A 112,633-nucleotide genomic window follows, 5' to 3' on the forward strand; every position below is an offset into this window, starting at 1 on the left:
CCCTTCGCCGGCGCCCTCGGCGGCCACTGGGACGGCTACCCGTGGCCCGCGGGCGTCTTCCTCGCGCACCTCACCGTGATGACGGTGATCACCCTGCGGACCCGTCCGCGCACCGCCGCGTGGATGTGGACGGGCACGGCGGCGTACGGCATCGCCGCCGAGGTCTTCCTCAGCCCGGGGTACACCACGAACCTCCCGGAGATGCTCTTCTTCTCCGCGCTCGCTCTCCTCGCCGCGTCCCTCGTGCACATCCGCCGCGAGGCCAAGCGCGAGGTCAGCGTCCAGCGGACGGTCACCGCGATCGAGCGCGACAAGCGCACGCTCCTGGAGGAGCGGACGACGATCGCGCGCGAGCTGCACGACGTGGTCGCCCACCACATGTCGGTGGTCGCCATCCAAGCGGAGGCCGCGCCCTACCGCGTGGAGAACCCGCCGCCCGAGCTGGAGCAGGCGTTCGTCACGATCCGCGAGAACGCCGTGGCCGCGCTGACGGAGCTGCGCCGCGTCCTCGGTGTCGTACGCGCGGAGGACTACGAGGCGCCGGACGCCCCGCAGCCCACCCTCGCCGACCTCGACCGGCTCATCGCGAACGTCGACGAGACGGGCCTGAGCGTCGAGAAGATCGTCACCGGCGCGGTCCGCGAACTCCCGCAGGGCGTCGAGCTGTCGGCATACCGCATCGTGCAGGAGGCCCTCAGCAACACCCTTCGGCACGCACCCGGCGCCACGGCCCGCGTCGAGGTCGGCTACGTCCTGGGCGGCCTCGGCCTGCGCATCGTCAACGGCCCGGCGACCGGCCTGGTCAAGCCATCCCCCGGCGCCGGCCACGGCATCACCGGCATGCGCGAGCGCGTCACGATGCTGAACGGCGAGATGACGGCGGAGGAGACCGAGGACGGCGGCTACGAGGTCACCGTGTTCCTGCCCGTAGCCTCCGCGTCGGAGCCCACCGGAGGCAAGGAATGACGATCCGCGTACTGATCGCCGACGACCAGATGATGGTCCGCGAAGGCTTCTCCGTACTCCTGAACGCGATGCCGGACATCGAGGTCGTCGGCGAGGCGGTCAACGGCCGCGAGGCGGTCGACCGCGTCCGCGAACTCGCCCCCGACGTCGTCCTGATGGACATCCGCATGCCGGTGCTCAACGGCATGGAGGCGACCCGCGAGATCATCGCGTCGGACGGCGACTCCAAGGTCCTGGTGCTCACCACCTTCGACCTGGACGAGTACGTGTACGAGGCGCTGCGCGCGGGCGCATCCGGCTTCCTGCTCAAGGACGCGTCGGCACGCCAGCTCGCCGACGGCGTCAGGGTGGTGGCAGCGGGAGAGGCTCTCCTCGCACCCACCGTGACGCGCCGCCTGATCAACGAGTTCTCCCGGCTCGGCGAGACCCCGCGCCTCTCGGCGGCGGTCCAGGCCCAGCAGTACGGCGAGCTGACCGAGCGCGAGACGGAGGTCCTGGTCCTGATCGCGCAGGGCCTCTCCAACTCGGAGATCGCCTCGCGCCTGGTGGTGGCCGAGTCCACGATCAAGACGCATGTGAGCCGCATCCTGGTGAAACTGGGCCTGCGCGACCGCACCCAGGCGGCGGTCTTCGCGTACGAGGCAAGACTGGTCACGCCGGGCTGACCCGGCTACCGGCTCGATTTTCGACGCGCCCCTCGCACGGCTCGGCGCCGGGGCGCCTCCCCGGCCGCGGGGTGCTGCGCCGGACTCCGTCCGCCGAGCGGTGCGGCCCCCTTCCCGGCCGGGCCCACAGCACATAGCGTCCCCCCATGAACGCCCCCACCACGGACTTCACCCCCTGGGCACCGGAGTTCATCGCCGACCCGTATCCCGCCTACGCACGGCTGCGGGCGGCCGGGCGCGTGCACTACTTCGAGCCCACCGACCAGTGGCTGATCCCGCACCACGCCGATGTGTCGGCGCTGCTGCGCGACCGGCGGCTCGGGCGCACCTATCTGCACCGGTTCACGCACGAGGAGTTCGGGCGGCAGGCGCCGCCGGCCGCGCACGAGCCGTTCCACGTACTGAACGACAACGGCATGCTCGACCTGGAGGCGCCGACCCACACCCGCATCCGCCGCCTGGTGTCGAAGGCGTTCACCCCGCGCACGGTCGAGCAACTCAAGCCGTATGTAGAGGAGTTGGCGGACCGGCTGGTGCGGGACCTGGTGGCGGAGGGCGGCGGCGATCTCGCCGCCCGAGTCGCCGAACCCCTGCCGGTGGCCGTCATCGCGCAGATGCTGGGCATCCCGGAGAGCGACAGGGACCAGCTGCGGCCCTGGTCCGCCGACATCTGCGGAATGTACGAACTGAACCCCTCCGAGGAGACCGCCGGGCGGGCGGTGCGTGCCTCCCTCGACTTCTCGGCGTATCTGCGCGAACTCATCGCCGCACGCCGCGAGAAGCCGGGCGACGACCTGATCTCGGGGCTCATCGCCGCGCACGACGAGGGCGATTCGCTCAGCGAGCAGGAGATGATCTCCACCTGTGTGCTGCTCCTGAACGCGGGCCACGAAGCGACGGTCAACGCCACCGTCAACGGCTGGTACGCACTCTTCCGCCACCCGGAGCAACTGGCCGCCCTGCGGCGCGATCCCGCCCGGATCGTCCCCACCGCGGTGGAGGAGCTGATGCGCTACGACACCCCGCTCCAGCTCTTCGAACGCTGGGTCCTCGACGACATCGAGATCGACGGCACGGTGATCCCACGCGGCAGCGAGGTCGCGCTCCTCTTCGGTTCGGCCAACCACGACCCGACGGTCTTCACCGACCCCGCAGAGCTGGACCTGACCCGCGCCGAGAACCCCCACATTTCCTTCAGCGCGGGGATCCATTACTGCATCGGCGCACCGCTGGCGAGGGCGGAACTGGGCGCTTCCCTCGGTGCGTTGCTCCGCCTGGCCCCGAGGATGCGCCTCGCGGCGGAGCCGGAGCGGAAGCCGAATTTCGTGATCCGCGGGCTCCGCAAGTTGGTGGTCGAGGTCTGATCGGCCGTCCCCCGCCGTCTCCTGGGGCTCTGCCCCAGACCCCGGTCCTCAATCTCCCCCAAGCTCTTAAGGAGCAGGGGGGACCCCCTCGACGGGCTCTAATTGCTACCCGCCGGCCGCACCAACCCCGTCTCCCACGCGAACACCGCCGCCTGCGTGCGGTCCCGCAGGCCCAGTTTCACCAGGATGCGGCCCACGTGGGTCTTGACCGTCTGCTCGGCCACGACCAGCTTCGTCGCGATTTCCGCGTTGGACAGGCCCTGTGCGATGAGGGCGAGCACCTCCGTCTCGCGTGTCGTCAGGTCCCCGACCCTCGGCTTCAGCGGGCCGCGCGGGCCCTGGCCGATGCGGGAGAACTCGGCTATCAGGCGGCGGGTGATGCCGGGGGCGAGGAGCGCGTCGCCTGCGGCCACCACCCTTACCGCCTCCGCGAGTTGGTCCGCCGACGCGTCCTTGAGGAGGAAGCCGGACGCGCCCGCGCGCAGCGCCTCGTACACATACTCGTCGAGATCGAAGGTGGTCAGGACGAGCACGCGGACGTCCGGCAGCGCGGACGTGATGCGGCGGGTGGCCTCGATGCCGCTCAGTTCCGGCATCCGGATGTCCATCAGGACGACGTCCGGGGTGAGTTCGGCGACCCGCGCCACCGCGTCGGCCCCGTCGACCGCCTGGCCGATCACCTCGATGTCCGGCTCCGCGTTGAGGAGCACCGTGAAGCCCTGGCGGACCATGATCTGGTCGTCGGCTATCAGTACGCGGATGGTGCTCATGTGTTCTCTCCGTTGGTCGGCAGGAAGGCGGACACCTCGTAGCCGCCGTCGGATGTCGGGCCCGTGGTCAGGTCCCCGCCCAGCATCGCCGTGCGCTCGCGCATTCCCAGGAGGCCGTGTCCGGCGCCGGGTGACGGTGAAATCGCCGTGCGTGGCGATGTGTTGGTGATGCGGACGCGCAGGCCGGGCCTGGTGTGGGTGAGTGCTATGTGCACATTGGAGCCCGGTGCGTGCCGGATCGCGTTGCTCAGCGCCTCCTGCACGATCCGGTACGCGGAGAGGTCCACGCCCGGCGGCAGCGGGCGGCGCTCGCCGGTGGTGGCGCAGTCGACGGTGAGGCCCGCGGCACGGGCGTTGTCCACCAGGCCGGTCAGGCGGTCGAGGGTGGGCAGCGGGGCCTGCGGGGCCGCCGCTTCGGGGTCGTCCGGGTTCTCCGAGCGCAGCACGCCGAGGACGCGGCGCAGCTCCGTCAGCGCTTCGAGGGCGTTCTGCCGGATGCCCTCCAGGTTCTCCTTCAGCTCGTCGGGCGGGTCCTTGACCAGGTGCGGGGCGACCTGCGCCTGGATGGAGATCACCGACATGTGGTGCGCGACCACGTCGTGCAGTTCGCGTGCGATGCGCCCGCGTTCCTCGAGGAGGGTGCGCCGGCCCCGCTCCTCCGCCGTCAGCGTCTCCTGCTCGACAAGGCGCGTCCGCGCATCGCGGCGGCCGCGCAGGGCGATGCCGATCAGCGTGACGACGCCGAAGATGGCCGCGGCGAGCGGCATGGTGTTGTCGTAGACGGCCGGGGAGCGCACATCCTGGAGCACCGGCAGCAGACCGGCGCTGAGCAGCAGCGCCGTCACGGCGCCCCCGGTCGGCACCCGAAGCGCGAGCAGCAGCAGGATCGTGGCGTGCGAGATGAGATTCGCCGGGCCCCATGGCCACGGCGAGTCCTCGACGGGCCCCGTCGTGCACAGCGCGGTGACGGCGGACACCGGCAGGGAGAGCCACCAGGCGGGGACCGGCCGCCACAGGGCGAGCCCGACCGCGACGCCCTGCGCGAGCGCGAGCGCGAAGCCGATCTCATGGCCGATGCCGTAGCGCTGCACCAGCTGGCCGATGTTGCCGGCGACCGTGCCGAAGGTGATCCATGCGACGACGACGTGCGGCAGCCAGCGCAGTCGGCGCGGCTTGGACAGCGGCGGCAGCGGCATCGCCGCGAAGGTCCACAACTGGTCGCGCGGCACCCGAAGCGCGGACAGCACGAAGCCGCCGAAGCCCTCTCTGCCCCGCTTGCCGTCCCCGGTCCCGTCGGTCCTGCTGTCCCCCGCCACAAGATCAACCTTAAGCACGCCGCACCGACTTCGGTGCCGGCCGGTGCACCCGCACCACCCGCGGCCCGCCCCTGCCGCTCCCGCGGCCCCCTTGCTCGTACGTACGGAACGCCGCCCAGCACACCGCGAGCCCGGCCGCGAACACCGGCAGCCACGCGATCCTGGCGGGCACCCAGCCGAGCCCGTCCGGCACCGTGTGCAGCCCCGGCAGCGGAGATCCCGCGAGCAGGCCGAGCGCGGTGACCGCCATGAGCGCGGTCTGGTGCCACAGGAAGACCGTCATCGCGGAGAGGTTCACCAGCGCCACCGCCGCCCAGGCCGCGGGCCGCCGCAGCCATCGGCCGAGCGGCTCCCGCACAAGGAGGGCGAGCCCGCACTGGGCGAGGCCGAAGGCGACGGCCGCCAGGGTCGGCGGGTCCAGGTTCGAGACCGTGGCGCCGGGGACGCCGACCATCGACGCCGGGTAGCCGGCCCACAGGACGAGCCCGGCGGTCGCCGCCGCGCCGCCCGTGAGCAGCACCCAGCCGGAACGCCGGGTCAGCTCGCCGCGCGTCCACGCGGCGCCCAGCGTGTACGGCACGAGCCAGCCCGCCGCCACGTTGATCCAGCCGAGCCAGGAAGGTCCGCCAAGACCGAAGCGAACGAGATCCACGTGCAGTACGACGGCCAGCGGCCACAGCGGGTTGATCCGCGCCACCAGCGGAGTCGCCGCCGTCAGCGCCGCGAAGACCAGCAGGAACCAGAGCGGCGAGAGCGCCAGCTTGACCAGCGTGTGGACGGTCTCGAGGCCGGCGCCCGACGCGAGCATGCACCCCGCCGCGACGGTCCACAGCACTAGCACGGCGGCGACCGGCCGGAAGAGCCGCGCGAGCCGGACCGTCAGCCACGCCCGGTAGCCCGTGCCGCGCGCCCGCGCCGACGCATGACTCTTGGCGGCCACGTGCCCGCCCACCAGGAAGAACACGGCGAGCGTCTGGAAGACCCAGGAGATCGGCGCGAGCCACGGCATGTGCCGCAAGGGGCTGGCCGCGTGGAGCCCGCCGCTGTCCGGCACGATCGCGGTGACCAGCCAGTGCCCGAGGACGACGCCGAGGATGGCGAGGGCGCGCAGGGCGTCGACGGCACGGTCGCGGTCGGGCGGGGTCGCGGCGTCGACACGGCGGACGAGTGCACGCAGGTCACGCATGGGAGGCCCCTTCCGGGCTCTGGCCGCGCACGATCCGCGCGAGGCTGTCCAGTGCGACCGACCCCGGCTTCAGGTAGTCGCTGTGGCCGCCGTCGCCCGCAGGGAAGACGCGCGCGCCGAAGCCGGGGGACACCGGGTCCGTCCCGAAGCCGACGGTGGTCCCGAACAGGCCGACGCTGCTGTGCGGTACGTCAGAGATCCAGTCGTCGGCGCCGCGCCCTGCCCAAATCCGGGTGTGGGTACGGGATTTGAGATCGGCGGCACGGTCGACGCCGACACCCGGGCTGCCGTAGAGGGCGATGTCGTCGACCTCCAGACCCTGCGGCCCCTGCGATCCCTGCGCCCCCTGTGCCGCCGCCCGGCCGCACACGACCGACCCGTACGAATGGCAGAGCAACGAGAGACGCGCCCCCGGATTGACGTCATTCAACTCACCGACGAATGCCCTGAGTTCGGGCGCGGCCTCCTCGGCGCGGTCCGTCGTCAGGACGGCGGGGCTGACCGTGCCCGGCGTCTCGTAGCCGAGCCAGGCGACGACCGCCGCGCGCGGGCCGAGCCGCTCGTGCAGGGCGACGGCTCCCGCACGGAATCTCCCGTAGGTGTCGATGCCGGTGTCCGAGCCCGGCACCAGGACGGCGACCCGTTCCGCCGCCGCCAGATCGCCGAGCACCTCGGCGGTGCGGCCCGCGCCGCGCCCGTCGAAGGAGAGGAAGTTCCGTTCCTGACCGGCCATGGCCCGCAGCCGCGCCGCCCTGTCCCGGTCGCCGTACCGCTCGGCCATCTCCGCGGCCTCGGCGGCGTTGGCGCGGTTCGCGTCGTACGCGGTGTCCAGCGTGGCCGCCGTCAGGGGCGGGATGTCCGCCGGGGCGGGGGCCGGGACCTGCGGGCGCGCCGCGGCCGAAACCGGCACGACGACGGCGCCTGCCACCAGCGCGGCGAGCAGAGTGCGGCGCAGCCGTCCGGCCCGGAGCTTCATGGGGTGCCTTCCCTTCCGTACGAGACGCGTCGTACGCGATGCGCGTCTCTGGAAAGGAAGTTATGGATCAGACCTGGTAGTCGGCATCACACCAGGGAACTCACTTGCACCGTAGCTCTCAGGTATGACGGGTAGCCCAGGGGCGACCCCCGACCTCCGTCCCTAGTAGGCCAGTTGCGCGATCTCCTCCGCGACCACGGCGCAGGCGTCCGCCGCCGGATCGATCAGCGGGAAGTGCCCCACGTCTTCGAGCAGCGTGACCCCGACGACCTCGCCCGCCTTCGCGGCCGCGTCGGCGTACGACTCGGAGACGGCGTGCGGCACGACGATGTCGGTACGTCCCTGAACCACGGCGGTGGCGATCCCGGTCGGCAGCAGGGCGGCCGGATCGGCGTGCGGGAGCCTTTCTTCGAACTTCCCTTCCCCACCCAGGAGTTGGAGTGCGGCACCCGTGCAGACCCCCAGCTCCTGAGCGACCCGGAAGTCGGCGATCGGGGCGAGGGCGACGACGCCGCGCAGGGGCGCGGGCCGTTCGGTGCGCCAGGGCGAGCCGACGGGCAGCACATGGCGTGCGGCGGCCCACAGGGCGAGATGTCCGCCCGCGGAGTGCCCCGTCACGACGGTGCGGCGCGGATCGGCGGACGGCAGGAACTCCCGGACGAGGCCGGGCAGTGCGTCGAAGGCGGCGGCGACGTCGTCGAACGTCTCGGGCCAGCGCCCGGCGACGGGCCCCTCTCCCTGCACAGGGATCGAACTCCCTCGCCGGTACTCCACGTTGGCCACGGCGAATCCGCGTCTGGCGAGGAAGTCCGCGAAGGGGGTGATGTGCTGCCGGTCGTACGGGGCGCGCCAGGCGCCGCCGTGCAGCACGACGACGAGCGGGGCGGGGGTTTCCGTACGGATGCGGGGTTCGTAGAAGTCGACGACCTGGTCGGGGTGTTCGCCGTACGCGGCGGTGACGTCGGGCGGCACCGCGGGGTGCGAGAAGGCGGCGTCGGCCTCGGCGGCATCGCGGGCCACGGCGGCGTCGTCCGGCATTGCGACAACCTCTCTGCGGGTGGGGGGAACGGCGGGGCGGGGAGACTGATTCTTGCGATCTTCCCCTACCCCGCCCCTTCCCGGTAACGGTCGCCCCGCGGGTGCTGACGGTTCGGGTGGTGGACGCCCGGGGGCTGCGCCCCCAGACCCCGCTCAAGCCCGCCGCTTCGCGGCGGATCTTTCCCGCCCACCCACCCGATCGGCCCGGCCTTTTCAGCCCGTCCGGCGTTTGAGGACGAACTCGCCGAAGGCGGTGATCAGCGGCCACCTCGCGGCCGGCGCAGCCGGAAAGGATTCGGGTAAGGGCGGGCTCGGGGAAAGAACCGCCGCAGGCTAGCCCTCAGCCGCCAGCACCCCGGCCAGCACCCCCGCCGCCCGCTCCGCATCGGCGAAGCCCACGTACAGCGGTGTGAAGCCGAAGCGGAGGACGTCCGGGGCGCGGAAGTCGCCCACCACGCCCGCCTCGATCAGCCGCCGCATGACATCCCCGGCGTCCTCGCACCGCAGAGCCACCTGACTGCCCCGCTCACCATGGGCCGCCGGAGTGATCGGCTCCACCCGGCCCGCGGGGACGTAAGCCGCCACGCACTCCAGGAAGAAGTCCGTCAGGGCGAGGGACTTGGCCCGCACCGCCTCGATCGAGACGCCGTCCCAGACGTCGAGCGCCGCTTCGAGAGCGAGCATCGAGAGGATGTCGGGCGTACCGACGCGCCCCCTCACCGCCCCCTCCGCCGCCTCGAACTCCGGCCGCATCCCGAAGGGCTCCACATGCGAGTTCCAGCCGGGCAGCGGCGAGTCGAAGCGCCCCTGCAGATCCGCCCGTACGTAGATGTACGCAGGCGAACCGGGCCCCCCGTTCAGGTACTTGTACGTGCAGCCGACCGCGAGGTCGACGCCGTGCTCGTCGAGCCCGACCGGCAGCGCACCGGCCGTATGGCACAGGTCCCAGACGACGAGCGCGCCCGCCTCGTGCACGGCGGCCGTCAGGGACGGCAGATCGTGCAGGCGTCCCGTGCGGTAGTCGGCGTGGTTCAGGAGGACCGCCGCGGTACGCGGGCCAAGGACGCCCCGCACCTCACCGGGCGCGACCGCCACGACCCGGCAGCCAGTGAGCCGCGCCGCGGACTCGGCGATGTACCCGTCCGTGGGAAACGTCGTCGCGTCAACGACGATCTCGTCGCGCCCCCCTGCCGGGTCACCCGCCATGCGTACGGCGGCGACCAGCGCCTTGAAGACGTTGACGCTGGTGGAGTCGCCGACCACGATCTGGCCGGGGGCGGCGCCCACCAGGGGCGCTATCCGGTCACCGATCCGCTCGGGCGCGGTCCACCAGCCGCTTTCGTCCCAGGAGCGGATGCGGAGTTGCCCCCACTGCCGGGAGATGACGTCCGCGACGCGCTCCGGCACGGCTGCCGGCAGGGCGCCCAGGGAGTTGCCGTCCAGGTAGACGGTGTCGTCTAGGACGAACTCCTTGCGCTTCGCGCGGAGTTCGTCCTCCGCATCCAGCCTTGCCGCTCGCGCTTTCATGTCCGCCTCAGCGCCGTCGTGGGTTCTGCCCACCCGTCCCGCCTTGCGGGACGCCTGCCCAAAACCAGTGCTGACCTCAGACATGGCTCCTCGCAGTCCACAGCTCGGGGAACACGTTCTTCACGGCGCGCTTCTCCAGCCAGGCCACCCCGGCGGAGCCGCCCGTGCCGGTCTTGGAGCCCATCGCGCGGCGCGTCGCCACCAGATGGTCGTTGCGCCATCGCCACACCAGCTCGCCGACGTCCGTCAACGTCTCGCCGAGGCGGGCCAGTTCATCGCTCTCGTCACCGGAGTAGAGGTCCGTCCACACCTTCTCGACCTCGGGCGACGGCTCGTACTTCTGCGTCAGGTCGCGCTGCAGCACGGCGTCCGGAACGGCGTGCCCGCGCCGTGCGAGCAGCGCCAGGACCTCGTCGTACAGGCTCGGCTCCTGAAGCGCCTTCTCCAGCTCCTGGTGGACGCGCGGCGCGCCCCGGTGCGGCACCAGCATGGACGCGGACTTCTCGCCGAGGAGGAACTCCATGCGGCGGTACATCGCGGACTGGAATCCGGACCCCTCGCCGAGCGCGGCGCGGTAGGAGTTGAACTGCCCGGGCGTCAGCTGGGCCAGCGGGCGCCAGGAGGCGTTCAGCGCCTCCAGCTCGCGAATGCTGCGCTTGAGTGCCGCCACCGCGACGGGGATGTCGTCGCGGCGCAGGGCGTGCGACGCGGTCTCCCACTCGTGGACGATGACGGTGAACCACAGCTCCATCACCTGGGTGGTGACCAGGAAGACCATCTCTCCGGGATCTTCGGAGCGGGGGTGCTGGAGGTGGGTGAGGACGTCCGCCTGGACGTAGTCCTCGTAAGGGGTGGTGCCGGCGAAATCGAGGTTCGGGGTCTCCGCCTCGTGGGACATCGCGGACATCGCGGTCTCCTTGAATACGTACTACGGGTAGCGGTCCGCCCCTGCCGTTACCGACACGGGGGCCCCGGTCCCCACCGGCATCCTCCGCAACATCCCACGAAACGGCAAGACCTGCCTGGTCACAGCGGCGTCCAGACAGGTCTCGCACGTGGTCAGGGGCTAGCCCAGCGTGTCCGCCGCCGTCTGGGACGAGTCCCTCAGGAAGCCGGCGCAGCGCTCGTACTCCTCCTGCTCGCCGATCGACTGCGCGGCGCGGGCCAGCGCGTGCAGGGCGCGCAGGAAGCCGCGGTTCGGCTCGTGCTCCCACGGCACCGGGCCGTGGCCCTTCCAGCCGCTGCGGCGCAGCGAGTCGAGGCCGCGGTGGTAGCCGGTACGGGCATACGCGTACGACTCGACGACGCTGCCCCGCTCGAACGCCTCGTCGGCGAGCTGCGCCCAGGCGAGGGAGGAGGTGGGGTACTTGGCGGCGACGTCGGCGGGCGCCGCGCCGTTCGCGAGCAGCTCGCGCGGCTCGGGGTCGTCGGGCAGGTGGGTCGGGGGCGGTCCCCCGAGCAGATCCTTGTGAATGGCCATGGGTTCCAGTCTGCGCCATGACGGCATGCGACGGGCCCGGCACCCCGTCCTGAAAGGCGGGATGCCGGGCCCGTGGCCTCGGCAGGTGCCGGTTACTTCAGCTTCGTACCCGTGGAGCGCAGGTTCGCGCAGGCCTCGCTGACGCGCCCGGCCATGCCCGCCTCGGCGAGCTTGCCCCAGGTGCGCGGGTCGTACTGCTTCTTCGAGCCGACCTCGCCGTCGACCTTCAGGACGCCGTCGTAGTTGCGGAACATGTGGTCCGCGACGGGGCGCGTGAAGGCGTACTGGGTGTCGGTGTCGAGGTTCATCTTCACGACGCCGTTCTCAAGGGCGGTGGCGATCTCCTCGGCCGTCGATCCGGAGCCGCCGTGGAAGACGAAGTCGAACGGGGCGGTCTTGCCGTACTTGGCGCCGACGCCCTCCTGGAGGTCCTTGAGGAGCTCCGGGCGCAGGACGACGTTGCCCGGCTTGTAGACGCCGTGCACGTTGCCGAACGATGCGGCGAGCAGGTAGCGCCCCTTGTCGCCGAGACCAAGGGCTTCCGCCGTACGCAGCGCGTCGTCGACGGTCGTGTACAGCTCGTCGTTGATCTCGTGCGAGACGCCGTCCTCCTCGCCACCGGTCGGGGTGATCTCGACCTCGAGGATGATCTTCGCGGCGGCGGCCTTCGCGAGCAGCTCCTGGCCGATGGCCAGGTTGTCGGCGAGGGTCTCGGCGGAGCCGTCCCACATGTGCGACTGGAAGAGCGGGAGACGGCCGGCCTTGACGCGCTCGGCGGAGACGTCGATCAGCGGACGGACGTAGGTGTCCAGCTTGTCCTTGGGGCAGTGGTCGGTGTGCAGCGCGACCGTGACGTCGTACTTCGCGGCGATGATGTGCGCGTACTCGGCGAGGGCGACGGCGCCCGTCACCATGTCCTTGTTGTACTGGCCGCCCAGGAACTCCGCACCACCGGTGGAGATCTGGATGATGCCGTCGCTCTCGGCCTCCGCGAAGCCGCGCAGGGCCGCGTTCAGGGTCTGCGAGGAGGTCACGTTGATGGCCGGGTAGGCGAACTTGCCTGCCTTCGCCCGGTCGAGCATCTCGGCGTAGACCTCGGGGGTTGCGATGGGCATGTGTCCGCTCCTTGTGATGTGCGGGTGTGTGCTTGGCCCTGACCTAAGGGGGCGACGTCATCGTCGCCCCCATCTTTCCAGACTCGCCGGACGGCTCCAGCCGCCGTACCCGGCCGCCGTGCCTAGTCCAGTCCGAGGTCGTCCTTCGAGTACGCGAAGAGGTACGGCACCCCGGCGCCATCGGTGATCTTCTCGCCCGCCCCGGTGGCGCGGTCGACGATGGTCGCGACGCCGACCACCTCGGCACCGGCCTCGCGCACGGCCTCGACGGCGGTGAGCGGCGAGCCGCCGGTGGTGGAGGTGTCCTCGACGACGAGTACGCGGCGGCCCTTGATGTCGGGCCCTTCCACCCGGCGCTGCATGCCGTGCGCCTTGGCGGCCTTGCGCACGACGAACGCGTCGAGGCGCTTGCCCCGCGCGGCGGAGGCGTGCAGCATCGCGCCGGCGACGGGGTCGGCACCCATGGTGAGCCCACCGACGGCGTCGAAGTCCAGCTCGGCGGTGAGGTCGAGCAACACCTGCCCGACCAGCGGGGCGGCCTCGCCATCGAGGGTGATACGGCGCAGGTCGACGTAGTAGTCGCCCTCCAGACCCGAGGAGAGGGTCACCTTGCCGTGCACCACGGCCTTGTCCTTGATCTGCTGCAGCAGAGCGCCACGTACGTCGTCAGTCATGCCTGCCAGCTTAAAGCCGCTGAAGCCGCGTCCAGGTCCAGGTCGTCGACGTCTCCAGGGGGTCGATCGGGGTGACGAGGCGGGGCAGGGTGTTGAGCCCGTCCGGCGGGCCGGTCTGCGGCTCGACGCAGACGGCGGCGTCCTGCTCGTCGTACACGACGACCCATGGCTCGCGGCTCTTCACCTGGAGCTGGAGCTGCTCGGGCCAGGTGAGGGTGACGTCGACGCCGTCGGGCATGCCGAAGCAGTCGTCCCAGGGGCCGGGGGTGGGGGTGATGCGGCGGCCGGTGGGCAGGTGGTCGTCGCCGCGCTCTTCCTGCCAGGCGGCGCTGAAGTCGACGCGCACGTCTTCTTGTCCTTCTCCCAGGTTCCGGTTGAACCAGGGATGCCAGCCCGCCTGGGCGGGGAAGGAGTCGCCGTAGGTCTCGATGCCGAGGGTGAGGGTGAGGGAGTCCTCGGTGAGGGCGACGAGCTGGGTGACGCGGCCCTGGTAGGGCCAGGGCTCGGCGAGGTCGTAGGTGAACGCGGCCTCGGTGGCGGTGGCTCGGGCGGTCTTCCACTGGGCGTCGCGGGCGAAGCCGTGGATGGCGTGCGGCGCCGAGTTGACCGGCATCTGGTGCAGGGTCCCCCCATTCCGGAACCGCCCCTCCCGAATCCGCCCGCACCAGGGAACCATCGGGAAGCACCCATACCGCTCCCCTTGCCGCAGCAGCTCCCTGCCGCCGACCCGCAGACTCCCCACCCGGCAGCCGTTCCCCGCCTGCACGGTCACTTCCGCGTCACCCGCGGTCAGCGTCACACCATCACTCGTCACGCCGTCGACCCTACGGGTTCCCTTCCCCAACCCCGCCCCTACCCGAATCACTTCGGGGTGGGCGGGCAACTGCCGGGCAATCGGGAAGGGGGTCCCCCCTGCTCATTAAGAGCTTGGGGGCGGGCGGGAAAGCTTTCGCCGCGAAGCGGCGGTACGGCGGCGCGTCGGCAGACCGGGGCCGCTGCCGGGCAATCGGGAAGGGGGTCCCCCCTGCTCATTAAGAGCTTGGGGGAGGGCGGGAAAGCTTTCGCCGCGAAGCGGCGGTACGGCGGCGCGTCGGCAGACCGGGGCCGCTGCCGGGCAATCGGGAAGGGGGTCCCCCCTGCTCATTAAGAGCTTGGGGGAGGGCGGGAAAGATCCGCCGCGAAGCGGCGGTCTTGAGCGGGGCCCGGGGACCTACCGCCGCTTCCGCAACGCTCGGCCCAACACGATGGCCGAGGCGACGACCACCGCCGCGGCCGGCGCGGCCCAGCGCAACGTCGCGCTCGTCGACATCGCCTCCGCCGCCGGCGCCGGCGCATACCGCCCCCGCGGCGGCGCATGATCGACCTCCTCCGCGCTGCGGCCGATCATCGTCCGCCGGGCATGCGCAGCCTCCGCAGGCGGCGCGACGACGTCGTCGTCATCGTCCTCGTCCACCGCGTCGAACGACGACGGCGGCACCTCCGTCTCGAAGACGGACACCTCGGGAGCCACCGGCTCCGGGGGTTCGGCCGCAGGGGAAGCCGCCGCAGCCGCCTCCTCCGGAGGAGCAAGCGCCGCGGCGAACCGCTCAAGCAGCCTCCGCACCGCCCCCTCCACAGCCTGTGGAGAACTCTCCGCGACCCGCCCGTCGGCCGAAGCCGTCCCCCCGAACAGCACCCGCGCCCCACCGTCCGTCGGAACGACCCGCACCGTCAGCGAGATCTTCACGGAGCCGCTGCCGCGCACCTCCGTGCCCTCGCCCTCGACGACGTATCCGTCATCGCCCCGCGCAGCGACCCGCGCCGCACCCCGGTACGTGATCGTGTGCCCCCCGACCCGCACCTTGAGGCGGCCGGAGAGCGGCGCGGCCGCCTCGTCCGCGTCGCGCTGAAGCCCGGGCACCGCCCCGGCGACCTTCTCGGGGTCGCCGAGCACCTGCCGGAGGCGGTCTGCGGGAACCGGAACGAACACCTCATGCTCCATGGCAGTCGAGCCTACCCACGGGCCCCGCACCATGTACGTCAGTTCGCCGGTTCCTCCTCAGTTCGCGTACCGCGGATGCACCAGTGTGGAGGGGGTGAGCCCCCGCAGCCGCGTCCGTTCGGCGGATTCGGCGGGCCCCACGCCCGTCTGCCGCAGCCCCGGCATCCGGGATGCCGCAAGGACGGGAACGGTCCGCGCGGCGAGCACGAAACCCCAGTCGCGCGGCGCCGCACCGCCGTCCGCCGTCCGGTCGGGCCCGGCCGCGAACCCGGAGACCCTGCCGCCCGCGCGGTACGGCGCGGTCCGCAGCCCGGCCGCCCGCAGCGTCGTCTCCACCGTCCAGAAGACCCGCGGCCGCGAGGAGACGGGCCCCGCGTGCACGGCGAGCCGCCCGCCGGGCGTGAGCGCGCGGGACGCGAGGCCGTAGAACTCCTGGGAGTAGAGCTTGGTGCTCGCCGTGATACCCGGGTCCGGCAGATCGGAGATGACCACGTCGTACGTACGCGGGGGCGAGCGCAGCCAGCGGAACGCGTCGGCGTTCACCACCCGCACCCGGCGGTTCCGGTACACGTGCCCGTTCAGCTCGCTCAGCGCGGGATCGCGCCGTGCCAGGTGCACCACCCCCGCGTCGAGTTCCACCACGTCCACCCGCTCGACCCCCGGATGCCGAAGCACCTCGCGCGCCGCGAGCCCGTCGCCACCGCCGAGGATCAGCACGCGCGCGTGCGGTCCGTTCATCGCGGGGTGGACGAGCGCCCGGTGGTAGCGGTGCTCGTCGCGTCCGCTGACCCGCAGCCGCCCGTCGAGGTAGAGGTCGAGCGAACGGCCCGGCCCGCCGGTGAGCACCACTTCCTGTACGTCGGTCTGCACCGCGACCCGCACATCCTTCCCGTACACCGCACGCCGCGCCGCCGCCTCGAAGTCGCCGACGAGCACGGCGGCCGACGCGAGAAGCCCGAGCACGGTGATGTTCGCGACGATCAGGACCCAGCGCGCCCGGGTGCTCAAGTCCCGCCGGAAGAGCCCGAATACGAGGGCGCCGCCCGCGATCGCGTTGATCGCCCCGGTCATCAGGGCGCCGGTCAGCTGCCCGAGGAGCGGGAGCAGCAGGAAGGGGAAGGCGAGCCCGCCGACCAGCGCGCCCACGTAGTCGGCGGCGAACAGGTCCGAGACCGCGCCGCTCGCGTCCTGCCGCCTGATCCGCTGGATCAGGACCATGAGCAGCGGTACTTCGGCGCCGATGAGCAGCCCGATGGCGAGCGAGAACGCGACGAGCAGATACCGCGAACCGCTCGCCCACACCTCGCCCCGGTCGCCGGTCCAGGCGAACGCCGCGTACAGAGCCATCGCGCTGAGACCGCCGACCAGCGCGAGCGCCGCCTCGACCAGACCGAACCCGGCGGCCGCCCGGTACCGCAGCCGCTTGGCGAGCAGCGAGCCGATGCCCATGGCGAAGACCATCACGGACAGGACGACCGAGGCCTGGGTGACCGAGTCGCCGATCAAGTACGAGGCGAGGGCGACGAGTTCGAGTTCGTACACCAGGCCGCAGGCCGCGCAGACGAAGACGCCCGCGAGGACGAGGAACCGCCCCGTCCGGGGCGTGACGGGCAGACGCGTTGACGGCTCTCTCACGCTGGGAACGCTACGTCACCGCATGCTCACACCGGGTCCCCCACAAGGGTGCATCTGCGCCGCACCGTGCCCCGCCCGGACCCCTGGGATCCCTCAGATCCCCGCATGGATCCGCACCCCCACCCGGGTCCGCGTGGCCACCAACTGGCCGTCCTGCGGATACGCGTGCCACGTACGCCACTGCACAGCGCCCTCGTGCCGCTGCGCCAGCATCGCCGTGAAGGCGTGCGGACTGCCGGGGAACACCCCGGCGAGACCGTACGGATGCTCCGACACCAGTGCGAGCAACTCCTGGGCCCGGCCCGCGAACTGCCCCCGGGAGAGCGTCTCGACCCGCGCCGCGAATTCGTACTCCCACTCGCCGAGACGCTTGGAGACACCGAGAGGCAGCGGCGTACTGCTGCCGGGAATGCACGCGACGGTCTCGGAGCAGCTGCCCTGCTCCTCCTCGAGCAGCACCTGATGGGAGGCCCCCAGGAGCCTCAACTCCATCTTTGCGTCGTCGAGTTCGAGTTCGAGTGTGGCGAGCGCGGGCAGCGGCTCGCGCCCCAGAGTCCAGGCGAGGTCCGCGGCGCACGTGTCGGTATAGACAGTCTTCAGGGTCGTGAGCATGGGTCGGCTCCGCTAACACGCAATGGAGGTGGTGCCGGCGCACCCGGTCGGTCACCGGGAGGCCGGAATGCCGGCTCGTGCCCACGAGAACGTCCTTGTTGTCCAAGTCGTCCGTCCGAGGGCGGCGCTGACGGTTAAGAGGGAATCATGGACTGCTGCACTGCCACAGCGTTTTTACCCAACTTCGTAGGGTTTCCATCCCCTCGGGGGCTCCACAGCTCAACTGTTCAATGACTTCTTCACCAGTCAACGACAAAGTGCCCGGCAGGAGTTGTCCCCTGCCGGGCACTTCAACGGATCGACGGACCAGCTGCCCCGTGTCAGCTGCCTCCGCCACCTCCACAGCCGCCCCCGCCGCCCCCGCCGCACGAGGAACCGCCGCCGCAGGAGGAGCCGCCGCCACAGGAACTTCCACCGCCGCTGTCACCGCCGCCGGCCCACCAGCCGCCGCCGGACGCCGCACCGCCGGACGCCCCCGAGCGCGACCGCCCGCCCCGTCCACTTCCGGCCGCCACGGCGAGTGCGACGACCACCAGAACCACTGCGACAAACACGAAGACGAAGACCATGACCTTCACGCCCTTTCTGTTCCCCCGAAGCAGGCCCCCCGTTGGGTCCGCGTTCTTTAAGACGTTGTTGTGTGTAGTTGTTGTGTGCCGTTGCTGTGTGCCGTTCTTGCACGCTGGTCTTGCGTGCCGTTCTTGCGTGAAGAGGGAATGCCCCGGGCCAAGGCGGCCCAAAGCAGAGTTGAGGAAGTTCAGAGGGTTCTCGCGGGGCAAATGCCCCTGACCTGCTCAGAGGGGCAGTTCAGGGGCCGTCCGTGCCTCACTGGGCCGTCTGTGGGCCGTCATCTCCTGCGGAGAGGGCTCCAAAGACCTGGTCGATGGCGCGGCGGGCGCGCTCTCGACTGTCGGGCATGAGATGGGCATACACGCGCAGCGTCAGGCCTGGGTCAGCATGCCCCATGTACTCGCTGACGGCCTTGATGTTCTCGCCCGCATCCAGCAACGCGGATGCGTAGAAGTGCCGCAGCGCATGCATGCCGTGCTCGCGAGCTCCTGCGTAGCGCTCCCCTTCCTCAGCCTCCGGTATGAATCCCGCCTTGGCGAGTGCGGGTTTCCAGTCCTTGGCGTTGAAGTTGCTGCGCCACACCATGCCCCCTTGCTCAGCGGTGAAGATCAGCCGCGCAGACACCTTCGGTCCCTCCGGCGTATCCCACGGCAACGTGATCTCCACGGGCTTGCGGGCATCCACGTGCACCCGGAGGGCTCGCGCCACGGAATCAGGCAACGGCACGTCCCGCTTCTTGCCGCCCTTGGGAAGAGCGAACACCGGGCGTCCTTCAACGTGCTTGATCTGTCGGACCACATGGAGCGTTTGCCCGTCGGCGTCGATGGCGTCCTCCGCCAAGCCGAAGATCTCGCCCTGACGCAGGCCGCACCCGGCGCCCACGTCGACCATCGCCCGGTACGGCTCCAGAAGGGCCGCTCGAACGGCGAACACCTGGTCGGGCACCCAGGGGACTACCGGGTGTGCGTCGGCCTTGGGCAGCCGCACGGTCCGCGCGCTGCAAGGGTTGCGGGACAGCAGCGAGTCATCGACAGCAGCGGCCAGGACCGATCGAACGTCCGCGAAGATGTTTCGGGTGTAGGACGGACCCACACCGGGCTTCATCTCCAGTCCGGCGAGAAGCTCCCTGATGTGCTCAGGCCGGAAGGTCCCGACCGGTCGGGAGCCGATCTCCGGGTAGATGTGCAGCCGCAGGCGCCGGCCGAGTTCCTTCCGGCCCATCGGACTGGACGTCTTGCTGTCCAACCACTTCTCCGCGTACTGCCGGAACGTAATCCGCACGGACTTGGGGTCGGTGTACTGACCGCGCGTCATGTCCGTCTCAATAGCGCTGAGCCACTTCTCGGCACGGCGCTTCTGTCCGTCGGGGAAGCTCTTGGACTTCTCGGTGCCGTCGGGGCCGACGTAGCGGGCCCTGTAGCGAAGGCCGCTGCCGTGGCGGTCGGTCTTGACGCGGACGGTCTTGCCGTCGGCGCTGGTCTCCGTCTTGTACCAGCGGTCTTGGATGTGGCCAGCCATAGGGCGGCGTTCCCTTCGCGACAGGAGGAAGGGAGGGCCACGGTGTGGCCCTCCCTTGGGGTGTTGCGGCTGCTCAAGTGCGCGTCGTCAGGCAGCGTCCTCGTCCGCCATGCGTTTCCTGGCCCAGTCGTGGACGGCAGCGGGGTCGTAGCGGATGTGCTTGCCGACGCGGAAGCCGGGCGGGCCGGTGCGCTTCCTACGCCACTGGTAGACGGTCTCCTTGGGCACCTCGAACATCTCGGCGATGTCGTCGGGGGTGAGGTAGCGGTCTGGGAGTCCGCCCCGGAGCGTTGCGCGGGGGTCGGATTGAGCGGAACGGGTTCGGCTCATGAGGTCCTCGGAAGTGGAGTTGCCTTGCTGAAGGCTTCGGGGCATCTCGGGAGTGCACGCCTGTCCGAGGTGCGAATTTCTGCGTCACCGCGTCATCTGCGTCATTCGAGCTTCTGACCTGCGCGTTTGGGTGACGCAGTGATTTGGCGTGCGTCATCGGTGCGTCATGGGCTGCGTCATCGGGTGACGCAGATGACGCAGGATGACGCAGAGAATACCGTCTGCGTCATCGCTGTAGCCGCAGGTCAGGAGCCGATTTCCCGGCCGGATGACACAGGTGACGCAGCGTCTCCCCTCTTAGGACAAATGAGGGGGTGTCTGTTGTGGTGCAGTGCCGCTTCAAGCGTGAAGAAGGAGCCGCTTCGCGGCGCGACCCTTAGGCGGCGTCCGCCGAACAGCAAGAAGAGCACGCCTGGCCGGTGGTGCTCTTCTTGCTCGTCCGGGCGCCCCACCGTGGGGGTCAGAACATCTGCTCCTGCCCTTGCGGGGACGGGGCGACCTGGCGGGTCATTTCGAGGTAGCGGCCTTCCTTGGTGCGCCCCGAGTCGATGAGGACGCCACGGGCCGCGAGGGTCGGCTGAAGGCGCTTGAGCCGGTCGGAGAGCACCTTGCCCGTGGTCGGCCAGCCCTTGGGCAAGGGACGCGTTTCGTCATCGCTGTAGAGGCGACTGAGGCAGTGGAGCCACTCGGTCGAGGTCATCCGCTGCTCTGCGCCCGCCTCAAGGGTGTCGGCGTGCCTGAGGACGGTCTGCGCGAGGAGGTCGCCCTCAATCACGTCGTCGTTCAGGTCGTCCAGGCTGGCCCGGTAGGCGCTCAGCGCTCCCAGACCGGTGGCCGCATCGAGCTGCGCGCACAGATGCGCGAAGTCCGCCATCCGCAGATCGGTGGGGGTCTCCGCCTCGGCCGCGCGAACCTTGACCGTCAGGTCCAGGAGCGAACCGAGAACCACGGGCAGAACCTCCGCGTACTCCGCCCACAGCTCCGCCTCGGTGCGCCGGACGCGGGGCCGCTCCAGACGCAGCGGCAGGAGCCGTTCGGCGAGGTCGGGCCGGATGACGCCCACGTCGATTCCGGTCAGCAGCATGGGTCGGCGGTAGCGGGCACGGACCACGTCGCCGTCGGTGTAGAGGGCGCGTTTGACGCTTTCGGCGCCGGTGACGATGCAGCACATAGCGTCGGAGAGGTCCGGGGTCATGTGAGAGAGGTTGTCCAGGGCGGTGACCCAACCAGCGGCCACGGCCGCGATCAGGTTCTCCTCATCCTTCGGAGCGCGACGCAGGTCGCCGCTCATGCCCTCGACGATCCGCACGAGCATCCGCCCGCCGGTGGACTTCCCCGCACCCTGCGGCCCTGTGAGGAACGGCGCGGGGACGGGCACCGACGGCCCCAGGCAGCCGATCAGCCAGGCCACAGCCAGGCATTCGGTCTCGGCGGTGGCGAAGTTGCAGAGCCGGAGCAGGAGGTCGATGCCTTTGCCGTTGGTGTCTTTCGCGGGCAGGGGCAGTTCGCCGGTGAGCTGGGTGCGTCGCCAGCACACCTCGCGCGGGTCGGGGACGGTGATGTCCCAGCCGGTGGGGTGGATACGGACGGATTGCCCGTCGTTGCGGCCCAGGTCCAGCCAGGTTGCTCCGTCGAATCCCGGTGCAACGCGGATGTGCACGGGCTGCGTGTCCTCGTAGAGTGCGAGCGCTTCGATCAGGTCCAACGCCTCTTTGAGCGCGGTGCCGTTGAAGACGCCGCGCCCGTCCTTGAACAGGCCGACCATGAGTTCCTGGCGGTGGCTGCCGGTGGTGCCCTGGGAGCGGATCGGGCGGGCGACGGGGTGGCCGTTCCTCTGCGCGTAGACGGTGCCGTCGGCGGTGCGGAAGTACCGGAAGTGGGCCTGCGCGTAGTCGGTGATGACCTCGCGGGCGGGGTTCTTCTCGTCGTCGGACATGGTCATAGTCCCAACCTGGTACGGGCGTTGGTCCACGCGTCGGTGCAGTGCCGCAAAGTTTCGCCCTTGGCCTGCGCGGCAGTGAACAGCCGCGCGACGTGGGGCTCGGTGAGGCAGCCACACCGGCCATGTGTGGACAGCACGGCGAGAAAGGTCCGATAGACGGTGGTGTGGATCCCGTCGCGAGCCTCGGTGATGCGCTTTTCCGCCATCGCGATGCCACGTTGCAGGTAGGCGGGCGTGCGGTGACGGCAGGCTCCTCCCCCCACCGGTGCGGGCACGGCGAGGACCTTCGGCTGTGGCCGCACCGTGGCTGGCTCCTGGACAGCCAGCGAGCACACGACCTGCGGCAACTCCGTGATGGTGCCGGTACCGGGGCCGAGCCACCGGGCGTAGGCCATCGTGGACTTGATGTCGACGCCGTCCCGGACGCCGTTCATGGAGCGCATGGCGCCTCGGTAGATCCAGTGCTCGCCTCGGGTGGTGGCCACGGTCTGCGTGGGCGGCAGGGTTCGGGTTGCCCAGGTGACGGCGGCCGGGTGGTCGAGGTCGACGACGGTGAGGCCGGCGCCGCCGGGGTGGTAGGCCACCGCCGCCGCCTCGCGCCACGGCCGGTCCCACGTCGGCGAGTTGATTACGTCCGGGTCGGTGGTGGCGGCGGACCACGCGTGGCACGGGGCGGGGCAGGTGCAGGGGCCGGGGGTCTTCATGTTCGGCCGGCCGCCGCAGGCGTTCTTGGTGCATGCCGGGCAGTTCCCGAACGGCACCTTCCCCGCCCGCAGAGGCAGCACGGGCACACCGCCGTCTGCGAGATCCAGGGCGGTGCGCAGGAGCGCGGTGGGCAGTAACGGCCGGTGGCCCACTCGCCGGTTGTCGGTGGGTTGCGTCATGCTGGGTTCCTCCACAGGTCTGTAGTGGGCAGGTGGACAAGGGCGGCCCCGTTCTTTGGTGAGATGCGGGGGCCGCCCTGCTGTTGTGGACGGAGGCCGTGGCCATCCGGAGGTGGGTCTTGGTGGAGTGGATGACGTTGGCCAGCACCATCGTTGGTGGAGGGATCGCCACCACTTCAGCGGGATTTCTTGAGCGCAGGCGGTGGAAGCGAGACCGGGGCGATCAGCACATCGAGATCCGGCGAGTCCTCTACGGCTCATATCTCGCAGGCTTGGCGAGGGCGCGGCATTCCTGCAGCGTTCTGGCACGAGAGGCGGAAGCGTCGCCAGATCAACGTAGGAACGCCGTTTGGGAGGCTTTCGAGCCCTGCATCGGTCTTCGCTACGAACTTGCGATCTCTGCTCCTGCGTTCGTTGTGACACCGGCAGAGAACACCTTTCGCAGGCTGCGTAGCTTGCGGGACGCTGTTGCAGACGGCTTACTGGCTGAGAGCGAGGAGTACGCGCGCCATCGACAGAGCTACGACGAGGCTCACTTGGCCCTCCGGAGCGCCATGCGAACTGACCTAGGCGCCGAGTCTTAGCCGTGGAAGTGGTTGCGCTTGATGACGGCCTTGCGGATGTGGAACGTGGTTCCGCCGCTGCCCCGGCTTGTGCCGAGGATCTGCACGGCGATGAAGCCGCCGAAGATGACCGCGGCCAGGATGATGAGCTGCTGCACGAACGCGGCGAGCGCGGCGATGAAGCCGGTGAGCAGGAGCAGGCCGCCGCAGACCGCGGCGAAGCCGATGCCGCCGAGCGCGATGTTCACCGCGGTACGGCTCACGGCGGGCTGCGCGGCCGGGGCGGGCGCGGGTGCCGGGGCGGTGGGCGCGGGGGTGAGGGTGTAGCCGGTGACGACGCGGCCGTCGGGCAGGACGATGGACTGCACCGCGGGCACCTGGCCCGACTGCACGGGCACGAGCGGTGCCGCGTGCGGGGTGGCGGGGGTGATCGGGATGGGGTGGTGGACTTCGAGGGCGGTGGGCTGCTCGGGGTAGGCCATGAGGCGCTCCGGCGGGTAGGGCAGCGGGCCCGCGTGAGGTGTGACGCGGGCCCGCGCGCGGGTGTGACGGAGAGGTGTGATGCCGTGTGACGGGGCGCTGTGATGGCGCGTCACACGTGCGCCTGCCTAGGGGTTTGGGTGTGACGCGGCCCGTCACATGTGACGGGCGTCAGGCAGCTGTGAGGGCGGGAACGATCCGCCACCGGCCGGTCTGATCGGTCGGCTCCAACCGGCCTTCCAGAGCGGCATCCTTGAGCCGCTTGGACACCCAGGAGCGGCCAAGGTTGTTGCGGTCGCACCAGTCGGTGAAGTCCTTGGGACCCACCACCATGCGCCCCTCCTCCTCAAACTCCGCGAGCGCCTCATCGAGCAGGCGCCGAGCATCCTCCGGGGAGGGCTTGCGGCCCTGCTCCTGCCCGAACACCGGTGTCTCGTCCCCCGGCTGGTTCTCGGGGAGTTCGGCCTCGGGGTCGATGTGCTCGTCCTCGGGGTCGACGCCCGCGCGCTGCTCCTCGTCCAACTCGTCCTCCTGCACGGGGGCCGCCGGGCTCTCCGGTCGGGCACGGTCGGTGTAGGCGCGTCCGGCGACGCTGGCCGCCGCACCGGCGGTGACGGCGTCGAGGGGCATGCGGATGTCGGCGAACTCCCGGTCGGCCCATTCGAGGGTCACGGGGTCGTTGCGGAAGGTGCGGGCCGGGTTGGCGTACAGCTCCTCTTCGATGCCTGCGGCGACGAGGTAGCAGTAGCCGGGCTTGCGGTTCTTCCAGGCGCCGGGGTTGGCGCCCGCCTCCAGCACCTCGTCCGGCAGGGCGAAGCTGGCGTCCCGCTCGTCCACGCCGAAGCACAGCGAGGCGGGCAGGGAGGCGCGGGTGTCGGTGCTGATCTGGTAGCCGCTGGCCCGCTGCATGGAGATGATCAGCGAGATACCGGCGGAACGGGCTTCTTGGGCGATCGTGGTGAACACGTCGTCGTCCAGCCGGGCGAGGGTGTTGGCGGCCTCCTCGAACCAGGCCAGCAGGTAGGCCATGCCCTCGCAGCCGCAGGCCCGTCCGTCGCCGCGGCAGGAGTGCGCGGGGTTGTTCTGTATCTCGGCGGCCTCGGGGCACCAGGCGCGGTAGCTGTGCGCGCCGAGCCACGCGGTACGAGCCGGGATCGCAGCCTTGACGGCCTCGATCATGATCTCGGTGTCCTGCGGGGTGGTGGCCACCCAGTCGCAGGCCGGGAAGATCTCGCCGAGGTCCTGGCCCTTCTTGACGTGGTCGGACAGCCACACGGCCACATCGCGGCGGGTCATGACCTCGGTGAGGATGTCGAGTGCGCCCTCGGTCTTGCCCGCGCCGGTCTGGCCCATGATGAGCAGGTGGATGGCCTGCGGCAGCGTGAGCAGCAGGAGTGAGCCGTCGTCGTAGACGCCGATGACCAGCGGTTCGGCGATCGAGCCGCCCGGCTTGGACGGGCCGGGGTACCAGGTGACCTGCTTGAGCATGTCCTGCGGCACGATGACCAGTTCGCCGCGGCGGGCCGATTCGGGGTCGGGCCGGTAGCGGACCGCGTTGGGCGGCACGTCCAAAGCGCCGGCCAGTTTGGGCAGCGCCTTGGCCATGTCCTCGTTGGTCGCCTCCCCGGCCGGTAGGGCGTAGGGGGCGGTGACCCGGTTGGGCTCCACCTTGGCCGCACCCAGCTTGGTCCCGGCAAGGCCAACCTTCTCCAGCAGGCCCGCGTCCGCGCCCTCACCACCGCCGTCGGGGTTGTGGCGCATGAGCATGCGCACGTTCCACGACAGCGCGACCGCCGGGCCGCCCATCAGGTACAGGTCGTCCAGCGGTCCGGCGGTGGGTCCGGCCAGGCACGCGGCAGTCAGCCACGCCGAGCCGAGCCCGGTCGTCAGGGCGGTGTGGAAGCGGCGCTGCTTGCTGGTCGTCTTGCCGATCAGCCAGGCGCCGCCCGACAGGGCGACGGAGGTGAGCGTGAGGCCGACCGCGGCCGGGGTGCTCTCATCCCACCGCAGGTGGCCCAACAGCCCGGCCAGGCCGATGCCGCCCACCCCCAGCCAGGGCGGGAGGTGCGGCTTGGCCCGGTGCAGCAGGTAGGCGCCCACGCCCCCGCCATCCGCGTTGCCCCGCTGGGCCTCCATCAGCTGGAGGATCTGGGCCTGTTCGTTGTCACTGCGCTTCATCACGGGTGCTGCCTCCTTACTGCTGGGCCCAGTTCATGACCGGCTGCTGCGGCTTGCGGGCGCGGTGGCGCACCCGGTTGATCTCTTCCTCGTACTGCTGCTGGAAGGTGGAGTACGCGGCCGCGGCGTTCTTCGCAGCACTGCGCAGGTCATCGGCGGCCTTGTTGACCTTGCGGGTCACCTTCGCCGCCCGGATGCGGGAGCCGAACGCGCGGCCCTCCGGGTCCGGCACGGCGGCCAGCACACCCTTGAGGATCTCGGCGGCCATGGCCACCTCGATGGACAGCGTCACCCCCGCCGCGCGCAGCGTGTTGCAGTAGTTGCGCACCTGCGCGGGCGAGGTGAACTCCGGGGCAGGCAACAGGGACTGGGAGTTCGAGCCGCCCCCGTTCGAGCTGGCCGTGCCCTTGTTGTTGTTCACCGTGACGTTGATCGGCGGGACGAATGAGCCGCCCATCGCTCCAACGAATCCGCCGGCCGCGCTGGCGAACTTGTCGGTCTTGGACGAGCCGTTGGTGGGGGCGGTGTTGGTCCGGGCGTGCCGCGCACGCTGACCAGCGGTGTTGTTGCGTGCCATCAGACGATCTCCTGAGGTCAGTGCGTACGGCGGACGATGAGCCAGGCGGTCTGCGCGGCGAGCAGGGTGAGGAGCCAGAGCAGCTCCAGCGGGCCCGCGAGCGGCCCGAAGGCCGCGGCGAGCGCCACCCAGGCGGTGGCGGTGGTGGCAAGCAGGGTCAGGCCGATGCGCCAGCCCAAGACGCCGCGGTCGGCGGCGGGGCGGCGGCGCTGGGTGATGAGCAGCCACGCCAGGGGGCCTGCGGCGAGCGGGGCGAGCAGCAGCCCGGACCACCAGGCCAGCGCATGCAGCACCGCGGTGCCGGGCAGGGCCAGCACGGCGAGGGCAAGCGGGGCCAGCGAGCGGCGGTTCTTCCACAGGAGCCGCCCCAAGAAGCCGAGCGCTTCGCGGGACAGGGACGGGCGGTCGGGCACGACCACGATGAACGGCTGGCTGGAGCGCTGGCGGGGGATGCGGACGGTGGTCGCTCCGGCGGGCGCCTTCGCGGTGCGCGTGCGGGAGCGGGTACGGCTGGACACAGCGGATCTCCTCGCGGTGAGGGAAGCGGATTGGGGGTGCTGTGCAGGTCAGGCGGCGCGCTGTTCGGTGCGGCGGATACAGCGCTCGCAGGCGCCCATCGAGGTGCGGATGACGTATCCGGCATCCCGCCCACAGGCGGGGCAGGTCCGGCGCCGGCGCATCATCGCCTCGTGCGCCCGCCAGCGGGCGGGCGTCATGGGCCGGACCGGTTTGGCCAGGTCGAGGCGGTAGAGGTAGGCCACCGCGATACCGCGCGGGTAGCGCCACATCAGCTGTGCGGCCACCTCCTGCCCGCCGGGCCGCAGCCCCTTAACCCGCAGCTGGGTCCGGGTCGCCAGACCATCGGGAGCGCACCGCAGCGGGTAGGTGGGGATGTCGTACGTCGTGCCATCAGGGTCGAAGTAGCGGCCCAGGGTGCGCGGCATCAGACCATCGCCCCATCAGACTCGAAGACCGAGTTTCCTGCGTCGCGCAGTTCCTGGTAGCGGGTGGAGACCCAGCCGACCGACCAGCCGCACAGTTCGGCGGCTGATCGCACCGGAAGCCCCGCCTGGAACGCGGCCCGCACGGTGGCGCGGGCCCGCTCCTCGGGAACCTTCTCCATGGCGGGACCGGCGGCCAGCAGGGCGGCGCGTTCACGCTCGGCCCGCGCCTGATGCTCGGCCCGTTCACGGCGTTCACGCTCCGCACGTGCGGCCCGCTCGTGTTCGCGGCGCTGGGCCTCCTCGCGCTCACGGCGTTCACGCTCGCGCTCAGCGCGTTCACGCTGCTCCCGCTCGGCCTGCTCGCGGGCCGCGGCACGCTCGTGCTCCTCACGGCGGACCCGTTCCTCGCGCTCGGCCTGCTCGCGGATCAGGCGAGCCTCGTGTTCACGCTGTTCACGGGCGAGCATCGCGGCGTGCTCGCGCTCCTCACGGGCCCGCCGCGCGGCCGACTCACGGCGCTCGGCCACCGCCCGCTCACGGGCTTCCCTCTGCGCTTGCTGCCGCGTCTCCAGCTCGCTCACTGCGGCGGCGATGGCCCGCCGGTAGGCGAGCCCGGTTTCCGCGGTGACGATCAGCAGCAGCGGGGCGACCGCATGCACGGCCACACCCACCAGGTCGTTTTGCAATGCGGAGTCCGCGACGTTCAAGGCCAACGTCATGCAGCCGGTCATCCAGCGCAGGGCGATCGGCCACCGCCCGCCGTGTCCCCCGAGCCGGGCGAGCACCGCATCGAGCCGGACCACGATCACCACCGCGGCATCGACCACGAGCGGCAGGATGGGCGCCGTCCAGTCCCACTCGTCCGGGGTGTGCTCGGCCGCGAGGGGTGTGACGGTGAGGATCGAGTAGAGCATCGCGCCCGCGACGATCAGCCACGTGCCGATGGACAGTGCGCGCTCGGCTGAACGGATCTGAACGCTGTTCACGCGTCCGCCTCCGCCCGTGAACGCACCTGCACCGCAGCGATCAGACAGACCGGCGAGGCAGGGTCATCGAGGGTCTCGCTGTACTCGGTCCAGATCCACTCGGCACCGGGGACCGGCTCGAAGCCGAGCCCGCTGAGCGCCCGCGCGCGGTCCGTGAACGTGGGAATCGGTGCGGGGGCGAAGGTGTGCTCGGGCCACGGGTCGGTGGTGTTCAGCAGCACCACGTACAGCCGCCAGCGGCCAGCCCTCATGGACATTTGCGCGGTGAACTCCTGCGACATCAGGCCACCTCCGGCGAGGAGGCAGCGCCGCGGTTCGCCAGCGTGCGGCGGATGGCCAGCGCCTTGCGCCGGGCCCGCCGCACACGGCGTGCGTCCAGCTCCGTGACCGGCCGGTCCAACAGGCTGATCTGCACGTCCAGCAACTCGACCTCCGCCGTGATCAGCGGCATCTCGCCCTCGATGGCGTCCAGCTCCGCGGCCGTCGGCCCGCGGTCGGTAACAAGGGCCTGAACTGTGCCGATGTGCTTCATGGGTCGTGTTCCTCTCGCAGGTAGGACGGCCCGAAAGGCGGCCCCGGAGTTGCACCTCCGGGGCCGCGCGCCGTTGAAGTCGGTGAGAATCCGGCTCCCCTCAGCGCTGCTCGTACGAGACGAGCAGCGGAGGCAACCGGCCGCAGCCGTTGGGCCGCGAAGCAGTTGGGATGCGCTGTTCCACGCACGGGACAGGACCCGTACGCGCCCGCCCACTTGTTGCGAGGTGGGGCGGGACTCCCTCAAGCACGCTGTTCAGTTCTCAAGGCGCCACAGGGCGCTGCAATCGCATGCGATGAGCGTGGTAACCCCTGGCCGGGGCTCCCGCCTTCACGGGACTCATCGAGCGCGTTCAGTCCAGCCATAGCTCTGTACGGGCCACCTCTTCCGACTTGTCTGGAGGAGTGGGCGTGGCAAGAGTTTGCACACCCTGGCCTTGGAAGGTCAAGCCTTCTCGTCTAACTTGTATGGAGGAGTTGGAGCGCAGAGAGGAACACACAGATGCGACGGGGACTGACGAAGTCTCAAGAAGTGGCTGCTGACCTGCGAGAACAGATCAGTTCCGGAGAGCTCGGTGGAGGCCAAGCACTTCCGAGCGAATCCAAGATGATGTCCGCCTACGGATACAGCCGAGAGACCATCCGAGCGGGCGTGCGCATGCTCATCGATGAGGGGCTGGTGGTTACGGGGCAGGGGTCCGGCAAGTACGTGCGGGAGGACTATCCGCCCGTGATCTGGAACTGGTCGACCCTGGAAAGCCGCAGCCGCCACGCCAACGCCGTAGAGGGAAAGACCTCTGGCGACCAGTGGGCGACAGCCGTGACTGAGGACGGGAAGAGCCCCCGACAGGACATCAGCGTGAGCATCGTGGAAGCGCCGGAACACGTTCACGAGGCGCTCGAACTTGCTGACGGAGCGCTGGCTGTCTGTCGGCAGCGCGTGCGCTACATCGACAACCGACCGTACGCATTGGCGGACTCATACTTCCCGCAAGAACTCGTCAACGGCACACCACTGATGGAGCCCCGTGACGTGTCGGCGCCCGGCGGGGTACTAGCTTCCGTGGGCCTGATCCAGTCCCGGTACCGCGATGAGATCGCGGTACGTATGCCTACTCGGAAGGAGGCGGAACTGCTCGCTCTCCCGGCTGCAACGCCCATCGCTGAGCACACCCGGACTGGCTACGACGCGGACGGAAAGCCCCTTCGCTGCATGGTCACCATCCTCCCCGGAGACAGGCACAAGATCCTTTATGAGGTCGACAGTGACTGAGGTACTTCGCCCCGCCGGCCCCGCGGACGTAGACGCGCTGATGGCGCTCCGCACGGAGGCGGAGGGGTGGCTCAAGGACAAGGACACCGACCAGTGGAACGACACTGAGACGGGCACCCGAGCCATCGCAAAGTGGCGGGCGACCATCGACGACGGGCGCACATGGGTGGTCGTGGACACGGGGACGGGCGAGACCCTCGCAACGGTGAGCCGTGGCCCGGCAGACCGTGACTTCTGGACCGACGCTGATGTGCTGGAGTCTGGGCTCCACCTGTACAAGCTCATCGTGTCTCGGAGCGCTTCCGGGCGTCAGCTGGGCGCCCGGGTGGTCGACTGGATGTCGCGACTCGCAGCGCTGGAGGGGCGGGATTGGTTGCGCATCGACACTTGGCGAACCAACACAGGACTGCACAGGTACTACGAGCAGCTCGGGTTCAAGCACGTGCGCACTGAGGCTCCCGCACACCGGCTCTCTGGCTGGATGGCTCAGCGTCCCGCGGGGGAACTTACGTATCCAGAGGCCCTGTTGGCGGTCTCTGGGGCTGGCTCGCGTGGCACCAGTCACTGACGGCAGGTGACGTCGAACCTGGCTACTCCTGTCCGAACCCCACCGTGCGCTTCGGGCAGTGAGGGCCGCACTCGTACACCTCGATAGACAAGTCGTGAGCGTCGGCGTGCCCTTCGGCGCGGCCGGCGGACCGGGCCCCTTTCCCGAGCAGCTCGCCACACCAGCAGCACTGCCAGCCGAGGTACTGCCAGGCGTTGAGCTTCTCTGCGGGCGGCGGTTTTGGCCGCCAGGTCTCGGTCATGGCTGGTCGGCGTAGGGGACCAGGTTGTGCTTCTCGCGGCAGGAGAGGCAGGCGAACTGCACGCCGCCCGGTCCGGAGCCCTGCTCTTGCACGTTGATGACACGGGTATCGGCGCTATAGCCGAGGTGCCAAGAGCAGTAGCTGTAGCTGACCGGCGCCGTCGTGGCCGTGCTCGGGCTGTCCGGGGCATTCTGATTCTGCGTACCCTCGTTCATGTCGACTCCATCCAGTCGTCCACGCCCCTGGGTCGTTCGCGCGACCGCAGGGGTGATGCGTGTTCACGCAGGGTAGTACTAGCTAGCTAGGGTAGCTAGGCCAGACAGGCATTCTCGTCTCGCTGACCAGGCTTGCACTGCCTAGCTTCGGATCATGGACTGGAAGCCGGACATCCCGCGGTGGAAACAGGTGTACGCGCTCTTTGAGCAGCGGATTGCCGACGGCGAGTATCCGCCGGGGAGTCAGTTGCCCGGTGTTCTCGCGATCCAGAGTGAGTTCGGTATCGCGCAGATGACGGCCCGGCGTGTCCTCACCGAACTCCGGAACGCAGGGTTGGCGCAGATGCAGCCGGGCATCGGGACGTTTGTCACTGAGTTGCCCAGGCCGTAGCGGCGGTGTGCCTCTTTCGCGGGTCAGCGGTGGGCGACAGACCGCATGCCGCGGCGCAGCCAGCTATTCGACCGGACCCTCTTCCGCGTGCCGTACGGCCTTCTTCGCGGTCATCTCGACCTCGTGCCGTGGCTGCCCTGTCTCCGTGGCGTGCACAGTGACGGCCACCTGGAACGCCTCGGCCGCGTCAGCCCAGCGGCGCCATTGCACCGCATACTCCTCGCCGTCGAGGCCCGCAAGCTTGGCCCGCTCTTCCTCGGCGGAACGTTCCAGCATGATTAATTCATCGGAGATGTCAGCCACGACCGGATCGTAGACGTGGCCATTGACGGTATTCAGCACCCAAGACATCGAGCCTGGTCGACATAGCAGCTTCGGGGCCAGGTCAAAGCCTCCCCGGGCACCGCCAGGGCTTAGGGCCGGTTTTCGTTCCGATGTTCCTCAACCCCCATGCCGCACACAGTGGGTCGTACCCCTCGGGTGAGGTGCGGTGCTGCAACGGATCGGGGCTGAGTGAGGCCCTCTTGGACGCTCTAGCCGCTAGCCGCTTAGGTACGAAATGGTCTACATCGAGCCCCGCGGCGTCTGTAATGGCGACGTCGTCGTATATGGCGGACTCTTGGACTCTCCCGGTGTTGGTCCCCTCCAGAATTCGTACTCAAATCTTCCTCAAGTCACTTCTGTCGCGCCCTTCGCGGATGATCACCTATCCATGACCAAAGCAACACCTGTTCCAACTCACTTCCAAACTGGGGCGAGCTATGCAGAGCAAGCTGATTCGACGGGGGGCCGCGGCCGCGGCTCTGACCGTGGGTCTTGTCGGCGCCGGAACGACAGGTTCCGCACACGCCGCACAGCCGCAGACCGGCCGTGCGACAACGGTCACCGAGGCCGCTGCCAGCGACGATGGGCTGGCCAGGAGGACGGCCAAGGTACGTTCCATCGGGACTAAATGTGGCAAGAAGCCGATGGCCCTGGCTTCCGGTCCGGGCGGAATGACCCTCAGCATCGAGGAGACCCGCACCAGGGGCACGGTGCTCTCGAAGAAGATCGATCTCGCGAAGGGCGGCATCAGCGCCGGGGTCGGATGGGACGTGACCAGGTCCCGCAGCATCGCGATTCGGGGCACGTGGGACGTGCCCAAGAAGTACAAGCGCGGCTATCTCAGGGCATACACGAAGTACGCCGGCAAGAAGTTCAACGTGCAGCGCCTCACCATGCACACCGAAAATGACTGGGTCACCATCCAGAAGAACAAGAAGGCTTGGAAGCCGATCGGCGTCTGCTTCAAGAAGGTCGGGAAGCGGTAGGGACAAGCCTCCGCCTCGACACCGCTCGCATGGGGAAGCCCCGGTCGCCCGCCACTCGCGGGCAACCGGGACTCTCTGTTGTGGCCACGTTCGAAACCTTGATCAATTCATCGGAAATGCCCGCCCCGAACGGATCTTAGGCGGGCGGCGACGAAGCATGCGTCAACCTGACTGACGGGGCGTCCCATCCAAGTCGACCGGCGATTACTGTCCCGCACGCCACGCCGCGTTCTGTGACGCCGGTGCCGCAGGCCAAGCACTCAGTTCTCCCGGCGCCCCGGCATCGACGCCTTCGTGCAGGGCGGAGTCGAGGGAGAGCGGGGCCGTCTCTGGGCCGTCCAAGGAGGATCGGCAACGACCGACAACGGCCAACAACGACGGCTCCGCCGCAGGTCAGGGGCCACACCCCGGGCATCACTTCAGGCCCCAAGCCCCGTACGTGAGTTGAGGAAGTCCAGAGGTTCGGCGCAGGATGGCGGCCATGACCTCCACTTCCGGGAACGGCCGCCCGCTGCTCAACCGCCGCCTCGCCGAGTTCGGTACGACGATTTTCGCCGAGATGTCCGCGCTCGCGGTGAAAACGGGCGCGATCAACCTCGGCCAGGGCTTCCCCGACACGGACGGTCCCGAGGAGATCCGCGAGGCCGCGGTCCGCGCGCTGCGCGACGGCCGCGGCAACCAGTACCCGCCGGGCCCCGGCATCCCCGAGCTGCGCACCGCGATCGCCGACCACCAGCGGCGTACGTACGCACTCAGCTACGACCCCGACCGCGAGGTCCTGGTCACGGCGGGCGCCACGGAGGCGATCGCGGCGTCGCTGCTCGCCCTGGTGGAACCGGGCGACGAGGTGATCGCCCTGGAGCCGTACTACGACTCATACGCGGCATCGATCGCGCTCGCGGGCGGCAAGCGGGTCCCCGTGACCCTGCGCCCGGACCCGGCGGAAAGCCGCTTCCGGCTCGACCTCGACGAGCTGCGCGACGCGATCACGCCCCGCACCCGGCTGCTCCTCCTCAACACCCCGCACAACCCGACCGGCACGGTCCTCACGCGCGATGAGCTGACGCAGATCGCGGCGCTCGCCGTCGAACGCGACCTCCTCGTCATCACGGACGAGGTGTACGAGCACCTCGTCTTCGACGACGGCGACGGCACGACGCACATCCCGCTCGCCTCCTTCCCCGGCATGCGCGAGCGCACGGTGACGATCGGTTCCGCGGGCAAGACGTTCTCGTTCACCGGCTGGAAGGTCGGCTGGGTGACGTCGACGCCGGAGCTTGTCACGGCGGTCCGCTCGGCCAAGCAGTTCCTGACGTACGTCGCGTCGGGCCCCTTCCAGTACGCGATCGCCGAGGCGCTTGCCCTGCCCGACACGTACTTCTCCTCGTTCCGCGAGGACATGCGCGCCAAGCGCGACCTGCTCGGCGCGGGCCTGACCGCGGCGGGCTTCGACGTCTACCGTCCGGCGGGCACGTACTTCATCACCACGGACATCCGCCCCCTGGGCGAGTCCGACGGCTTCGCCTTCTGCCGCGCTCTGCCGGAGCACATCGGCGTGGTGGCCATCCCGAACGCGGTCTTCTACGACCACCGGGACGCGGGGGCCCCGTTCGTACGGTTCGCCTTCTGCAAGAAGGACGAGGTTCTGGCGGAGGCGGTCTCCCGCCTGAAGTCGCTGTAGCTGCCGACCGGTCCCGTTTACGCCGACCGGTCCCGTCACGCACGAGAGCCCGGCCGAGGTGATGCACCCCGGCCGGGCTCTCGCGTACGTAGGTGAAGCGTGCGGGCTCAGGCCTCGTCGTCGCCCGGCTTCTCGTCGCCGTCGGCGGAGTCGACGTCGGCCTCCAGGCCGAGCTGCTCGACCAGCCAGCGGTCGAACTCGATCGCGGCCCGCACCCAGCTGACCGTCGACGAGACGAAGTGCTCGAGCGCGACGCCGGTGCCGATCAGCATCTGCGCCTCGCCGATGAGGCGGACGGTGCCGTCGTCGTGGGTGTGGGTGTAGACCTTCGGCCACAGCGTGCGGCGGTTCCAGTCGTCGATCGACTCGAGGAGCTGGGGCTTCTCGTCGATCCCGTGCGCGCGGTCGTAGAACGTCCGGACGGAGAAGACCTGCTGGTCGCCCTCGCCGCGGAACATGAAGTACGTGCGGAACTCCTCCCACGGCGCCGCGAGGTCACCCTCTTCGTCGACGACGTGCTTGAGCTCCATCTGGTCCAGAAGCTGCTTGACCAGGTCCTGGTCGGGGACAACGGGGCCCGCCGGTCCATCGCCCTGCGGCTGTTCGGGCTGTCCCCCGAAATTCGGAATCGAGGACGGGTCGATGCTCACGTGCTTAGTCCCTTCGTACGGATTCCGCCATCCTCCCCCATGTCGGGCGGGGGCCCGCAACCCCCGCCCCGCATGTGTCCGGCTTCTGTCCGCTTACAGCGTCTTTCCGGTGGACGCCGCAGCTGAATCCGGTGCCGCGGGTCCGACGATCAGACCGTCACCGAACGTGTCCACCCGGACCGTGTCGCCGTCCTTGACCTCGCCCGCGAGGATCTCCTTCGCGAGCCGGTCGCCGATGGACGTCTGGATCAGACGCCGCAGCGGGCGTGCGCCGTAGGCCGGATCGTTGCCCTTGTCGGCCAGCCAGGCAAGGGCGTCGGGGGTGACGTCCAGGGTGAGCCGCCGCTCGGCGAGCCGCTTGGCGAGCCGGCCGATCTGGAGCTCGGCGATGTGCGCGAGCTCGTCCTTGCCGAGCGCGGAGAAGACGACGAGGTCGTCGAGCCGGTTGAGGAACTCCGGCTTGAAAGAGGCCCTGACGACTTCCAGAACCTGCTGCTTCTTCTCCTCCTCGCTCGTCAGCGGCTCTACCAAGTACTGACTGCCGAGGTTGGAGGTGAGGATCAGGATGGTGTTGCGGAAGTCGACCGTCCGCCCCTGCCCGTCGGTGAGCCGCCCGTCGTCGAGCACCTGGAGCAGGACGTCGAAGACCTCCGGGTGCGCCTTCTCGACCTCGTCGAGGAGTACGACGCTGTACGGCCGGCGGCGCACCGCCTCGGTGAGCTGGCCGCCCTCCTCGTACCCGACGTACCCGGGAGGGGCACCGACCAGCCTGGCCACGCTGTGCTTCTCGCCGTACTCGCTCATGTCGATGCGGACCATGGCCCGCTCGTCGTCGAAGAGGAAGTCGGCGAGGGCCTTGGCCAGCTCGGTCTTGCCGACGCCGGTGGGCCCGAGGAAGAGGAAGGACCCGGTGGGCCGGTCGGGATCGGCGATCCCGGCCCGCGTGCGCCGCACGGCGTCCGACACGGCCCGCACGGCCTCGGTCTGCCCGATGAGCCGCCTGCCGAGCTCGTCCTCCATGCGGAGCAGCTTCTGCGTCTCGCCTTCGAGGAGCCGCCCGGCGGGGATGCCGGTCCAGGAGCCGACCACATCGGCGATGTCGTCCGGCCCGACTTCTTCCTTCACCATGGTGTCCTTCGAGACCTCTTCCTCGGCCTCGGAGGCGACCTCCAGGTCGTGCTCCAGGGTCGGGATCTCGCCGTAGAGCAGCTTGCTCGCGGTGTCGAAGTCCCCGTCGCGCTGGGCGCGTTCGGCCTGGCCGCGCAGTTCGTCGAGCTTCTCCTTCAGCTCGCCGACGCGGTTGAGGGACTGCTTCTCCTTCTCCCAGCGGGCGTTGAGCCCACGCAGCTCCTCTTCCTTGTCGGCGAGATCGCGCCGCAGCTTCTCGAGCCGCTGCTTGCTCGCCGGGTCGGTCTCCTTGCTGAGGGCGAGCTCCTCCATCTTCAACCGGTCGACGGCGCGCTGGAGTTCGTCGATCTCGACGGGGGAGGAGTCGATCTCCATACGCAGCCGGGAGGCGGCCTCGTCCACGAGGTCGATGGCCTTGTCGGGCAGGAAGCGCGACGTGATGTACCGGTCGGAGAGCGCGGCCGCGGCGACGAGTGCGCTGTCGGCGATCTGAACCTTGTGATGGGCCTCGTACCGCCCCTTGAGCCCACGAAGAATGGCGATCGAGTCCTCGACGGACGGCTCGGCGACAAGCACCTGCTGGAAGCGCCGCTCCAGGGCGGCATCCTTCTCGATCCGCTCGCGGTACTCGTCGAGGGTGGTGGCCCCGACCATCCGCAGCTCACCGCGGGCGAGCATGGGCTTGAGCATGTTCCCGGCGTCCATGGCGGAATCTCCACCGGCACCGGCCCCGACAACCGTGTGCAGCTCATCAATGAACGTAATGATCTGCCCGTCGCTCCCCTTGATCTCGGAGAGGACGGTCTTGAGCCGCTCCTCGAACTCGCCGCGGTACTTCGCGCCGGCGACCATCGCACCGAGATCGAGGGAGACCAGCCGCTTGTTCTTCAACGACTCGGGCACGTCCCCCTTGACGATCCGCTGGGCGAGCCCTTCGACGACGGCGGTCTTGCCGACGCCGGGTTCGCCGATGAGGACGGGATTGTTCTTCGTACGCCGGGAAAGCACCTGGACGACCCGCCGGATCTCCTGATCCCGCCCGATGACGGGATCGAGCTTGCCCTCGCGGGCCGCGGCGGTGAAATCGGTCCCGAACTTCTCCAGGGCCTTGTACTGACCCTCCGGGTCGGGTGTGGTCACCCGGCGTCCTCCCCTTGCCTTCTCGAACGCGTCGAGCAGCTTCTTCGCGGTGGCCCCGTGCTTGCCCAGGACCTCACCGGCGGTGCCGCCCTTGGCGGCGGTACCGATCAGCAGGTGCTCGGTGGACAGGTAATCATCGCCCAGCTCCTTCGCTCGCTGCGCGGCGTCGGCGATGACGGCGAGGAGCTCGCGGTTGGGCTGCGGCGGCGCGACGGTGGAGCCCGTGACGCGGGGCAGGCCGCTCAGCGCCCGCTCGGCGTCGCTGCGGACGGCGACCTGATCGGCCTCGACCGCGGCGAGCAGGTCGGTGATGTTCTCGTTGTCCTGCCCCTCAAGCAGCGCGAGGAGCAGGTGGGCGGGGGTCAGGTCCGGGTTCCCCTCGGACACGGCCCGGCTGGTGGCCGCGTTGATCGCGTCCCGGCTCCGGTTCGTCAGCTCGGCGTCCACGTGCGTCTTCTCCTCCTTGCGTACTACTTCAGCTGCGTACTGCCTTAGGTGCGTACTGGCGGTCCTTTTCCGACTGTGACTTTGTAAGTGTACATAAAGTTGAGTCGATCCCACTCAAGGGAGATGCCGGGGGTGGGGCCGGGCCCCGGTCGCCCGGCGGCTAGGTTCCACCCCATGGCCATGGACCCCCTGAACCCGACCCCCGCGTACCTCAGCTTCTGGCGCGAACGGCACCTCTGCACCCTGACGACCCCACGCCCGGACGGCACCCCGCACGTGGTCCCGGTCGGCGTGACGTACGACCCGGAGGCAGGGGTGGCCCGCGTCCTGGCCAACAAGTCGAGCGCGAAGGTGGGCCACATCCTCGCGGCGACGGGCGTGGACGGGCCAGGGCCGCGGGTGGCGGTCTGCCAGGTGGAGGGGCGGCGCTGGGCGACGCTGGAGGGGGTGGCGACGGTGCGTACGGAGGAGGCGGCGATAGCCGAGGCGATGCGGCGCTACGAGCAGCGCTACGGCAGGGTGCCGCGCCCCAACCCGGACCGGGTGCTGATAGAGATCACGCTGACGCGGGCGATGGGCAAGGCATAACGGCCGCTCCGGGTCCGCACACACCACAGCGGCGCCACCGTGTTCAGGTCCACGGTGGCGCCGCTGCTGGGGGAAGCACCTGCGCGATTTACAACGACGGGGGATCGCGTCAGGCGCTGCGGGGGGTGGCTGTAATGGCTCTTGTAGTGGTGGAACTGGTCGAGCTGGTGGAACGAGTGGTGGAACTCTGCTGCTGTTGTTGCTGCTGCTTCCGCTGACCCGGCTGTTCCGGCTCGCCGACCAGCTGATGGTCACGCCGATCGAGATTGACGAAGACCATCCCGTACCGAATGGCACACCGCACGGGCTGTGGCGCACCGCGCGGCCTCCGGAGGCACCGGTAGGCCCGGATCTCCTCTTCCTCGTCCCGGGTGACGACGATGGGCTCGCCGAGAAGAGTGACCATCAACGAGTCGCCGGCGTGGGGTATCGCGGTGGCGAGATCGATGAAGTGCCAACCGGAGCGGTAGGCGGTGGCCATTTCTCGGCGGAAGGTGCGGTCGTCGGGAGGGGTGCTCATGCGTCAGCTCCTGCCGGTGCAGCGTTCCAGCCAATATCACTGGCCCCAACGGACGCTGGGGGTCCGTTCCAGCCAATATCGCCGGGCGCCGGGGATATGGAGTTCCTGAGCATTGGCTCACCCTGCGAGGCAGACGCGAGCGTACTCACCCCGCCCACGACCAACCCGGCGGAGAAGACGGCGACAAGCACCGAGCGAAGCATGTTCTTAAACATGGTCGGCTTCGTCCTCACTTGATAGGTTCCACTCCCCCGGCTCCAACAAGACGATGTCTCAATCGAGCACGTCAAAGCCACAGAGTGGATGCATCATGTTCCTGCACGTTCAGGACCCTGGGGGGTGGAGATTTGCTCACAACACACGCGAAACCGGCACATCCGCACCCCTCAACCCCACTCTGTGATGAGGGATCACGGCTGTACGCCACCGCCCTGAGCGATGGCCGGCTGGCGCGTACCGAGGCCGAGAACGCGCCTTGCCTGGTGGAATCGGCCCTGCTGCATCCGGACCCGGACGATCCGAAGTGGCTCCGCCCGGTTTCCCCGTCCGCCGCTCTCGCTCAGCGCCTCCACCCCATCGAGCGGGAGATCCAGGAACGTCGTCGGATCGCAGTCGAGCTGGCCGATGCCTTCGAGCCGTTCATGGCGATCACCGCACGTCCGGAGCCCGCGACGCACGCGATGACCGTCCTGGAAGGCGATGCGCGCATCGAGGAGTCCATCGAACGCGCCACTGCGGAGTGCCGCCACGAAGTACTCACCGTCCAGCCCGGAGGCGGGCGCAGCGAGAACACGCTCAACGCGGCGCTGAAGCGCGGGCAGGCCGTCCTCGACCGTGGTGTCACGATGCGCACCCTGTACCAGCACACCATGCGGCACAGTCAGGGAACGCTCGCCTACGCGGCACGGATCGCTCAGGGGAACGTGGAGATACGGACCCTGGAAGAAGTGATCGACCGGTTGCTGATCTTTGACCGCACCGTCGCGTTCATACCGGCACGTGATGATCGGCAAGTCGCTCTGGAGCTCCGCCAGCCCGGCCTGGTCGAGTACCTGGCCAAGGTCTTCGAGCAGCTCTGGAGCCGCGCGACGCCGCTCCTCGAAGAGGTGCCCTACGCCCCCACCACCAATGGGATCACCGGCGTACAGCGCTCCATAGCCAGACTCCTCATCGAAGGCCACGTCGACGAGGCAATCGCCCGCCGCCTGGGCATGAACGTCCGCACCTGCCGCGCCCACATCGCCAAGATCGCCGCCGCCCTGGGCAGCGGAAGCCGCGCTCAACTCGGTTATCTGATCGCCCAGTCCGGAATTCTCGATCCGGAGCGCCCAAGATGAGACGGCGCCACCGGGAGTAGCCACTTCAACCGTGGCCCTCATCGTCGACCGTATGCACCCTGCATAGAATCACCGCGCTTCAACGAAGCGGGAGGGGCGTACATGACGCAGGGGCACGTGCCGCACACGGTCGAAGAGCTTTGCGAGGCAGGCGTTGCCCTGTACGCCCGAGCCCTGCGCGACGGCCGCGTCCATTCCGGAGACGTCGAACAGACCCCCTGCCTCATCGACTTCGGCCTGCTCCACCCGGACCTCGACGACATGCGGTGGCTGTGCCCCGCTGCCCCCTCCGATCCGTTCATCACTCTCGATGCGACACTCACCTCCACCGGAGAGGTTCCCGCGATCACCGTCCTCGACGGCCTCGAAAGCATCAACGCGGCCATCGACCGGGCCATGCTCGACGTCACCGAGGAGTTTCTCGCCGTCCAGCCCGGCGGCACGCGCCCGCCGGAGACCTTGGCCGAGGCCTTCCCCCGGGATCAGGCGATCCTCAGCCGAGGCTGCCGCATGCGGACGCTCTATCAGCACACAACGCGTCATTCCCTGCCCGTACTTGCCTACTTCGAGCGATTGGAAGGGGACGCCGAGGCCCGTTCCCTCGACGAAGTCACCGAGCGCCTCTTCGTCTTCGACCGGACAGTGGCCTTCATCCCCGCGAGCAAGGACCGCAGCCTCGCCCTCGCAATCCGGCACCCGGCCCTCGTCGAGTATTTCGCCACCACTTTCTGGCGACTGTGGCAACTGGCCACCCCCATGTGGCCCCAGTCCGCGCCCCAGCCCTCTGAAGACGGCATCACCACCCGCCAACGCGCCATCGCCGCGCTGCTGATCGAGGGCCTGACCGACACCGAGATCGCCACCCGCCTCGGCCTGAACGTCCGCACGGCCCGCGTCCACATCGCCAAACTCGCCGCACTGCTCGGCAGCGAGAGCCGAGCTCAACTCGGCTACCTCATCGGCCAGTCAGGAATCCTCGACCGAAACCGCTGAGGTCTCCCGACTGCGATGTACCCAACTGAGCGAGCGATTCGGAGCCGTCAACCCCGCCGCGCCCCCGTGATCGCCTCACCGATCGTGAACCCCTTCGCCGGCCCCTCGGGGATCGTGACCTCGGTCCCGTACGGGACGCGGTGGACGCCGACCCAGTCGGCTTTCTCCGGCTGCGGGTCGGTCAGGACGGTGACGGTTCCCGCCGTGTCGTCGACGATCACGTATACCGGGATCCCGGCACGGGCGTACTCCCGCCGTTTTCGCACTCGGTCGCGGTCCTGGTCACCCGCTCCGGGTGAGATCACTTCGGCGATGACACGGACTCCGGCGGTGCTGATACCCAGCTTGTCGTCCGTCACGTATCGCTCTGCATCTCGCGTCGTGACGAACAAGTCGGGCACCCACACGCTCCCTTCATGCAGGACGTGCGTGCCGTTCCGCGCCGCGAAATCCCCGCCCCGGAGGTACTCCCCCAGCCCTCACTCAGCAAGTGAACGATCTGGCTGTGCGCATAGCGTCCGGTGGGCGACACCTCGATGGCTCCCTCGATGATCTCGGCGCGGTAGCCCTCAGGGAGGGTCATCGCCTGCCATGCCTGTCGCAGCACGTCGGCAACTGACATGGGTTAGTTCTCCTGGGGTTGGCGACTTGGCGCCACGGTAGGTACGTCGGAGGCGCCGACCTAGGGAAACGTCCCCCGGTCACCCGATGCGGTGAGGGCGGAACGGTCCCCCGCCCTCGGCCCCGCCCAGCTCGAACCACACCCCCTTCGCAAACCGCCCCGCCCTGTCGTCCGCCACGCCCCACGTGTCGGCGAGTTCCACGACCAGGGCCATGCCCCGGCCCCAACAGGCGGCCGCGCCCGCTGCCGGATGGGTCACCACCGGTGGGTCCGGGCTCTCGTCGAAGACCGTTACCCGTAGGCGGGTGAGGGTCAGCAGGATGCGGAGCATCGCGGAGCCCTTGGTGTGCAGGTGGACGTTCGTGATGAGTTCGCTAGCTACTTGCGAAAGTACGTCTTGAGCACTCCGCTGACCTGCGCGAAAGCCCTAGGCGTTGATCAGGTGCCCGTGATCGTGCAGCAGATCGCGGACTTCAGGCACTTGCTGGAAATCCTGGAGGCGCCGGAGCACAACGCGGGAGCGCTCGGCGGTGCGGTCGCTGGTCACCTGCGAGGACAGCGATACGACACGCCGGGCTTCCTGCGCGGCCTGCTCGGGCTCATTGGCGTCGGCCAGGGCGACAGCGAGCCATGACCGGTACAGGGCGACTTCGCGGGCGTGCGTGGCGTCGTACCGGCCGAGGACGTCCGTCAGGAGCGGGACGGCCCTCAGGGGGCGGTGCAGCTCCGTGAAGACTCGGGCGTCCATCACCTCAAGCTCTTCACGGCTCACCCAGTACGCCCACTGGGGCGCTGCGTCGTCACTCGCCTCGGACAGGGCGTCGTGTGCCTCTCCGAGGGCGCGCACGGCAGGTTGGGCCTCGCCTGCGCGTGTGTGTGCCCAGGCAAGGCGGTCGAAGAACAGGGCGCGGGTCTTGGGCGGTGCGTCCGGTCCGGCTTCGTCGAGTGCTGCGCGGGCGAGGTCGATGCCCGCGCGCTCCTGTCCGGTGTTGCTGAACTGGTAGGCGAGGCTGCCCGCGAGATTGCCGACCAGAGTCGTGTCACCGGCCTGCCTCGCCGCTGCGATCCCAATGCGGTAGGCCCGTTCGGCTTGGCCGTGCTGTCCGGCGTCGCTCGCGATCCAGCCTGCGATCTGGGCCAGTTCGCCGACCTGCACGAGTAGTGCACGGCCGATGTCCTCAGTGTGTGCGCGTTCCCGGTACAGCTGCAACGCCGAGTTGAGTTCCCGAAAGGCGGCGCCCATCAGGTCGCCCCCGGCCAGCACATCATCGGCGAGCCGCAAGCCGTGGACACGTGCAGCGAGAGCAGATACCTCGTCGGCGCCGATGTGACGGCCCGTGCACACCGAGGGTGGCTCCAAGGGGTCGCCGGGCGGAAGTAGTTCGGCGAGGGTGGCGGCCGGACCCGCGAGAGGCCCTGCGGTGTCTCCGCGTGCGTAGGCGGCGGCCCGCTCCAGGTCACTCGTTGGGACCTTCAGAGCGTCGGCGATGAATGGGAGCCACGATTCCGGGAGGCGTTCTCCACGCTCCCAGCGTGAGACCTCGTTGCGTGTCACGGACTGGATGCCGGACAGCACGCAGAGCGTCGCGGCGAGCTGGCGCTGGCTCTTGTGAGCGTCCCGCCGCAGCCGTGCCAAGTACGCGCCGAACTGCTGTCGCCTGTCATCGCTCATCCGCTGGCCCCTCCCTCCCCTCAGTGTGGCCCCTCCCTGGCCCCCTGTCCGGCTCCTCTGCCAGGCCTGCCCCAAACGGTTCGATGAGGTTTCTGTCTTCGACAGACCCCCGCGACCGCGCTAACGGCCCGGGGGCATGGACAACCTGAAAGTGCAGGTCGACATGAATCACGGTATCGCCCGCTTCATCGAGCCGCTGTTGCGGCTGTTGCTTCCCGCTCCGGGACGCCATCGATCCCCCGAACCGCCCTCATCAATGCCGTCCGTCGACGCGCCAACCAGGCCCTTGCCGCGCGTGCCCGTGCTGCGGGGCGAGGACATCGGTCTCGTCCGCCCGTACCTGGTCGCCTTCGAGCAGCGACAGGAAGGACGTCGGCAGAGGGGACGGCGGCGTGCGCTGTGGCTGGCCATGCATGGCGTGGACATCGGCCCTCGCCTGATTCACGGGGTGGAGGTGACGGCATGACGTCTCACATGCAGGTAGCACGACGGTTGCCGTGGTCGACGCTGGAAGGCAATCCCTGCTACCTGGTCGGCAGTGCAACCGGGTTCCTATCCAAGGTGGCTGACAACATCGAGAGCGTCCAACTCGGGATGGCGAGTGACCTTCTGGGGCATGCGGGCGATCTGCTCGCCGACCCCAAGGCCACGCCCGAGGAAGTCCGCTTTGTGGCCTCCCGGCTGACCGAGTCGCTCCGTGAAGTTCAACGGATCGCAGAGAGCCGGGGAGACCGCTTGTCCGAACTCGACTGGGACGACACGGCCGAGGGTGACGACGATGGCCCGCAGCTTCCGGCGGGGGCTTTCGGATGAGTGAGGGCAGCTTGCCGCGGGGCCGCTACGTGCCGCTCGAATGGACGCTGGCGGCCATGCCTGGGATGACCGTGCGGCATGTCGGCAAGTGCCTCGTCTGTAGCCATCACTCGCTGGATACGGCTGATCCGGATGAGGCGCAGTTGTGGTGTCTCAGGCACGCGGGCATGACGCGCCATAGCGGCTATGAGCTGTCGGCGTTTCAGTTCTTCAGCGCCACAATTACTGATCCTGCGGTGGGTGAGGCGGGCTCGCTGACATAGAGCAGGGCGGGGCTGGCGTGGCCTCACTCCGCCAGTCCCGCTCGTTCGACTCCCCCGACCTGGAAGGGGAGAGTGGTAGGCGCTAGTTCCCCCGGTCTGCCGCTGCGACCCCGGTTCTCTCTTCTGTGAGAGAGCCGGGGTCGTGCCATGCCTAGTGACTGTGGTGGCTTCTCCGTTGCGTCGGAGTGTGGGCCTGAGCAGGGGTAATGGTGCGCGGCGATCGCGCCGCCTGCCGCAGAGGCTTTGGGCGGGAGCTGCCATGGGGCGAGTGAACAGGGGGCCTTACGCTCGCCAGCGGATCGGGTAGTCCTTGGGACCTGCCCGCAAGAGCCCGATCGGCCCCCTGTTCTTAGAGGCTCGCCCCATGGTGGCTGCCTAAAGCCTCGGAGGCCGGCGGCGCCCCAGCCACATCGTGGTACCGCTCAGCGCCTGGTCGCGCCCTTAAAGAACAGAGAAGAAGAGTTACGCCGATCCGGTCGGAGTGGCCTTCGCACGCTCAGGGTTACATGCGGTTGCCGGGCGGTGGCCGTCCGGACGGGACCGGCCGAAGGCCGCACGCCCGGCCGGTACGGCCGAAGCCGCCCGGCGCGCCGCAGGCGCGCCCTTGAGCAAGTAAAGAGAAGTTACTCCGATTCGGCTCGGCGGCCTGCTCGATCTTCCTCTGGTCGCCGAGAGGGCGCGGCTCGGCGCTGACTGGGGTGCCGAGTTGTGGCCTGACGCCGATCCGGTCCGCGCGAAGCTTGAGTGCAGCTCTCTGGCGGGGCGTGGTGCCGCGTACAGGAACTCAGTGGACCTGTCCGGGCGTTGGCCGGGATAGTGGGTGGTCGAGCTGCTGGGCCATCCCCATCAACTCACTCTTCTATCTCTCACACTCTTCCTCTTCCTCAGATTCAGAGACGAGACGTTCGCTGCCCCGGCCTGGCGCGTCGGGAACGGCCCCAGACGAGACGCCACTCTGACCGTCTGCCTGGAAGAGGAGAGTTCCAGTGACTGAGCGTCGTACTCGTCGCCGTCCGCCCTGTGCTCCGCATCTCACGCGTGAGCAGTGGCTGTCCCTGCATGTGAGCCGGGCTCCCAAGATCACGCCCGAGCAGTGGCGAAGGACCCGTGCCATATTGCGTGGCCGGGACAGCACAGCCTCCGAATAGGCGTGAGCCCCGGTGACCGCGAAGGCCATCGGGGCTCACGTCTGTATGCCGCCATTCTCTGAATCAGTGCGGCATCGGCTTCCATACCGGCGCGAACGCCTCGTGATCGAATTTGTGCCCCAAGGGCCGTGCGGGATGCACCATGACTGCCTGCAAGAACTGGCCCAGGATGGCCCGCTTCCCGGGAACGGTCGCACTCTCCCAGTCGGCGCGCACTTGATCGGGGCTCTTGAGTCGTTGGTCCCGGTCCACCTGGACGCGGCGCGCCTTGTTCAGAGCGGAGGTGAGCTGCCTCTCCTGGGTTTCCAGACCCGGCACGACCGCGAAGAACGATTCCGGGCTGACCCTTCCGTCCCGCATTCCTTCCCGCATCATCTTCAACCGTCCTTGCACATCCGCAAGTTCGACGATGACCGCGTCATCGCCGTGCCAGTCCCGGTCGGGCTGGTCGTCCTTCGCGTCGGGTTGGTTCGACTCCAGATGCAGGAACAACAGATCCTCGATGAGCTGATCGACCTGTGCCATGCCGCGCTGCGAGCCACCGCAGCCGCCCAGGTTCTTGCCCGGACAGCAGTAGATCCTCGTCTGCTTTCCGGAGCGGTGATGCTTGATGGACTTTCCGACCATGGCCCGGCCACACGGCGTTCCGTCCTCCTTGGGTCGTGCGCATCTCAGCAGCCCCGAGAGAAGGTATTTCTTGGTGTGACTCGGGGTGAACTCAAGACCCTCTTTGCGGCGCTCGTACTCCGTCACGAAGGCTTCCCACTGCTCGACGGTGACGATCGGCTCCCAACTGCCCATTACAAAGGCGCCATCAGCATCCCGCAGGGCGAGATCTCTCGGTGATCGGGAGATCGGGGAACGCCGCAGGACTGCATCGGCCCCGTCCTGCTCGCCGTCCTTGATGCGGCCCCGCCCCCAGTAGGGCACGATCCCCGCCGTCCTCGGCGACAGCAGCATGTTGCGGACCGTGGTCAGGTACCACTGCTTCGCGCGCACCGGAGCAATACCGGAGTCGGTGAACATGCGGGTCACGCTGGACCAGCTCTCGCCGTCGGTGAATCCAACGATGCCCTTGCGTATCAGCTCGGCCTCGCCAGGCTCGCGAGTGCGGCGGTCTACCTGCCAGCCAAAGGCACGGGTCGGTGGCAGGCTCAGCCCCTCCTGGGCGCGCTGGAGGCGTTCGCGCGAGACTCGGCGGGCTGTGTCGGCGCTGCTCTTGTTGGCCATCGCCATCAGCACCCGCGCCATGGCCTTGCCGTTCTCGGTCATCAAGTCCAGCGAGCCCGTCACCCCGGCGACCGGCCGCCGGTAGTGGTCCACCAGGTCGATCAGGTCCTCAAGGTCGCGTGGCTGGCGGGCCAGGCGGTCCAGGTCGTAGACGATGATTCCGTCTATGGCGCCGTCCTGGTAGTCCTTCAGCATCTGTCGGAACTCCGGCCGGATCACTCGCCACACGTGACGGCCGTCCGGCAGCTCGATCCGCTTGCGCTTGTAGGCGGACGTGTCGTTCTCCGGGTAGATCTTGCCGACCGTCCAGCCTAAGCGCTTGGCGAGTTGTTCTACGTCCTCCCGCTGCCGGGTGACGCCCTTCTCTTCCTCCGTCGGGTCCAGCGAGATCCGTACGTACCCACCTGCGTGCTGCGGCTTCCGGCTACTCGAAGTCTCCATGAATCGAGCGTACTTACAGACGTAGCTAGCTCCGACGTGCAGAGGGTCGCCGGCATCACCAGTGGCTCGCGGTCGAGGGTGCGGAGGACTGTGCGTACGAAGTCCCGGCAGATCTTGGGGGATGTCGCGTCCGCCGGGGTGAAGAGGCTGTAGTCGTAGGTGAGTTGCGCTGAGCGGGTCGGGGCAGGGGGCATGGCGGATTCTCCCGTCGGGAGGGTGAGGGGCCCTTGCCGGGCGATGGCGTTGCCCGTGGGTCCCTGGCAGGGACCTCGGGTGCCTTTCGGCTTGATCGGCTTGTGGGCAGGGGGAGTTGAATGACTTCGGTGAGTTACCGATGCCACACTTACGGTAGAGGTGCAGGGCTCTCAATCTCAACCCATTCGCTACTTCTGGTGGACCAACTCCGTTGGCCAGGGCAGACTTTGGGCGAACCGGCAAGGAGACCACGTGGGACTGCGCACGACGATCAGCGAACGCCAGCGACGCCTCGGCTTTGAGCTCAAACAGCTGCGCGAACACGCAAGGTTGACCGCGGGCGAAGCGGCTGTACGGATCAGCATGAGCCGTGCGCAGCTCAGCCACATCGAGCTGGGCCGCACGTCCATCCTGACCGAGCGGCTGCTAGACCTCTGCCGCACTTACGGTTGCACAGACAAACCCCATATCGAGGCGCTTGTCTCGATGTCCGAAGCATCCGGCAAGGGCTGGTGGAGCGCGTACAGGAAGCTCATGGGCCCCGGAGCGCTCAATCTCGCCGAGTTGGAGTCGGAGGCCCGAGCGATCCGGGCGCACGAGTCGTTGTTCATCCCCGGCCTCTTCCAGACCGCCGACTACGCGCAAGCCATCTTCAGCAGCCCCAAGTTGGGCTTCGAGAACATCGAGTCGGGCCTGAAGTTCCGCATGGAGAGGCAGCAGATCCTCACCGGCGAGAACCCGCCGTCTGTGCATGCCGTCATCCATGAGGCAGCGCTACACATGCGGTTCGGCCGCCCCCAGGTCGTACGCGACCAGTTGCTCCGGCTGATCGAGCTGGCACGCCTGCCGAACGTGACCATCCAGATCTATCCGTTCAGCGCACAGGCCTACGCGGCGATCAGCGGCAACTTCGCCCACATCATCCCGAGTACCCCACGACTCGGCACCGTCGTACTCGAACAGCCATTGGGTGCAGGCTATTTGACCGAGCAGCCCCAGCTTCAGCACTACAGCGACCTCTTCGACCGGCTCGCCGAGAACTCCCTCGCCCCCGTCAACGTATCGTTGGCCCCGGAAGCACAGTCGGTGAAGGACTCGCTGGGGCTCATCCAGCACCTCCTCTACACCCTCTAGGGAGGCCCAGATGCCCGGACTGGACTGGCAGAAGTCGTCATACAGCGGCGGCCCCGAAGGCAACTGCCTCTACGTCGCCGCCGAGTCGGACGGAACGATCCACCTCCGCGAGAGCGACGCCCCGCACGAGATCCTCACTGCGGCCCCCGCCCAACTGACCGCTCTACTGGATCACATCAAGCGGGAGCCTCGTCGACCTGCTCCTTGAGCCCGCTCAACACCCACTAGGGAGGATCGGATGCCGGAACTGAACTGGCAGAAGTCGAGTTTCAGCGAAGACCAGGCGAACTGCCTCTACATTGCGGCCGTCCCCGGCGGAACCGTCCGCTTCCGCGAGAGCGACGCCCCGGACGAGATCCTGACCACCGCCCACGCCCAACTGACCGCCCTCCTCACCCACCTCAAGCACCAGGCCCCGCGTCAAGGTTGAGCCGGCCACCGGCCCTCGGGCAGGACGCCCGGCCTGGTGGGGGCGGGTGGGTGGGGACGAGGCGGCGCCCCAAAGCGCAGGGAGGTTGCACCCCGGCAGCTCAGCCGCACGCAGCCTCAGTCGCCCGCACCCAACCTCAGCCCCCCGCGTGCAACCCCCGATGCAACTCCCTGATCTCATCGGAGAGTTCCGGCGCAGGCCCCGACACCACCGCGCCCGGTACGACCTCCTGGATAGGCAGCGCCGCCACCGGCCCCGCCGGGGCCGAGAACTCCTCCAGCCATGTCACCAGTTGCGCCGACGAAGCCGCGTACACGATCCGGCCCAGGCCCACCCAGCCATGCGCCGCCGCACACATCGGGCAGTGTTCGCCCGAGGTGTAGACCGTCGACGAAGCGCGCTCCGCCACGGAGAGATGCTCCGCCGACCAGCGGGCGATCTCGAACTCCGGGTGGCGGGTGTGGTCGCCGCCCGCCACGCGGTTGCGGTCCTCGAACAGGACCTTGCCCTCCGCCGAGAGCAGGAGCGAGCCGAAGGGTTCGTCGCCCGCTTCCAGGGCCTCCCTCGCCAGAGCCACGCAGCGGCGCAGGTGTCGTACGTCCGTGTCGGACAGCTCGGGCAGCGTCGGCATCAGGACTCCGTCCACGTGCGCAGCAGCCCCTCGCGGTCCGATGCCCGCGGCGTGCTCCCCCCATTACCCCGGCCCCAGTCCGCCATCGCCGCCAGCGTCGTGTGCAGGGTGCCCGCGCCCTCCGTCAGGCGGGTGAGGAGTTCCAGGGAGAGGTCGTGCTCCGCCTGGGAGTAGCCGATCGCCGCCGCCGTGTACACCGTCAGCTCCGTGTCGCCGCCCTCGGCGTCCGTAACCCGCAAGGTCATGGTCGGGGCCTCCTCCGTACCCAGGCCCACCCCAAGCGCCAGGTCAAGCAGCATGCCCACGTTCCGCTTCACCGTCTGGCCCACCGCGCCCACGTTCCGCCTCATGGACTTCACCGGGACGCCCGCCGCCGTCAGCGTGTGTACGTCCTCCCAGGGGAAGAAGGCCTCCTGCCCGTCCCCCAGGGCCATCACGCCCTCCGGCGTCAGCCGCGCGCCGGGAGCCAGACCCGACGGCTTCGCGCCTACGTACACATCGCCCTCGGCGATCCAGAACAGCCCCACCATGGCCATGGAAATCCACTTCCCCGCAAATGTTCAGATCTTGGTCGACCGGCGCAACGCGCGTCGGGGCCGAGAGGTTCCCACCTCCCGGCCCCGACAAGTCACGGCACAGAAAAACTACTGCTCCGGCGACCGCTTCGGGCGCCACACCACCAGCGCGCTCGCCTGCTGCACGTCCTGGTACGGGACGAGATCGCGACGGTACGAGGCGTGCACCGCCGCTTCACGTTGCTGCATGGCGACGGCGGCTCCCTCCACGGCCGCGGAGAGCTCCGCGACACGGGATTGGAGGGCCGCCACCTGGTGCTCCAGCTCGATGATGCGCTTGATGCCGGCGAGGTTGATGCCCTCCTCCTGCGACAACTGCTGGACGGTGCGCAGCAGTTCGATGTCGCGGGCGGAGTAGCGCCGGCCCCGGCCCGCCGTGCGGTCGGGCGAGACCAGGCCGAGGCGGTCGTACTGGCGCAGCGTCTGCGGGTGGAGCCCGCTCAGCTGTGCCGCGACCGAGATGACGTAGACCGGCGTCTCATCGGTCAACTGGTAGGGATTTCGACGACGGCCGTCCATCTCATGCTCCCTTCGCGGCCTGGAACAGTTCTGCCCGCGGATCGTCGTCCGCAGTCGCCTTGCGGTAGGACTCCAGGGCTTCCTTCGCCGACTCGCTCAACGACGTCGGGACGGACACCTCCACCGTCACCAGCAGGTCGCCTCGCGAGCCGTCCTTGCGGACCGCTCCCTTTCCACGCGCCCGCATCGTACGGCCGTTGGGGGTCCCCGGCGGCAACTTCAAAGTCACCGGGGGCCCGCCGAGCGTCGGCACCTTGACCTCGCCGCCCAGCGCCGCCTCCGGATACGTCACCGGAACCGTCACCGTCAGGTTGTCGCCCTTGCGGCCGAAGACCGGGTGGGCGTCGACGTGGACGACCACGTACAAGTCGCCGCCCGGACCGCCCCGTTCACCGGGGCCGCCCTTGCCTCGCAAGCGAATGCGCTGGCCGTCGCTGACGCCCGCCGGAATGCGCACCTGCATCGTGCGCGACGACTTCGCCCTGCCCGAGCCCTTGCAGACCTCGCAAGGAGTCTCGGCGATCAGGCCGCGGCCCTTGCAGTCCACGCAGGGGTCGGTCAACGAAAAACCGCCGCCGCCGCCCCGCGAGACCTGGCCCGTGCCGACGCAGGTCGGGCACACGCGCGGTGTGCCGTTCTTGTCGCCGGTTCCGGAACAGGCCTTGCAGGGCGCCTGGGAAGACATGCGGAGCGGGACCGTGGCCCCGTCCACCGCCTCCGTGAAGCTCAGCGTGACCTCGGACTCGATGTCCTGGCCGCGCCTGGGCTGCGTACGCGTGCCGGTCCCGGCACCCGCACCGCCCCGGTTGAACAGGCCCCCGAAGACGTCACCGAGACCGCCGCCGAAGCCGCCGCCGGCACCGCCCGCTCCACCGCCGCCCGGGGCGCCGCCTCCGAAGAGGTCGCCCAGGTCGAAGTTGAACGAGCCGCCGCCGCCCGCTCCGGGGCCGGCCCTGAAGCCGCCGTTGCCGAAGAGAGCACGCGCTTCGTCGTACTCCTTGCGCTTCTTGGGGTCCCCGAGGACGTCGTTCGCCTCGGAGATCTCCTTGAAGCGCTCTTCCGCCTTGGCGTTGCCCTTGTTGGCGTCCGGGTGGTTCTCGCGGGCGAGTTTCCGGTACGCCTTCTTGATCTCGGCCTCGGTGGCGTCCTTGGGGACGCCGAGGACCTTGTAGTAGTCCTTCTCGATGAAGTCCTTCGTGCTCATCCCCGACGTCCCTCCTCTCGCTTCACCAACACGGTCAGGTCAGCCCTCGTCCGGGCCACCGGTCTCCTTGTCCTCCGCCACATCGGCGGAGTCCGCGGAAGCAGCGGCCGCAGCGTCCTCTGCGGCCCCCTTGACCGGCTGCGCGCCCGGCTGCGGCTCGGCGACGGCCACCCGCGCGGGGCGGATGGTGCGCTCGCCGATCCGGTAGCCCGGCTGCAGGATCGCGACGCAGGTCGTCTCGGTGACGTCCGGTGCGTACGAGTGCATCAGGGCCTCGTGGATCGTCGGGTCGAAGGGCTCGCCCTCCTTGCCGAACTGCTGCAGGCCCAGCTTGGCGACGACCGTCTCCATGGATTCGGCCACCGACTTGAACCCGCCCACCAGCTCGCCGTGCTCACGGGCGCGGCCGATGTCGTCGAGGGTCGGGAGCAGCTCACCCAGGAGGTTCGCCGCGGCGATCTCCTTGACGGTGACCTTGTCCCGCTCCACCCGACGGCGGTAGTTCTGATACTCGGCCTGCAGCCGCTGGAGGTCCGCCGTGCGCTCGTTGAGCGCGGTGCGCACCTGGTCCAGCTGGGCGGTCAGACCCACGTCTTGTGCAGACGTCTTGCTCGCTGCGTCCCCGGCCGGGGCCGCCGGGCCCTCCGCGATGGAGGGCTCGGCGGCCTTCGGCGCCGCGTCATCAGGGGTGGCGCCGGAGGGGACGTCGGGCTGCTCGGCGCTCTCGCCGCCGAGGCCCGGGGTCTCCTCAGTCATCAGGCGGCGCCCTTCGCGTCACCGGGCTTCTCGTCGTCGACGATCTCGGCGTCGACCACGTCGTCCTCCTTGGACATGTTCGGGGCCTCGGCACCCTCGGCACCGGGGGCAGCGCCCTCGGCACCCTGGGCGGCCTGAGCGTCCGCGTACATGGCCTGGCCCAGCTTCTGCGAGACGGCCGCGACCTTCTCGGTCGCCGTGCGGATCTCCGCCGTGTCCTCGCCCTTGAGCTTCTCCTTCAGCTCTTCGACGGCGGACTCGACCTCGGTCTTCACGTCACCGGGGACCTTGTCCGCGTTGTCCGCGAGGAACTTCTCCGTCTGGTAGACGAGCTGCTCGCCCTGGTTGCGGGACTCGGCGGCCTCGCGGCGCTTGTGGTCCTCGTCCGCGTACTGCTCGGCCTCCTGGCGCATGCGGTCGACCTCGTCCTTCGGCAGCGAGGAGCCGCCGGTGACGGTCATCTTCTGCTCCTTGCCCGTGCCCAGGTCCTTCGCGGTCACGTGCATGATGCCGTTGGCGTCGATGTCGAAGGCGACCTCGATCTGCGGGACACCGCGCGGGGCCGGCGGAAGGCCCGTGAGCTCGAACATTCCGAGCTTCTTGTTGTACGCCGCGATCTCGCGCTCGCCCTGGTAGACCTGGATCTGCACGGACGGCTGGTTGTCCTCGGCCGTCGTGAAGATCTCGGAGCGCTTCGTCGGGATGGTCGTGTTGCGCTCGATGAGCTTCGTCATGATGCCGCCCTTGGTCTCGATACCGAGGGACAGCGGGGTGACGTCGAGGAGCAGTACGTCCTTGACCTCGCCCTTGAGGACACCGGCCTGCAGGGCGGCGCCGATGGCGACGACCTCGTCCGGGTTCACGCCCTTGTTGGCGTCCTGGCCGCCGGTCAGCTCCTTGACGAGCTCCGCGACGGCGGGCATACGGGTCGAGCCACCGACGAGAACGACGTGGTCGATCTCGGAGAGCTGGATGCCCGCGTCCTTGATGACGTTGTGGAACGGCGTCTTGCAGCGCTCCAGAAGGTCGGACGTGAGCTGCTGGAACTGGGCGCGCGTGAGCTTCTCGTCCAGGTGCAGCGGGCCCTCGGCGGACGCCGTGATGTAGGGCAGGTTGATCGTGGTCTCCGTGGAGGAGGACAGCTCGATCTTGGCCTTCTCGGCCGCCTCGCGCAGGCGCTGGAGCGCCATCTTGTCCTTGGAGAGGTCCACGCCGTGGCCGTTGTTGAACTGCTTGACCAGGTAGTCGACGACGCGCTGGTCCCAGTCGTCACCACCGAGGTGGTTGTCGCCGTTCGTGGCCTTCACCTCGACGACGCCGTCGCCGATCTCCAGGAGGGACACGTCGAAGGTGCCGCCACCGAGGTCGAAGACGAGGATTGTCTGGTCGTCCTTGTCGAGGCCGTACGCCAGGGCGGCGGCCGTCGGCTCGTTGACGATGCGCAGGACGTTCAGGCCCGCGATCTCGCCGGCCTCCTTGGTGGCCTGGCGCTCCGAGTCGTTGAAGTACGCCGGGACGGTGATGACCGCGTCGGCCACCTTCTCGCCCAGGTACGACTCCGCGTCGCGCTTCAGCTTCTGCAGGATGAACGCCGAGATCTGCTGGGGGTTGAAGCCCTTGTCGTCGATGTCCACCTTCCAGTCGGTGCCCATGTGGCGCTTGACCGACCGGATGGTCCTGTCGACGTTGGTGACCGCCTGGCGCTTGGCGACCTCGCCGACCAGCACCTCGCCGTTCTTCGCGAAGGCGACGACGGACGGCGTGGTCCTGGCGCCCTCGGCGTTGGTGATGACGGTGGGCTCGCCGCCTTCAAGAACGCTGACGACAGAGTTAGTCGTGCCCAGGTCGATGCCGACCGCACGTGCCATTTCGATTCCTCCAGAGGTACTACTTGAGTGGATCTGGCTCAAGGATGCACGGTCGCTTCGCTGGAGTCAACAGAGCTGAGTCGAGGCCGCTCAACTCTTATCCCGTGCTTACGCGCAACTCGGTGCCGGCAGCTCGTTGTCTGCGGGTCCGACGTGGCTGGTCGCGCAGTTCCCCGCGCCCCTGACGGGGCCTCCCTTGCGGCACCTCAAGGGGCGCGACGCGGCAAGGGTTGCCTGAGCGACGCAGATCACCGTTGGGCTGGCTACAGTGCGGCGGAGTAAGTGGGTAGTCTCAGACGGACTGCATAAGTTACCGCTTAGTAATAGTTCGCCTCGCAGGCCCGAGGAGCCCCCAAATGCAACTCGCCGCGATCATCGTGTCGCTGGTTCTCATCGCGGTCGGCTTCGCGCTGTTCGGCCGAGCCATCGTGCAGATCTACCAGTTCATGCGGCTCGGTCAGAGCGTGCCCGCCGGCACCCGCACCGACCAGCCCGTGCAGCGCACCATCACGGTGGCCAAGGAGTTCCTCGGCCACACCCGAATGAACCGCTGGGGCATCGTCGGTGTCGCGCACTGGTTCGTGGCGGTGGGCTTCTTCTCGCTGCTCCTGACGATCGTCAACGCCATCGGCCAGCTCTTCCAGGCCGACTGGATGCTGCCGATCATCGGCGAGTGGGCGCCGTACAACGTCTTCGTCGAGTTCCTCGGCACGATGACGCTGCTCGGCATCGCGACGCTGATCGTCATCCGGCAGCTGAGCAAGCCCGACAACAAGCCGGGCCGCAAGTCCCGCTTCGCGGGCTCCAAGAAGGGCCAGGCGTACTTCGTCGAGGCCGTCATCCTCATCGTCGGCGTCTGCATCTTCATGCTGCACGCCCTTGAGGGCGCCCAGCACCACGTGGACAGCTACGAGGCGTCGTTCTTCATCTCGTACCCGGTGGTCTCGGCGCTCCAGGACCTCGATGTCTCCACGCTGCAGAACCTCACGTACTTCTTCGCGGGGCTGAAGGTCGCGACGTCCTTCATCTGGATGATCGTCATCGCGCTCAACACCAACATGGGTGTCGCCTGGCACCGCTTCCTCGCCTTCCCGAACATCTGGTTCAAGCGCGAGGCCGACGGCTCCACGACCCTCGGTGAGCTCCAGCCCATGACGTCCGGCGGCAAGCCGATCGACTGGGAGGACCCGGCCGACGACGCCGTGTTCGGTGTCAGCCAGGTCGAGCAGTTCTCCTGGAAGGGCCTGCTCGACTTCAGTACGTGCACCGAGTGCGGCCGCTGCCAGTCGCAGTGCCCCGCCTGGAACACCGGCAAGCCGCTCTCCCCGAAGCTCCTGATCATGTCGCTGCGCGACCACGCGCACGCCAAGGCCCCCTACCTGCTCGCCGGCGGCGGCAAGGACATGGAGGGCAATGAGAAGGCGACGGAGGAGCAGCTCAAGGACGTTCCCGCCGCCGCTCTCGCGGAGGCCGAGCGCCCCCTCATCGGCACCGCCGAGGAGAACGGCGTCATCGACCCCGACGTCCTGTGGTCCTGCACCTCCTGCGGCGCCTGCGTCGAGCAGTGCCCGGTGGACATCGAGCACATCGACCACATCGTCGACATGCGCCGCTACCAGGTGATGATCGAGAGCGCGTTCCCGTCCGAGGCCGGGACGATGCTCAAGAACCTGGAGAAGAAGGGCAACCCCTGGGGCCTGGCGAAGAAGCAGCGCCTGGAGTGGCTCAAGGAGCTCGACTTCGAGGTGCCGGTCGTCGGCAAGGACATCGAGGACCTCACCGAGGTCGAGTACCTCTACTGGGTCGGCTGTGCGGGTGCCCTTGAGGACCGCGCCAAGAAGACCACGAAGGCCTTCGCCGAGCTGCTCAACATCGCGGGCGTCAAGTTCGCGATCATGGGCGGCGACGAGAAGTGCACCGGTGACTCCGCACGCCGCCTGGGCAACGAGCCGCTGTTCCAGCAGCTCGGCCAGGAGAACGTGATGGCGCTGAACATGGCGTTCGGCGAGGAGCTCGACGACGACGGGAAGGTCACGCCCGAGTCGGCCAAGCCGAAGACGGCGAAGAAGATCGTCGCGACCTGCCCGCACTGCCTCAACACCATCGGCAACGAGTACCCGCAGCTCGGCGGCGACTACGAAGTCATCCACCACACGCAGCTGCTCCAGCACCTCGTCGACGAGGGCAAGCTGGTCCCGGTCACCCCGGTCGAGGGCATCATCACGTACCACGACCCCTGCTACCTGGGCCGCCACAACAAGATCTACACGCCTCCGCGCGAGATCATCGGCAAGGTGCCGGGCCTGCGCAACGAGGAGATGCACCGCCACAAGGAGCGCGGCTTCTGCTGTGGCGCCGGTGGTGCGCGGATGTGGATGGAGGAGCGGATCGGCAAGCGCATCAACGATGAGCGTGTCGACGAGGCGCTCTCGCTCAACCCGGACATCGTCTCCACCGCCTGCCCGTTCTGCCTCGTCATGCTGACCGACTCGGTCAACGGCAAGAAGAACGACGGCAAGGCCAAGGAGTCGATCACGGTCGTGGACGTCGCGCAGCTGCTCCTCGAGTCCGTGAAGACGCCGGTGGACCCGGAGGGTTCGCAGGAGACCGCGGACGAGCCGGAGCCCGAGCCGGTGAAGTAGCTCCCGCTGCCAGCGTTTCAGGCCGGTTCCGCCCTTGCAGGCGGGACCGGCCTGTTGCGTCCTGCCGGAACGGGAGCATCATGTGCAGGTTGTTGTCTCAAGGGGCGGTCGAGGTCAGGGTTGATGGTGGGCATACGGAGCGACAGACGCGGCGGCAGACCCGACGGCACACGCGGCGTACGCCGTGCACGCCGCGCCTGGATACGACTGACCGCGGCCACGCTCGGCTGTGCCCTGCTGCTCGCTGGCTGCGGCAGCGGCGGTGACGGCGACGCGTCCCCCGAGCACCGCCCGGTCGGCGGCATGGCCGACCAGGGCAAGGCGTCCGCGCCGCTGCCCGTCCCCCGGGGCGACGGCAGCAAGACCGCCGACGACTTCAACGGTGACGGCGCCCCCGATCTCGTACTCGACGATCTCGTGCACCGCGGCCACGGCGACGACGCGGGCATCGGCGTCGTCTACGGATCGCGCAGCGGACTGCGGCCCGGCGCGCGGCAGTTGCTGAGCGCGCGGGCCAACGGGGCGCGGACCAAGGGCGAGCTGCCCGCCGCCTTCGAGTCGGAGGCCTCCTGCGACCTCGACAAGGACGGCTTCACCGATCTGCTGGTCTCCACCGACCCGCCGTACGACGGCCTCGGCCAGCCGCCCGTGCCGCTGCAGATCCTCTTCGGCTCCCCCAAGGGCCTGACCGGCAAGGCCGTGAAGGTGAAGGTGCCCGCGCAGGCCCGGATCGGCAACGACTGGTCCGACCAGCCGGTCTGCGGCGACTTCGACGGGGACGGCGCGAGCGACCTCGTACTCCACGCGAGCGGCGCCCGGCTGACCTTCCTGCGCGGCCCGTTCAAGCGGACCGGCGCCGCGCGCGCCGCAGGGAAGCCGCTGGCCGCGCCCGGCAACGACCTCGTCACCGGCGAGGCCACCGATGTGGACCGGGACGGCTACGACGACCTCCTCGTCCGCAAGGCCGCCGACGCGACGGGCGCCGCCACCAGCGCGCTCGTCCTCGGCGGGCCGAAGGGTCCCGCCGAGACCGGGGTGCTCTTCCCCTCCGGCACGGACGTCGCGTTCGGGCGGTTCGGCAAGGGCAAGGCGGCGACGGACGCGGCCGTCGCGGGGCCGCGGGGCGTGGCTCTGCGGTACGACGTGCCGGGCACGGGGCGGGCCGCGCTGGAGGCGCGGCGGGTTTCCGTGGACGCCGGTGATCTCGACGGTGACGGGCTGAGCGAGCTGGTCATGAGCGGGGGCGGCAGCGGGAGTGGGGGTGGCGCGGGGGAGGTTCGCGTCTTCCGGGGGCGCGCGGGAGGCCTCGCCGCCAACGCATCGGCGTTGGTCGTTCCCTCCGCGAAGGGGACCACCCAGGTCCTTGGCATCGCCGACTTCGACGGCGACGGGCTCGCTGATCTCGCTCTGCGGACGTATCGCGGGGACGGCGAGGACACGGTGGGCGTGTATCCGGGCATGAAGGGCGACTTGGTCGCGCGCAAGCCGCAACTGACCTTCTCCACGGCGGATTTCGCCTCCCTGGGCGACGGCTGACGGCGGCTTGTGGCAAGTAGCTGCCGCCGGCGAACACCTCGGAGGACATGCACAGTGAACCCGCCGTCAGGCAAGGACAGTTGGACCTCCATCGCACGCGTCGGTGCGATCACCGGCCTGACCGTGTGCTGCACGGCTGCGGCGCTCGCCGGCTGTGGTGTCTTCGGCGGTGAGACGAAGCGGTTCGGGCGTCCGCCCGCGGGCGAGGCCGCGAAGAACCCGTCGCCCAAGGACTTCAACGGCGACGGGTACGACGACTACGCCACCGTCCTGAAGTCCGGTCGCACCGATGACGGGAGAGTGGAGCGGAGCACCTACACGCTGACCGTGGTGTACGGCTCCCCGGAGGGCCTGCGGCCCGATTGGTCCACGCGTCTCCCGGCGGGCGACGACGACGTGAAGTTCGGCCGACTGCTCCGGACCGACCTGGACAACGACGGCTTCACCGACCTCGTCTCCTCGCGCGACGCCGGCCCCGGTGACCCCGTCTTCGTGATGTTCGGCGGCGCCCGGGGGCTCTCGGGCGCCGAGCGCCTCGACGCGGGTCACCTCCCGCCGGTGGCCGCCGGTGACTTCGACGGCGACGGCGCCACGGACCTCTTCGACGGCGAACAGACACTGTTCGGCCCCTTCGACCGGAAGAAGCGCCAGCCGGCCCGCGCCACGCGTGTCGACAAGCCCAACCCCGCGTCCCTGGACGTCGTCACCGGCGACTTCGAAGGCGACGGGCGCACCGACGTGGTGATGACGAACGCGTACCACGGGGACGACTACGAGCAGAATGACGATCCGCCCGAGGCCCCGGACCAGGCCGTCTACTTCCGTGGCGGGGCCAAGGGGCTCGCCCGCGACGAAGGCCCGCAGGCCGAGCTCGTATCGAGCATGTCCACCTATGACGGGCCGCGCGGCGGCGGCGCGGGCGACGTGGACGGCGACGGCATCGACGACTTCGTCGCCAACGGCGAGGCGACCGGGTCAGGCAGCATGCTCACCGTCATCCACGGGTCCAGGGCAGGGCTCGGCGGCGACCGCCCCGCCGAGGTCCTGGAGGGGCGCGGTTCCACCTGGGGCAGCGGTCCGATGGTCGGGGACGTCGACGGCGACCGCCGCGCGGACCTGGTGGCGGGGCGGCCCGGCTTCCACATCATCGACCCGGACAAGATCCTGCTGCTGCGCGGCGGGCCCCACGGACCGTCCACGGAGAGGGCCCAGACGGTGACCGGCGGGGACGAAGGCCTGCCCGACGGCATCGCGCCGCACCAGCTGCAGGAGCTCGACCTGCTCGACGTCGACGGCGACGGCCGCCAGGACGTCGTCGTGTTCTCCCAGCGATGGAAGAAGGAACAGGGCTACTTCCTGGTCCTCGGCGGCACCGGCGATGGTCTCGAGACCGAGGGCATCCAGCACTTCACGGCCGACGACGTAGGTGTCCAACTCTGGGGCGAATGATCCCCATTGGCGCAGCCGATGCGTTCACCTGGCGGCCACCTCTTCGACCCCGGCGCACAACCCTTCGCGCACTCCACGAGTCACACACCCGGAAGTCATACCCAGAGGCTCACTCAGAGCCCGCAGATGCTCTGCCCCCACTTCCCCTTCCGGGAGTTCTACGTGCGTGTAAGAAATCTGGCCGTCACCGCCACCGTCGCGGCCCTCGCCGCCGCGGGCCTGAGCCTGCCGCTCGCCGGAACGGCCAGCGCCGCGTCCACCCTCAAGGACGACTACAACGGCGACGGCTACCGCGACCTGGCGATCGGCATCCCGGGCAGCAACTCCGTGACGGTGACGTTCGGTTCGGCATCCGGTGTCGCGGCCAACCGCGCGGTCACCCTCAGCCAGAACTCGACCCAGGTCCCCGGAGTCACCGAGCCCGAGGACGAGTTCGGCGAGAACATCACCAGCGGTGACGTGAACCGCGACGGCTACGCCGACCTGATCGTCGGCGCCCCCGGCGAGAAGGTGGAGGGCAAGCCGTCCGGCTCCGTCACCATCCTGTGGGGCGGCCAGGGCGGCTTCACCGCAGGCGGCCGGGTCCTGAACTCCCCCGCCGACACCACGGGCCGCTACGGCGAGGCCACGGTCTGGACCGACTTCGACGGCGACGGCTCGCCCCAGCTGAGCGTGATCAGCGGCGACAACTGGTGGTACTACTCCGGCGCGGGCGAGGACGGCCGCGTACACGGCCTGGAGGTCGACTTCATCCCCGAGGGCGCACGCCTCGACGGCATGATCGCGGGCAAGTTCAAGGTCAAGGACGGCAGCGGCCTCGTCCTGTACGGCGAGCGCGCGGACGGCGGCGCCTACACCGCGCACATGAACGGCGGCTTCGGCGACTACGGCTACCAGGCCGAGGTCCTCGGCGAGGGCGACGACCCGACGGCGACGCGCGACGCGGCCACCGCCGGTGATGTCAACGGCGACGGTTACGACGATCTTGTCACCGGCAACTCCCGTGCGGGGAAGGGTGGTTCGGTCACCGTCCGGTTCGGTGGCGACCGCGCGTTCGGCGCCCCGGTGACGTACGACCAGGACAGCGCGGGCGTCCCCGGCACCGGCGAGTCGGGCGACGGCTTCGGCGCCTCCGTCTCGGCGGGCGACGTCACCGGCGACGGCCTGCCCGACCTCGCGGTGGGCGCGCCCGGCGAGACGGTCGGCACGGTGGCCGGGACCGGCAGCGTCACCCTCCTCAAGTCCTCGGCGGGCAGCTTCACTTCGGGCCAGGCCTGGCACCAGGAGACCGCGGGCGTACCCGGCACCGCCGAGCCGGACGACGGCTTCGGCACCTCCGTACGCCTCAAGGACATCAACAAGAACGGCAAGGCGGACCTGGCCACCGGCGCGACCGGCGAGGACATCGGCACGACGCGGGACGTCGGCGCGGTGTGGGTGCTGCGCGGCACGGCGACGGGCCTGACGTCGTCGTACGCGGCGTCCTTCAACGGCTCGGACTTCGGGGTCGGCACGGCGGGCGCGGGCTTCGGCCGGACGGTTCGCTGATACCGGCTGGCACTTCGCTGGTTCCTCAACTGCCCCTCCCTATACGTGAGTTGGAGACGCCTCAGTGGTTTCGACGGCTGACCACGCGCGCAGACCCGCGCGGAACAAGATCCTGGCTGCGGGCGCGCTCGGCGCCGCCACCGTGCTCGGCCTCGCAGGACTGACGGCGGGCGGCGCGTCCGCCGCCGAGCCCTCGAAGCTCAGGGCGGACTACAACGGCGACGGGTACGTGGACCTCGCGGTCGGCGTGCCGGGCGCGACGGTCAGCGGCAAGACCAAGGCCGGGTACGTGAATGTGGTGTGGGGCGGCGCCTCTGGCCTCGGGAAGCACGGCTCGATGAACGTCGGCCAGGGCACGGCCGGCGTCCCCGGCACGGTGGAGGCCGACGACCGCTTCGGCACGGCCGTCCACTCCGCCGACCTGAACGGCGACGGCTACAGCGACCTGATCGCATCGGCGCCCGGCGAGGCCATCGACACCACCCCCGACGTGGGCACCATCTCCGTGGTGTGGGGCTCCGCCGGGGGCTTCGCCAAGGGCGGCATCACGGCCGCCAAGGGCGGCTCCGAGGACTCCAGGATCGGCGGCGCGCTCAGCACCGGCGACTACGACGGCGACGGCACGCAGGACCTCGTCTTCCCCATCGCCGGTGAGGAGGGCACGGCGACAATGATGCGCCCCGGGCCCATCACGTCGGCGACGAACACCAGGCCCGCCCTCGTCGAGAACCACCGGTTCGGCGGCCCGCGCGCCTACGCTTCCGCCGACTTCGACGGGGACGGCAAGGACGACCTCGCGGTGACGTACAAGGGCATGGAGAGCGTCGGCACGCACATCGTCCGCAAGGCGTCCGGCGAGTGGCAGAACTTCTGGGCCACCGGCGACCACGGCACGTCGGTCGCCGCGGGCGACTTCGACGGGGACGGCACGGCCGACCTCGTGCTCGGCGGCGTCACGGCGGACCCGGAGGCGGACGGCACCCATTGCGAGGACCGGCTCGGCGGCGCGGTCCTCACCGTGTACGGCAAGCAGGGCGCCGTGCTCGGCGGTGGCTCCGCGTGCACCACGCAGAGCACGCCCGAGGTCGGCGGCAGCGCGGAGTCCGGGGACAACTTCGGCGCGTCGCTCGCGGTGGCCAACCTCGACCGGGACGGCATCGACGAACTGATCGTCGGCGGTGACGCCGAGGCGGTCGGCACCGCGGCGAGCGCGGGAACGTACTGGATCCTCGCATCGGCCGGCACGGGCAAGCCCCTGGTGGGGCCCGCCTACAGCCAGAACTCCGCGGGCGTCGCGGGCACGGCCGAGGCGGGCGACCGCCTGGGCGCGGCGGTGGCCGCCGGTGACTACAACGGGGACGCGTACCCCGACGTGGCCGTCGGCGCGCCGGGCGAGGACGCCCGGTCCGGCGGCGTCTGGTACTCCGCGACGCCCAAGGAGGGCCCGAACCCGGCGGTGGTTTCCGTGACCCCCGGGAAGCTGGGCCTGGCGGGGGCGAGCGAGTACGGGGCGGTGCTGGGCCGATAGCGGTCCCTGCGAGGCCTTCCCCACCCCCCACTCACGCATTGGCAAACAACAACAGGAGCCCGACAGCATGCCCAAGCACAAGCGCCCCACCCCCCGTACCCACAGACCCGGCCGCCTCGCCGCGGCCACCGCCGCCGCCGCGGCCCTCACAGGCGGCCTCCTCACCCTCACCGCGACGACCGCGACCGCCGCCCCCGCGGCGACCCAGCCGGACGACGCGGACTTCAACGGCGACGGCGCGGCCGACCTCGCCACCTCCGCCACGCACGCGAACATCGGCGGCAAGGACAAGGCGGGCCAGGTCGTCGTCACGTACGGCGGCGCCGAGCGGCGGCACACCACGTACAGCCAGAACAGCGCGGGCGTCCCCGGCACCGCCGAGGCGGGCGACGCCTTCGGCGCGGACACCGCGTACGGCGACTTCGACCGCGACGGCTACGACGACCTCGCGGTGGCCGCGATCGGCGAGGACGTCGGCACGGACGTGGACGGCGGCACCGTACAGATCCTGTGGGGCTCGGCGGCCGGCCTGTCCGGCGGCAGCACGCTCACGGACCCGCGCCCCACCAAGCACGACAAGTTCGGCGGCCCCCTCCAGGCGGGCGACTTCGACGGCGACGGCACGGACGACCTCGCCGTGGGCGCGAGCTCGGGCGCCGCCACGATCGACCTCTTCGACGGCGGCATCACCCGCACCGGCACCCCCGGCGACCACTACACGGTCCTGCCGCCCATCCACAGCGGCGAAGGCGCGGGCCCCTTCAACCTGCACTCCGGCGACGTCAACGGCGACGGCCGCGACGACCTGATCGTCGACGGCTACTCCACGGCGGACGGCTACAACGCCAACCTCTGGCTGCCCGGCAGCGCGAACGGCATCACCACGACCGGCGTCCAGCGGCTGCCCGCCGGCTACATCACCGACGTGGGCGACACGGACAGTGACGGCTACGGCGACGTCATCATCGGCCTGACCTGGGACGAGGGCATCGACGGCGCCAACAAGGGCGGCACGGTGTACGTCGTGAAGGGCAACGCCAACGGCCCCTACGGCGGCAGCGAGACCATCACCCAGGACTCCCCGGGCATCCCCGGCGGCAGCGAGAACGGCGACAACTTCGGCGCCGAGCTGGACCTCGGGGACATCAACGGCGACGGCCACCTCGACCTGGTCGTCAGCTCCCCCGGCGAGGACCTGGACGGCGTCGCGGACGCGGGCTCGGCGACCCTCATCTACGGCGCGGCGGACGGCTCGGGCCTCTCCACGCAGGGCGCGGTCCTGCTCAGCCAGGACACCCCGGGCGTCCCCAACTCCAATGAGACGAACGACTACTTCGGCTCGGACGTCCACATCGACGACCTGAACGCGGACGGCCGCGGCGAGGTCGCCATCGGCGCACTGGGCGAGAACGGTGCCAACGGCGCCTTCTACGTCTTGGACTCCAACGCCGACGGCACGCTCGCCTCCGGCACCGGCATCTACACGTCCACGGTCGGCATCTCCGCGACGGGCACCCCGCGGCTGGGCTCCAACTTCGCGGACTGACCCGCTGCTTCACCCCTCCCCCCAAGCCGCCGGGCCCGCACGCTCCCCCCGTGCGGGCCCGGCTCCCCCGATCTCTCACCCCGGAGCTCCCGTGCGCCTCCGAACCATCCCCCTGGCCGCGTCCCTCACGACCACCGGCCTGGTCACCGCCCTGCTCACCGTCCTGCCCGGCACGGCCACGGCCGCGCCGTCCGGACTCTCCGGAGATTTCAACGGCGACGGCCACCGCGATCTGGCGATCTCCGCCCCGGCCGCCACGGTCGGCGGCAAGTCCTGGGCGGGCCATGTCGCCGTGGCGTACGGATCGGATTCCGGCAGCCCGGACCCGGCCCGCCGCACGGTCATCAGCCAGAACTCGCCCGGAGTACCGGGCGAGGCCGAGACGGACGACGAGTTCGGCCACCGGATCGCGGCGGCCGACCTGAACCGCGACGGATACAGCGACCTCGTCGTCACTTCCTCGCGCGAGAAGGTCGGCAGCCACCCGGACGCGGGCACGGTGGTGATCGTCTGGGGCTCGGCGGGCGGCCTGTCCGGCGGCACGACCGTCGACAACCCCCAGCCGCTGCACGGCAGTTACTTCGGGCTCGGCCTGGCCACAGGTGACTTCACCGGAGACGGGAAGCCGGACCTCGCCGTGTCCGCACAGGGCGACACCGGCACCAATCCCTTCAAGATCCGCCTGATCCGCGGCCCGTTCACCAAGTCCGGCTCGACCGGCACCATCACGTCGTACGCCGCACCGCTCGAAGGCCCGACCCTCACGGCGGGCCGGGTGAACGGCGACGCCAAGGCCGACCTGGTGGTCACCGGCAGGAAGACCAACAGCGACCACCTCGGGGCGGCCGTCTACTACAAGGGCACATCGGCGGGCCTGACCAAGGGCGCGAGCCTGCGCGCGGGCACCACGGCGGCCATCGGCGACCTGGACGGCGACGGCTACGGAGACATCGCCGTCGGCAACCCCGACGAGCCCGGCGACGAACCGTCCGGCTCCAAGGGCGGCGAGGTCAGCGTCATCTACGGCACCTCGTCGGGCCCGAGCTCCACCCGCCGTACGACCCTGACCCAGAGCAGTGCGGGCGTGCCGGGCGCCTCCGAGTACGGGGACAACTTCGGCGCGTCGGTGGCCGTGGGCGACCTCGACGGCGACGGCCACGCGGAGCTGACGGCAGGCGCCCCCGGCGAGAGCCTCGGCGCCGAACCGGACCTCATCCTGGGCGCGGGCGCGGTCACCGTCCTGCGCGGCTCCGCATCGGGCCTCACCACCACCGGCGCGCTCAACCTCACCCAGGACAGCCCCGGCGTCCCCGGCAGCGCGGAGTCCATCGACGGCTTCGGCGCGACCCTGCTCTCCTCGGACATCGGCGCCGACGGCCGCCAGGACCTCACGGCGACGGCCTCCCAGGAGAACGACGACGCGGGCGCCGTATGGCATCTCCCCGGCACCGCGGGCTCCCTCTACTCCACGACGACATCCACCAGCTTCGGCCCGAGCGGGCTCGGCCTCTCCACGGCGTACTCGGCCTTCGGGTCGGACCTCGCGGGCTGATCGAGGGACACGACCCATGCGCAGACGCATCATCGCCGCCGTCGCCACCCTGGCCACGGCCGCCCTCACACCCTTGGCACTGCCCGCACCGGCCACGGCCGCGCCGGCCCGGTACGCCGACGACTTCAACGGCGACGGCCACCGCGACCTGGCCGTGGGCATGCCGTCGAAGACCGTCGACGGCAAGAAGCGGGCCGGCGCGATCCTGGTGACCTTCGGCTCGGCCTCGGGTCTGACCGGCAAGCGTGTGTACTACGGCCTGGCCGCCGGCTCGCATCTGGGTGAGGCGGTCAATGACTGAGACAGCGCCCGGACTTGTGCATCACCCGTACCGAAGTTCCCGTTTTCCCATACGAGTTGGAGTCCTTGTGTCCCTGCGCGCACGCGTCACCACCATCGCCGCCACGGCCACCGCCCTGGCCGCCACCGGCCTCGCCCTGCCCTTCGCGGGCACCTCCGTCGCCGCCGAACCCACCCCTGTGGAGAGCGACTTCAACGGCGACGGCTACGCCGACCTCGCCGTCGGCGTGCCCAGCGGCAGCGTCGACGGGAAGGCCAAGGCCGGTTACGTCAGTGTCGTCTTCGGCGGTGAGGACGGTCCCGGACGGCACGGCGCGCGGCGGATCACGCAGGCCACTGTCGAGGTGCCCGGCACCCCGGAGGGCGGTGACCGCTTCGGGGTCGCCGTCACGTCCGCGTACATCGACGACGACCCGTACGCCGACCTCGTCATCGGCGCCCCCGGCGAGGACATCGACGCCAAGACCGACGCGGGTTCCGTCACCGTCCTGTACGGCGCCGGTGACGGCTTCTCCGAGGCCGGGACCGCCGCCCGCGGGGCCGCGTCGGGCGACACGTACGGAAATGCCATCGTCGCCGCCGACTTCACCGGCGACACGGACGTCGACCTGGCGATCGGCGGCAAGGACAAGGTCGTCGCCAACTACAACCCGCTCACCGCCGGCACCAGCACCCTCATGGCCGACCGCATGGGCGGCCGCGCCCCCGTCATGACGACGGGCGACTTCAACACCGACGGGCTTCCCGACCTCGCCCTCGGCTACTACACGCAGAACCAGCCCTACACCCAGTCCCACCTCCGCCTCTACGGCTGGAACAAGGACGAGAGCTCCATGGGCAACTTCTGGAACAACTCCAACGGCGCCGCGAACGCCCTCGCCTCCGGCGACTTCAACGGCGACGGCTACGACGACCTCGCCGTCGGCAACTGCCGCGAGATCGCCGACGAGAACATCGACGACCCGTGCGGTCCGGAGCAGCTCACCAAGGGCGGCGGCATCCACATCCGGTTCGGCGGCGCCAACGGCAGCTTCGGCTGGGAGCAGCAGACGCTCAACCAGGACACCACGGGCGTGCCCGGCGTCGCCGAGACCGGTGACGGCTTCGGCGACGCGCTCGCCGCGGCGGACATCGACGCCGACGGCCACGACGACCTGATCGCGGGCGCCCCCGGCGAGGCGGTCGGCAGCGCGGCCCGTGCGGGCAGTTTCACCGTCCTGAAGGGCGGCGAGATCGGCCTCCTCGACGCGTCCGGGTCGGCGACGGGTGTCGGATACCAGCAGAACTCCGAGGGTGTCCCGGGCGTCGCCGAAACGGGTGACACCTTCGGCGCGGCGCTCACCATCAACGACTACAACGGCGACACCTACGCGGACCTGAACGCCGGCGCGCCCGGCGAGAACGCCGCGGCGGGCGGCGTCTGGCACCTGCGCTCCTTCTCATCCGGCCCGGTCATCACCCCGAAGTCCCTCTCCCTGCCCGCCTCGTCGGACCCACTGGCCTACGGAGCGGTGCTCGGCCACTGACCCCTCGGGGATCCCCCTAGGGGTTGTCACAGGTCGGCGGCAAAGCCCCTCTCCTCCTGGGGAGGGACGCCCCCGCGCCTTCAGACCAGGTACGTTCGATTCGTGGCTGGATTCAGGATCGGACGCGGCCGGGACAACCGCGCCCCGCAAGCGCGACCGCAACAACGACCGCGGCAGGAGCCGTACGGGCAGCAGGCCCCCCAGGGCCAGCAGCCGCCGTACGGCTATCCGCAGGCGCCTCCGGGCCCTCAGCAGTACGGGCGTCAGCCCTACGGCCAGGGGCCGGGCGGGCCCGGCGGGCCTGGCGGGCAGCAGTGGCCGCAGGCGGGCGGCAATCACGGGGAGCCGGAGTACTTCGGCGGACCGGATGACCCCGCTCACGGCGGACCAGGGGGACAGGGCGGCTACGACCCGTACGCCGCGAACAACCCGGGTCACACCCAGGCCTTCTCCATCGGCGAGGACCCCTACACCCAGGGCGACACCTACCGCGCGGGCCAGGCGAGCGCCCCGATGGGCCCGCGGCTGCACTGGAAGGACCTGCTGCGCGGCATCGTGCTGCGCCCGGGCCCGACCTTCCTGCAGATGCGGGACTACGCGATGTGGGCCCCGGCCGTCATCGTGACGTTCCTCTACGGCCTGCTTGCGATCTTCGGCTTCGACGCGGCCCGCGAGGACGCGATCAACGCCACGCTCTCGTCGGCCGTCCCGTTCGTCCTGACGACCGGCGTCGCGATCACGATCAGCACCTTCATCCTGGGCGTGGTCACACACACCCTCGCCCGCCAGCTCGGCGGCGACGGCGCCTGGCAGCCGACGGTCGGCCTCTCCATGCTGATCATGTCGATCACGGACGCGCCCCGCGTGGTGGTCGCGATGTTCCTCGGCGGCGGCCAGCCCTTCGTACAGCTCCTCGGCTGGGTGACCTGGGTCGCGGCGGGCGCGCTGCTCACCACGATGGTGAGCAAGTCGCACGACCTGCCGTGGCCGAAGGCGCTGGGCGCGGCGTCGATCCAGCTCCTGGCGATCCTGGCGATCATCAAGCTGGGCACGTTCTAGTACGGACATACGGACACGAGAAAGGGCCCCGGCGGACGAAAGTCCACCGGGGCCCTTCTGTTCACGTGCTCAGGCGTCGAGAACCTGCCCCGCACGCTTCACGACGGGCGGCTCGACACTCCACGGGAAGTTGATCCACTCATCGGTCCGCTTCCACACGTACTCGCACTTCACGAGGGAGTGCGACTTCTCATAGATGACGGCGGACCGCACTTCAGCCACATGATCGAGGCAGAAGTCGTGGACGAGCTTCAGAGTCTTCCCGGTATCGGCGACATCATCAGCGATCAAGACCTTCTTGTCGGTGAAGTCGATCGCGTTCGGCACGGGCGCGAGCATGACGGGCATTTCCAGGGTGGTCCCGACCCCGGTGTAGAACTCCACATTCACCAGGTGGATGTTCTTGCAGTCGAGCGCGTAGGCGAGCCCGCCGGCGACGAAGACGCCGCCGCGCGCGATGGAGAGCACGACATCCGGCTGGTACCCGTCATCGGCGATGGTCTGCGCCAGCTCGCGCACAGCACGGCCGAACTTCTCGTACGAAAGATTCTCGCGCACGTCACTCATGCTGGATGTCACACCTGTGTCCGATGGAAATTGAGGAAGGAGCGGGAGGCGGTCGGCCCGCGCTGCCCCTGATAACGCGACCCGTACCGCTCCGACCCGTAGGGCGACTCGGCGGGCGAGGTCAGCCGGAACATGCACAGCTGCCCGATCTTCATCCCCGGCCAGAGCTTGATCGGCAGCGTGGCGAGGTTCGACAGCTCCAGGGTCACGTGCCCGCTGAACCCCGGGTCGATGAACCCGGCGGTGGAGTGCGTGACGAGCCCGAGGCGTCCCAGGCTGGACTTGCCCTCCAACCGGCTCGCGAGGTCATCCGGCAGGCTGATGACCTCGTACGTAGAGGCGAGCACGAACTCCCCCGGGTGGAGGATGAACGGCTCGTCACCCTCGGGCTCCACGAGCCGCGTCAGATCGGCCTGCTCGACGGAGGGGTCGATGTGTGGATACCGGTGGTTCTCGAACACCCGGAAGTAGCGGTCGAGCCGCACATCGATGCTCGAGGGCTGCACCATGGATTCGTCGTACGGATCGATCCGTACCCGTCCGGCGTCGATCTCGGCCCGGATGTCCTTGTCTGAGAGAAGCACGCACCGAGGATACGCAGAGCGCGCGGGCCCGCCCCAATCGGACGGTTCCCGCGCGCCTCACTGCTGTCGCCCTGCTGCCGCCTGCGACCGTCTCCGGTCGCGCCCCGCTACCGCTTCTGCGCCATGACCGGCACGGCATGCCGCAGCCGGGCACATCGTGGGCAGCGGATGAGACGGCCGGGCCCGAGCCGGTCGGCCTTCTGCATCGGGAACGAAGCGGTGCTGAACACGTGCCCTTCGGCACAACGGACGACGGTGCGCTCCATCAAGTCCTCGAGTCCCTTCCCCAAAGCCGTAGTTGAGCTCGCAGCTCCTCGCACGGTGCACGCGCGGTGCTCGTACGCGAGCTGACGACGAAGGGCCACATTACGGGACGAAAGGGGCGCCCCTCCAGGCGGCACTCCGGTCCCCCACGGTACGCCCCAACTCCCGCGCCCCGCAGCGCCATCCACGCCCCGAACACCCCCCGGGACACCAGGAAGCCCCGGGGAGAAAACACCCGGGGCCTGGCATGAGGTAGAGTGTGCGGCATTACGACACCGTCTCGGACGGCGTCTTACGCGGGTGTAGTTTAGTGGTAGAACATCAGCTTCCCAAGCTGAGAGTGCGAGTTCGATTCTCGTCACCCGCTCTTGTTTGAACCCCCAGGTCTTGGACCCGGGGGTTCTTTGCTGTCAGGAGCTGATCAGGCGGCTGTCGAAGCCGGAGCCCAGCAGGCGCTCGTAAGCGGCGTGCACGTCGTCCGGTACGTCCTGCTCGACGGCGAAGCCGAGCCTTGGGTACTCGATGATCCGCTGCAGGTCGCCGACGAGCATGTCGACGACGAGCTTCTCGTCACCGATCGATTTGATGTAGTCGTCCAGCTCCAGCGGCTCGGACGCGCAGATGACGTCGGCCTCGGGCCACAGCTTGCGGCAGGTCGCGTACGAGCGGCGCTCCATGTACGGCTTGGAGATCAGCATCAGGGAGTCGACCTGGACGCCGGCCCGCTGGAGCAGGTCGCGGGAGAGCGTGACGTTCTGACCGGTGTTGGCTGCGTTCGCCTCGACGAGGATCGCCTCGTCCGGTACGCCGAGGGACAGGGCGTGCTCGCGGTAGTGCACGGCTTCGCCGCGCGGGAACCGGGCACGGGTGGTGGGGCTGTTGCCGCCGCTGAAGACCAGAACCGGGAAGAGACCGGCGCGGTAGAGGTCCGCGGAGGCGGTGGCCACGCCGAGGTCGTGGCTGCCCAGACCGATCGCCGCAGAGCAGGGGCGGAGTTCGTGGCCCATCTGGTGGTAGTCCCAGATGAGTTCGGCGTCGTGAAACTGCTCGTCGGTGATGGTGCGCTGCGCACGGTCCGGCACTACGACTCCCTGCCTCATCCTCGCTGGCCCATTCGGATGCCCTCGATGCTGCGCAGCTGATGGCTCAGGCCGTACTGCTGAGCCACCTGTGCTGCTTGGTCGAGGACGGACAGCCCATCATTCCGGGTCGCCGGGTCGGACAGAAGGATGTGCCCGTGCGCGGTATCCAGGCGCACCCGTTGCATCGGGGAGTCGATCGTGCCGCTCTGCCGGGCGATGTCGATGTAGTGCAGGGCTCGGGTCAGGTCGCCGGCGCCACGGTGGGCAAGGGCGAGCTTCTGGTGGGCGACCGACCAGTCCTCCGGCTCGCCGAGTTCCTCGAATTCGCGGGTGGCGGTAGCCATGACGGTGCTGGCATATTCGTTGTCGCCCTCCTTGCTGAGTGCGGTGCCCACCCAGAGACGGGCCCGGGCCCGGTCGCGGCGGCTGAGGCGTTCGTCTGTGGCCAGTTGCTCGTACTGGCGGGCGGAGTGGTCCAGCTGTCCGGCCATCTCGTTGACGACGGCCAGGGAGAGTTCGATCTGTGCGACTCGGCGCGGGATGTCGAGTTCGGCGAACAGGCCGCGTGCGGTGGCGTACGACTGCCTGGCCGAGAGCGGGCCGAGATCACGCCCTGATCCCGTTGCAGATCGCCGAGCAGGGCCAGTGAACGCCCGTACAGGTACCTGCCTTTGAGGTCAAAGGTGCGCGGGTTGTGGGAGCCGAGCCAACGGTTGAGCAGGCTGGCGGCGAAGGTGAAGTTCTGGCGGCTGAGGCAGACGATGGCACGGTCGATGTCCTCGGTCCACGTCTCGTGGTCCGGCGTCCGCCCGTCGGCCTGACTGCCGCCGAAGACCAGTCGCTCGAAGCGGGCCTGCGCGAGCGCATCGGCGCGGGCCAGGGCGGTGTCCAGGATGGCCTGGGTGTCCGGGCGTGGCCGGGTGGTCTCGCCGAGGTCCTCCCATTTGGCCACGGTGCGCAGGGCGACCCCGAGGTGCTCGGCGAAGGCCCGCATGCTCATGCGCAGCGCGGCACGCAGGGCACTCGCCTCTCGGCCGGTCCACTCCTGCACGTTGACCACGGGCAGCCTCCCTCCGCAACGCATGGAAGCACGCAGAGTGACCAGGCGGAGCGGAAAGTGCATCGGAAGTGCAACAGCCGGTCATTTCACGGCCGTTCGGCTCTCGCGACGCTGCTGACATGCCATCCGAACCCCTCACGGAACACCGACCGGTTCACGGGCCTTACGTCTACGGCTACCTGCGGCAGGGCCGGGCCCACCCTGGGCGCCGCCAGGCCTTGGCCGAATCGCTGGCTCTGTACTGCGTCCAGCACGAACTCACCCTGTGCGATGTATTCACCGAAGCCGACGCCGACGCCACGGCCCACGGCCTCCGCTCACCGGCGTTCGCAGGAGCTCTCGACGTCCTCGCTCTGCCGGATACGTACGGACTCGTCATCCCCACCCTCAGCCACCTCGGGCCCAAGCACGTGGCCGCGGAGCGCGAGCGGCAGATAGCCGGCCTCGACGTACGCCTGATGATGATCCGGCCGCCGCAGGCAAGGCGGACTCGCACGCCTGCGGGAGCCGGCGGACAAGCGGAGGGCGGTGCGTGATGCACGTCCGCGAGGCTCTGCGCAGGGCACCACTCATCGACGATCTGCCCGGCCTACACCTTCTGGCAGTCGGCAGCGGCTGGGATCTCCTCCGCGTGACCGCGGAGCCCGGGTTCTTGGCGCTGGCCATGCTGCGAACGACCGGTCAGTCCATTGGCCCCGTGCTCTACGACCGACCCAGCGCCCGCCTGTACTTCGCCATCCCCTCGGGCACGACCGACAGCTGGCAGGACCTGCCCGTACGGCTGCTCTCCCACGGCTCATGGCTGGTCGCTCCGAGCCCCTACCGGGCTCACGAGTACTTCGGCGGCTGGTGCGAACTGCCCGACGACGACACCCTCACCGACCCCGAGAAGCTCCGTCATGCCCTGCATAAGTACGCCGCCACCACCGCCACTCCCGAAGAGAGCCCGTCATGGAAACCTTCGAACGCGCCTGCCTCGATGCCTACTTCAGCCGCATCGCCTCCCGATTCACCCCAACCGAGCGCCCTGCAGCGTTCCTGATCACTCACCTGCTGCCCGAGCGGCCCGCCTTCGTACGAGGAGTGGGCGCCGTCACCGAGCTGCGCGCCGTACTTCCCAAGCCCAAGTCGGTACACGAGGAGGCGGTACGCCAGCTCGAAGGCGACGGATACGCCTGCGACAACCTCACCCGCGAGCTGTCCGCCGACCCCGACCGGGCCCTGCGCTACATCGAGGCACGCGCTGCCGGTCGCCAAGTCGTCCTCCTCGACGTCGGCGGCTACTTCACCCCCGCCCTCGACGCCCTGTGCGACCGTTTCTCAGGCCAGATCCTCGGCGTCGTCGAGGACACCGAGAACGGCCACCGCCGCTACGCCGACCACGACAAACTCCCCTGCCCCGTACTCTCCGTAGCCCGATCCCCGCTCAAGGACCCCGAGGACTTCCTGGTCGGCCAGTCCGTCGTCTTCTCCACCGAGGCCCTGATGCGTGGCCGAGGCGACATTCTGCACGGCCGCACCGCTCTCGTGATCGGCTTCGGCAAGCTGGGCAGCTCCATCGCCCGCCTGCTGCACGCCAAGGGCATCCGCGTCAGTGTCTACGACATCGATCCCGTGCGCCGCACGCAGGCACTCTCACAAGGCTTCACCGTCGCTCGTGACCGCGCCGGCGGACTCGAGGACGCCGGCCTCGTCCTGTGCGCCACCGGATCGCTCTCCCTGCGCGGCGAGGACTTCGCCCGCCTGCGCAATGGGGCGTACGTCGCAACCGTCACCAGCAGCGAGGACGAACTCGAACTCGCCGGGCTGCCCAACGTCTACGAGCGGGCCACGATCGGCGACCACGTCACCCGGTACCTCACCACCGGCCACTACTTCTATCTCCTCAACGGCGGCAACGCCGTCAACTTCCTGCACGGCGCCAGCGTGGGACCGTTCATCTTCCTCGTCCAGGCCGAGATACTCGCCGCCTCCACCGCCCTCGCCCGCGGCGGCCTCGCCCCCGGACTACATGAACTGCCGCCCGCCGACCGGGCCACCATCGCCGCCACCTGGCTCGACTACTTCAACCGCTAGGAGATTCCACCGTGCCCGTCACCGCGGCCCACGTCAGGACCATGCTCAACGACTACCTCGATGCCCGCCCCGACGAGAAGCCCCTCCTCGCACCGCTCACCGAACTCCTGGACGCCGAGGCCGACGTCACCTCACGCAAGGAGTTCCGTGGCCACGTCACCGCCGGCGCCATCCTGGCCGACCCTGACGGGCGCATCCTCCACATCCGCCACCGCGCCCTGAACCGTTGGCTGCTGCCCGGTGGCCACCTGGAATCCGAGGACACCGGCCTCCTCACGGCAGCCCAAAGGGAGTTGACCGAGGAGACCGGCATTCCAGCCTCCGTGGTCACCCCGGCCGGTCACCTCCCGATCCACATCGACGCCCACCGGATCCCCGCCAACCAGGCGAAAGAGGAGCCTGAGCACCACCACTTCGACTTCCGCTTCCTCTTCCGCACTTCCGCCGACGTAGTCGAGTTGCAGACCGAGGAGGTCACGGCTGCGGCGTGGCACGCTGCGGACACCATCACCGATGTGCCCCTGCGGGACCAAGTGCTGCGCGCCCTGCGCTGAATCACGTGCGGCGGGGTCACGGGCATTGGCGGTGTGCACTCATGGATTCCGTCACGTTCCCAAAGCAGATGTCGCGGGTTCGAATCCTGGCGGGGAATCAGCACGAAGGCTCCGGACCAAGCTTGGTCCGGAGCCTTCGCCATCTACTTCTGACAACAACCAGGACAGCCACTGCCGACGAAGGCGCCTCCCCCTAGGCAGCGGGTCCAAGCAGGCGCCACACCCTAGAACCTTCTTCCTGTGCACCCGGCCACGCAACCAACCGAGTTACAACCTTCTCTACTGGTTCAAGGCACCCGGCTGCGCTCCGCTCCGCCGGGAGGGCTTCCCGGCTCCGCCCCCTGCTGCGCCGACGCCCGCCCACACATGGACAAGGCCGAGGCCATAAGGCAAGCACCTGACGAACCGGCCTAGGGGCAAGGCAATGCCTCCGGCGGGGATCAGCTGGCACCGGGATGGAGGGGGCGCCGTACGCGACTGCGGGCCCATCGTGGCGTGCGTTGGGGCTCCCATCGCGTCCACCATCGACCCAGGCAGAGGCGAGCAAACACGGCCCATGGCGCAGGTCGTTCGTACAGTGGTGCGCTCCACCTGGACGCCATGAACCACGCCCGCTCCACGGTGTGGGTGTGTGGGTCGACGGCGGACGGGATGGGAGCTGGGGAAGGTGGGGTGAGACAGAGGAGGCGCTCGTGCACCTTTGAATCCAAGATCAGAATCAGGCGCGGTCAGCACGCCTTTGGATCGGAAACCCCACCTGACCTGGCCTTCACACCCACTACCGGAACCGACCCGCAGATCTACCTTTGATTCGCAGGTATGACCCTTGCACTTCAAGGGTCATACCTTGGTTTTGCTGGCGCAATCGAAGATGTGATCCTCGATTCACCGAGGAAGTTGCGGTGGACTGCCACCGTAAGGCAGACTCAAACTCGCGCGCACACTAAGGGTGTTGAGCCAACCGCCGCGCAACCCGTCTGGCCTGGGGTGATGCCCAACGGCTCGTGCTGCAAGGCCAGTTGAGATGGGGCGCTGCAAGCGTATCGCCTCGCAGACAACCGAACAATGGCATGCCAAAGGGACGCTCGCCCACTTTCCAGGGCCGGCAAGCGCCCGATGGTCACAGGAGGTGTTACGTGCCCAAGGAGCACGATCCACCAGTCCCGCTCAACGCATGGCAATGCGATGCGTTGAGTCGCAAGGACTGTAGCTACGAGTGCGCGCGATGCGCAAGCGAGCCGTCGAGGTGGCCGCAACGGCTTCGCGACGCAACAAACCTGCTTGCGGTGGTCTCCCCGATCGCTGTGGCAGTGATCACGAAGGTCTGGTAGCAGGCGGGGGGCATTCGTGCCCCCCGCGTGTCCGATAGCTCGGCACCTGGCGGGGACCAACGGGGACTCTCGGCCCCAACCCGACGAATCCCCAGGTCAGCCGACTCCCGGGTCAGCCGCCACCCGCGTACGCGATCTTCCAAACTAGTGCTGTGACTGACATCCACGGCTGACATCAACGGCGCCGGACAGGTGCGCACACGAACACTCCTGTCCGGTATCCAGGACGCCAAGACGTGGCTCCGGCTCTGCCTGTTGATCGAACTCCCAATGCGGTGGTCACGCCTACCTGCGGCGGACACAACAACCCACAGCCAACCACGCGACCGGGAGCGACAGCCCGAACGCTCAAACGGTCGTCGCCACCTAGGCGGTCACCAACCCGGCTTCCATTCCGTATCGAGGATGGCAGCGTGTACGGCAGCGACGATCATGGTGATGGCGAGGACGAGCCCCTCCCAATTCTTCGAGTTGCCGAGGATCGTCGCCACGATGACCGAGCCATAGATGATCACCGCGTAGATCACGGGCACAGCCATACTGACGACGCGCTTCTTGGCCGCGATGAAGAACAGCGGCGGCGTCAGAAGGCCGGCTGACACCACGATCGCGACGACCCAAAGCACCTTGTGCAGGGGCTTCGCGTGCATGCGGGCTTGGATAGGAGCGTTGAGGTGCGAACTGCTCATGGTCCCCCCTTGCTTCGACCAGCCCTCAGTGTGACCTACACCACACCTTCGCGAGAAGTGATACGGAGAAACCACGGAGCGATTGTCATCACTTCGCGCCCCGGTCGGCAGCGGGTCACCCATGAACCCAGGTGAACGCCCGCGCACGCACGCACCCCAATACCCCAGTTGGAAAGCGTGCGTCTGCTCCCGTGCAAGTAGACGTGCCACACCCGTGCCAGATCCTGCGGGGAACCACGGGGAACACCGGGTACCAAGCCGACGAGCGGTCCGGCGCTGACAGCGGTCCCGCCCCAGGCCAGCCCTGCAACCGTCCGTAGATCGCCTGAGCTTCCCAAGCTGAGAGTGCGAGTTCGATTCTCGTCACCCGCTCTTGTTTGAACCCCCAGGTCTTGGACCCGGGGGTTCTTTGCTGTCCAGGCTCAGTGGCTGCAGGACAGCCACAGCCGCCTAGGCTCGGGCCATGACGCCCATAGACGCGGAGCTTGCGCACGACCTGGCCCCCACCGGAGTGCTGCGCGCCTCCATCAACCTCGGCAACCCGGTCCTCGCCCAGGGCACCCCCGACGAGCCGTCCGGAGTCACGGTCGAGCTTGCCCGCGAGGTTGCCGCACGGCTGGCTCTGCCGGTGCGGTTCAGCTGCTTCGATGCGGCCCGCAAGTCGTACGCCGCGATGGCCGAGGGCCGCGCCGACCTGTGTTTCCTGGCCGTGGATCCGGAGCGCGAGAAGGACGTCGCGTTCAGTGCGCCGTACGTGCACATCGAGGGGGTGTACGCGGCTCCGGTGAACTCGGCGTTCGTATCTGCCGATGACGTGGACCGGGACGGGGTGCGCGTCGGCGTCAAGAAGGGGTCCGCGTACGACCTCTACCTGAGCCGCACCCTGCGTCACGCCACCGTGGTGCGCGGCGACGACGGGGTCGACGTTTTTCACGCCGAGGGCCTGGACGTGGCGGCCGGCATCCGCCAACCGCTGACCGCGCACGTTTCCCGGCGGGCCGAACTGCGCCTGCTGGAGCCCGCGTTCATGACGATCCGGCAGGCCATGGGTACCACGAAGGGGCGGCGTCCGAAGACCACGCAGTTCCTCATCGAACTCGTGACCGAGCTGGTGGCGTCCGGATTCGTCGCCGAGGCCCTGCGCCACTCCGGTCAGGACCCGACTCTGGCTGCCCCCACCACGGTTTGAGTTCGATTCTCGTCAGCCGCTCCAGCACGCTCAGGCTTCTAGCGCAGCGGGAGCGGGCGGTCGTAGGTGTTGTCGGGGGTCACGATCTCTGTGATGGCTCGGGCCACCAGTGAGGACGGTTCCTGGCCTTCGTGGGTGATGTCGGTGTTGATCAGCACCACCAACGTCGCTTTCTTCGAGGGGAGATGGACCGTCACGCTCTCGTAGCCCGGGATCGAGCCGTTGTGGCCGATCCAGCCGCCGCTCGAGAAGATGCCGAGGCCGTAGTTCGTGCCGGGGTAGCCGGTCGGCAGCATCTTGAGGCGTTGCTTCTGGGTCTCCGGGCTGAGCAGCGTCCCGGTGGCCACGACCTTGGCCCAGCGGCGCAGGTCGTGCATGTTCGAGATCATCGCCCCGGCCGTCCAGGCCCAACTCGGGTTCCAGTGCGTGGAGTCCGCGACCTTGCCGCTCAGCGTCTGGTTCGTGTAGCCGTGCGCGTGCGGCTCGGGGAACTCGGCGCCGTCGGGGAACAGCGTGTGGTCGAGGTGGGCCGGGTGGAGCACCCGCTCGTTGATGACGTCGGCGGCGCGTTGGCCGGTCACCTTCTCGATCACCTTGCCGAGGAGGACCAAGTTGCTGTTGGAGTACTGGAACTTGGTGCCCGGCTTGAAGGTGTTGTGGTGCTTGAAGCCGTACGCGAGGACCTCGTGCGGGGTGAACGAGCGGCTCGGGTCGCTCAGCAGGTCGTGCACGAAGTCCTTGTCGTCCGTGTACGGGTACAGGCCGCTGCGCATCTCGGCGAGGTGGCGCAGCGTGATCCGGTGGCCGTTCGGGACGCCGTGGACGTAGCGGGCGATCGGGTCGTCGAGGCCGATCTTCCCGTCGTCGACGAGCTCCAGCAGCGCCGTGACCGTGAAGGTCTTGGTCTCGCTGCCGATCCGCGAGTAGAGGTCGGTGCTCATCGGTTGGCGGGTGTGCTTGTCGGCGACACCGGTCGCGCGGACGTAGCAGCCCTTGCCCGGCATCCACAGCCCGACGGCGACACCGGGGATGCCGGCCTCCTTGCGGACGCCCGCGATGGCCTTGTCGAGGCGGGCGGTCAGGCCGCGGCCCAGGCGCTTGTCCGGCGGGCAGTCGTTCTGGTCGTGCCCGGCGGCCTTGTCGCGTACGGCGGCGCCCGCGAGGTTGTCCGCCGTCGCGGTCGTGGCTGGGGTCGCCGCCATCGGGGCCAGTACGGACGCCACGAGCAGCGCGGCTGCGAACAGGCGTCGGGAGTGAGTACGTCGCATGTCGGGGCGCTTCTTCCGGATCGGGGCCGAGGGGCAACGTCAACGGCACCATCCGGAGTCCGGTGGGAGGTCCTCCTGGCGTGCACGCCCCTTCGAGTCCACTCGATCGGGCCGGTGTTCGGCCAACGTGGCACGTGCTCGGTCAGGTCGAGTCAGGTTGGGGTGGGGTTTCCGTTCTGTCCGGGGGCCGCGGGCTCGTCGAGCGGGGCCTCGTCCTCCGGGTCGAGGAACTCGATGACGGCGAGCAGTGCCAGCAGGCCCAGGGCCAGCCAGAAGGTGACCATGCCCGTCGGGTGGTGCCACAGGGCGAAGGCGAGGGCCGTGAGGAGGACCACCGCCCAGTTCAGCCAGGTCTTGTGGGCGTGGACCCACGGTCCGACGGGACCTGTCCGTACGCCGGACGCCCCGCGTACGGCGCCGATTCCCGAGCGCCACATGGTGCGCGCCTTGACCGCCCACTCGCCGGGGCCGCTGAGCCAGCTCCCGAGGGCGACGAGCGCGCCGAGGGTGACGACGGCGCGGACGGTGTAGCGCAGGAAGCGGGTGAGGGCGTCGTAGACCGAGCCCGCGGCCGGGCGGCTGATCGAGGCGGGCACGGCGTCCAGGTAGAACGCGCGGAAGACGGCGAGGCCGATGCCGAGGATGCCGACCGCGACGGCGACGGCCAGGGCCGCGGTGATCAGTGCTCTGCGGCGGCGTACGGCGAGCAGGACGCCGCCGGCCGCCAGGACGGCCGCGATGACCGGGAGCCAGGCGCCCATCAGCTGCAGGAGGCGGAAGCCGGTCTTGGCCTTGCCGATCTGGTCGGAGGTCATGACGGTGAAGTCGGTGTGCACCTCGGGGATCCTCGACGCGACAGTCAGTCCGCTGTCGACCAGGCGGTCCTTGACCTGTTCCACGACGGGGGCCAGATCGACGGTGACCTTGTCGCCCTTCAGCTGCACCGCGCCGTCGCCGCTGCCGGTGAGGGCTTCGTCCACCGTCTGGTGGACCCGCCGGTTGAGTTCCGTCCACAGGGTGTCGAAGGCGTCGCTGCTGACGAAGCGGGCGGTCACCGACTCGACGAGGCCGCGAAGTCCGCTGGTGAGAGGCCCTTCGAGCCTGCCGAGCGCGGCTTCGAGGCGAGGGCGGTCGGCCGGGGCGACCTGCTGCAGGAGCAGCTCCACGTCCACCCGCTCCATCACCGCGTCCGTCACCCGTTTGGTCACACCGGCCTGTACGTCGGGGTCCGAGGCCAAGGGGGCGACGGTCGCCACGTAGCGGTCCGTGTCCCCGACGATGCCGTTCGCCCATACGGCGACGACGCCGAGCGGTGCGAGCACGGCCGCGACGGTGATGAGTACGACGGCGAAGAACGACCGGGTGTGGTGCTTCCTGGGCCGTGCGGCACTGGCCTCCATCGCGCTGAGCCTGGTCCGCAGTTCGGCGAGCTCGGCCCGTTCGGCGGCGGACAGCGGGCCGGCGTCGGCGGCATCGCCATCGGCATCGGCATCGGCATCGGCATCGGCATCGGCATCGGCATCGGTCATGGCACCTGTCCTCGCTGACCGTGATCCGGAAGGGACAGATCCAGATAAGGCCACGGTGAGGTGGTGCGCCATGCGCGCGCCCTGCACATGCATCACCAACAGGACGAAACGGGTGATTAGCGGGAAAATTTAGACATGGACGATTACCCGCTCCTCGACGTCTTCCTGACCATGCTCTGGTTCTTCCTCTGGATCATGTGGCTCTTCCTGCTGTTCAAGGTCGTCGCCGACATCTTCCGGGACCACGAACTGAACGGCTGGTGGAAGGCGGTCTGGCTGGTCTTCTGCATCGTGCTGCCGTATCTGGGCGTACTGGTCTACATCATTGCCCGCGGCAAGGGCATGGGCCGCAGAGACGTCGAGCAGGCCAAGGCATCGGAAGCGGCCTTCAAGGACTACGTCCGCAAGGCGGCCGGCAGTGCCGAGGGCGACGGCAAGGCGAGCCACGTCGACGAGCTGGCCAAGCTCGCCGATCTGAAGGAGAAGGGCGCCCTCAGCGAGGACGAGTTCCAGGCGGCCAAGCAGAAACTGCTCGCCTGACTGCCTCAAGCCTCACCACGCCTCCGACTCCGAAGCGGGCCCCTCCCGGGTCGTGGCCTTGCCCTCCTTGGCGCGTACCCGCAGGGCGAGCAGCGGGAAGACCAGGACGGAGACCATGGCGGCGCCCACCAGGGCGGCCGCCTCGCCCTTCTCCAGGACCTTCTCGTCCAGGCCGATCGTGGTGATGGCCACGACGAGCGGCAGACAGGTCGAGGAGTACAGGGTCAGCGCCCTGCGGTCGGCGGGGTTCAGGTCGCGCGGTGCCAGTGCGTACGCCGGAAGTCCTCGTACGACGAGGAACAGGAGCAGGAAGACCGGGAGCAGCAGGAGGGCGCGGCCGCCGTCGAGCAGTGAGGCGAGGTCGAAGTTGATGCCGGTGACGATGAAGAACAGCGGGACGAGGAAGCCGAATCCCATCGCCTCCACCTTGCCGAGGACCTCATCGCCGCTCTCGGGGGCGGCCCCCTGGAAGACGAGCCGGGTCAGCAGACCCGCGGCGAACGCGCCGAGCAGCACGTCGAGGCCGAACGCGTGCGACAGGGCGAGCATCGCGACGAGCAGCAGCATCACGAAGCGGACGGCGAACTGGCCGCTGGTGTGCAGCGTCGTACGGATGATCTGGGCGAACCACGGCGGGTGGGGGCGAAGCGCCCAGTAGATCGCCGCCGCCGTGATGACCGCGAAGGCGGCGAGGACCACGGTGGACACTCCCGGGTCGCGGCCGCTGAGCAGCACCGCCATGGCGATGATCGGCCCGAACTCGCCGACCGCGCCGAAGGCCATCATCACGGTGCCGAAGCGGCCGCGCAGATCGCCGCTGTCGCGCAGGATCGGCAGGACGGTGCCGAGGGCCGTGCTGGTGAGGGCGGTGCCGATGACCACGCTCTTGGAGAGGTCGAGGCCGGAGAGGGCCAGTGCGATGCCGAGGCCGAGGCCGAGGGAGAACCCCCAGGCCCAGACGGAGCGGCGCAGGGTGTCGCCGCGGATCGCCGCGAACTCGATCTCGTACCCGGCGAGGAAGATGAGCATGCAGAGGCCGAGCTCCGAGAGCACCTCGATGAGATCGTCCTGATGCGCCCAGCCGAGTACGTCGGGGCCGATGAGGATCCCGAGCACGATCTCGAAGATGACCAGGGGGATGCGGACCCAGCGGCCGGCGCCGTACGCGAGGAGGGGCGCGAGGACGGCGACGGCCATGATCAGGATGAGGGTTCCGGGATAGTCCATGCCGCTGCCGGTCAGTCCTTGCCGACGGCGGCAGCGGCAGCGGCATTGGCGTCGACGATGCCGACGCCCAGCTTGGCGAGGCCGGCCGGGTTCTTCGCCGTGTCACGGATGGCCTTCATGATCTCTCGTCCTTCAGGGTTTCCTTCGTCCGGTACGTCGGCAGGGTGGAGAGGATGCCGACGCCGGGTGCCGAAACCGCCTGCTGCGCACCGAAGTTGGAGAAGTCCGCGGGCTTTCCGTCCTGGTCGCTGGCGCCGACGACCAGGACGGGTGTGTCGACCTCGTCGTCGCCGCACGCGGTGGACAGCAGCGGGGTGGCGGCGAGGGCGACGGCAAGACGTGTACGGGTACGGGTACGGGTACGGATGCGCATGGTCCGAGCGTCGGGGTGGCGGCGGCGTACCGCATGTGGGGGCGGACCGTGCGGGCGAATTATGGGGGCGGAGTCGCTCACGGGAGGGTGGCGAACGCCTCCGCCGCGTCGATCCGGCCGGTCACGACGATGACGTCGCCCCGCCGCACGACCGTGTCGGCCGTCTCGTACCGCACCGCCCCCTGGCGGGAAATTCTGAATGCTGGTTCACTCCTTGCATGGCCTACCGCAAGACCCCTGCCGAGCTCCGTCGGCTCGAAGCCGCCCGGGAGCACCTGATCGCCTGCGCCACCTCCGTCGTCGCCGAGGTGGGCTGGTCACAGGCGTCCGTGACCGCCGTCGCCGACTCGGCCGGCATCGCGGCCGGCTCGGTCTACCAGCACTTCCCGTCCAAGGCCGCGCTCGCCGTCGAGGTGTTCCGGCGGGCCGCGGGACGCGAGGTGGAGGTGCTCGGCGAGGTGCTGCACGGCCCCGGCGACCCGGTCGAGCGCCTCGTCCGCGGCGTCGAGGTGTTCGCACGGCGCGCCCTGGAGAACCGCGGCCTCGCCTACGCCCTGCTCGCCGCCCCCGCCGAACCGGCGGTCGGCGCCGAGCGCCTCGACTTCCGCCGCCGCTACCGCGCGCTGTGGGCCGAGGTGGTGCGAGAGGGCATCGCAAGCGGCCAACTGCCCGCCCAGGACGGCGAGATCACCGCGGCCGCGCTCACCGGCGCGATCGGCGAGGTCCTCGTCGACCCGCTCGGCACCCCGGACGAGAAGGCCACCGACGAACTGCTCACCGAACTCACGGCCACGGCGCTGCGCTGCGCGGGCGCCGTTCCGGCCGCCGTTCCGGCCGCTGATCCGGCCGGCTGATCCGGCCGACGGACCCGACGGACTGATCCGCCCGACGGACCGACCGACCGACTGACAGGCCCGACAGGCCGACCCGACCCGACCGACCAGACCGACCGACTGGCCCGACCGACAGCCCGGCCGACGGACCCGACCCACGGACCCGACGGACTGATCCGCCCGACGGACCGACCGACCGACTGACAGGCCCGACAGGCCGACCCGACCGGCCCGACCCGACCAACAGGCCCGACCGACGGACCCGACCGACCAACCCGGCCAACCGACCCGACCGGCTGATCCGACCGGCTGATCCGACCGGCTGATCCGACCGACTGATCCGACCGACTGGCCCGACCAACAGGCCCGACCGACAGGCCCGACCAACAAACCCGGCCAACAAACCCGACCGACTGATCCGACCGACCAACCGACCCGACCGACCCAACCGACTGATCCGCCCCACGGACCCAACCGACCGATCCGCCCCACGGCCCCGACCGATTGCCCCACCGCCTGATCCACCCGCCGCCCGCCGCCCCGCCGCCCCGGAGGAGATCCGATGCCCGTGACCAGTCGCCCCACTGCCGTGACCCACGAAGTGACCAACCAGGCGCCGCCGTTGACCGGGCACGACGCCGCCGATGACCCGGTGCTCCTCGAAGGCGTACGCAGGGAGGGCGCCGAGTGGCACCTCGACGAGCTGCACCGCTTCGGGCGGTTCGCCGGCAGCGAGGAGGCGCGCGCCTGGGCGGAGCAGGCCAACCGCCACGAGCCCGAGCTGCGGACGCATGACCGGTACGGCAACCGCGTCGACGAGGTCGACTTCCATCCCGCGTACCACTCGCTGATGGAGGCCACGGTCGGCGCGGGCGCCGCCGGTACGGCCTGGGCGGACCAGCGTCCCGGCGCGCATGTGGCGCGCGCCGCGACCTTCATGGTGGCGACCATGCTGGAGCAGGGCCACATGTGCCCGGTCTCCATGACGTACGCCGTCGTCCCCGCCCTGCGGCGCGCCCCCGACCTCGCCAAGGTGTACGAGCCCTTGCTCACCAGCAAGGTCTACGACCCCGGTCTGCGCACCCCAGCCGGCAAGCGCGGCCTGCTCGCCGGAATGGGCATGACGGAGAAGCAGGGCGGTACGGATGTCCGCGCCAACACCACAGCCGCCGTCGAACAGGCCGACGGGACCTGGCGGTTGCGCGGACACAAGTGGTTCACCAGCGCGCCGATGAACGACCTGTTCCTCGTGCTCGCGCAGGCACCCGGCGGCCTGTCCTGCTTCCTGGTCCCGCGCGTACTGCCCGACGGCAGCCGCAACACGTTCCGCATCCAGCGCCTCAAGGACAAGCTCGGCAACCGCTCCAACGCCTCCAGCGAGCCCGAGTTCGACGACACGGTGGCGTGGCTCGTCGGCGACGAGGGCAAGGGCGTACGCACCATCATCGACATGGTGACGATGACGCGTCTGGACTGTGTCCTCGGATCTGCCGGACACATACGCGAGTCCCTCGCGCAGGCCGCGCACCACACCCGGCACCGCTCGGTGTTCGGCGCCAAGCTCATCGACCAGCCGCTGATGCGCAACGTGCTCGCCGACCTCGGCCTGGAGTCGGAGGCCGCCACCACGCTCGGCCTGCGCCTCGCCGGTGCCGCCGACCGGGCCCAGCGCGGGGACACCGGCGAGCGGGCGTTTCTGCGCCTTGCCACCGCCGTCTCCAAGTACTGGGTGTGCAAGCGGCAGCCCGCCTTCGTCGCCGAGACCCTCGAATGTCTTGGTGGCAATGGATATGACGAGGCGTCAGGCATGCCGCGCCTCTACCGCGAGGCCCCGCTCAACGGCATCTGGGAGGGCTCCGGCAACGTCAACGCCCTCGACATGCTGCGGGCGTTGACCCGCGAACCCGAGTCCCTCGAAGCCTTCCGTACGGAGGTCGAGGCGGCGTCCGGCGCCGACCAGCGCCTCGACACGGCCTGGCGCGAGCTGCAGAGCGAACTCGTCCTCACCGAGGACGCACCCCTGCGCGCCCGCCGCGTCATCGAACGGGCCGCACTCGTCCTCCAGGGCTCGCTCCTCGTCCGGCACGCACCGCCCGCCGTCGCCGACGCGTTCTGCGCCTCACGCCTCGCCGGCGACCGGGGCCTCGCCTTTGGAACGCTGCCGCCCGGCACGGACTTCGCGGCGCTGCTCGACCGGCTCCCCGCCTGACGGGCGCAGGCAGCGGCGGCGGGGCGAGCACCGGAGAGGTCAGAGGGGTCAGAACTTCGGGATTCCCCCGTTCACCTCGTCGGCCTCCTCGTCCCGTCCGAGCGCCCGCAGGTTCGCCTCCAGGCGGCTGCGCGTGCGCTTGGTCGACGAGTGGTCCTTTCCTGCCGTGCGCTGGAGTTTCGGCAGGAGGTCCGCGTTGATGGCGCGGGCCGCCTCGTGGTCGCCGAGCTTGTCGAGGGTCATGGCGACGTTGGCCTCGGCGCCCAGCGTCAGCAGGGAGTTCTCGCCCGATGTCCGTCGGCGCCGCTTGTGGATGTCCCGGAAGCGGGCCAGCGCCTTGCGGAGTTCGCCGAGCCGGAGCAGGCTGCTCGCGAGGTTTCCGCCGGCCAGGATCGTCGTCTCGTGGTCCTTGCCCAGGCGTCGCTCACATCGCCGTACGGTGTCCTCGTTCAGCCGGAACGCCGCACGGTGGTCGCCTAGTTCAATCAGGCACGCGCCTACGTTGCAGGCCGCGAGGAGAGTGGCGGGATCGTCGCCGCCGAAGGTACTCGACCGCAGGTGCAGCACCCTCTCGAAGAGGGGCCGGGCCCTCTTCGCCTCGCCCGCCGCGAACAGGCACGCGGCCAGTCGTTCCAAGGCCCTGAGGGTGTCGTGGTGCGTCTCTCCGATCCTGGCTTCCCAGTCGCGGTGGACGATCTCCGCCAGGAGGATGCCCGGCGCCGCGTCGTCGGCCTCGTAGAGGTAGCAGAGGACCCGGATCAGCAACGCGCGGAAGCGCTCCGGCTCGCTGCTCGGTACGCCCGCCTCGCGCAGGTAGCCGATGAGCGTCTGTACATCCTTCGTGATCAGTGCGTACGAGCTCCAGGTGCGCGGATCTTGATTGTCGAGGGGCGGGAGCGCCGCGAGCCGATCCCTGGCCGCGCGGCATACGGCTGCCAGTTCGGCGGGATCGCCGGCCGGGTTCTCGCGGAACAGGCCGATGACGTCCGCGTGCGCCTGCGACACCGCGGGGTCGACGGGATGCGTCATGACGCCCGCCCCCCGTCCGCGGGGCCCGTGGCGGCGAGTTGCCCGATCCGTACGCCGTCCACGACTTCGGGTGCCGTGCCCCGGGGAGAGGTGCAGGCGAGCCCGCGGGCGATGGCCGCGCCGAGGGTGGCGCCCGCGTCGGCGTCCCATGCGTCGAGCAGGGCGTCCGGAGCGTGTTCCAAGAGCGCCATGGCGTAGGACCAGTTCGTCGAAGTGATCTCGTAGAACTTGCGCAGCGCGACCGCCGGGGCGCACTCAAGGAGAGCGGGGAACAGGCGGACCGTGGCGTCGCGGGGAATCCACGTCTCGCCCGGCCAGGCGAACTCGCAGCGTTCGGCCTCACGCAACAGGCCGACGGGATCCACCAGTTCACCGATGCCGGGCGCGGCCACCAGGGCGGCCAGTGCGTCCAGGCCGATCGCCGAACCGTCCCCGGCCTTCGCGACGACCTCGGCGGCCAGCTCACGGAGTTCGTTCCGGTTCTCCGGCCTGGCTTCCGCGCCGAAGGCGAGCAGTTCGGCCGCCGCGGGCAGCGGCCCCGAGTCCAGCATCCCGCGCAGCCGCCGCGTGAACGCCGGGCTGAGGGGCGCTCCGGGGGCCGGCGTCACGAGGTCGATCGCGGCGGCGTAGATCGGGTCGTCGATGCGCACGGTCGCCGCGCGGAAGCCGTGCCCTGGCACCTCGCGGGCGACCCGGTGTTCGTGGTGCGCGGCCGCGGCCGCCGCGCTCTTGGCCATCTCGTCGGCCTGGTTCAGTTCTCGTACGGGGCTGAGGTTCTGGAGATGGAACTCGCTGAAGATCTGATGGGGGCGCCGCCCGTCGATCAGGTCGGCGGCGTACACCGAGGAGGCCCAGGCGCGCATGGCGTGCTGGTGGGCGATGGACAGGTAGGACAGTTCCTCGACGGCCAGCATGTCCGACTCCCGGCAGCCCAGGGCGCGCACCGCGAGCTCGAAGCGGACACGGTGGTCGGGACGCGCGTACGCCCACGCCTTGGTGTCCGTGTCGTCCCCGCCGGGAACGGTCCACCGGTAGCGGGGCAGTTCACTGAGCGCGCGATCGATCTCCTTGGAGAACGCCTCCGCATCGGGGCCGTGGTGGGACGCGCTGCCGGGGCCGTGCGCGGCCCGGTGCAGGTCGGCGAAGCCGATGGCTCGCTCCCCCGGGTCCGCGATCGACTGGATGAGGGCGCCCGCCCGGGGGAGGTCACGCTGTGCGAGGCGCACCGCGAGGCGGCGTATCGCTCGGGCCGTGCTGCTGTACGAGCCGATCTCGACGGCGCGTACGACGTCGGCCGGATCGCGGTAGAAGTGGGCCCGCGCGCGGGCGGCCCAGTCGTGGCTCAGGTTGAACAGGGCCGTGAAGCCGTGGATGTTCACCCGTTCCAGATCGTGCCTGGGAGCCGGTTCGAGCGACTCGGGCGAGGAACTCACGAAGGTCGCACCGTCGCCGCCGCCGCCACCGAGCGGTACGGGCCGCTCCCCGCTCCTCAGCATCTCTTCCAGAAGCGCGGCGGCCTTGGCACTCTCGCCTCGGGCGACGTGGACGTGGGCGATGTCCGCGAGGAGCGAGTACCGGTCGCGTCCGACGACCTCCTGCTCCGTGCTCGCTCCGAGGTGCTCCGAGCCCGCGGTCCCGTCCCTGGCGTCGCCCCGCCATATCCAGTCGTTGTACCAGGCGGTCCGGGCTATCCCCCGCGCCATCTCCGCCGCCCGGCCGAGATCGTGCCCGGCCATGCGCCGTGCCACCGCGGCCAGCTGGTCGTCACGCTCGTCGCTGCGCCATCCGTACGCCCGTGGATCGGCGGGCGGCGCCGGGATCGCGGCATGGACGCGCTCGACGATCCGCAGTTCCTCCGCCGGGTCCGGCTGCCCGATGGCCCTCATGACATCGAGCTGCACCCAGTTGCCGTTCGCCCACGCGCGATACCGGTCGACCAGAGCCCGCGCCCGCTCCGGCTCCCCCCAACGGGTCCACAGCCCCGCACCGTCGAGCACGGCCCGGTCCACATGACCGTTCATCACGATCGTGTCCAGGCGCGCCAGCAGAGAGCGGGCGGCGGCCCGGTCCACATCACCCAACACCCCTGCAGCCTTGACCAGTTGGGTGCCGAACCTGTCCTCCGCACCGGCATCGAAGACCTGCGCGCGCACCTCGGCGACGAACCACCGGCCGGTGTCCGGATCATGGGCCGACCACGCCGCGGCCAGTCTCGCCAGTGCCAGGAGGCGGTCCGCCGCGTCCACGCCCTGCAAGGACGCCTCGGCCGCCCGCAGCAGCTTGAGAGCCGTGGCGGGGTCGTCGGCGCGCTCCGCCAGGTCCAGACAGTCCGCCCAGCGCCCGCCGCCGATCCGGCCGATGAGGGTGCGGGCCCTGTCCATGTCCTGCCCTGCGGCGGCGAACGCGGCGGCGCGGTACACGTCGTCCGGCGCCGGCTCCGGCGCGGCGCCGGACCGCCGCGGCGACATCTCCTGCCCGTGGCGCCAGAGCCGCAGGGCGCGTTCGAGGTCGTGCGGCGCGAGCAGCCGTGCGGCCACCGCGATCCCTGTCCCTGCGTCGAGGTCGCGGTGGTCGCCGGTGCCGCTCAGCGGGATCGTCAGCGCGCACTCGACAAGGAGGTCGAGCAGTTCGTCGTACGAGGGGTCATCGGGGCCGGGACGCGCGTACCGCAGGATCTCTGTGAAGGCCGTGAACTGCCACAGCGACGGCGCGATTCCGGCCGCGTGCTCCAGCGCCTCCTTCAGGCGTCCCGTCCGGGCGAGCAGGCCGATCACGCGGGGCGGCAGCGCGTTGCTGGACTGCGCGGCCTGGTGACGTACGACGCCGAGATACGTCAGGACGGACAACCCGGTGGCGACGGAACCGCTGTCCGCCACGTGGTGGGCTATTCCGTCCACCAGTTCCAGAAACCTGGCCTCAGCCCCGAACTCGGCTCTCACGGCCCGCCGCAGACCGGGGCAGACCAGGTCGACGGCCTCGGCGGACAGGCGCGGCCCGGCGTTCAGCACGTGCGCGACCAGGTGGAGCAGGCCATAGCGGTCCACCCGCGCCCACTCCACCTCCGCCCAGTTCCCCGCGGCGCCGCGGTAGTGCCGCGCGATCTGTTCGTGCCATCTCGCCTCGTCGATCCAGCACTCCGGGTGCTTGTCGCGGGCTTCCTGTCCTACGAGGAATTCACCGATCGAGGTGTGGAAGAAGGCGATCCGGTCGCTTCGGCGGTCGAGCAGCCAGCGCAGGCTGCCGAGCACCTGCTGGGCGGGCGCCTCCCGTACGGGCGTACCGGACAGGGCGGAGAGCTGCCCCTCCGTCAGTGCCTCGCGCGCCACGGTGAGGGTGCCGATGATCGGCAGCCCCACCCCTTCCCAACCGGCCGGCTCGCCTGCTCTCCCCCTCGGCCGTGGCGTGAGCTCCTCGCGGACCAGCTCCACGAAGAATCCGTAGAGGCCGGTCAGCCGCCCCGGTACGCCGTTGAAGACGAGCAGCCTGTCGACGAGCTCCTCGTCCCGTTCGGCGGCGGCTTCGTTCAACGCCCGTGCGTAGGTGGCCAGATACAGGAAGTTCCCGGCGGCCCTGCGCACGGCGTACCGCTTCGTACTGCCGGGGAGGTTGCCCCTGGCCCGCTCGGCGGCGATGACGGCGTCCGTCTCGAGGACCCATTGCGCGTACGTGTGGAGGTCGCGCACGACCTGCGGCGATCCGGCGTCGATGACGACATCCGTGAGCCGCTCCTCGCGCGCCGAGCGGAAAAGCCGGAGCCCGGAGTGCGGCCGCGACGTCATGACCACTTTTACGTTGGCGGGCAGCTCGGGAGAACGGGCCAGCCAGCGCAGCAGCCCCTTCCTGGGCTCCGTCGTGTCGTCGTCGGCGATTTCGTCGAGTGCGTCGAGCAGGATGACGATCCTGGCGTCGGGGTCCTGTGCGGCGAGGACCTGTGCGGGCCCGATCAGCGCGAGGTGCGCGAGGTTGTCGGGGTCGAGGAGCCGGGGCTCCAGATGGGCCGTGCCGATCTCGACGCCGACGGCCGTCCCCTCGACGGCGCCGATCCGCTGCTCCACCTCCAGGGTGGCGGTGCGGTGGAACGGGGACACCTTCAGGTCCTCGATCCTGATCCCGACCACGCGGCCCTCGGCCTCGACGGAGTCGATGTGCTGCTGGACCGCCACCGCGAGGCGTTCCGGCTCGAAGAGATCCGGGTGCACCCGGGCGAGCTGATGCCCGATGGCCAGGAGGAAGGACTGGATGTCACCGCCGGTGAGCGCGGTGCGGCTGTCCCGCCGGAAGAAGTAGCGCAGCCGCTCTGGACGGGCCTTGGCCATACCGGCGAGCAGGCTGGTCTTGCCCGCTCCCGGCTCGCCCGTCACCAGGACGTACTGGCCGCGCTCCGACTCCAGGGCCCGCTCGATCTCGTCGTACAGCCACCGGCGCTCGACGAAGTCCGCCTCCGTGCGGGACCGCACCACGTCCTCGAAGGCGCGGCCGCCGCCCGTCCGGGCGCGGTCGGCGGTCACTTCTCGCCTCCGGCGGTGCGGATGTCCACGCCGACGACGCTTCCGCCGGCCTCTACGCGGCCGATCTCGGCGGTGCTCTCGATGGTGCCGCCGGCCTGGTCGGTGCGGACGCCGGCGGCGTATCCCGCCACTTCATCTGCGACTAGCTTGACGCGGACGACGGCCGGATCGGTGTCCGGCTTTGAGTACGACTTTGAGTACGGCTTTGAGTACGGCTTTGGCTCCGCGCCCGGCTTCGGGGCCAACTCCCGTACGCCGCCACCCCCCGGAACCCAGATCCACGCCTCCCCCCGATACTCCTTCTCCTCGACACGCACCTGCCGGAACTCGTCCTTCCGCAGGCTGGTGTACGCCTCCCCGCGTACGACGTCGTGGAAGACGACAGCCGAGACCCCGACGGCCAGGCAGGCGTCCGACGCCTCCGCCAGGGCGGTGCGCAGGGCCGTGGAGTCGAGGATGCGTCCGATCTCGACCGGGGCCGAGCCGACGAATCCGTTGGCGCCCAGCGAAGCCGGGCCGAAGTGGACGGCAGCCCGCAGCCGGAGCCAGGCCTGCCGCACCCGGTTGTGGTTGAAGGCCCGCAGCCCGGCGTCCAGGCCACGCATGAACGCGTCGACCAGGACGGGCTCTGCGGCGCCCAAGTCCGCCGGCAGGACCGCGAACAGCGAGTCCCCGCCCTCCTGCGTCACCCATCGCGCGCGATCGAGCCCGGCGGCGTCGGCCGCCTCCCCCGACAGCCGCGCGATCGCCTCCTGGAACTCGCGCTGCGTCAGCACATCGGCGCGCCCGTATCCCTCCGCGTCGACCGCCAGCAGCAGTCTGCGCCCGAACTCTCCCATGCCGCCCCGCCCATCCTGACCGTTCCCTGCCATGACACCTCTCGGGTTACACACATTCGTACACCCCCGCCCGCCGTCGAACCCTGTGGAAATACGGATTGCAGAACCCACAGAAGTGACTGGTTCTGTAAGGGAGTTCGCCCTGTAGTGGAAGGAGCACACCTTCACCGACCGGAGGAACGTCCATGGCACGGACCGGGCAGGTCATCACCGGCAACCGCCCCGCGCAGTACATGTTCACCGCGCTGCAGACGACCCATCAGCACGCGGACGCCAAGGCAGGCATCCTCTCGGCGGCGCAGGCGGGCCTTGCCGTCACGGCGGGCTCGTGGAGCGGCCGAGCGGTGCAGATCTGGGAGCGGGGCGGGGTGGCCGCGGTGGTCGCCGGGACACTCCTCACCCTCTTCGTCTGCGGTCTGATCGGCGGCGCGGTGAGCCTGGCGGCGGCGTTGAGCCCGCGGCTGCTGCGGGGCACGGACGTCAACCGGTACAGCTTCGTGCACCTGGCATCGGGCCCGGACATCCTGCCCACCAGCACCGAGGACGCACGGCCCGACGAGGCCGCGGACCGGAGGGAGTTGTCGCACACCGTGCGGTTCCTCGCCCATGTCGCCGTACGCAAGTACCGCTGGCTGACGGCGGCGGTGGTGTGCACGGCCGTCATGGGCGTCAGCGCGGGGCTGAGCGTGACGTTGCAGCCGGCACTGCTGTGAGCCCGGACCGACCGGCTAAGGGGTTTCACCTGCCAGATCTCCGAGTTGTCTGAGGCTCGGCAGGTCGCGGATGGTGGTGGAGCGGTAGCCGGTCTCCAGCAGGCCCTCGTCGCGGAGTTCACGCAGCACCTTGTGGATGGTCGTCTCGGCGGCACCGACCAGCGTGGCCAGCTCGGGCTGCGTGAGCCGGCAGCCGATGACGACTCCGCCGCTGCGGGCGGATCCATAGGACGCGGCGAACTCCACCAACAGCCGGGCAAGGCGCACCTTCGCCGGATATCCGCGGAAGTCGAGGCGCCGCCGGTTCGCCCAGCGCAGCCGGTCGGCGACGATGCCGGTCAGCGCGATGGAGACCTCGGGGCGGCGCAGCTGCAGCTCCCGGAACTCGCCGGTCCGCAGTGCTCGGGCGGTGACCGGACCGCAGGCGGTGACGGTGGCCGAGCGGGGGGCGCCGTTCATGGCCGCCATCTCGCCGACGGTGTCCCCGGCGGCCCGCACCGCGAGGAGCGAGGTCTCGCCGTTCTCGACGCTCGCGGTGACCTTGACGAAGCCGGACAGGAGCAGCAGTACGTGCCGGTCGTCCATGCCCTCGCGGAGCAGTACGTCACCGGCGTCGAACCGGACTTCGGTGCCCAGGCCGAGGAGTTCCAGCCGCGCCGCGGGTGACAGCATCCCCAGCAGACTGCGGGCGGGCCACTCCTCGGGCTTGGGCATGGGCGTGGACATGGGCCAAACGTAGTTCACGCCCCGGATCGGGGTACGCCTGTTCTGTCTGTCCGTCTCATCCGGCGATGAGCGCGAGGACCCGCTGGATCGCCGCGACCACGGGGGCCCCGACCTCGCCGACGACCGTCGCGACCCCGCCGATGGCGCTCAGGGCGAGCCGCAGGGTTCCGGGATCGACGTCGCGGCCGGCGCTTATGGCGCCCAGGGAATCATCGATGACGCGCCGGTCCTCGGCGGAGACCTGACCCCGCAGCACCTGAATTGCCTGGATCATTTCCCTGAAGGCCGCCTGCGGGTCAACTGGCCCTTGATTCTTGTTGATTCCGACATTTCCCATACCGCCGGTCTGCGTGACGGAGTCCCCATAGTGATTGCCGCCGTTCAACTTCCCACCCGCTTCCCCGTATTACCGACGCCGCCGATCTGATTGATCTTGTCGCCGATGTGACTGTTGTAGAAGTTAGTGATCTCCGTACGGAAGTTGGCCTGCGGATTCGATATCGCATCCGTGATCTGATACACGAGCCCGCCCACTTCACGCGGGTCCGCGCTGACCAGCACGGCCCGCGGCGTCCCCGAAGTCTCGATGACCAACGCGTAGTACGTACGCATCGCGAGGACCAGGCACAACTGGATCGTGAAGGCAGCAGCCAGGACCAGCACGACGATGGTCACGCCGCGCATGACGTCCTGCTCGTTGCCGTACTCACCGCCGGACCAGTCGATCCTGTCGCTCGCGGCGAAGGCGGCCACCGTCAGGATCGCCAGGATCACGGCGTACCTGATGAAACGCCACACGGCGGCCTTACGGTCGGGTTCGATCCTGATCGTCGTGGCCCGGGCGATGTTGTGCAGCGGATATGCCTCGCCACCGACCCAGAGAATTCCTCGGGCCACTTGAACAACAATGACCGTGCGCTTGGCCATGATGAGCCCTTCCCCCGAAGCGGACAGAGTCCGCCGTGAGGCAGAGCATCCTCTCCAACCACCATTCCTACAAGGGAATTTGAAGAGTACGACCCGGTCGGGGTACGCGCGGAAACTCACCTTTCCCTGAGGCCTCACAGGAGGACGTTAGCGGGACGTCAGTCCGGCGTAAGTGGGACGTCAGCGGGCCCCGGCAGTGTGGTGATCACCGCGGAGGACACCGCCGCGGAGACCCAGACCACCGCACGGGGGAACCTCACAATGCGTACCAACCGAATCCGCGCCACCGTCCTCGCCACGGCCGCCACCGCCCTCGCCCTGTCCCTCACCGCCTGCGGCGGCGGCAGCGACAGCGGCTCGGACGGAGCCAAGGCCGACAGCGGCAAGGGCGCCGGCACCACCGTCGACGGGTCGAAGGGCTCGCAGGACTCCGGAGAAGCCTCGGCCGAGACGTCCGGTGGCACCGTCCAGGCCGACAGCGGCCAGGGCTCCGGAGCCACTGCCGCAACTGCCCAGCCCTGCAAGGGCGACGAGATGTCGTACTCCGTACTGCACCGCTTCCCGGCGGAACAGGGCGAGCACCTCCTCATCACCGCCGTGAACGCCGGCACCAAGCCCTGCTGGGTCACCTCGTACCCGTCCGTCATGCTCGGGGACACCACCGACGTCCTGCCCCACACCTCGAAGGACGCCGACGGCGGCACGGCCAAGGTCACCATCAAGCCCGGCGGCAAGGTCTACTCCGCCGTCGCCCTCTTCGCCGACGGCGACCAGACCCACACCTCCTCGCAGCTCTCCCTCGCCCTGCGCGACCAGACCGGCGACAGCGGTCCGGGCTACGACAACGAGGCCTTCGACGGCAAGGGCGCGCCCTCGGAGTTCACCTGGGACACCGCCGAGGTCACCAACTGGAACACCGCCAAGCCGTACGACTTCTGACCGGGAGTGTGGAGGGCGTGACGGGAGTTCACGCCTCCCCCTGCCAGTGCGGCCCGCGGAAGGCTCCGCCCTCGTACATCGGCAGCTTGATCCGCTCGCCGTGGCGGGCGAGCTGGGACCAGGGGCGGATGATGACCTCCGCGCCCAGCCAGGCCAGTTGGCGCGCGGTCGGCTACGGGGTGCGACCTTCGGGGCTGATCCCGGCACCGCGTTACAGTCGGATGATCCCGCTGGATAGGTTCAGCGGGGCCAACCACATGGGGGATCGTCATGGCACTGTTCGGGAACGCGCACACGATCAATCCGGGCAAGGCGCAGCAGGACTACGCGCGGCTGCTCGGGCACGGTGAGCAGGTGCAGGCCGCGTATCTGCTGATCCGCGACACCATGCTCTTCACCGACCGGCGGCTCGTCCTCGTCGACAAGCAGGGGATAACCGGCAAGAAGATCGAGTACCACTCCGTTCCGTACCGGAGCATCACGCACTTCGCGGTGGAGACCGCCGGGCACTTCGACCTCGACGCGGAGCTCAAGATCTGGATCTCGGGCGGCCATGAGCCGATCCAGAAGACCTTCACCAAGGGCGTCGACATCTACGAGGTGCAGGCGATCCTCACGCAGTACGTGGCGCGGTAGCGCTCCGCTGGGAGTGCGGTACTCGTCCGCGAGTCCGTCGTGGCTGGTCGCGCAGTTCCCCGCGCCCCTTCGGGGCGCGGCCTCACACCGCCGCCGGCGCGACGGCCGCTCGCACCGCGGGGACGATCTCCTCGGCCCAGCGGCCGAGTGAGATGTCCAGCGGGGTGTCGCCCACCGGGAAGTGGATGATTCCGGACGCGCCGTGTTCGAGCACGGCGCCGGTCAGCTCTTCCGTCCACTGGGCGACCGAGCCGCCGAGCCAGCGGCCTTCGGCGTCGCGGGTGGCGGTGAGCGGGGTCTCGGTGATGACGCCGGGGATGTTGTAGACCGTGGCGATGTCCTCGGGGGAGCGGCCCGCCGCTGCCGCCGCCTCGTCGATGACGGGGCGGGACTCGCGGTAGCGGGGGCTGAGCCAGTCCGCCGCGTGGCCCGGGATCCAGCCGTCGGCCACCCGGCCGGTCGCGGCGAGGGACTTCGGGCCGACCGAGCCCGTCCAGACCGGGGCAGCCGCGGCGGCAGCCGGCTCCAGGCCGGTGACCTGGTAGAACTCACCGTCGAAGGTCACCGGATCGCCACCGCCCGACAACAGCTTCACCAGGGTGATCGCCTCCTCGAAGGCCCGCACCGCCGCCCCGGGGCCAAGCCGCTCCGTACCGAGTCTGGTGATCTCGTCCCAGAGCCCGCCCACCCCCATGCCGAGCACGATCCGGCCGCCGGAGAGCGCCGACAGCGAGGTCACCGTGCGCGAGAGCATCGGCGCGGGGCGGCTCGGCAGGTTGGTCACGCTCACCAGGCCCGCGATGGACTCCGTACGGCCGAGGACGAAGCCGAGCTGGGCGTACGCGTCGAGACGGGCGCCGTAGTAGGGGTGGTCGGAGACCGTGAAGAGATCGAGCCCCGCCCGGTCCGCACGGACCGCGAGCCGCAACGTCTCCTCGACCTCGTCCACGGCCGTACTGATACCGATCCCGAAATGCACCTTTTCAGCCATACCCTCGCACACCCTTCTCACTAAATAGTTCGTGGTACGAATCTCATCACGCCGCCCTGCCGTATTCTGAGGCAATGGGGAATTCCGAGGGTGAAGAGATGAGGATCGCGACCGCACTGGTGCGCTCCTCGTTCCTGGTGAACGCCGTGTACGCGGAGGCCGCCCGGGAGTACGGCCTCACCGCTCAGCAGGGGCAGTTGCTCTGCGTCCTGATGGGCCGGCCGCTCGGGATGAGCGAGCTCGGCACGATGCTGGGGCTCGCGAAGTCCAGCCTCACCGGCCTGGTGGACCGGAGCGCCCAGCACGGGCTCGTACGGCGCGAGCCCGACCCCCGGGACGGGCGCGCGGTCCAGGTGGCGCTCACCCCGAAGGGCCGCGGCGTCGTCGAGCCGTTCTACGCCGAGACCTGCCGCCGCGTCGACGAGCTGCCGGTCGGCTTCAGCGAGGCCGAGCGCGCCAAGCTCGTGGAGCTCCTCGCCCGGGTGGTGCGGGACAACAAGGTGCCCGCGGTCTTCGCCGACTGAGCCGGCGGGTCACGCCGTGCCGAACAGCTCCGCGAAACGCCCCGCGAAGAGGTCCTTGCCCTTGTACTCGCTGACCGCCTGCGCCGGCAGAACCGTCGGCCCGTCCGGCGTCGGCACCTGCCCCACACCTCCGTCCGGGCCCAGCGGAAGCAGGACGGAGGGGGTCGGCGCGGGGACATAGGTGGCCGCGGGGCGCTCGCCACGCAGCTGGGCGGTGATGTTCTCCGCGATCACCTCTGCGTGCTTCATCGCGTACCCCGCCATCTTGGCCTCCGCGAGGGCGGTGAGATCCCCCAGCGCGTAAATGTGCTCATGGCCGACGACGTTGAGCGTCTCGGTGACCCGGATCTGGCCCTGCGGGGTGCGGGCGCCGGCGAAGGCCTCGTCCCCAAGGTATCCACCGTTGACACGTACGCCGTAGCAACGGAACCAGAGATCGGCGGTGACGGAACCGCCGTCGGTCGTCGCCACGGTGAAGTTCTTCGTACGGCCAGGCTCCGACGGCGGCTCCTCGGCGAGCGCGGTACGGAGCCGCAAGTCGACGCCCAGCACATCCAGTTGGCGGTGCAACTCCTCACGCACCTCCGGCAGGAATCCCGGCATGAGCTGCTCGGCCGGGTCGATGACCGTCACCCGCTTCTCCGGCCACACCGCCTTGATCTCACCCGACAGCTCAAGCCCGACGGGCCCGGCCCCCACGAGCAACACCCTCTCCGCACGCGAGAGTTCATCGTGCGCGGCATGGATACGCTCAAGCGCCTCGCTGGTCACATCCGTATCCGTCTTGGCCGGGAAGGGATACCCGGAGCCCGACGCCAGGACGACGTAGTCGGCATCCACGCGCGCCCCGGATTCCAGGGTGACGCCGGCGACGTCCACCGACGCGGCCCGCTCCCGTATGACCTTGCCGCGCCGCAGCAGCCTGTCGTACGGGAAGAACATGTTGTCGCCCGCCCAGTCGGGCCGGACCAGGGCCCGCAGCGATCCGGCCGCGTGCACGAAGGCGTCCTTGGGCTCGATGAGGACGACGTCGACCTCGTCGTCCAGGGCCTTGGCGACCGAGGCGCCGCCGTATCCGCCACCGATGACCGCGACGGTGCGACGGCCGGCCTGTCCAGCAGTTGTTGCGCGACTCATGGTTCTCGCTCCTGGTGACCCGAAGAGGAAGTAGTTCGTCCCACGAACCATATTAGTTCGCGGAACGAACTGCAATCCGTTCAGGCCATTCATCCCGCCCGTTCAGTCCGTCGGCACGCGGTCCAGGAATCCGTGCACGGTGCGGATGCGGCCGTCGTCGGCGAGCGCGATGACATCGAACCCGGCGACAGGGGCGGACCCGTCGGCCACCGAGACCAGCTCCCACGAGAAGCGCACGATGTGGTGATTGCCGTCGACGGCGCCCGTCTGCCGGAACTTGAAGCCGGGGAACTGCTCGTGCGCCCCGGCGATCACGGCGGCGAGGGCGGCGTGCCCGGAGACGTCGGCCAGCGGGTCGGTGTAGGTGCCGTCCTCGGCCCAGGCGGCGGCCACGGCCTTGGCGACGACGTCGGCGCTCTCGGCGTTCCAGGCCTCGAAGTAGCGGGCGACGGCGGTCTCGTACGCGGCGGTGTCGTGAGCAGTCATGGAAATCAGCCTCCAGCGATTCGATGGCCAACCGGCGTGGTGTGGCGATGAGTTGAGCTTGCCGGGCCGCCGGGCAAGGGTCGATTACGTCCGGGGTAATGCGAACGCGCCAGGACGCTGCCCCGTGTCTTCTCACACGGGTGCGACTGTGCTTGCCTGGGGGACCCTTTCGGTCGCTGGGGCGGGAGTTGACGTATGCGCAAGCCGTGGATCGGTGGAGTCATCGCCGGTGTGCTGCTGCTCGGGGCATGTGGCGACCCGGGTTCCGGCACGGGGGCCGCGCCGGCCGAAGCCCCCCGGGCCGAGCGCCCGGCCGAACCCTCCGGGCCGCCGAAGTCAACCACCCAGCAGCGCGCCGCCGAAAAGCCCCGACCGAAGGCCCCAAAGGTGCTCTACCTAGGGGACTCCCTCGCCATGGAGAACCAGAACGTCCTGGGCGAGCTCCTCCGCGACGAACTGGGCGCGACTTACCGCAGCGCGCCCTACTCCGGCACCACCCTGTGCGACTACCTCGACGACACGGACAAGGACTCCCTCGTCCCCGACAAGCACAAGGCGGCCGCCCTGGTGCGCGCGGAGCGGCCGGATGTCGTGGTGCTGCAGTTCTGGGGCAACGCGTGGGGCTATACGCCGTGCATGGACGGCATCACGTACGACAAGCAGCGCGAGAAGTACTTCGAGCGATACGCGGCCGACGCGGAGGCGCTGGCCGCGCAGATCGACGCGGCGGCGGGGGCGGACGGGCCCCGCGTGGTGTGGGTGCTGCAGGGCCCCGACCCGATCACGCCGGACCGCGTGCGGCGCGTGAACGGCATCTACGAGAGGCAGGCGCGGGCCTCCGGCGGGCGCGTGGCCGACGCGGGCGGCACGGTCGCCCCGGCATCGGACCGATACACCTGGGTCGAGAAGCTGCCGTGCACGGCGTACGAGCGGGAACACCCGAAGTACTGCACGGACTCCGGCAACCGAACGGCCCTGCACCGGGCGGACGACTACCTGCACTTCTGCCTGGCACCGACGACGCCCAAGTCCCGCCCTTGCCCGACCCGTTCACCCGGCATCCGCCGGATGGCGGCGGAGGTTACGCGGGTCGTGGCCGAGGTGTCCTGAGCCCGGGACGGACGACGATCACGCGGCACTTCCGGGTTCGGGCTCGGCTTCACGGGTCACGGCGTCGGCCACGGCGTCCCGGACCTCACCCTTGGCCAGGGTGCGCCCGGGCCCCGCGAAGGTCCGGGAGAACAGCGGCTCGTCCCAGGGCGGTAGTTGATTGGCACCGGGGCCGCCCGGTTGTCCTGAGGTTGGCGGTTCCGGGCCGGGAGTCAAGGGCGCTCCTTCGTCGCGTCGGCTTCGCCGATTCCGCTTCGCTCCACCCTTGACACCCACCCCTCCACCGCGAGAAGCCATATGACCGGGCGGCCACGAAGCGGGGCTCACGGGGACCGCCGGTCGGGTCATCAGGCTTCGCGGCCGGGTGCGGACTGGTTCGTATCAGCGCAGCCGGGTGGGAGGGGTGCGCGGTCGGTTCGGGGATGGGTCCCGGCTTCGTCAAGCGTCTACCGACCGGATCTTCCGGCCCCGGCCGGGAGAGAGGCAGAGAGAGGGGGGTGTGGGGAACCTACTTCGGCAAAGTTGCGTTTCGTAGTGCCGCGCGCCCCCCTTGTGCCAGAACACTACTTTCCCAAAGTAGGTCCCCCACCCCCACCTCTCGACCGGGAAGCGACGGCCACCCCAGAAGATCCGGCCGCCAGACGCTTGACGAGACCGGCACCCATCCCCGGACCGGCCGCGCACCCCTTCAGCGGGCTGCGCTGCTACGAACTAGTCCGCACCCGGCAGCGAAGCCGGATGACCCATCCCCGCAGTCCCGTGAGCCCCGCTTCGTGGCCGCCCGGTCGTCTTCCCTCTCGCGGTGGAGGGGTGGGTGTCAAGGGTGGAGCGAAGCGGAATCGGCGCAGCCGACGCGACGAAGGAGCGCCCTTGACTCCCGGCCCGGAACCGCCAACCTCGGGACAACCGGGCGGCCCCGGCAACTCATCCACTGCCGGGTTGGTCAGCCCAGTCACTCCAACGGCCCGGGCCCGGTCGCGGGGCCCCGGCGGCCGCCCCAGGCTCGGACACACCTGTACAGACAGAAAGAGGGGCGGCCATGAGCAGCGGCAGCGCGTCCAGCAATCCCCCGTCCGGAGGCGCAGGCGGCGCCCCCCGCCGAGGTGCGAGCGCCGAGAATCTCTGGGCATCCGGCGGCACCATGTTCGCCGGCGTCCTGATGCTCATGAACGGCATCCTCGGCATCCTCGAAGGCATCGCGGCCGTCGCGAAGGACGACGTGTACGAGCGCATCGGGGACTACGTCTACAAGTTCAATCTGACCACCTGGGGCTGGATCCACATCGTCCTCGGCATCCTGGTGGCCGTCGTCGGCTACGGGGTCCTGAAGGGCACGTCCTGGGGCAAGGTGACCGGCGTAGTGGTGGCCACGGTCTCGGTGCTCATGCAGTTCATGTGGCTGCCGTACCAGCCCGTGTGGGCATTCATCTCCATCGCGATCGGCGTCTTCGTCATCTGGGCGCTGTGCACGGACCGCTCGGACCGCTCGGACCGCAACGACGCGGGCAGGGCTGCCAAGTCGACAGCCAAGTCCAGTGGGAGCACTGGCAGTTGGGGCACTCCTGGTGGCACCGGCGCAGGCGCAGGCGGATCCGCGACCTCGGGCGACACCGGCAGCGATCCCTACGCCCCCTGACCCCGCCGCTCCGTCGAACGGAACCGCACCATGAGTGCCAGCGCCAGCGACCCCGCGAGCAACCTCCCCTTCGAGGACACCGCCGACTTCGAGAGCGCCGACCGCGGGTTCCTCGGCGCTCTCGTACCGGCCGTGATCAGGACGGACGACGGGCGGGTCGTCTGGGACAACGACGCGTACGGGTTCCTCAGGGGCGACTGCCCCGAGAGCGCCAACCCCAGCCTGTGGCGGCAGGCCCAGCTGTGCGCGCGACAGGGCCTGTACGAGGTCACCGAGGGGATCTACCAGGTCAGAGGCCTCGACCTGTCGAACATGACCCTCGTCGAGGGCGACCGCGGCGTCATCGTCATCGACCCGCTGATCTCCGCCGAGTGCGCGGCCGCCGCCCTCGCGCTCTACCGCGAGCACCGCGGGGACCGCCGCGTCACCGGCCTCATCTACACGCACTCGCACGCCGACCACTTCGGCGGCTCGCGCGGCGTCCTGCCGCGGGGCATCGGCGACGGCGTACCGATCCTGGCGCCCAAGGGGTTCCTGGAGCACGCGGTCAGCGAGAACGTCTACGCGGGCCCGGCCATGACACGGCGCGCGAGCTTCATGTACGGCGACCGGCTGCCGAAGTCGCCCGACGGCCAGATCGGCGCGGGCCTGGGCATGACCACGTCGACCGGCACCTTCACCCTCATCCCGCCCACCGTGGACGTCACCCGCACCGGTCAGGAGGAGGTGGTCGACGGCGTACGCATGGTCTTCCAGCTCACGCCGGGGACTGAGGCGCCCGCCGAGATGAACTTCTCCTTCCCCGACAAGCGCGCCCTGTGCCTGGCCGAGAACGCCACGCACAACATGCACAACATCCTGACCCTGCGCGGTGCCGTGGTCCGCGACGCCCGCGTCTGGTCCCGCTACCTCGACGAGGCCATCGGCTTCTTCGACGAGACGTACGACGTCGCCTTCGCCTCGCACCACTGGCCGACGTGGGGCCGGCGCAACGTGGTGAGGTTCCTCGCCGAGCAGCGGGATCTGTACGCGTATCTGCACGACCAGACGCTGCGGATGATCAACCAGGGGCTGACCGGCCCCGAGATCGCCGAGGAGCTGAAGCTGCCGCCCGCCCTGGAGCGGGCCTGGCACGCGCGCGGCTACTACGGCTCGGTCAGCCACAACGTGAAGGCGATCTACCAGCGCTATCTGGGGTGGTTCGACGGCAATGTCGCCCACCTGTGGGAGCACCCGCCGGTCGAACTGGCCAAACGGTACGTGGAGTTGGCGGGCGGTGCGGACGAGGCCCTTGCCAAGGCCCGGGCGTACATCGACGCCGGTGATCTGCGGTTCGCCGCCACGCTCCTCAACCACATCGTCTTCGCCGACGCCGGGAACACGGCCGCGCGCGAGGCCCTGGCAGGCGTGTACGAGCGGCTGGGGCGCGGGGCCGAGAACGGCACCTGGCGCAACTTCTATCTGACCTCGGCCCTCGAACTGCGCCAGGGGCCCGGCTCCAACGACGTCGATCTGTCCAACCCCGAGGTGGCGATGGCGCTCACTACCGAGCAGCTCATCGACTCGATCGCGGTCACCATCGACGGACCGCGCGCCTGGGACGAGAGCCTCACCATCGACCTCGTCCTCACCGACGAACAGCACCGCCACCGCCTGACCCTGCACAATGGCGCGCTCACCCACCGGGACACCCCGTTCGGCGAGTTCCCGCACACATCGGCGGGGCTCACGCTGACCCTCACCAGGCCCCAACTCCTGGGCGTACTGGCAGGGAAGGGCCTGGGCGGGATCGTGACCGAGGGCGATCCGGAGCTGCTTGCCCGCCTTCTGTCGTACGCGACAAAGCCGGACAGGTCCTTTGGCGTGGTGACCCCCTGAGTCCAGGTCTTCTTCAGCTGGTCACTCGCGTTCCAGGCCGGGAACACCGAGTGCGAAGAGCCCGTCGAGGACCAGGTCCACGCCGACGGCGGCGAGCAGCAGACCGAGCAGCCGTCCGAAGAGCTCGACGGTCGCGTGGTGCGTGCCGCGCATGAGGCGGGCGAGGACGATCACGCAGACCAGGTCCATGGCGATCACGGTCACGTACGCGCCGACGACCGTCGACCGCCACGACCAGGAGTCGCGGGCCGCCGCCTCGATGAGCACGGCCGTCATGGCGAGCGGACTCACGATGTACGGCATCAGCAACTGCCGTACGCCGCTGACGAGATCGGACGCGTCCTGGTCCGAGCCGTCCGAGCCGAGGTGGATTCCGAGGACGAGCCCCACGGCGTAGATGAAGAAGATGAGGCCGCCCGCGAGCTGGAGCGCGGGCGTACTGATGTGGAAGAGGTCGAGCAGCCACGGCGCGGTGAACCCCGCGACCAGGCCCACCAGTACGGCGGCGGCCGACGAGACGAGGGCGATCTTCCGGAGTTCGGCGACCTGATGGTTGTGCGCGAGGCCGCCGAAGGCGAGCAGCACCTTGGGCGGGCCGACGACGGAGAAGAAGGTGATGAATGCGGCGGAATAGCTCAGAGCGTTCACGCACGGAATGATCGCCGCAGAACGGGCTAGAAGGGGGCCGGGCCGCCGTTCGCCTCGACCGTGTCGCGGACGGCGTGGATGAAGGCGTCGACGCTCGGATTCGAGCCCTCCGTCGCCGTGCGCCAGATCAGCGCGACGTCCGCCGACGGGACGTCGTGCAGGGGTACGAAGGTGATGTCCGGCCGCGCGTAGTACTTCTCCACGGATGCCACCACCGGCGAAATCCCCTGCCCCGTGGCCACCAGCGTCATCAGCTCCTGGAAGCCGGCGACGGAGCGGCCGCGGCGGATCGGGCGGCCGCTCGGCGTGCGCGGCGGGACGTGGAAGTCCCACCAGTAGGCGGGTGCGCCGTTGACCACGCCGAAGAACGTCTCGCCCGCCAGCTCCTCCAGGGAGACGCTCGCCCGCCCGGCGAGGCGGTGGCCGAGCGGTACGGCGAGCGCGCGGGGTTCGTTGATGACGACGGGGCCGACCGTCAGGTCCGGCTCCTCCACCGGCAGGCAGGTGAACAGGACGTCGACCGTGCCGCCGCGCAGCGCGCCCAGCGGGTCCTCGAACTGGGTCTCGCGCATCCGCACCTCGCAGCGCGGGCGGCGCTCGCGGAACGTCTCCAGGATCGCGCTCGTCAGCGTGCCGGCGCCGGAGCCGAGGAAGCCGATGGTCAACTCGCCGTCGACGCCGCGCGCTACGCCCTTGGCGCGGGCGAGCGCGGCCTCCATCTCGCTGTGCAGCGGGGCGAGATCGTCGTAGAGCTGACGGCCGAGGGGAGACATCTGCACCCTGCGGCTCGTGCGCTCGAAGAGCGGGGCGCCGATCTTGCGCTCAAGGCGCTTCACGGTCTGGCTGACGCGGGCCTGGGAGAGGAGGAGGCGCTCGGCGGTGCGGCCGAAGTGCAGCTCCTCGGCGAGCGTGAGAAAGGTTTCGAGCTCCTGCCGCTCCACGTGCCCTCCCGGTGAACCGTGCCTGACCTGCATCGATAAGCCTGAGCGCGGTAATCGTTTCATGGATCGCCGTTGATCGGGGGGCGGCATCGGCGGATCTTTGAGGAGTCCGGTTCACCACGGACCGAATTCGCTTCTCTTTCCTCAACTCCCCGGAGATTTCCATGCTTTCGCGTACCCGCAAGTCCGCTGTCGCCGCCACCGCCGCCCTCGCCCTGACGGCGGGCCTCGCCGTCACCGGCGCGCAGGCCTCCGCCGGCCACGAACCCCGCAAGGAGGCGGCCTGGACCGCCGCGTGGGCCGCGTCACCGCAGCGCGCGAGCACCGGATTCAAGCCGAACTGGTCGGAGGACGGCTTCTCCGGTCAGACCCTGCGCCAGGTCGTCCGCGTCACCGAAGGCGGCGACAGAGCGCGCATCCGGCTCTCCAACGCGTACGGCACGTCCCCGCTGCACATCGCGGGCGCGACCATCGCCCGTACGGAGAAGGGGGCCGCGGTCGAGGAGGGCTCGCTGCGGCGGCTCACCTTCGAGGGGAGGCGGTCGGTCTCTATCCCGGCGCACGGCCAACTCTCCAGCGACAAGGCCGGGTTGGACCTGAAGGCCTTCGACTCGGTGACGGTCACGCTGCATCTGGCGCGGACGACCGGTCCCGCGACCTTCCACGCGCAGTCGTTCGCGACGAGCTACCGGGCGGAGGGCGAGCACACCGGGGACACGGGGGCGTCGGCGTTCGACGCGTCGACGGAGTCCTGGTACTTCCTGTCCGGGGTGGATGTGGGCGGGCAGAAGTCCCGCCGCGGGGACGGGAACAGGGACGGGATCGTGCTCTTCGGCGACTCCATCACCGACGGCTTCGCCTCCTCCACCGATCGCAACCGCCGCTGGTCCGACGCCCTCGCCGAACGCCTCGCGCAGGAGGGCACCCCGCGGCCCGTGCTCAACGCGGGCATCGGCGGCAACCTCGTCCTCAACGACTCCGCCTGGTACGGCGAGCGGGGCACGGCGCGGATCGGACGCGACGCGCTTGACCTGCCGGGGGTGGGCACGGTGCTCGTCCTCGCGGGCGTGAACGACATCGGCTTCAGCGAGAGCGACACCCCGACGTACAAGCCCGCGCCGAAGGTCAGCGCGGCGGAGCTGATCGCGGGCCACCGGGCGCTGATCCGCGCGGCGCACGCGAAGGGCGTCAAGGCGGTGGGGGCGACGCTGCTGCCGCTGGGGGGCTCCGACCACTACGGGGAGCGGGCGGCCGCGGTGAGCGAGGAGTTCAACGCCTGGGTGCGGAGTTCGGGTGAGTACGACGCGTACGTCGACTTCGACAAGGCGCTGGCGGACCCCGCTGATCCGGAGCGGATCGCTCCGGAGTACGACAGCGGGGACCACCTGCACCCCAACGACGCGGGGTACCGGGCGATGGCTCGGGCGGTGGACCTGGCAGTGCTGTAGGGGCCCGCTCAGTCCGTCTCGCGCGTGTAGTAGCGGTAGAACGTCACCATGAACACCGCCACCGCGATGCCGAGCGCCATGATCGTGGAGCGCAGGACGGACGGGCCCGGCATCCCCTGGCTGTATGCGTAACCGAACGTCACACCGGCGAAGGTCGCCCACGCCGTCGCGCGCAGTTCGCGCGGCAGGCGGGGCGCCATCGCGTACATGCCCATGAAGAGGGCGGCGAAGAGGACACCGGTGACGATGCCGAGCCAGGCGTTGCCGTCCGCGACCGAACCGGCGTCCCGCTGGACCACCACGATGCCGTACAGAAAGCCCATGACCACGGCCGAGACCCCGGCCCAGGTCGTGCCGGACCCGGCAAGGATCCGCGGTGCGGATGAAGCGGGTGAGGTGGGTGAAGTCGGTGCCGCATGTGCCATGACGGGTCCTCCAGACTCTTTCGCCCCAGTACCAGGGCACACCCGCACCCGCCGAGAGGCAACTCGACGGCATCAGTGGTAGCGGTTGCAGCCGTCCGGACACGGGTCACAGCACGGCTTGTGCTGCGGGCAGGGATCATCCGGCGGCACCGCACACCTCGGCACATGCCTCCCGCCCACGTCGATGTACTCCGCACTCGCCCAGCCCTGCACACCGCCGAGCCAGTACCAGTGCGGATTGCCGAAGACGCTCGTACCGCGTGTCTGGCACTCGACCCGGTCCTGGCTGCCCGACGAAAGACGGTCGACGATCGTGGCGCCGGTGGACGGCGCGTCCCGCACCTTCAGGTCGCCGGGCGAGACGACCTTCCCCCAGATCACGGCGTGATGGCGGTTGTGGTTGTCGCCGTCCGCTGTTGTGGCGGATGCTGGGGAAGCACCCCCGAGTGCCAGAGTGCCACCGGTCAGGAGCGCGGCGGCAAGGGTTCCCAGAACGGCCGGAGTGGTCCGCATGATCGGCCTCCTCGCTCCCCCGTTCCCCCTCCACCCCTTCTCCCCACCTTCCAGCAAACACCCGTTCGGACCAACGCTCCACCGGGCGATGAGTTTGCGCCGCGGCGACGGTCTGACCTCGTAACGGAACGCACTGACCTGGAGAGGGCGTACGGACATGAACAGCGTGGCCATCGAGACCGCGGGCCTGGTGAAGACCTTCGGCGACACCCGCGCCGTGGACGGCGTGGACCTCACCATCCCGGCCGGGACCGTGTACGGCCTGCTCGGCCCGAACGGCGCCGGCAAGACCACCACGGTGAAGATGCTCGCCACCCTGCTGCGGCCCGACGGGGGCGACGCCCACGTGTTCGGCCATGACGTCGTGCGCGAGGCCGACGCCGTACGCAGCAGGGTCAGCCTGACCGGTCAGTACGCATCGGTCGACGAGGACCTGACCGGCACCGAGAACCTGGTGCTGCTCGGCCGCCTCACGGGACATGGCAGGAAAGCGGCGTACGACAGGTCGGCGCAGCTCCTCGAAGCCTTCGGGCTGAGCGACGCGGCCGCCCGCCAGGTGAAGAACTACTCCGGCGGCATGCGGCGCCGCATCGACATCGCGGCATCCATCCTGAACACGCCTGATCTGCTGTTCCTCGACGAGCCCACCACCGGGCTCGACCCGCGCAGCCGCAACCAGGTCTGGGACATCGTGCGGGCCGTCGTCGGGCACGGGACGACCGTTCTGCTCACCACCCAGTACCTGGACGAGGCCGATCACCTCGCATCCCGCATCGCCGTCATCGACCACGGCAAGGTCATCGCCGAGGGCACCAAGGGCGAGCTGAAGGCGTCGGTCGGCGCGGGCTCCGTGCATGTGCGGCTGCGGGACGCGGAGCAGCGGGCCGAGGCCGAGAAGGTGCTGCGGATCGCGCTCGACGCGGAGGTCCAGCTGGAGCCGGACCCGGTCGCGCTCACCGCCCGCGTCGGCAACGGCGAGCGCAACGGCAGGGGCGCGGCCGAGAAGGCGTCCCGCGCGCTCGCGGAACTGGCCCACAACGGGATCACCGTCGACAACTTCTCCCTGGGCCAGCCGAGCCTGGACGAGGTCTTCCTCGCCCTGACCGGTGCCCCTCACGACGTAACGGACACGGCTGGAACCACTGGCACGGCGAAGGAAGAGGCATCGGCATGAGCACCGCGACCACCACCTCCGAGGCCCAGGACCTCGCGCCAGTCAGGGCCGAGTCCCTCGCCGAGCTCCTGATCGCCGGTGACCGGCCGCAGCGCCCCAGCGCGTTCGCCGCGTCCCTGACGTTCGGCTGGCGGGCCATGCTCAAGATCAAGCATGTGCCGGAGCAGCTCTTCGACGTGACGGCGTTCCCGATCATGATGGTGCTGATGTACACGTACCTCTTCGGAGGGGCGCTCGCCGGATCGCCGAGCGAGTACATCCAGTACCTGCTGCCGGGCATCCTCGTGATGTCCGTCGTCATGATCACCATGTACACGGGCGTCTCGGTGAACATCGACATCGAGAAGGGCGTCTTCGACCGCTTCCGTACGCTGCCGATCTGGCGCCCCTCGGTGATGGTCGGCTACCTGCTCGGCGACATGCTGCGCTACGCCATCGCGTCCCTGGTCATGCTGGCCGTCGGCATGGTCATCGGCTTCCGCCCGGACGGCGGCGCCCTCGGCGTCCTCGCCGGAGTGCTGCTGCTCCTGGTCTTCTCGTTCGCCTTCTCGTGGGTGTGGACGATGTTCGGGCTCCTGCTGCGCACCGAGAAGTCGGTGATGGGCGTCAGCATGATGGTGCTGTTCCCGCTGACCTTCCTCAGCGACATCTTCGTGAAGCCCGAGACGATGCCGGGCTGGCTGCAGGCCTTCGTGAACAACAACCCGATCACCCATGTCGCCTCCGCCGTCCGCGATCTGATGGCGGGTACGTCACCGGGCTCGTCGCTGGTCTGGGCGCTCGGCTGGGCGGTGCTGCTCGTCGCTGTCTTCGGTCCTGTGACGATGCGGCTCTACAACCGCAAGTAGCTCAGGAGCAACGGCAAGTAGCCCAGGAGCGGGAAGTCGCCCGGGAGCGGGAAGTACTTGCCCCATATGCAGTCGCCTCGGTCGCGCATCGCGTGACCGGGGCTTTGTATTGGCGGCGTGCCCCTCCAAGTCGCGGGCCTCTGGCTCCCGCTCGCCGCGGTGCTGCTCGCCGTGGCCGGCATCCTGCTGGCCCTGCACCGCCGCCGGGCCGTCATCCTCACGTCCCTCGGCACGGCCCTCGCGGGGGCGTTCCTCGCCGTGGCCGTCACGGTGACCCGCGGCATCACCCTGGACGACCTTCCCGCCACCGTCTCCAGGGCGGCGGCGGGGGCGGTCTACGACGCGTTGACGCATGCGCTGCGGGTGGCGGCGTGGGTGATTCTGGGGGTGGGGCTGGCTACCGCGGTTGCCGTGTGGCTGCTGCGGCGCCGTCGGTCACCGGCTCCGCCGAGTCCGTCCAAGTGACCGGCAGAGCTGCCGGCCCGTAGATATTGGCGTGCTCGCGCATCCGCACCTCCGCCGGCGGCACCGCGAGGCGCAGTCCGGGGAAGCGGGCCAGCAGCGCGGGGAACGCGACCGTCATCTCCACGCGGGCGAGCTGCTGGCCCAGGCACTGGTGGGGGCCGTGACCGAAGGCCAGGTGCCCGGTGGCCTTGCGGTGGATGTCGAGGCGGTCGGGGTCGGGGAACCTGCGCGCGTCGCGATTGGCGGCCTGCACGGAAATCGTCACCGTCTCGCCCGCCTTGATCACTTGGCCCGCCACCTCGATGTCCTCCAGCGCCGACCGAAGGAGCGGGTCGGCGACGCTGAGGTAGCGGAGCAGTTCCTCCACGGCCCGCTCGGCGAGCGCGGGGTCGGCGCGCAGGGCATCCAGCTGGTCGGGGTTGCTCAGCAGGGCGAAGGTGCCGAGGCCGAGCATGTTCGCGGTGGTGTCGAGCCCGGCGGCCAGCAACAGCCCGCCGATTCCCGCCAGTTCCTCGTCGGTGAGGTCGGAGGTGGTCAGATCGCTGAGCAGGTCGTCGGTGGGCTCGGCGCGCTTGGCGAGGACGAGCTCGCCCTGGTACTTGAGCAGCTCCGTATAGGCCTCGCCCTTCGCCTCCGCTTGTGCCGCCTGGTCGAAGATGGTCGCCACGTGGCCGTTGAAGCGATCCCGGTCGGCGTACGGCACACCGAGCAGCTCGCAGATCATGAGCGCGGGCACGGGGTGCGCGAACGCCTCCACCAGGTCGGCCGTGGGCCCGGCCTGCTCCATGGCGTCCAGGCACTCGGCGGTCAACTGCTCGACCCGCTCGGCGAGACGGCGCATCCTGCGGACGGTGAACTTGCCGACGAGCAGCCGCCGGTAGCGGGTGTGTTCGGGGGCGTCGAGGCCGATGATGTCCCCGACGGGCGCCGGCGGTACGTCCCCCGTGTGCCCCGGCACCGGCTCCGGCAGGTGCAGGAGTTCATAGCGGGAGCTGATGCGCGGGTCGGCGAGGAGCTCGCGGGCCACGGCATGGTCGGTGACCAGCCAGCCCAGGTGTCCGTCGGCGTAGCGCATACGGCGCAGCGGCCGGTCGCTCAGCGCGGTGAGTCCGGCGGGCGGGTCGAAGGGGCAGCCGGTGTGCCGGTCGGTGGGCAGGGTGGGCGGCTCATCGGCGGTGCTGCCGGTGGCCGTCGGCTCGTACGACATGAGGTCCTCCGTGAGGTGGGGCGTGAGCTCGGT

General features: G+C 69.7%; 109 protein-coding genes, 1 tRNA gene and 2 pseudogenes (1 of these 112 running past the window's edge). 47 read left to right on the forward strand and 65 right to left on the reverse strand.

Translation table 11 applies throughout. The features are described from left to right. The 3 genes from OG453_RS02495 to OG453_RS02505 form a co-directional block, all read left to right on the forward strand. Window positions 1-966: the 3' portion of a sensor histidine kinase gene (locus OG453_RS02495; RefSeq protein ID WP_266869679.1), read on the forward strand. The gene continues 300 nt to the left of window position 1, outside the view; 966 of the gene's 1,266 nt are visible here — the last part of the coding sequence; the start codon falls outside the window, past its left edge; its stop codon occupies window positions 964-966. Beyond that, entirely contained in the window at window positions 963-1,631 is a 669-nt protein-coding gene (locus OG453_RS02500; RefSeq protein ID WP_266864053.1) for a response regulator transcription factor, read from the forward strand. The genes OG453_RS02495 and OG453_RS02500 overlap by 4 nt, the downstream gene beginning before the upstream one ends. Window positions 1,632-1,777: 146 nt before the next feature. Further along, a complete protein-coding gene (locus OG453_RS02505; protein ID WP_266864055.1) occupies window positions 1,778-2,995 on the forward strand; it encodes a cytochrome P450 in 1,218 nt (405 codons plus the stop codon). 98 nt (window positions 2,996-3,093) lie between these two features. Here OG453_RS02505 and OG453_RS02510 read toward each other — a convergent pair whose 3' ends face one another. From OG453_RS02510 to OG453_RS02635, 26 genes are all read right to left on the reverse strand, one after another. Beyond that, window positions 3,094-3,765 carry a response regulator transcription factor gene (locus OG453_RS02510; RefSeq protein WP_266864056.1) on the reverse strand — a complete coding sequence of 224 codons (672 nt, stop codon included), beginning with the start codon at window positions 3,763-3,765 and terminating at the stop codon, window positions 3,094-3,096. Beyond that, window positions 3,762-4,979, reverse strand: a complete 1,218-nt coding sequence (locus tag OG453_RS02515) for a sensor histidine kinase (protein WP_266869680.1) — start codon at window positions 4,977-4,979, stop codon at window positions 3,762-3,764. The genes OG453_RS02510 and OG453_RS02515 overlap by 4 nt, the downstream gene beginning before the upstream one ends. Before the next feature lie 112 nt (window positions 4,980-5,091). Then, window positions 5,092-6,267: an acyltransferase gene (locus OG453_RS02520; protein ID WP_266864058.1), complete on the reverse strand. Its 1,176-nt coding sequence runs from the start codon at window positions 6,265-6,267 to the stop codon at window positions 5,092-5,094. After that, entirely contained in the window at window positions 6,260-7,243 is a 984-nt protein-coding gene (locus tag OG453_RS02525; RefSeq protein WP_266864060.1) for an alpha/beta hydrolase, read from the reverse strand. The genes OG453_RS02520 and OG453_RS02525 overlap by 8 nt, the downstream gene beginning before the upstream one ends. A gap of 162 nt (window positions 7,244-7,405) precedes the next feature. Next, window positions 7,406-8,281 carry an alpha/beta hydrolase gene (locus tag OG453_RS02530; RefSeq protein WP_266864062.1) on the reverse strand — a complete coding sequence of 292 codons (876 nt, stop codon included), beginning with the start codon at window positions 8,279-8,281 and terminating at the stop codon, window positions 7,406-7,408. Window positions 8,282-8,614: 333 nt separating this feature from the next. Next, entirely contained in the window at window positions 8,615-9,808 is a 1,194-nt protein-coding gene (gene kynU, locus OG453_RS02535) for a kynureninase (protein WP_266869681.1), read from the reverse strand. 76 nt (window positions 9,809-9,884) lie between these two features. After that, on the reverse strand, window positions 9,885-10,715 hold the full coding sequence (locus OG453_RS02540; protein WP_135336349.1) for a tryptophan 2,3-dioxygenase family protein: 831 nt from the start codon (window positions 10,713-10,715) through the stop codon (window positions 9,885-9,887). Window positions 10,716-10,874: 159 nt separating this feature from the next. Further along, on the reverse strand, window positions 10,875-11,288 hold the full coding sequence (locus tag OG453_RS02545) for a DUF3151 domain-containing protein (RefSeq protein WP_266864068.1): 414 nt from the start codon (window positions 11,286-11,288) through the stop codon (window positions 10,875-10,877). Window positions 11,289-11,380: 92 nt separating this feature from the next. After that, the gene (gene fbaA, locus OG453_RS02550) at window positions 11,381-12,403 is read right to left on the reverse strand and encodes a class II fructose-bisphosphate aldolase (protein ID WP_266864069.1); all 1,023 of its coding nucleotides are present in this window, start codon (window positions 12,401-12,403) and stop codon (window positions 11,381-11,383) included. A 122-nt stretch (window positions 12,404-12,525) separates the two neighbouring features. Continuing rightward, entirely contained in the window at window positions 12,526-13,077 is a 552-nt protein-coding gene (gene pyrE, locus OG453_RS02555) for an orotate phosphoribosyltransferase (protein WP_266864071.1), read from the reverse strand. Window positions 13,078-13,087: 10 nt separating this feature from the next. Further along, the gene (locus OG453_RS02560) at window positions 13,088-13,891 is read right to left on the reverse strand and encodes an aldose 1-epimerase (protein WP_266864073.1); all 804 of its coding nucleotides are present in this window, start codon (window positions 13,889-13,891) and stop codon (window positions 13,088-13,090) included. Window positions 13,892-14,287: 396 nt separating this feature from the next. Continuing rightward, window positions 14,288-15,058 (reverse strand): SRPBCC domain-containing protein, encoded by a 771-nt coding sequence (locus OG453_RS02565; protein WP_266864075.1) that lies wholly within the window; start codon window positions 15,056-15,058, stop codon window positions 14,288-14,290. Between the two features lie 57 nt (window positions 15,059-15,115). Continuing rightward, window positions 15,116-16,693 carry a polyamine aminopropyltransferase gene (locus OG453_RS02570; RefSeq protein ID WP_266864077.1) on the reverse strand — a complete coding sequence of 526 codons (1,578 nt, stop codon included), beginning with the start codon at window positions 16,691-16,693 and terminating at the stop codon, window positions 15,116-15,118. Window positions 16,694-16,786: 93 nt separating this feature from the next. Continuing rightward, entirely contained in the window at window positions 16,787-17,305 is a 519-nt protein-coding gene (locus OG453_RS02575) for a DUF2617 family protein (protein WP_266864079.1), read from the reverse strand. Window positions 17,306-18,130: 825 nt separating this feature from the next. Further along, window positions 18,131-19,393 (reverse strand): site-specific integrase, encoded by a 1,263-nt coding sequence (locus tag OG453_RS02580; RefSeq protein ID WP_266864081.1) that lies wholly within the window; start codon window positions 19,391-19,393, stop codon window positions 18,131-18,133. 87 nt (window positions 19,394-19,480) lie between these two features. Then, window positions 19,481-19,723, reverse strand: coding sequence for a helix-turn-helix domain-containing protein (locus OG453_RS02585; RefSeq protein ID WP_266864083.1), 243 nt, complete (start codon window positions 19,721-19,723; stop codon window positions 19,481-19,483). Window positions 19,724-20,183: 460 nt separating this feature from the next. Then, window positions 20,184-21,659, reverse strand: coding sequence for an ATP-binding protein (locus tag OG453_RS02590; RefSeq protein WP_266869682.1), 1,476 nt, complete (start codon window positions 21,657-21,659; stop codon window positions 20,184-20,186). A 2-nt stretch (window positions 21,660-21,661) separates the two neighbouring features. Continuing rightward, a complete protein-coding gene (locus OG453_RS02595) occupies window positions 21,662-22,549 on the reverse strand; it encodes a bifunctional DNA primase/polymerase (protein WP_266864085.1) in 888 nt (295 codons plus the stop codon). 580 nt (window positions 22,550-23,129) lie between these two features. Next, entirely contained in the window at window positions 23,130-23,594 is a 465-nt protein-coding gene (locus OG453_RS02600) for a hypothetical protein (protein WP_266864087.1), read from the reverse strand. 169 nt (window positions 23,595-23,763) lie between these two features. Continuing rightward, window positions 23,764-25,728: a plasmid transfer protein TraB gene (gene traB, locus OG453_RS02605; protein WP_266869684.1), complete on the reverse strand. Its 1,965-nt coding sequence runs from the start codon at window positions 25,726-25,728 to the stop codon at window positions 23,764-23,766. Between the two features lie 58 nt (window positions 25,729-25,786). Next, window positions 25,787-26,347 carry a plasmid transfer protein TraA gene (gene traA / locus OG453_RS02610; RefSeq protein WP_266864089.1) on the reverse strand — a complete coding sequence of 187 codons (561 nt, stop codon included), beginning with the start codon at window positions 26,345-26,347 and terminating at the stop codon, window positions 25,787-25,789. A gap of 17 nt (window positions 26,348-26,364) precedes the next feature. Continuing rightward, the gene (locus OG453_RS02615; protein ID WP_266864091.1) at window positions 26,365-26,865 is read right to left on the reverse strand and encodes a hypothetical protein; all 501 of its coding nucleotides are present in this window, start codon (window positions 26,863-26,865) and stop codon (window positions 26,365-26,367) included. A 48-nt stretch (window positions 26,866-26,913) separates the two neighbouring features. Further along, on the reverse strand, window positions 26,914-27,291 hold the full coding sequence (locus OG453_RS02620; protein ID WP_266864093.1) for an RRQRL motif-containing zinc-binding protein: 378 nt from the start codon (window positions 27,289-27,291) through the stop codon (window positions 26,914-26,916). Continuing rightward, a complete protein-coding gene (locus OG453_RS02625; protein WP_266864095.1) occupies window positions 27,291-28,277 on the reverse strand; it encodes a DUF2637 domain-containing protein in 987 nt (328 codons plus the stop codon). The genes OG453_RS02620 and OG453_RS02625 overlap by 1 nt, the downstream gene beginning before the upstream one ends. Further along, on the reverse strand, window positions 28,274-28,558 hold the full coding sequence (locus tag OG453_RS02630) for a DUF6303 family protein (protein WP_266864097.1): 285 nt from the start codon (window positions 28,556-28,558) through the stop codon (window positions 28,274-28,276). The genes OG453_RS02625 and OG453_RS02630 overlap by 4 nt, the downstream gene beginning before the upstream one ends. Then, window positions 28,558-28,809, reverse strand: coding sequence for a DUF6284 family protein (locus tag OG453_RS02635; protein ID WP_266864099.1), 252 nt, complete (start codon window positions 28,807-28,809; stop codon window positions 28,558-28,560). Before OG453_RS02635 ends, OG453_RS02630 begins: the two co-directional genes overlap by 1 nt. Window positions 28,810-29,340: 531 nt before the next feature. On the opposite strand from OG453_RS02635, the gene OG453_RS02640 reads away from it, so the two are divergent. Together OG453_RS02640 and OG453_RS02645 are read left to right on the forward strand one after the other, a co-directional pair. Then, a complete protein-coding gene (locus tag OG453_RS02640) occupies window positions 29,341-30,081 on the forward strand; it encodes a GntR family transcriptional regulator (protein ID WP_266864100.1) in 741 nt (246 codons plus the stop codon). Continuing rightward, a complete protein-coding gene (locus OG453_RS02645; protein WP_266864102.1) occupies window positions 30,074-30,649 on the forward strand; it encodes a GNAT family N-acetyltransferase in 576 nt (191 codons plus the stop codon). The genes OG453_RS02640 and OG453_RS02645 overlap by 8 nt, the downstream gene beginning before the upstream one ends. A 237-nt stretch (window positions 30,650-30,886) precedes the next feature. On the opposite strand, the gene OG453_RS02650 is transcribed toward OG453_RS02645, so the two are convergent. After that, entirely contained in the window at window positions 30,887-31,105 is a 219-nt protein-coding gene (locus OG453_RS02650; RefSeq protein ID WP_266864104.1) for a hypothetical protein, read from the reverse strand. Window positions 31,106-31,259: 154 nt separating this feature from the next. On the opposite strand from OG453_RS02650, the gene OG453_RS02655 reads away from it, so the two are divergent. Then, window positions 31,260-31,496, forward strand: coding sequence for a winged helix-turn-helix domain-containing protein (locus OG453_RS02655; protein ID WP_266864106.1), 237 nt, complete (start codon window positions 31,260-31,262; stop codon window positions 31,494-31,496). Between the two features lie 63 nt (window positions 31,497-31,559). Here OG453_RS02655 and OG453_RS02660 read toward each other — a convergent pair whose 3' ends face one another. After that, window positions 31,560-31,838, reverse strand: coding sequence for a hypothetical protein (locus OG453_RS02660; RefSeq protein WP_266864108.1), 279 nt, complete (start codon window positions 31,836-31,838; stop codon window positions 31,560-31,562). Window positions 31,839-32,257: 419 nt separating this feature from the next. Here OG453_RS02660 and OG453_RS02665 point away from each other — a divergent pair, with 419 nt between their 5' ends. Together OG453_RS02665 and OG453_RS02670 are read left to right on the forward strand one after the other, a co-directional pair. Further along, complete coding sequence (locus OG453_RS02665) at window positions 32,258-32,806, forward strand: hypothetical protein (RefSeq protein ID WP_266864110.1); 549 nt, start codon at window positions 32,258-32,260, stop codon at window positions 32,804-32,806. Between the two features lie 481 nt (window positions 32,807-33,287). Then, entirely contained in the window at window positions 33,288-34,487 is a 1,200-nt protein-coding gene (locus OG453_RS02670; protein WP_266864112.1) for a pyridoxal phosphate-dependent aminotransferase, read from the forward strand. Between the two features lie 107 nt (window positions 34,488-34,594). Here the strand turns inward: OG453_RS02670 and OG453_RS02675 are convergent, their stop codons facing one another. Together OG453_RS02675 and clpB are read right to left on the reverse strand one after the other, a co-directional pair. Next, window positions 34,595-35,137, reverse strand: a complete 543-nt coding sequence (locus OG453_RS02675) for a YbjN domain-containing protein (protein ID WP_266864114.1) — start codon at window positions 35,135-35,137, stop codon at window positions 34,595-34,597. Window positions 35,138-35,230: 93 nt separating this feature from the next. Beyond that, a complete protein-coding gene (gene clpB, locus OG453_RS02680; protein WP_266864116.1) occupies window positions 35,231-37,852 on the reverse strand; it encodes an ATP-dependent chaperone ClpB in 2,622 nt (873 codons plus the stop codon). A gap of 174 nt (window positions 37,853-38,026) precedes the next feature. Between clpB and OG453_RS02685 the strand changes: the two genes are divergently transcribed. Then, on the forward strand, window positions 38,027-38,440 hold the full coding sequence (locus OG453_RS02685) for a pyridoxamine 5'-phosphate oxidase family protein (RefSeq protein ID WP_266864117.1): 414 nt from the start codon (window positions 38,027-38,029) through the stop codon (window positions 38,438-38,440). A 109-nt stretch (window positions 38,441-38,549) separates the two neighbouring features. On the opposite strand, the gene OG453_RS02690 is transcribed toward OG453_RS02685, so the two are convergent. Further along, window positions 38,550-38,960: a hypothetical protein gene (locus tag OG453_RS02690; protein ID WP_266864118.1), complete on the reverse strand. Its 411-nt coding sequence runs from the start codon at window positions 38,958-38,960 to the stop codon at window positions 38,550-38,552. A gap of 347 nt (window positions 38,961-39,307) precedes the next feature. Here OG453_RS02690 and OG453_RS02695 point away from each other — a divergent pair, with 347 nt between their 5' ends. Continuing rightward, on the forward strand, window positions 39,308-40,297 hold the full coding sequence (locus OG453_RS02695; RefSeq protein ID WP_266864120.1) for a helix-turn-helix transcriptional regulator: 990 nt from the start codon (window positions 39,308-39,310) through the stop codon (window positions 40,295-40,297). A 102-nt stretch (window positions 40,298-40,399) separates the two neighbouring features. Further along, window positions 40,400-41,290, forward strand: a complete 891-nt coding sequence (locus tag OG453_RS02700) for a LuxR C-terminal-related transcriptional regulator (RefSeq protein ID WP_266864122.1) — start codon at window positions 40,400-40,402, stop codon at window positions 41,288-41,290. Between the two features lie 47 nt (window positions 41,291-41,337). On the opposite strand, the gene OG453_RS02705 is transcribed toward OG453_RS02700, so the two are convergent. The 3 genes from OG453_RS02705 to OG453_RS02715 all read right to left on the reverse strand — a co-directional run bounded on the left by OG453_RS02705 (window position 41,338) and on the right by OG453_RS02715 (window position 43,584). Continuing rightward, the gene (locus OG453_RS02705; protein WP_266864124.1) at window positions 41,338-41,691 is read right to left on the reverse strand and encodes a Uma2 family endonuclease; all 354 of its coding nucleotides are present in this window, start codon (window positions 41,689-41,691) and stop codon (window positions 41,338-41,340) included. A 300-nt stretch (window positions 41,692-41,991) separates the two neighbouring features. Continuing rightward, window positions 41,992-42,243, reverse strand: a complete 252-nt coding sequence (locus tag OG453_RS02710; protein ID WP_266864126.1) for a hypothetical protein — start codon at window positions 42,241-42,243, stop codon at window positions 41,992-41,994. Window positions 42,244-42,339: 96 nt separating this feature from the next. Beyond that, on the reverse strand, window positions 42,340-43,584 hold the full coding sequence (locus OG453_RS02715) for a helix-turn-helix transcriptional regulator (RefSeq protein WP_266864127.1): 1,245 nt from the start codon (window positions 43,582-43,584) through the stop codon (window positions 42,340-42,342). A gap of 136 nt (window positions 43,585-43,720) precedes the next feature. On the opposite strand from OG453_RS02715, the gene OG453_RS02720 reads away from it, so the two are divergent. Genes OG453_RS02720 through OG453_RS02730 form a run of 3 tightly spaced genes read left to right on the forward strand, consistent with a single transcriptional unit; the run spans window position 43,721 to window position 44,660 of the window. Beyond that, the gene (locus OG453_RS02720) at window positions 43,721-44,050 is read left to right on the forward strand and encodes a hypothetical protein (RefSeq protein ID WP_266864128.1); all 330 of its coding nucleotides are present in this window, start codon (window positions 43,721-43,723) and stop codon (window positions 44,048-44,050) included. Beyond that, window positions 44,047-44,397, forward strand: coding sequence for a hypothetical protein (locus tag OG453_RS02725; RefSeq protein ID WP_266864129.1), 351 nt, complete (start codon window positions 44,047-44,049; stop codon window positions 44,395-44,397). Before OG453_RS02720 ends, OG453_RS02725 begins: the two co-directional genes overlap by 4 nt. After that, complete coding sequence (locus OG453_RS02730; protein ID WP_266864131.1) at window positions 44,394-44,660, forward strand: hypothetical protein; 267 nt, start codon at window positions 44,394-44,396, stop codon at window positions 44,658-44,660. Before OG453_RS02725 ends, OG453_RS02730 begins: the two co-directional genes overlap by 4 nt. A gap of 1,211 nt (window positions 44,661-45,871) precedes the next feature. On the opposite strand, the gene OG453_RS02735 is transcribed toward OG453_RS02730, so the two are convergent. After that, on the reverse strand, window positions 45,872-47,479 hold the full coding sequence (locus OG453_RS02735) for a recombinase family protein (protein ID WP_266864133.1): 1,608 nt from the start codon (window positions 47,477-47,479) through the stop codon (window positions 45,872-45,874). A 447-nt stretch (window positions 47,480-47,926) separates the two neighbouring features. Here OG453_RS02735 and OG453_RS02740 point away from each other — a divergent pair, with 447 nt between their 5' ends. From OG453_RS02740 to OG453_RS02750, 3 genes are read left to right on the forward strand one after another with little or no spacing between them, the layout of a single operon-like run. After that, window positions 47,927-48,808: a helix-turn-helix transcriptional regulator gene (locus OG453_RS02740; RefSeq protein WP_266864135.1), complete on the forward strand. Its 882-nt coding sequence runs from the start codon at window positions 47,927-47,929 to the stop codon at window positions 48,806-48,808. A 10-nt stretch (window positions 48,809-48,818) separates the two neighbouring features. Further along, complete coding sequence (locus OG453_RS02745) at window positions 48,819-49,016, forward strand: DUF397 domain-containing protein (RefSeq protein ID WP_266864137.1); 198 nt, start codon at window positions 48,819-48,821, stop codon at window positions 49,014-49,016. Between the two features lie 30 nt (window positions 49,017-49,046). Further along, window positions 49,047-49,238, forward strand: coding sequence for a DUF397 domain-containing protein (locus OG453_RS02750; protein WP_266864138.1), 192 nt, complete (start codon window positions 49,047-49,049; stop codon window positions 49,236-49,238). 136 nt (window positions 49,239-49,374) lie between these two features. Here OG453_RS02750 and OG453_RS02755 read toward each other — a convergent pair whose 3' ends face one another. From OG453_RS02755 to dnaK, 6 genes are all read right to left on the reverse strand, one after another. After that, window positions 49,375-49,869, reverse strand: a complete 495-nt coding sequence (locus OG453_RS02755) for a nucleoside deaminase (RefSeq protein ID WP_266864140.1) — start codon at window positions 49,867-49,869, stop codon at window positions 49,375-49,377. After that, window positions 49,869-50,405, reverse strand: a complete 537-nt coding sequence (locus OG453_RS02760) for a hypothetical protein (protein WP_266864142.1) — start codon at window positions 50,403-50,405, stop codon at window positions 49,869-49,871. Before OG453_RS02760 ends, OG453_RS02755 begins: the two co-directional genes overlap by 1 nt. 108 nt (window positions 50,406-50,513) lie before the next feature. Beyond that, window positions 50,514-50,963 (reverse strand): helix-turn-helix domain-containing protein, encoded by a 450-nt coding sequence (locus OG453_RS02765; RefSeq protein WP_266864144.1) that lies wholly within the window; start codon window positions 50,961-50,963, stop codon window positions 50,514-50,516. A 1-nt stretch (window position 50,964) separates the two neighbouring features. Beyond that, window positions 50,965-52,167, reverse strand: coding sequence for a molecular chaperone DnaJ (gene dnaJ, locus OG453_RS02770; protein ID WP_266864146.1), 1,203 nt, complete (start codon window positions 52,165-52,167; stop codon window positions 50,965-50,967). A gap of 39 nt (window positions 52,168-52,206) precedes the next feature. After that, on the reverse strand, window positions 52,207-52,923 hold the full coding sequence (grpE, locus tag OG453_RS02775; protein WP_266864148.1) for a nucleotide exchange factor GrpE: 717 nt from the start codon (window positions 52,921-52,923) through the stop codon (window positions 52,207-52,209). Continuing rightward, window positions 52,923-54,791, reverse strand: a complete 1,869-nt coding sequence (dnaK, locus tag OG453_RS02780) for a molecular chaperone DnaK (protein WP_266864150.1) — start codon at window positions 54,789-54,791, stop codon at window positions 52,923-52,925. The genes grpE and dnaK overlap by 1 nt, the downstream gene beginning before the upstream one ends. Before the next feature lie 356 nt (window positions 54,792-55,147). On the opposite strand from dnaK, the gene OG453_RS02785 reads away from it, so the two are divergent. The 10 genes from OG453_RS02785 to OG453_RS02830 all read left to right on the forward strand — a co-directional run bounded on the left by OG453_RS02785 (window position 55,148) and on the right by OG453_RS02830 (window position 69,477). Further along, window positions 55,148-57,433 (forward strand): (Fe-S)-binding protein, encoded by a 2,286-nt coding sequence (locus OG453_RS02785; protein WP_266864151.1) that lies wholly within the window; start codon window positions 55,148-55,150, stop codon window positions 57,431-57,433. A gap of 123 nt (window positions 57,434-57,556) precedes the next feature. Continuing rightward, on the forward strand, window positions 57,557-58,969 hold the full coding sequence (locus tag OG453_RS02790) for a VCBS repeat-containing protein (RefSeq protein ID WP_266864153.1): 1,413 nt from the start codon (window positions 57,557-57,559) through the stop codon (window positions 58,967-58,969). Window positions 58,970-59,023: 54 nt separating this feature from the next. Beyond that, complete coding sequence (locus OG453_RS02795) at window positions 59,024-60,418, forward strand: VCBS repeat-containing protein (RefSeq protein ID WP_266864155.1); 1,395 nt, start codon at window positions 59,024-59,026, stop codon at window positions 60,416-60,418. Between the two features lie 162 nt (window positions 60,419-60,580). After that, a complete protein-coding gene (locus OG453_RS02800; protein WP_266864156.1) occupies window positions 60,581-61,966 on the forward strand; it encodes an FG-GAP repeat protein in 1,386 nt (461 codons plus the stop codon). 64 nt (window positions 61,967-62,030) lie between these two features. Then, complete coding sequence (locus tag OG453_RS02805) at window positions 62,031-63,494, forward strand: FG-GAP-like repeat-containing protein (RefSeq protein WP_266864157.1); 1,464 nt, start codon at window positions 62,031-62,033, stop codon at window positions 63,492-63,494. A 67-nt stretch (window positions 63,495-63,561) separates the two neighbouring features. Further along, complete coding sequence (locus OG453_RS02810) at window positions 63,562-65,040, forward strand: FG-GAP repeat protein (protein ID WP_266864159.1); 1,479 nt, start codon at window positions 63,562-63,564, stop codon at window positions 65,038-65,040. 91 nt (window positions 65,041-65,131) lie between these two features. Beyond that, window positions 65,132-66,592: an FG-GAP and VCBS repeat-containing protein gene (locus OG453_RS02815; RefSeq protein ID WP_266864161.1), complete on the forward strand. Its 1,461-nt coding sequence runs from the start codon at window positions 65,132-65,134 to the stop codon at window positions 66,590-66,592. A gap of 16 nt (window positions 66,593-66,608) precedes the next feature. After that, window positions 66,609-66,893, forward strand: a complete 285-nt coding sequence (locus OG453_RS02820; protein ID WP_266864163.1) for an integrin alpha — start codon at window positions 66,609-66,611, stop codon at window positions 66,891-66,893. 67 nt (window positions 66,894-66,960) lie between these two features. Then, on the forward strand, window positions 66,961-68,418 hold the full coding sequence (locus tag OG453_RS02825; RefSeq protein ID WP_266864165.1) for an FG-GAP-like repeat-containing protein: 1,458 nt from the start codon (window positions 66,961-66,963) through the stop codon (window positions 68,416-68,418). Window positions 68,419-68,520: 102 nt separating this feature from the next. Beyond that, window positions 68,521-69,477 carry a Yip1 family protein gene (locus OG453_RS02830; protein WP_266864167.1) on the forward strand — a complete coding sequence of 319 codons (957 nt, stop codon included), beginning with the start codon at window positions 68,521-68,523 and terminating at the stop codon, window positions 69,475-69,477. Between the two features lie 69 nt (window positions 69,478-69,546). Here OG453_RS02830 and OG453_RS02835 read toward each other — a convergent pair whose 3' ends face one another. Together OG453_RS02835 and dcd are read right to left on the reverse strand one after the other, a co-directional pair. Continuing rightward, the gene (locus tag OG453_RS02835; protein WP_266864169.1) at window positions 69,547-70,044 is read right to left on the reverse strand and encodes a phosphoribosyltransferase; all 498 of its coding nucleotides are present in this window, start codon (window positions 70,042-70,044) and stop codon (window positions 69,547-69,549) included. 8 nt (window positions 70,045-70,052) lie between these two features. Beyond that, window positions 70,053-70,628 (reverse strand): dCTP deaminase, encoded by a 576-nt coding sequence (gene dcd, locus OG453_RS02840; protein ID WP_121787742.1) that lies wholly within the window; start codon window positions 70,626-70,628, stop codon window positions 70,053-70,055. Between the two features lie 560 nt (window positions 70,629-71,188). Between dcd and OG453_RS02845 the strand changes: the two genes are divergently transcribed. Then, window positions 71,189-71,259 (forward strand) — tRNA-Gly (locus OG453_RS02845). Between the two features lie 43 nt (window positions 71,260-71,302). Here OG453_RS02845 and OG453_RS02850 read toward each other — a convergent pair. Both OG453_RS02850 and OG453_RS02855 read right to left on the reverse strand, forming a co-directional pair. Further along, window positions 71,303-71,992: a YdcF family protein gene (locus OG453_RS02850; RefSeq protein WP_266864174.1), complete on the reverse strand. Its 690-nt coding sequence runs from the start codon at window positions 71,990-71,992 to the stop codon at window positions 71,303-71,305. After that, a pseudogene (locus tag OG453_RS02855) lies at window positions 71,989-73,058 on the reverse strand (helix-turn-helix domain-containing protein). The gene OG453_RS02850 and the pseudogene OG453_RS02855 overlap by 4 nt, the downstream one beginning before the upstream one ends. A 95-nt stretch (window positions 73,059-73,153) precedes the next feature. On the opposite strand from OG453_RS02855, the gene OG453_RS02860 reads away from it, so the two are divergent. The 4 genes from OG453_RS02860 to OG453_RS02875 are packed head-to-tail and all read left to right on the forward strand — an operon-like array spanning window position 73,154 to window position 75,664. Further along, on the forward strand, window positions 73,154-73,570 hold the full coding sequence (locus OG453_RS02860; RefSeq protein ID WP_266864176.1) for a hypothetical protein: 417 nt from the start codon (window positions 73,154-73,156) through the stop codon (window positions 73,568-73,570). After that, a complete protein-coding gene (locus tag OG453_RS02865; protein WP_266864177.1) occupies window positions 73,567-74,076 on the forward strand; it encodes a hypothetical protein in 510 nt (169 codons plus the stop codon). Before OG453_RS02860 ends, OG453_RS02865 begins: the two co-directional genes overlap by 4 nt. Beyond that, entirely contained in the window at window positions 73,986-75,110 is a 1,125-nt protein-coding gene (locus OG453_RS02870) for an adenosylhomocysteinase (protein WP_266864179.1), read from the forward strand. The genes OG453_RS02865 and OG453_RS02870 overlap by 91 nt, the downstream gene beginning before the upstream one ends. An 11-nt stretch (window positions 75,111-75,121) precedes the next feature. After that, a complete protein-coding gene (locus OG453_RS02875; protein ID WP_266864181.1) occupies window positions 75,122-75,664 on the forward strand; it encodes an NUDIX hydrolase in 543 nt (180 codons plus the stop codon). 1,705 nt (window positions 75,665-77,369) lie between these two features. Here OG453_RS02875 and OG453_RS02880 read toward each other — a convergent pair. Then, window positions 77,370-77,684 (reverse strand): hypothetical protein, encoded by a 315-nt coding sequence (locus tag OG453_RS02880; RefSeq protein WP_266864183.1) that lies wholly within the window; start codon window positions 77,682-77,684, stop codon window positions 77,370-77,372. A gap of 463 nt (window positions 77,685-78,147) precedes the next feature. Between OG453_RS02880 and OG453_RS02885 the strand changes: the two genes are divergently transcribed. After that, the gene (locus OG453_RS02885) at window positions 78,148-78,873 is read left to right on the forward strand and encodes a transporter substrate-binding domain-containing protein (protein ID WP_266864185.1); all 726 of its coding nucleotides are present in this window, start codon (window positions 78,148-78,150) and stop codon (window positions 78,871-78,873) included. A 38-nt stretch (window positions 78,874-78,911) separates the two neighbouring features. Here the strand turns inward: OG453_RS02885 and OG453_RS02890 are convergent, their stop codons facing one another. Together OG453_RS02890 and OG453_RS02895 are read right to left on the reverse strand one after the other, a co-directional pair. Further along, window positions 78,912-80,141, reverse strand: a complete 1,230-nt coding sequence (locus tag OG453_RS02890; RefSeq protein WP_266864187.1) for a serine hydrolase — start codon at window positions 80,139-80,141, stop codon at window positions 78,912-78,914. Window positions 80,142-80,293: 152 nt separating this feature from the next. Next, window positions 80,294-81,670: a hypothetical protein gene (locus OG453_RS02895; protein WP_266864189.1), complete on the reverse strand. Its 1,377-nt coding sequence runs from the start codon at window positions 81,668-81,670 to the stop codon at window positions 80,294-80,296. Window positions 81,671-81,805: 135 nt separating this feature from the next. Here OG453_RS02895 and OG453_RS02900 point away from each other — a divergent pair, with 135 nt between their 5' ends. Then, complete coding sequence (locus tag OG453_RS02900; protein WP_266864191.1) at window positions 81,806-82,210, forward strand: SHOCT domain-containing protein; 405 nt, start codon at window positions 81,806-81,808, stop codon at window positions 82,208-82,210. Between the two features lie 12 nt (window positions 82,211-82,222). On the opposite strand, the gene OG453_RS02905 is transcribed toward OG453_RS02900, so the two are convergent. Together OG453_RS02905 and OG453_RS02910 are read right to left on the reverse strand one after the other, a co-directional pair. Next, window positions 82,223-83,437, reverse strand: coding sequence for a cation:proton antiporter (locus tag OG453_RS02905; RefSeq protein ID WP_266864193.1), 1,215 nt, complete (start codon window positions 83,435-83,437; stop codon window positions 82,223-82,225). Window positions 83,438-83,552: 115 nt separating this feature from the next. Beyond that, entirely contained in the window at window positions 83,553-83,810 is a 258-nt protein-coding gene (locus OG453_RS02910; RefSeq protein WP_266864194.1) for a hypothetical protein, read from the reverse strand. Between the two features lie 218 nt (window positions 83,811-84,028). Here OG453_RS02910 and OG453_RS02915 point away from each other — a divergent pair, with 218 nt between their 5' ends. Both OG453_RS02915 and OG453_RS02920 read left to right on the forward strand, forming a co-directional pair. Then, window positions 84,029-84,664 carry a TetR/AcrR family transcriptional regulator gene (locus OG453_RS02915; RefSeq protein ID WP_266864195.1) on the forward strand — a complete coding sequence of 212 codons (636 nt, stop codon included), beginning with the start codon at window positions 84,029-84,031 and terminating at the stop codon, window positions 84,662-84,664. Window positions 84,665-85,205: 541 nt separating this feature from the next. Next, a complete protein-coding gene (locus OG453_RS02920) occupies window positions 85,206-86,852 on the forward strand; it encodes an acyl-CoA dehydrogenase family protein (protein WP_266864196.1) in 1,647 nt (548 codons plus the stop codon). 48 nt (window positions 86,853-86,900) lie between these two features. Here OG453_RS02920 and OG453_RS02925 read toward each other — a convergent pair whose 3' ends face one another. The 3 genes from OG453_RS02925 to OG453_RS02935 are packed head-to-tail and all read right to left on the reverse strand — an operon-like array spanning window position 86,901 to window position 93,228. After that, window positions 86,901-87,881, reverse strand: coding sequence for a tetratricopeptide repeat protein (locus OG453_RS02925; RefSeq protein ID WP_266864198.1), 981 nt, complete (start codon window positions 87,879-87,881; stop codon window positions 86,901-86,903). Continuing rightward, the gene (locus tag OG453_RS02930) at window positions 87,878-92,389 is read right to left on the reverse strand and encodes a hypothetical protein (protein WP_266864200.1); all 4,512 of its coding nucleotides are present in this window, start codon (window positions 92,387-92,389) and stop codon (window positions 87,878-87,880) included. The genes OG453_RS02925 and OG453_RS02930 overlap by 4 nt, the downstream gene beginning before the upstream one ends. Further along, on the reverse strand, window positions 92,386-93,228 hold the full coding sequence (locus OG453_RS02935) for a hypothetical protein (RefSeq protein ID WP_266864202.1): 843 nt from the start codon (window positions 93,226-93,228) through the stop codon (window positions 92,386-92,388). Before OG453_RS02935 ends, OG453_RS02930 begins: the two co-directional genes overlap by 4 nt. Before the next feature lie 185 nt (window positions 93,229-93,413). Here OG453_RS02935 and OG453_RS02940 point away from each other — a divergent pair, with 185 nt between their 5' ends. Continuing rightward, complete coding sequence (locus OG453_RS02940) at window positions 93,414-93,941, forward strand: Pycsar system effector family protein (RefSeq protein WP_266864204.1); 528 nt, start codon at window positions 93,414-93,416, stop codon at window positions 93,939-93,941. Window positions 93,942-93,956: 15 nt separating this feature from the next. Here OG453_RS02940 and OG453_RS02945 read toward each other — a convergent pair whose 3' ends face one another. From OG453_RS02945 to OG453_RS02955, 3 genes are all read right to left on the reverse strand, one after another. Next, window positions 93,957-94,667, reverse strand: a complete 711-nt coding sequence (locus OG453_RS02945; protein WP_266864206.1) for a Crp/Fnr family transcriptional regulator — start codon at window positions 94,665-94,667, stop codon at window positions 93,957-93,959. A gap of 55 nt (window positions 94,668-94,722) precedes the next feature. Next, window positions 94,723-94,941, reverse strand: coding sequence for a hypothetical protein (locus OG453_RS02950; RefSeq protein ID WP_266864208.1), 219 nt, complete (start codon window positions 94,939-94,941; stop codon window positions 94,723-94,725). A gap of 107 nt (window positions 94,942-95,048) precedes the next feature. Beyond that, complete coding sequence (locus OG453_RS02955) at window positions 95,049-95,594, reverse strand: DUF6232 family protein (RefSeq protein WP_266864209.1); 546 nt, start codon at window positions 95,592-95,594, stop codon at window positions 95,049-95,051. A gap of 261 nt (window positions 95,595-95,855) precedes the next feature. On the opposite strand from OG453_RS02955, the gene OG453_RS02960 reads away from it, so the two are divergent. Both OG453_RS02960 and OG453_RS02965 read left to right on the forward strand, forming a co-directional pair. After that, window positions 95,856-96,533 (forward strand): DUF4232 domain-containing protein, encoded by a 678-nt coding sequence (locus tag OG453_RS02960; protein WP_266864211.1) that lies wholly within the window; start codon window positions 95,856-95,858, stop codon window positions 96,531-96,533. Between the two features lie 270 nt (window positions 96,534-96,803). Then, complete coding sequence (locus OG453_RS02965) at window positions 96,804-97,169, forward strand: PH domain-containing protein (RefSeq protein ID WP_266864213.1); 366 nt, start codon at window positions 96,804-96,806, stop codon at window positions 97,167-97,169. Window positions 97,170-97,251: 82 nt separating this feature from the next. Here OG453_RS02965 and OG453_RS02970 read toward each other — a convergent pair whose 3' ends face one another. Further along, complete coding sequence (locus OG453_RS02970) at window positions 97,252-98,160, reverse strand: LLM class flavin-dependent oxidoreductase (protein ID WP_266864215.1); 909 nt, start codon at window positions 98,158-98,160, stop codon at window positions 97,252-97,254. Between the two features lie 98 nt (window positions 98,161-98,258). Here OG453_RS02970 and OG453_RS02975 point away from each other — a divergent pair, with 98 nt between their 5' ends. Further along, entirely contained in the window at window positions 98,259-98,684 is a 426-nt protein-coding gene (locus OG453_RS02975) for a MarR family winged helix-turn-helix transcriptional regulator (protein ID WP_266864217.1), read from the forward strand. Between the two features lie 9 nt (window positions 98,685-98,693). Here OG453_RS02975 and OG453_RS02980 read toward each other — a convergent pair whose 3' ends face one another. Together OG453_RS02980 and OG453_RS02985 are read right to left on the reverse strand one after the other, a co-directional pair. Continuing rightward, window positions 98,694-99,821 carry an NAD(P)/FAD-dependent oxidoreductase gene (locus OG453_RS02980; protein WP_266864219.1) on the reverse strand — a complete coding sequence of 376 codons (1,128 nt, stop codon included), beginning with the start codon at window positions 99,819-99,821 and terminating at the stop codon, window positions 98,694-98,696. 102 nt (window positions 99,822-99,923) lie between these two features. Then, window positions 99,924-100,307 carry a nuclear transport factor 2 family protein gene (locus OG453_RS02985; RefSeq protein WP_266864221.1) on the reverse strand — a complete coding sequence of 128 codons (384 nt, stop codon included), beginning with the start codon at window positions 100,305-100,307 and terminating at the stop codon, window positions 99,924-99,926. Between the two features lie 195 nt (window positions 100,308-100,502). Here OG453_RS02985 and OG453_RS02990 point away from each other — a divergent pair, with 195 nt between their 5' ends. Then, window positions 100,503-101,417 (forward strand): SGNH hydrolase domain-containing protein, encoded by a 915-nt coding sequence (locus OG453_RS02990; protein WP_266864223.1) that lies wholly within the window; start codon window positions 100,503-100,505, stop codon window positions 101,415-101,417. An 18-nt stretch (window positions 101,418-101,435) separates the two neighbouring features. Here the strand turns inward: OG453_RS02990 and OG453_RS02995 are convergent, their stop codons facing one another. Then, window positions 101,436-101,633: a hypothetical protein gene (locus OG453_RS02995; protein ID WP_266869963.1), complete on the reverse strand. Its 198-nt coding sequence runs from the start codon at window positions 101,631-101,633 to the stop codon at window positions 101,436-101,438. A 925-nt stretch (window positions 101,634-102,558) separates the two neighbouring features. Here OG453_RS02995 and OG453_RS03000 point away from each other — a divergent pair. Together OG453_RS03000 and OG453_RS03005 are read left to right on the forward strand one after the other, a co-directional pair. Continuing rightward, window positions 102,559-102,897, forward strand: a pseudogene (locus tag OG453_RS03000) (hypothetical protein); the annotation flags it as partial. A 186-nt stretch (window positions 102,898-103,083) separates the two neighbouring features. Then, window positions 103,084-104,931 carry an alkyl/aryl-sulfatase gene (locus tag OG453_RS03005; protein WP_266864225.1) on the forward strand — a complete coding sequence of 616 codons (1,848 nt, stop codon included), beginning with the start codon at window positions 103,084-103,086 and terminating at the stop codon, window positions 104,929-104,931. Window positions 104,932-104,952: 21 nt separating this feature from the next. On the opposite strand, the gene OG453_RS03010 is transcribed toward OG453_RS03005, so the two are convergent. Further along, the gene (locus OG453_RS03010) at window positions 104,953-105,579 is read right to left on the reverse strand and encodes a MarC family protein (RefSeq protein ID WP_266864227.1); all 627 of its coding nucleotides are present in this window, start codon (window positions 105,577-105,579) and stop codon (window positions 104,953-104,955) included. 26 nt (window positions 105,580-105,605) lie between these two features. After that, window positions 105,606-106,520 (reverse strand): LysR family transcriptional regulator, encoded by a 915-nt coding sequence (locus tag OG453_RS03015; RefSeq protein ID WP_266864229.1) that lies wholly within the window; start codon window positions 106,518-106,520, stop codon window positions 105,606-105,608. Between the two features lie 164 nt (window positions 106,521-106,684). Here OG453_RS03015 and OG453_RS03020 point away from each other — a divergent pair, with 164 nt between their 5' ends. After that, complete coding sequence (locus OG453_RS03020) at window positions 106,685-107,968, forward strand: SGNH/GDSL hydrolase family protein (RefSeq protein WP_266864231.1); 1,284 nt, start codon at window positions 106,685-106,687, stop codon at window positions 107,966-107,968. Between the two features lie 8 nt (window positions 107,969-107,976). Here OG453_RS03020 and OG453_RS03025 read toward each other — a convergent pair whose 3' ends face one another. Both OG453_RS03025 and OG453_RS03030 read right to left on the reverse strand, forming a co-directional pair. After that, window positions 107,977-108,393, reverse strand: coding sequence for a hypothetical protein (locus OG453_RS03025; protein WP_266864233.1), 417 nt, complete (start codon window positions 108,391-108,393; stop codon window positions 107,977-107,979). A 72-nt stretch (window positions 108,394-108,465) separates the two neighbouring features. Beyond that, window positions 108,466-108,906, reverse strand: a complete 441-nt coding sequence (locus OG453_RS03030; RefSeq protein ID WP_266864234.1) for an SH3 domain-containing protein — start codon at window positions 108,904-108,906, stop codon at window positions 108,466-108,468. Window positions 108,907-109,063: 157 nt separating this feature from the next. Between OG453_RS03030 and OG453_RS03035 the strand changes: the two genes are divergently transcribed. The 3 genes from OG453_RS03035 to OG453_RS03045 all read left to right on the forward strand — a co-directional run bounded on the left by OG453_RS03035 (window position 109,064) and on the right by OG453_RS03045 (window position 111,393). Then, window positions 109,064-110,080: an ATP-binding cassette domain-containing protein gene (locus OG453_RS03035; protein ID WP_266864236.1), complete on the forward strand. Its 1,017-nt coding sequence runs from the start codon at window positions 109,064-109,066 to the stop codon at window positions 110,078-110,080. Continuing rightward, window positions 110,077-110,928 carry an ABC transporter permease gene (locus OG453_RS03040; protein WP_266864237.1) on the forward strand — a complete coding sequence of 284 codons (852 nt, stop codon included), beginning with the start codon at window positions 110,077-110,079 and terminating at the stop codon, window positions 110,926-110,928. Before OG453_RS03035 ends, OG453_RS03040 begins: the two co-directional genes overlap by 4 nt. A 117-nt stretch (window positions 110,929-111,045) precedes the next feature. Next, on the forward strand, window positions 111,046-111,393 hold the full coding sequence (locus OG453_RS03045) for a hypothetical protein (protein ID WP_323178595.1): 348 nt from the start codon (window positions 111,046-111,048) through the stop codon (window positions 111,391-111,393). Here the strand turns inward: OG453_RS03045 and OG453_RS03050 are convergent. Continuing rightward, window positions 111,326-112,600, reverse strand: a complete 1,275-nt coding sequence (locus OG453_RS03050; RefSeq protein WP_266869685.1) for a cytochrome P450 — start codon at window positions 112,598-112,600, stop codon at window positions 111,326-111,328. The genes OG453_RS03045 and OG453_RS03050 overlap by 68 nt on opposite strands. Between the last annotated feature and the right edge of the window lie 33 nt (window positions 112,601-112,633).

This window comes from Streptomyces sp. NBC_01381 (assembly GCF_026340305.1).
Classification (GTDB): domain Bacteria; phylum Actinomycetota; class Actinomycetes; order Streptomycetales; family Streptomycetaceae; genus Streptomyces.

Bases quoted from the DNA above. Each gene is read 5' to 3' on its own strand.
- OG453_RS02500 (WP_266864053.1), top strand. From the start codon at position 963: ATGACGATCCGCGTACTGATCGCCGACGACCAGATGATGGTCCGCGAA.
- OG453_RS02505 (WP_266864055.1), top strand. From the start codon at position 1,778: ATGAACGCCCCCACCACGGACTTCACCCCCTGGGCACCGGAGTTCATC.
- OG453_RS02510 (WP_266864056.1), bottom strand. From the start codon at position 3,765: ATGAGCACCATCCGCGTACTGATAGCCGACGACCAGATCATGGTCCGC.
- OG453_RS02520 (WP_266864058.1), bottom strand. From the start codon at position 6,267: ATGCGTGACCTGCGTGCACTCGTCCGCCGTGTCGACGCCGCGACCCCG.
- OG453_RS02525 (WP_266864060.1), bottom strand. From the start codon at position 7,243: ATGAAGCTCCGGGCCGGACGGCTGCGCCGCACTCTGCTCGCCGCGCTG.
- OG453_RS02530 (WP_266864062.1), bottom strand. From the start codon at position 8,281: ATGCCGGACGACGCCGCCGTGGCCCGCGATGCCGCCGAGGCCGACGCC.
- kynU (WP_266869681.1), bottom strand. From the start codon at position 9,808: ATGAAAGCGCGAGCGGCAAGGCTGGATGCGGAGGACGAACTCCGCGCG.
- OG453_RS02540 (WP_135336349.1), bottom strand. From the start codon at position 10,715: ATGTCCGCGATGTCCCACGAGGCGGAGACCCCGAACCTCGATTTCGCC.
- OG453_RS02545 (WP_266864068.1), bottom strand. From the start codon at position 11,288: ATGGCCATTCACAAGGATCTGCTCGGGGGACCGCCCCCGACCCACCTG.
- fbaA (WP_266864069.1), bottom strand. From the start codon at position 12,403: ATGCCCATCGCAACCCCCGAGGTCTACGCCGAGATGCTCGACCGGGCG.
- pyrE (WP_266864071.1), bottom strand. From the start codon at position 13,077: ATGACTGACGACGTACGTGGCGCTCTGCTGCAGCAGATCAAGGACAAG.
- OG453_RS02565 (WP_266864075.1), bottom strand. From the start codon at position 15,058: ATGGAGCATGAGGTGTTCGTTCCGGTTCCCGCAGACCGCCTCCGGCAG.
- OG453_RS02575 (WP_266864079.1), bottom strand. From the start codon at position 17,305: ATGCTCACGACCCTGAAGACTGTCTATACCGACACGTGCGCCGCGGAC.
- OG453_RS02580 (WP_266864081.1), bottom strand. From the start codon at position 19,393: ATGGCTGGCCACATCCAAGACCGCTGGTACAAGACGGAGACCAGCGCC.
- OG453_RS02585 (WP_266864083.1), bottom strand. From the start codon at position 19,723: ATGAGCCGAACCCGTTCCGCTCAATCCGACCCCCGCGCAACGCTCCGG.
- OG453_RS02590 (WP_266869682.1), bottom strand. From the start codon at position 21,659: ATGTCCGACGACGAGAAGAACCCCGCCCGCGAGGTCATCACCGACTAC.
- OG453_RS02595 (WP_266864085.1), bottom strand. From the start codon at position 22,549: ATGACGCAACCCACCGACAACCGGCGAGTGGGCCACCGGCCGTTACTG.
- OG453_RS02600 (WP_266864087.1), bottom strand. From the start codon at position 23,594: ATGGCCTACCCCGAGCAGCCCACCGCCCTCGAAGTCCACCACCCCATC.
- traB (WP_266869684.1), bottom strand. From the start codon at position 25,728: ATGGAGGCCCAGCGGGGCAACGCGGATGGCGGGGGCGTGGGCGCCTAC.
- traA (WP_266864089.1), bottom strand. From the start codon at position 26,347: ATGGCACGCAACAACACCGCTGGTCAGCGTGCGCGGCACGCCCGGACC.
- OG453_RS02620 (WP_266864093.1), bottom strand. From the start codon at position 27,291: ATGCCGCGCACCCTGGGCCGCTACTTCGACCCTGATGGCACGACGTAC.
- OG453_RS02630 (WP_266864097.1), bottom strand. From the start codon at position 28,558: ATGTCGCAGGAGTTCACCGCGCAAATGTCCATGAGGGCTGGCCGCTGG.
- OG453_RS02635 (WP_266864099.1), bottom strand. From the start codon at position 28,809: ATGAAGCACATCGGCACAGTTCAGGCCCTTGTTACCGACCGCGGGCCG.
- OG453_RS02650 (WP_266864104.1), bottom strand. From the start codon at position 31,105: ATGAACGAGGGTACGCAGAATCAGAATGCCCCGGACAGCCCGAGCACG.
- OG453_RS02655 (WP_266864106.1), top strand. From the start codon at position 31,260: ATGGACTGGAAGCCGGACATCCCGCGGTGGAAACAGGTGTACGCGCTC.
- OG453_RS02665 (WP_266864110.1), top strand. From the start codon at position 32,258: ATGCAGAGCAAGCTGATTCGACGGGGGGCCGCGGCCGCGGCTCTGACC.
- OG453_RS02670 (WP_266864112.1), top strand. From the start codon at position 33,288: ATGACCTCCACTTCCGGGAACGGCCGCCCGCTGCTCAACCGCCGCCTC.
- OG453_RS02685 (WP_266864117.1), top strand. From the start codon at position 38,027: ATGGCCATGGACCCCCTGAACCCGACCCCCGCGTACCTCAGCTTCTGG.
- OG453_RS02690 (WP_266864118.1), bottom strand. From the start codon at position 38,960: ATGAGCACCCCTCCCGACGACCGCACCTTCCGCCGAGAAATGGCCACC.
- OG453_RS02700 (WP_266864122.1), top strand. From the start codon at position 40,400: ATGACGCAGGGGCACGTGCCGCACACGGTCGAAGAGCTTTGCGAGGCA.
- OG453_RS02710 (WP_266864126.1), bottom strand. From the start codon at position 42,243: ATGCTCCGCATCCTGCTGACCCTCACCCGCCTACGGGTAACGGTCTTC.
- OG453_RS02715 (WP_266864127.1), bottom strand. From the start codon at position 43,584: ATGAGCGATGACAGGCGACAGCAGTTCGGCGCGTACTTGGCACGGCTG.
- OG453_RS02720 (WP_266864128.1), top strand. From the start codon at position 43,721: ATGGACAACCTGAAAGTGCAGGTCGACATGAATCACGGTATCGCCCGC.
- OG453_RS02725 (WP_266864129.1), top strand. From the start codon at position 44,047: ATGACGTCTCACATGCAGGTAGCACGACGGTTGCCGTGGTCGACGCTG.
- OG453_RS02730 (WP_266864131.1), top strand. From the start codon at position 44,394: ATGAGTGAGGGCAGCTTGCCGCGGGGCCGCTACGTGCCGCTCGAATGG.
- OG453_RS02735 (WP_266864133.1), bottom strand. From the start codon at position 47,479: ATGGAGACTTCGAGTAGCCGGAAGCCGCAGCACGCAGGTGGGTACGTA.
- OG453_RS02745 (WP_266864137.1), top strand. From the start codon at position 48,819: ATGCCCGGACTGGACTGGCAGAAGTCGTCATACAGCGGCGGCCCCGAA.
- OG453_RS02750 (WP_266864138.1), top strand. From the start codon at position 49,047: ATGCCGGAACTGAACTGGCAGAAGTCGAGTTTCAGCGAAGACCAGGCG.
- OG453_RS02755 (WP_266864140.1), bottom strand. From the start codon at position 49,869: ATGCCGACGCTGCCCGAGCTGTCCGACACGGACGTACGACACCTGCGC.
- OG453_RS02760 (WP_266864142.1), bottom strand. From the start codon at position 50,405: ATGGCCATGGTGGGGCTGTTCTGGATCGCCGAGGGCGATGTGTACGTA.
- OG453_RS02765 (WP_266864144.1), bottom strand. From the start codon at position 50,963: ATGGACGGCCGTCGTCGAAATCCCTACCAGTTGACCGATGAGACGCCG.
- dnaJ (WP_266864146.1), bottom strand. From the start codon at position 52,167: ATGAGCACGAAGGACTTCATCGAGAAGGACTACTACAAGGTCCTCGGC.
- grpE (WP_266864148.1), bottom strand. From the start codon at position 52,923: ATGACTGAGGAGACCCCGGGCCTCGGCGGCGAGAGCGCCGAGCAGCCC.
- dnaK (WP_266864150.1), bottom strand. From the start codon at position 54,791: ATGGCACGTGCGGTCGGCATCGACCTGGGCACGACTAACTCTGTCGTC.
- OG453_RS02785 (WP_266864151.1), top strand. From the start codon at position 55,148: ATGCAACTCGCCGCGATCATCGTGTCGCTGGTTCTCATCGCGGTCGGC.
- OG453_RS02790 (WP_266864153.1), top strand. From the start codon at position 57,557: ATGGTGGGCATACGGAGCGACAGACGCGGCGGCAGACCCGACGGCACA.
- OG453_RS02810 (WP_266864159.1), top strand. From the start codon at position 63,562: ATGCCCAAGCACAAGCGCCCCACCCCCCGTACCCACAGACCCGGCCGC.
- OG453_RS02820 (WP_266864163.1), top strand. From the start codon at position 66,609: ATGCGCAGACGCATCATCGCCGCCGTCGCCACCCTGGCCACGGCCGCC.
- OG453_RS02835 (WP_266864169.1), bottom strand. From the start codon at position 70,044: ATGAGTGACGTGCGCGAGAATCTTTCGTACGAGAAGTTCGGCCGTGCT.
- OG453_RS02850 (WP_266864174.1), bottom strand. From the start codon at position 71,992: ATGAGGCAGGGAGTCGTAGTGCCGGACCGTGCGCAGCGCACCATCACC.
- OG453_RS02860 (WP_266864176.1), top strand. From the start codon at position 73,154: ATGCCATCCGAACCCCTCACGGAACACCGACCGGTTCACGGGCCTTAC.
- OG453_RS02870 (WP_266864179.1), top strand. From the start codon at position 73,986: ATGGAAACCTTCGAACGCGCCTGCCTCGATGCCTACTTCAGCCGCATC.
- OG453_RS02880 (WP_266864183.1), bottom strand. From the start codon at position 77,684: ATGAGCAGTTCGCACCTCAACGCTCCTATCCAAGCCCGCATGCACGCG.
- OG453_RS02885 (WP_266864185.1), top strand. From the start codon at position 78,148: ATGACGCCCATAGACGCGGAGCTTGCGCACGACCTGGCCCCCACCGGA.
- OG453_RS02890 (WP_266864187.1), bottom strand. From the start codon at position 80,141: ATGCGACGTACTCACTCCCGACGCCTGTTCGCAGCCGCGCTGCTCGTG.
- OG453_RS02895 (WP_266864189.1), bottom strand. From the start codon at position 81,670: ATGACCGATGCCGATGCCGATGCCGATGCCGATGCCGATGCCGATGCC.
- OG453_RS02900 (WP_266864191.1), top strand. From the start codon at position 81,806: ATGGACGATTACCCGCTCCTCGACGTCTTCCTGACCATGCTCTGGTTC.
- OG453_RS02905 (WP_266864193.1), bottom strand. From the start codon at position 83,437: ATGGACTATCCCGGAACCCTCATCCTGATCATGGCCGTCGCCGTCCTC.
- OG453_RS02910 (WP_266864194.1), bottom strand. From the start codon at position 83,810: ATGCGCATCCGTACCCGTACCCGTACCCGTACACGTCTTGCCGTCGCC.
- OG453_RS02915 (WP_266864195.1), top strand. From the start codon at position 84,029: ATGGCCTACCGCAAGACCCCTGCCGAGCTCCGTCGGCTCGAAGCCGCC.
- OG453_RS02920 (WP_266864196.1), top strand. From the start codon at position 85,206: ATGCCCGTGACCAGTCGCCCCACTGCCGTGACCCACGAAGTGACCAAC.
- OG453_RS02925 (WP_266864198.1), bottom strand. From the start codon at position 87,881: ATGACGCATCCCGTCGACCCCGCGGTGTCGCAGGCGCACGCGGACGTC.
- OG453_RS02935 (WP_266864202.1), bottom strand. From the start codon at position 93,228: ATGGGAGAGTTCGGGCGCAGACTGCTGCTGGCGGTCGACGCGGAGGGA.
- OG453_RS02940 (WP_266864204.1), top strand. From the start codon at position 93,414: ATGGCACGGACCGGGCAGGTCATCACCGGCAACCGCCCCGCGCAGTAC.
- OG453_RS02945 (WP_266864206.1), bottom strand. From the start codon at position 94,667: ATGTCCACGCCCATGCCCAAGCCCGAGGAGTGGCCCGCCCGCAGTCTG.
- OG453_RS02950 (WP_266864208.1), bottom strand. From the start codon at position 94,941: ATGATCCAGGCAATTCAGGTGCTGCGGGGTCAGGTCTCCGCCGAGGAC.
- OG453_RS02955 (WP_266864209.1), bottom strand. From the start codon at position 95,594: ATGGCCAAGCGCACGGTCATTGTTGTTCAAGTGGCCCGAGGAATTCTC.
- OG453_RS02960 (WP_266864211.1), top strand. From the start codon at position 95,856: ATGCGTACCAACCGAATCCGCGCCACCGTCCTCGCCACGGCCGCCACC.
- OG453_RS02965 (WP_266864213.1), top strand. From the start codon at position 96,804: ATGGCACTGTTCGGGAACGCGCACACGATCAATCCGGGCAAGGCGCAG.
- OG453_RS02970 (WP_266864215.1), bottom strand. From the start codon at position 98,160: ATGGCTGAAAAGGTGCATTTCGGGATCGGTATCAGTACGGCCGTGGAC.
- OG453_RS02975 (WP_266864217.1), top strand. From the start codon at position 98,259: ATGAGGATCGCGACCGCACTGGTGCGCTCCTCGTTCCTGGTGAACGCC.
- OG453_RS02980 (WP_266864219.1), bottom strand. From the start codon at position 99,821: ATGAGTCGCGCAACAACTGCTGGACAGGCCGGCCGTCGCACCGTCGCG.
- OG453_RS02985 (WP_266864221.1), bottom strand. From the start codon at position 100,307: ATGACTGCTCACGACACCGCCGCGTACGAGACCGCCGTCGCCCGCTAC.
- OG453_RS02990 (WP_266864223.1), top strand. From the start codon at position 100,503: ATGCGCAAGCCGTGGATCGGTGGAGTCATCGCCGGTGTGCTGCTGCTC.
- OG453_RS03005 (WP_266864225.1), top strand. From the start codon at position 103,084: ATGAGTGCCAGCGCCAGCGACCCCGCGAGCAACCTCCCCTTCGAGGAC.
- OG453_RS03020 (WP_266864231.1), top strand. From the start codon at position 106,685: ATGCTTTCGCGTACCCGCAAGTCCGCTGTCGCCGCCACCGCCGCCCTC.
- OG453_RS03025 (WP_266864233.1), bottom strand. From the start codon at position 108,393: ATGGCACATGCGGCACCGACTTCACCCACCTCACCCGCTTCATCCGCA.
- OG453_RS03030 (WP_266864234.1), bottom strand. From the start codon at position 108,906: ATGCGGACCACTCCGGCCGTTCTGGGAACCCTTGCCGCCGCGCTCCTG.
- OG453_RS03035 (WP_266864236.1), top strand. From the start codon at position 109,064: ATGAACAGCGTGGCCATCGAGACCGCGGGCCTGGTGAAGACCTTCGGC.
- OG453_RS03040 (WP_266864237.1), top strand. From the start codon at position 110,077: ATGAGCACCGCGACCACCACCTCCGAGGCCCAGGACCTCGCGCCAGTC.
- OG453_RS03050 (WP_266869685.1), bottom strand. From the start codon at position 112,600: ATGTCGTACGAGCCGACGGCCACCGGCAGCACCGCCGATGAGCCGCCC.